General features: G+C 65.0%; 82 protein-coding genes (1 of these 82 running past the window's edge). 56 read left to right on the forward strand and 26 right to left on the reverse strand.

Translation table 11 applies throughout. The features are described from left to right. The 9 genes from hprK to kdsD form a co-directional block, all read right to left on the reverse strand. Positions 1-459 carry the start of an HPr(Ser) kinase/phosphatase gene (hprK, locus tag HV773_RS09455; protein WP_027795920.1) on the reverse strand. It extends 510 nt beyond the left edge of the window, so the window shows 459 of its 969 coding nt (coding positions 1-459); its start codon is at positions 457-459; the stop codon falls past the left edge of the window. 39 nt (positions 460-498) lie between these two features. Continuing rightward, the gene (ptsN, locus tag HV773_RS09460) at positions 499-954 is read right to left on the reverse strand and encodes a PTS IIA-like nitrogen regulatory protein PtsN (RefSeq protein ID WP_174220076.1); all 456 of its coding nucleotides are present in this window, start codon (positions 952-954) and stop codon (positions 499-501) included. A gap of 424 nt (positions 955-1,378) precedes the next feature. Continuing rightward, positions 1,379-1,735 carry a ribosome hibernation-promoting factor, HPF/YfiA family gene (gene hpf / locus HV773_RS09465; protein WP_129561104.1) on the reverse strand — a complete coding sequence of 119 codons (357 nt, stop codon included), beginning with the start codon at positions 1,733-1,735 and terminating at the stop codon, positions 1,379-1,381. A 178-nt stretch (positions 1,736-1,913) separates the two neighbouring features. Next, positions 1,914-3,431 carry an RNA polymerase factor sigma-54 gene (locus HV773_RS09470; protein WP_129561105.1) on the reverse strand — a complete coding sequence of 506 codons (1,518 nt, stop codon included), beginning with the start codon at positions 3,429-3,431 and terminating at the stop codon, positions 1,914-1,916. 348 nt (positions 3,432-3,779) lie between these two features. Further along, a complete protein-coding gene (gene lptB, locus HV773_RS09475; protein WP_129563264.1) occupies positions 3,780-4,547 on the reverse strand; it encodes an LPS export ABC transporter ATP-binding protein in 768 nt (255 codons plus the stop codon). Between the two features lie 20 nt (positions 4,548-4,567). Next, positions 4,568-5,260, reverse strand: a complete 693-nt coding sequence (gene lptA / locus HV773_RS09480) for a lipopolysaccharide transport periplasmic protein LptA (protein ID WP_129561106.1) — start codon at positions 5,258-5,260, stop codon at positions 4,568-4,570. Positions 5,261-5,291: 31 nt separating this feature from the next. Then, complete coding sequence (gene lptC / locus HV773_RS09485) at positions 5,292-5,894, reverse strand: LPS export ABC transporter periplasmic protein LptC (protein ID WP_129561107.1); 603 nt, start codon at positions 5,892-5,894, stop codon at positions 5,292-5,294. Continuing rightward, complete coding sequence (locus tag HV773_RS09490) at positions 5,891-6,463, reverse strand: KdsC family phosphatase (RefSeq protein WP_129561108.1); 573 nt, start codon at positions 6,461-6,463, stop codon at positions 5,891-5,893. Before HV773_RS09490 ends, lptC begins: the two co-directional genes overlap by 4 nt. Continuing rightward, on the reverse strand, positions 6,463-7,449 hold the full coding sequence (gene kdsD, locus HV773_RS09495; protein WP_129561109.1) for an arabinose 5-phosphate isomerase KdsD: 987 nt from the start codon (positions 7,447-7,449) through the stop codon (positions 6,463-6,465). The genes HV773_RS09490 and kdsD overlap by 1 nt, the downstream gene beginning before the upstream one ends. 217 nt (positions 7,450-7,666) lie before the next feature. On the opposite strand from kdsD, the gene HV773_RS09500 reads away from it, so the two are divergent. The 13 genes from HV773_RS09500 to HV773_RS09560 all read left to right on the forward strand — a co-directional run bounded on the left by HV773_RS09500 (position 7,667) and on the right by HV773_RS09560 (position 25,933). After that, positions 7,667-9,679, forward strand: coding sequence for a monovalent cation:proton antiporter family protein (locus HV773_RS09500; RefSeq protein WP_129561110.1), 2,013 nt, complete (start codon positions 7,667-7,669; stop codon positions 9,677-9,679). A gap of 129 nt (positions 9,680-9,808) precedes the next feature. Then, positions 9,809-10,375: an adenine phosphoribosyltransferase gene (locus tag HV773_RS09505; protein WP_129561111.1), complete on the forward strand. Its 567-nt coding sequence runs from the start codon at positions 9,809-9,811 to the stop codon at positions 10,373-10,375. 65 nt (positions 10,376-10,440) lie between these two features. Beyond that, on the forward strand, positions 10,441-11,055 hold the full coding sequence (locus tag HV773_RS09510) for a LysE family translocator (RefSeq protein WP_129561112.1): 615 nt from the start codon (positions 10,441-10,443) through the stop codon (positions 11,053-11,055). Positions 11,056-11,086: 31 nt separating this feature from the next. Then, complete coding sequence (locus HV773_RS09515) at positions 11,087-11,944, forward strand: NUDIX hydrolase (RefSeq protein ID WP_129561113.1); 858 nt, start codon at positions 11,087-11,089, stop codon at positions 11,942-11,944. Between the two features lie 74 nt (positions 11,945-12,018). Continuing rightward, positions 12,019-12,888, forward strand: a complete 870-nt coding sequence (purU, locus tag HV773_RS09520) for a formyltetrahydrofolate deformylase (RefSeq protein ID WP_129561114.1) — start codon at positions 12,019-12,021, stop codon at positions 12,886-12,888. 256 nt (positions 12,889-13,144) lie between these two features. Continuing rightward, a complete protein-coding gene (locus tag HV773_RS09525; RefSeq protein WP_129561115.1) occupies positions 13,145-14,467 on the forward strand; it encodes an MFS transporter in 1,323 nt (440 codons plus the stop codon). 60 nt (positions 14,468-14,527) lie between these two features. Continuing rightward, positions 14,528-15,922 (forward strand): NarK family nitrate/nitrite MFS transporter, encoded by a 1,395-nt coding sequence (locus HV773_RS09530; RefSeq protein WP_129561116.1) that lies wholly within the window; start codon positions 14,528-14,530, stop codon positions 15,920-15,922. 241 nt (positions 15,923-16,163) lie between these two features. Then, on the forward strand, positions 16,164-19,895 hold the full coding sequence (locus HV773_RS09535) for a nitrate reductase subunit alpha (RefSeq protein WP_129561117.1): 3,732 nt from the start codon (positions 16,164-16,166) through the stop codon (positions 19,893-19,895). Next, positions 19,892-21,445, forward strand: a complete 1,554-nt coding sequence (narH, locus tag HV773_RS09540) for a nitrate reductase subunit beta (RefSeq protein ID WP_129561118.1) — start codon at positions 19,892-19,894, stop codon at positions 21,443-21,445. Before HV773_RS09535 ends, narH begins: the two co-directional genes overlap by 4 nt. A gap of 13 nt (positions 21,446-21,458) precedes the next feature. Beyond that, entirely contained in the window at positions 21,459-22,160 is a 702-nt protein-coding gene (gene narJ, locus HV773_RS09545; protein WP_129561119.1) for a nitrate reductase molybdenum cofactor assembly chaperone, read from the forward strand. Further along, a complete protein-coding gene (gene narI, locus HV773_RS09550; RefSeq protein WP_129561120.1) occupies positions 22,157-22,840 on the forward strand; it encodes a respiratory nitrate reductase subunit gamma in 684 nt (227 codons plus the stop codon). Before narJ ends, narI begins: the two co-directional genes overlap by 4 nt. 302 nt (positions 22,841-23,142) lie before the next feature. Further along, positions 23,143-25,173 carry a type IV pili methyl-accepting chemotaxis transducer N-terminal domain-containing protein gene (locus HV773_RS09555; RefSeq protein ID WP_129561121.1) on the forward strand — a complete coding sequence of 677 codons (2,031 nt, stop codon included), beginning with the start codon at positions 23,143-23,145 and terminating at the stop codon, positions 25,171-25,173. Between the two features lie 73 nt (positions 25,174-25,246). Further along, positions 25,247-25,933 carry a response regulator gene (locus HV773_RS09560; protein WP_129561122.1) on the forward strand — a complete coding sequence of 229 codons (687 nt, stop codon included), beginning with the start codon at positions 25,247-25,249 and terminating at the stop codon, positions 25,931-25,933. Between the two features lie 45 nt (positions 25,934-25,978). Here HV773_RS09560 and HV773_RS09565 read toward each other — a convergent pair whose 3' ends face one another. Continuing rightward, positions 25,979-27,064 (reverse strand): AI-2E family transporter, encoded by a 1,086-nt coding sequence (locus HV773_RS09565; RefSeq protein ID WP_129561123.1) that lies wholly within the window; start codon positions 27,062-27,064, stop codon positions 25,979-25,981. A 106-nt stretch (positions 27,065-27,170) separates the two neighbouring features. Next, on the reverse strand, positions 27,171-30,062 hold the full coding sequence (uvrA, locus tag HV773_RS09570) for an excinuclease ABC subunit UvrA (protein WP_129561124.1): 2,892 nt from the start codon (positions 30,060-30,062) through the stop codon (positions 27,171-27,173). A 353-nt stretch (positions 30,063-30,415) separates the two neighbouring features. Here uvrA and HV773_RS09575 point away from each other — a divergent pair, with 353 nt between their 5' ends. The 5 genes from HV773_RS09575 (at position 30,416) to HV773_RS09595 (ending at position 36,465) form a co-directional block, all read left to right on the forward strand. Then, positions 30,416-31,618 carry an MFS transporter gene (locus HV773_RS09575; RefSeq protein WP_343052328.1) on the forward strand — a complete coding sequence of 401 codons (1,203 nt, stop codon included), beginning with the start codon at positions 30,416-30,418 and terminating at the stop codon, positions 31,616-31,618. Positions 31,619-31,782: 164 nt separating this feature from the next. Beyond that, positions 31,783-32,325 (forward strand): single-stranded DNA-binding protein, encoded by a 543-nt coding sequence (locus HV773_RS09580; protein WP_129561125.1) that lies wholly within the window; start codon positions 31,783-31,785, stop codon positions 32,323-32,325. 329 nt (positions 32,326-32,654) lie between these two features. Beyond that, entirely contained in the window at positions 32,655-34,322 is a 1,668-nt protein-coding gene (gene hcp / locus HV773_RS09585; RefSeq protein WP_129561126.1) for a hydroxylamine reductase, read from the forward strand. 24 nt (positions 34,323-34,346) lie between these two features. Next, on the forward strand, positions 34,347-35,369 hold the full coding sequence (locus HV773_RS09590; RefSeq protein ID WP_129561127.1) for a 2Fe-2S iron-sulfur cluster binding domain-containing protein: 1,023 nt from the start codon (positions 34,347-34,349) through the stop codon (positions 35,367-35,369). A 124-nt stretch (positions 35,370-35,493) separates the two neighbouring features. Continuing rightward, positions 35,494-36,465: a threo-3-hydroxy-L-aspartate ammonia-lyase gene (locus tag HV773_RS09595; protein ID WP_129561128.1), complete on the forward strand. Its 972-nt coding sequence runs from the start codon at positions 35,494-35,496 to the stop codon at positions 36,463-36,465. 22 nt (positions 36,466-36,487) lie between these two features. Here HV773_RS09595 and HV773_RS09600 read toward each other — a convergent pair whose 3' ends face one another. Further along, a complete protein-coding gene (locus HV773_RS09600; protein ID WP_129561129.1) occupies positions 36,488-37,384 on the reverse strand; it encodes a LysR family transcriptional regulator in 897 nt (298 codons plus the stop codon). A 128-nt stretch (positions 37,385-37,512) separates the two neighbouring features. On the opposite strand from HV773_RS09600, the gene HV773_RS09605 reads away from it, so the two are divergent. From HV773_RS09605 to HV773_RS09625, 5 genes are all read left to right on the forward strand, one after another. Then, positions 37,513-38,856: an MFS transporter gene (locus tag HV773_RS09605; protein WP_129561130.1), complete on the forward strand. Its 1,344-nt coding sequence runs from the start codon at positions 37,513-37,515 to the stop codon at positions 38,854-38,856. 275 nt (positions 38,857-39,131) lie between these two features. Continuing rightward, positions 39,132-39,779 (forward strand): response regulator, encoded by a 648-nt coding sequence (locus tag HV773_RS09610; RefSeq protein WP_129561131.1) that lies wholly within the window; start codon positions 39,132-39,134, stop codon positions 39,777-39,779. 158 nt (positions 39,780-39,937) lie between these two features. Then, positions 39,938-40,555 carry a response regulator gene (locus HV773_RS09615; RefSeq protein WP_246282255.1) on the forward strand — a complete coding sequence of 206 codons (618 nt, stop codon included), beginning with the start codon at positions 39,938-39,940 and terminating at the stop codon, positions 40,553-40,555. 310 nt (positions 40,556-40,865) lie between these two features. Continuing rightward, positions 40,866-41,606: an aquaporin gene (locus HV773_RS09620; protein WP_129561133.1), complete on the forward strand. Its 741-nt coding sequence runs from the start codon at positions 40,866-40,868 to the stop codon at positions 41,604-41,606. 20 nt (positions 41,607-41,626) lie between these two features. Continuing rightward, positions 41,627-46,300, forward strand: coding sequence for an ATP-binding protein (locus HV773_RS09625; protein ID WP_246282256.1), 4,674 nt, complete (start codon positions 41,627-41,629; stop codon positions 46,298-46,300). Positions 46,301-46,484: 184 nt separating this feature from the next. On the opposite strand, the gene HV773_RS09630 is transcribed toward HV773_RS09625, so the two are convergent. Next, on the reverse strand, positions 46,485-47,426 hold the full coding sequence (locus tag HV773_RS09630; protein ID WP_129561134.1) for a LysR family transcriptional regulator: 942 nt from the start codon (positions 47,424-47,426) through the stop codon (positions 46,485-46,487). Positions 47,427-47,904: 478 nt separating this feature from the next. Here HV773_RS09630 and HV773_RS09635 point away from each other — a divergent pair, with 478 nt between their 5' ends. The 3 genes from HV773_RS09635 (at position 47,905) to HV773_RS09645 (ending at position 50,753) form a co-directional block, all read left to right on the forward strand. Next, on the forward strand, positions 47,905-49,017 hold the full coding sequence (locus tag HV773_RS09635) for a porin (protein ID WP_129561135.1): 1,113 nt from the start codon (positions 47,905-47,907) through the stop codon (positions 49,015-49,017). A gap of 244 nt (positions 49,018-49,261) precedes the next feature. After that, the gene (locus tag HV773_RS09640; protein WP_129561136.1) at positions 49,262-49,696 is read left to right on the forward strand and encodes a CHRD domain-containing protein; all 435 of its coding nucleotides are present in this window, start codon (positions 49,262-49,264) and stop codon (positions 49,694-49,696) included. A 46-nt stretch (positions 49,697-49,742) separates the two neighbouring features. Then, positions 49,743-50,753, forward strand: coding sequence for an alpha/beta hydrolase (locus HV773_RS09645; RefSeq protein ID WP_129561137.1), 1,011 nt, complete (start codon positions 49,743-49,745; stop codon positions 50,751-50,753). Positions 50,754-50,758: 5 nt separating this feature from the next. On the opposite strand, the gene HV773_RS09650 is transcribed toward HV773_RS09645, so the two are convergent. After that, the gene (locus HV773_RS09650) at positions 50,759-51,658 is read right to left on the reverse strand and encodes an EcsC family protein (protein WP_129561138.1); all 900 of its coding nucleotides are present in this window, start codon (positions 51,656-51,658) and stop codon (positions 50,759-50,761) included. 110 nt (positions 51,659-51,768) lie between these two features. On the opposite strand from HV773_RS09650, the gene HV773_RS09655 reads away from it, so the two are divergent. Together HV773_RS09655 and HV773_RS09660 are read left to right on the forward strand one after the other, a co-directional pair. Then, positions 51,769-53,364 (forward strand): MDR family MFS transporter, encoded by a 1,596-nt coding sequence (locus HV773_RS09655; protein WP_129561139.1) that lies wholly within the window; start codon positions 51,769-51,771, stop codon positions 53,362-53,364. Positions 53,365-53,519: 155 nt separating this feature from the next. After that, positions 53,520-53,981, forward strand: a complete 462-nt coding sequence (locus tag HV773_RS09660) for a MarR family winged helix-turn-helix transcriptional regulator (RefSeq protein WP_129561140.1) — start codon at positions 53,520-53,522, stop codon at positions 53,979-53,981. 112 nt (positions 53,982-54,093) lie between these two features. Here the strand turns inward: HV773_RS09660 and HV773_RS09665 are convergent, their stop codons facing one another. Continuing rightward, positions 54,094-55,380 (reverse strand): amino acid deaminase, encoded by a 1,287-nt coding sequence (locus HV773_RS09665; protein WP_129561141.1) that lies wholly within the window; start codon positions 55,378-55,380, stop codon positions 54,094-54,096. Positions 55,381-55,513: 133 nt separating this feature from the next. Between HV773_RS09665 and HV773_RS09670 the strand changes: the two genes are divergently transcribed. From HV773_RS09670 to HV773_RS09680, 3 genes are all read left to right on the forward strand, one after another. Then, entirely contained in the window at positions 55,514-56,479 is a 966-nt protein-coding gene (locus HV773_RS09670) for a MurR/RpiR family transcriptional regulator (protein WP_129561142.1), read from the forward strand. A gap of 66 nt (positions 56,480-56,545) precedes the next feature. Next, the gene (locus tag HV773_RS09675) at positions 56,546-58,015 is read left to right on the forward strand and encodes an N-acyl-D-amino-acid deacylase family protein (protein ID WP_129561143.1); all 1,470 of its coding nucleotides are present in this window, start codon (positions 56,546-56,548) and stop codon (positions 58,013-58,015) included. 53 nt (positions 58,016-58,068) lie between these two features. Further along, positions 58,069-58,458, forward strand: a complete 390-nt coding sequence (locus tag HV773_RS09680) for a RidA family protein (RefSeq protein ID WP_129561144.1) — start codon at positions 58,069-58,071, stop codon at positions 58,456-58,458. A 68-nt stretch (positions 58,459-58,526) separates the two neighbouring features. Here the strand turns inward: HV773_RS09680 and HV773_RS09685 are convergent, their stop codons facing one another. Further along, positions 58,527-58,847 (reverse strand): helix-turn-helix domain-containing protein, encoded by a 321-nt coding sequence (locus HV773_RS09685; protein ID WP_129561145.1) that lies wholly within the window; start codon positions 58,845-58,847, stop codon positions 58,527-58,529. Further along, positions 58,844-59,197 carry a type II toxin-antitoxin system RelE/ParE family toxin gene (locus HV773_RS09690; protein WP_281365261.1) on the reverse strand — a complete coding sequence of 118 codons (354 nt, stop codon included), beginning with the start codon at positions 59,195-59,197 and terminating at the stop codon, positions 58,844-58,846. Before HV773_RS09690 ends, HV773_RS09685 begins: the two co-directional genes overlap by 4 nt. A 482-nt stretch (positions 59,198-59,679) precedes the next feature. Between HV773_RS09690 and HV773_RS09695 the strand changes: the two genes are divergently transcribed. From HV773_RS09695 to pyrF, 11 genes are all read left to right on the forward strand, one after another. Continuing rightward, positions 59,680-60,648, forward strand: a complete 969-nt coding sequence (locus HV773_RS09695; protein WP_129561146.1) for an IclR family transcriptional regulator — start codon at positions 59,680-59,682, stop codon at positions 60,646-60,648. After that, positions 60,645-61,715, forward strand: a complete 1,071-nt coding sequence (locus HV773_RS09700; RefSeq protein WP_175194859.1) for a 2-dehydro-3-deoxygalactonokinase — start codon at positions 60,645-60,647, stop codon at positions 61,713-61,715. Before HV773_RS09695 ends, HV773_RS09700 begins: the two co-directional genes overlap by 4 nt. Before the next feature lie 34 nt (positions 61,716-61,749). Then, positions 61,750-62,472: a 2-dehydro-3-deoxy-6-phosphogalactonate aldolase gene (locus HV773_RS09705; protein ID WP_129561148.1), complete on the forward strand. Its 723-nt coding sequence runs from the start codon at positions 61,750-61,752 to the stop codon at positions 62,470-62,472. Further along, complete coding sequence (locus HV773_RS09710) at positions 62,469-63,248, forward strand: SDR family oxidoreductase (protein ID WP_175194860.1); 780 nt, start codon at positions 62,469-62,471, stop codon at positions 63,246-63,248. Before HV773_RS09705 ends, HV773_RS09710 begins: the two co-directional genes overlap by 4 nt. A 110-nt stretch (positions 63,249-63,358) precedes the next feature. Next, positions 63,359-64,360, forward strand: a complete 1,002-nt coding sequence (locus HV773_RS09715; protein WP_129561150.1) for an arabinose ABC transporter substrate-binding protein — start codon at positions 63,359-63,361, stop codon at positions 64,358-64,360. A 148-nt stretch (positions 64,361-64,508) separates the two neighbouring features. Continuing rightward, positions 64,509-66,020, forward strand: a complete 1,512-nt coding sequence (araG, locus tag HV773_RS09720) for an L-arabinose ABC transporter ATP-binding protein AraG (RefSeq protein WP_129561151.1) — start codon at positions 64,509-64,511, stop codon at positions 66,018-66,020. 23 nt (positions 66,021-66,043) lie between these two features. Then, complete coding sequence (gene araH, locus HV773_RS09725) at positions 66,044-67,081, forward strand: L-arabinose ABC transporter permease AraH (RefSeq protein ID WP_129561152.1); 1,038 nt, start codon at positions 66,044-66,046, stop codon at positions 67,079-67,081. A gap of 34 nt (positions 67,082-67,115) precedes the next feature. Next, the gene (locus HV773_RS09730; protein ID WP_129561153.1) at positions 67,116-67,913 is read left to right on the forward strand and encodes an SDR family NAD(P)-dependent oxidoreductase; all 798 of its coding nucleotides are present in this window, start codon (positions 67,116-67,118) and stop codon (positions 67,911-67,913) included. A 74-nt stretch (positions 67,914-67,987) separates the two neighbouring features. Then, complete coding sequence (locus HV773_RS09735) at positions 67,988-68,869, forward strand: SMP-30/gluconolactonase/LRE family protein (protein ID WP_227875435.1); 882 nt, start codon at positions 67,988-67,990, stop codon at positions 68,867-68,869. A gap of 242 nt (positions 68,870-69,111) precedes the next feature. Continuing rightward, positions 69,112-70,257, forward strand: a complete 1,146-nt coding sequence (locus HV773_RS09740) for an aldose 1-epimerase (protein ID WP_129561155.1) — start codon at positions 69,112-69,114, stop codon at positions 70,255-70,257. Positions 70,258-70,401: 144 nt separating this feature from the next. Next, positions 70,402-71,217 (forward strand): orotidine-5'-phosphate decarboxylase, encoded by an 816-nt coding sequence (gene pyrF / locus HV773_RS09745; RefSeq protein WP_129561156.1) that lies wholly within the window; start codon positions 70,402-70,404, stop codon positions 71,215-71,217. 367 nt (positions 71,218-71,584) lie between these two features. Here pyrF and HV773_RS09750 read toward each other — a convergent pair whose 3' ends face one another. The 4 genes from HV773_RS09750 to thiL all read right to left on the reverse strand — a co-directional run bounded on the left by HV773_RS09750 (position 71,585) and on the right by thiL (position 74,395). Continuing rightward, positions 71,585-72,151: a cupin domain-containing protein gene (locus HV773_RS09750; protein ID WP_129561157.1), complete on the reverse strand. Its 567-nt coding sequence runs from the start codon at positions 72,149-72,151 to the stop codon at positions 71,585-71,587. 93 nt (positions 72,152-72,244) lie between these two features. After that, complete coding sequence (locus tag HV773_RS09755; RefSeq protein WP_129561158.1) at positions 72,245-72,745, reverse strand: CinA family protein; 501 nt, start codon at positions 72,743-72,745, stop codon at positions 72,245-72,247. Positions 72,746-72,822: 77 nt separating this feature from the next. Next, positions 72,823-73,401: a phosphatidylglycerophosphatase A family protein gene (locus HV773_RS09760; protein ID WP_129561159.1), complete on the reverse strand. Its 579-nt coding sequence runs from the start codon at positions 73,399-73,401 to the stop codon at positions 72,823-72,825. Continuing rightward, positions 73,391-74,395, reverse strand: coding sequence for a thiamine-phosphate kinase (thiL, locus tag HV773_RS09765; RefSeq protein WP_129561160.1), 1,005 nt, complete (start codon positions 74,393-74,395; stop codon positions 73,391-73,393). The genes HV773_RS09760 and thiL overlap by 11 nt, the downstream gene beginning before the upstream one ends. 185 nt (positions 74,396-74,580) lie before the next feature. Here thiL and HV773_RS09770 point away from each other — a divergent pair, with 185 nt between their 5' ends. Then, entirely contained in the window at positions 74,581-76,875 is a 2,295-nt protein-coding gene (locus tag HV773_RS09770) for an NADP-dependent malic enzyme (RefSeq protein WP_129561161.1), read from the forward strand. Here the strand turns inward: HV773_RS09770 and HV773_RS09775 are convergent. Then, the gene (locus tag HV773_RS09775; protein ID WP_162497798.1) at positions 76,872-77,300 is read right to left on the reverse strand and encodes a hypothetical protein; all 429 of its coding nucleotides are present in this window, start codon (positions 77,298-77,300) and stop codon (positions 76,872-76,874) included. The two genes, HV773_RS09770 and HV773_RS09775, sit on opposite strands and share 4 nt — an antisense overlap. On the opposite strand from HV773_RS09775, the gene HV773_RS09780 reads away from it, so the two are divergent. Together HV773_RS09780 and HV773_RS09785 are read left to right on the forward strand one after the other, a co-directional pair. Further along, a complete protein-coding gene (locus tag HV773_RS09780) occupies positions 77,276-77,671 on the forward strand; it encodes a ribonuclease (protein ID WP_129563268.1) in 396 nt (131 codons plus the stop codon). The two genes, HV773_RS09775 and HV773_RS09780, sit on opposite strands and share 25 nt — an antisense overlap. Before the next feature lie 16 nt (positions 77,672-77,687). Then, positions 77,688-78,245: a barstar family protein gene (locus HV773_RS09785; RefSeq protein ID WP_129561162.1), complete on the forward strand. Its 558-nt coding sequence runs from the start codon at positions 77,688-77,690 to the stop codon at positions 78,243-78,245. A 124-nt stretch (positions 78,246-78,369) separates the two neighbouring features. Here the strand turns inward: HV773_RS09785 and HV773_RS09790 are convergent, their stop codons facing one another. Continuing rightward, positions 78,370-79,110, reverse strand: a complete 741-nt coding sequence (locus HV773_RS09790) for a 16S rRNA (uracil(1498)-N(3))-methyltransferase (protein WP_129561163.1) — start codon at positions 79,108-79,110, stop codon at positions 78,370-78,372. A 19-nt stretch (positions 79,111-79,129) separates the two neighbouring features. Then, positions 79,130-79,543, reverse strand: a complete 414-nt coding sequence (locus HV773_RS09795; protein ID WP_129561164.1) for a VOC family protein — start codon at positions 79,541-79,543, stop codon at positions 79,130-79,132. 724 nt (positions 79,544-80,267) lie between these two features. On the opposite strand from HV773_RS09795, the gene tkt reads away from it, so the two are divergent. After that, positions 80,268-82,349 carry a transketolase gene (gene tkt, locus HV773_RS09800; RefSeq protein WP_129561165.1) on the forward strand — a complete coding sequence of 694 codons (2,082 nt, stop codon included), beginning with the start codon at positions 80,268-80,270 and terminating at the stop codon, positions 82,347-82,349. Between the two features lie 99 nt (positions 82,350-82,448). After that, complete coding sequence (gene gap / locus HV773_RS09805; RefSeq protein ID WP_129561166.1) at positions 82,449-83,459, forward strand: type I glyceraldehyde-3-phosphate dehydrogenase; 1,011 nt, start codon at positions 82,449-82,451, stop codon at positions 83,457-83,459. A gap of 87 nt (positions 83,460-83,546) precedes the next feature. Here the strand turns inward: gap and HV773_RS09810 are convergent, their stop codons facing one another. After that, positions 83,547-84,296 (reverse strand): FadR/GntR family transcriptional regulator, encoded by a 750-nt coding sequence (locus HV773_RS09810; protein WP_129561167.1) that lies wholly within the window; start codon positions 84,294-84,296, stop codon positions 83,547-83,549. A gap of 194 nt (positions 84,297-84,490) precedes the next feature. Between HV773_RS09810 and HV773_RS09815 the strand changes: the two genes are divergently transcribed. Together HV773_RS09815 and HV773_RS09820 are read left to right on the forward strand one after the other, a co-directional pair. Further along, a complete protein-coding gene (locus tag HV773_RS09815; protein ID WP_129561168.1) occupies positions 84,491-85,828 on the forward strand; it encodes a C4-dicarboxylate transporter DctA in 1,338 nt (445 codons plus the stop codon). A gap of 18 nt (positions 85,829-85,846) precedes the next feature. Further along, the gene (locus tag HV773_RS09820) at positions 85,847-86,359 is read left to right on the forward strand and encodes an ureidoglycolate lyase (protein ID WP_129561169.1); all 513 of its coding nucleotides are present in this window, start codon (positions 85,847-85,849) and stop codon (positions 86,357-86,359) included. Positions 86,360-86,511: 152 nt separating this feature from the next. Here the strand turns inward: HV773_RS09820 and fur are convergent, their stop codons facing one another. Beyond that, positions 86,512-86,940 carry a ferric iron uptake transcriptional regulator gene (gene fur, locus HV773_RS09825; RefSeq protein WP_028216204.1) on the reverse strand — a complete coding sequence of 143 codons (429 nt, stop codon included), beginning with the start codon at positions 86,938-86,940 and terminating at the stop codon, positions 86,512-86,514. A 135-nt stretch (positions 86,941-87,075) separates the two neighbouring features. Between fur and HV773_RS09830 the strand changes: the two genes are divergently transcribed. From HV773_RS09830 to holA, 7 genes are all read left to right on the forward strand, one after another. Continuing rightward, complete coding sequence (locus tag HV773_RS09830; RefSeq protein ID WP_129561170.1) at positions 87,076-88,002, forward strand: outer membrane protein assembly factor BamE; 927 nt, start codon at positions 87,076-87,078, stop codon at positions 88,000-88,002. A 214-nt stretch (positions 88,003-88,216) separates the two neighbouring features. Next, complete coding sequence (gene dapB / locus HV773_RS09835; protein ID WP_129561171.1) at positions 88,217-89,014, forward strand: 4-hydroxy-tetrahydrodipicolinate reductase; 798 nt, start codon at positions 88,217-88,219, stop codon at positions 89,012-89,014. A gap of 84 nt (positions 89,015-89,098) precedes the next feature. Continuing rightward, positions 89,099-89,830 carry a MotA/TolQ/ExbB proton channel family protein gene (locus HV773_RS09840; RefSeq protein WP_129561172.1) on the forward strand — a complete coding sequence of 244 codons (732 nt, stop codon included), beginning with the start codon at positions 89,099-89,101 and terminating at the stop codon, positions 89,828-89,830. A gap of 62 nt (positions 89,831-89,892) precedes the next feature. Further along, a complete protein-coding gene (locus HV773_RS09845; RefSeq protein WP_129561173.1) occupies positions 89,893-90,327 on the forward strand; it encodes an ExbD/TolR family protein in 435 nt (144 codons plus the stop codon). Positions 90,328-90,541: 214 nt separating this feature from the next. Beyond that, entirely contained in the window at positions 90,542-93,136 is a 2,595-nt protein-coding gene (gene leuS / locus HV773_RS09850; protein ID WP_129561174.1) for a leucine--tRNA ligase, read from the forward strand. 85 nt (positions 93,137-93,221) lie between these two features. Further along, positions 93,222-93,773 (forward strand): LPS-assembly lipoprotein LptE, encoded by a 552-nt coding sequence (locus HV773_RS09855; protein WP_129561175.1) that lies wholly within the window; start codon positions 93,222-93,224, stop codon positions 93,771-93,773. Positions 93,774-93,806: 33 nt separating this feature from the next. Beyond that, positions 93,807-94,941: DNA polymerase III subunit delta (gene holA / locus HV773_RS09860; protein ID WP_175194861.1), on the forward strand; the 1,135-nt coding region annotated here is incomplete at its 3' end.

Genomic DNA, 94,941 nt, shown 5'->3' on the forward strand with positions numbered 1-94,941 from the left:
GAGAATGTCGAGGAACACGCCATGCAGTGTTGCGCGCGGCGCGAGAATGCGCGACATGTAGAGGCGCAGGCTGTCGATCACAGTGGCCGCCGACATGGGCGTGGTGAACAGCGGCGTGGAGGAGCGCGTGCAGCGCAGCACCAGCTCGGGCGGAGCGGTCATGCCGTCGGCGACTACGAGGAACGGCGGCTCGAGCGCGATGAGCTCGGCCATATGGCGCGAGCGGTCTTCGTCGGTCTGGCGCTGGTAGTAATGGATTTCGGCGTCGCCGAGCACCTGGATGCGGTTCGGGTGGATCAGGTTCAGGTGGCCGACGAGGTCCGCACTGGCCGTCGCCGTTGCCACCGTCTCGGCCGAAAAGCCGCGTTCCCAGCCTTCGTGCCCCGTCAGCCAGCTGAGCTTCAGCGTGGTGGCGTTGTCGTCGAAGATGCTTTGGGCGTTGATGCTGGAAGTGTCCATGAGTCCTGGCGCCAAGTGCGCAAAAAGCCGCGCGTTACATCAAGGTTGCCACTGGGTGAGCAGACGATGCAACGTTTCGCGATCTTCCTCAGTATGCAGCCGTTCGCGTGTTTCGCGATCCGACAGCAGTTGGGCGATCTCGGACAGAATTTCAAGGTGCTGCTGCGTGGCCTGTTCCGGCACGAGCAGAAAAATGAGGAGCGACACGGGCTGGCCGTCGGGCGCTTCGAAGGGAATCGGCTCGGCAAGCCGCACGAAGGCCGCGAGCGGCTGCTTCAGGCCCTTGATACGTCCGTGCGGAATGGCCACGCCTTCACCAAGGCCAGTGGAGCCGAGGCGCTCGCGTGCGAACAGATTGTCGGTAACCGTGCTGCGGGCAATGCCGTTCTGGTTTTCGAAGATCAGGCCAGCTTGTTCGAAGACGCGCTTCTTGCTGGTAACGGACAGACCGACGACGACGTTCTCGATGGGAAGTATTTTGGCTAAACGATTCATGTTGGCAGGCGAAAACGTGGCCTGAATGCTCCTCACCCCGACAATCGGCGCAACTGATGCGCGAGGCGACACGCCGTTGCGCGCAGGAGAAACCCTGCGCAGCCGGCACCTCGCCTGGCACGACCAGCGCGATGCCGGGACCGTGGGGACGTATTACCCCGAAAGTGACTGGACCATTATAGAACAACCGTACTGGCCGATGGTGCGATGCGCCATGCATCGGCGCAACCATTGTTGCGCGGTTGCACTCTCAAGCACCGTTCGATGCCGGACATACGGATTCTGCTCACAGGAAGATCCACGAAAAAGCCGCCCTGCGAGGGCGGCTTCGTTTGCGGCCTGCTCGAGATCCGGTCGAGACCAGATTTCGCGCATTCGCTCACGCCAGCAATCGGGGGTGAATCAACTCCGGATGTTCACGGTGTTATTGCGGCGGAACTTCGATCGGGGCGGCCGGCTGATACTTGAGCGATTCGTGCTGATGCCCTTGCAGGCGGTCCTTGTGGCGCACGACCTGACGGTCGAGTTTGTCGACCAAGAGATCGATGGCGGCGTACATGTCGCCGTTCGCGCTCTCCACAAAGATATCCTTGCCTTTCAGATGAAGGTTCACTTCAACCTTCTGTCTCTTGTCCTTTTCCTTATAGTTGTCGACCGAGAGGACCACATTGCCATCGATGACCTGATCGAAATGTCTTAGCACCCTGTCCAGTTTGGTGATCACGTATTCTCGCAACGCTGGCGTTACTTCGAGATGGTGTCCACTGATCTTCAGATTCATAGTGCTTCTCCAGGCTATTGGCCGCGTGGCGCGTGAAGCGCGGCTGTGTCGGTCGACTGACTCGCCCAGGTCGTGCGGCTCCCCGAAAGGCCGCCACGAGGGGGCAAGTTCGACCGGCCATCTCCGCCAACTGGCGCCGCGGCCGGAAAATGCCCATTCCGCAAAGACCGGAACAGGCTTAAAGAGACTTGCGCAGATTAACCGCTGGGATCTTCAGCGCCTCGCGGTACTTCGCGACAGTGCGTCGCGCGACCACAAAACCCTGTTCCGCCAACAGTTCGGCTATGCGGCTGTCCGAAAGAGGGGATTTGGTGTTCTCGGCTCCTATGAGTTGCTTGATGAGGGCACGAATGGCGGTAGACGATGCTGCGCCTCCCGTGTCCGTTGAAACATGCGATCCGAAGAAGTACTTAAATTCAAGTGTCCCGAATGGAGTCAGCATGTATTTACCGGTTGTCACACGCGAGACAGTTGATTCGTGTAGGCCCAGCGTATCAGCAATCTCCCTCAAAACCAAGGGGCGCATGGCAATCTCGCCATGCACGAAATAGTTCTTCTGGCGCTCGACGATCGCCTGCGCGACGCGCAGGATTGTCTCGAAGCGCTGCTGGATGTTCTTGATGAGCCAGCGCGCTTCTTGCAACTGCTGGCGCAGCGACCCACTACCCGGGTCCCCCCGGTTGTTGCGCAGGATGTTGGCGTACAGGTGGTTGATGCGCAGTTTAGGCACCACTTCCGGATTGAGTTCGGCGTGCCAGTTCTGGCCAACCTTCTTCACGAAGATGTCCGGCACCACGTAGTCAGCTTCGGCCTTGCCGTACGCCGCGCCCGGAAACGGTTCGAGCGAGCGGATCAGTGTGTGCGCCTCGCGCAATTCGTCGTCGCCGGTCTTCAATTGCTTGCGCAAACGCGTGAAATCGCGCGCAGCGAGCAGTTCCAGGTGGTTCGACACGATCTCGAGCGCGAGCGTACGTGTGGGCGACGAAATGACGCGAAGCAATTGGAGCTTCAGGCACTCCGATGCCGAGCGCGCACCTACGCCCGCCGGGTCGAAGCTGTGCAGCAGCGCGAGCGCCGCGTTCAGCTCGTCGGCGTCGACTTCCAGCTCTTCGGGGATATCGGCAAGAATCTCGTCGCAGGTCGTCGAGAGATAGCCGTCTTCGTCGAGTGATTCGATCAGGAACGTAATGAGTGCGCGGTCGCGCAGACTCGCATTGGTCTCGCGCAACTGCGCCATCAGATGATCGCGCAGCGTGGTGGTCGATTCGTGAATTTGCAGCGGCGGCAGGTCGTCATCGTCGGAGGCGTTGCCGGAGCGGCCATAGTCGTCGAGGTTCCACTGGCTTGCCTCGCCATTCGAATCGCCGCCGAGGCCGTCGTACTCGTCCACGCCCCGGGGCTCGCCTTCGCCGCTATCGTTGCTGCTGGCGGACGAGCTTGCGCCGTTGCCCATGCCCTGCATCGGCTCGGCGCCCGAGGGCGCCGGCGACTGGGCGATGACCGAGCCGTCCGCCGCCACACGCAGCGGGCTGGCGATCCAGTCGTCCTCGTTCTCGAGCAACGGGTTCTGCGCGATCGCCGTGGCGACCTCCTGTTGCAGTTCGAGCGTCGACAGCTGCAGCAGCCGGATCGACTGTTGTAGCTGAGGAGTGAGCGCAAGATGCTGCGAGAGGCGGAGTTGGAGGCTGGCTTTCATGGCAGTGTGCGATTCATTGTAAAGAGTTTGCCACGCTCGCGATACCACGCGACATACGCGAAAACGCGCGTGCTATGGCGGAGTGCGCAGGGCGGCTGCAAGCGCGAATTTGGTGCGCAAACAAGAGCGTGAGATGCTCGCGCGCACGCCTCGCGCGATGCGCGGCGCATGAGCTTCACTGGGCGGACTGGGGCCGGCGCCAGCGGGCAAGCACAACGGAAAACTCGGGGGAATGAGGGGCGCGGCGGGTGGCGCCTGGCCGGCCGCGCCTGGCTGCCTTGCTCGCCTCGGGTGTGGCGAGCGGTGTCCTGGGCGCGCAGGGTGTCTGGCGCGCCCCGGTCCGGCGTGTTACATGCGGAAATGTTCGCCGAGATAGACGCGGCGAACGTTTTCGTTCTCGATGATCTCGCCGGGGGCGCCGGCGGCGAGCACACTGCCGTCGCTGATGATGTACGCGTGGTCGCAGATGCCGAGCGTCTCGCGCACGTTGTGGTCCGTGATCAGCACGCCGATGTTGCGCTGCTTCAGGAACTTCACGATCTTCTGGATTTCCAGCACGGCGATCGGGTCGACGCCCGCAAACGGCTCGTCGAGCAGGATGAAGCTCGGATCGGTTGCTAGCGCGCGTGCGATTTCCACGCGGCGGCGCTCGCCGCCCGAAAGCGAGAGCGCCGGATTGTCGCGCAGGTGCGCGATCTGGAGTTCGTCGAGGAGCGCGTCCGAGCGCGTGGCGATGGTGTCCTTCGAAAGACGCTTGCCGTGCTCGTCGGTCTGCAGTTCCAGCACCGCGCGGATGTTCTCCTCCACGGTGAGCTTGCGGAACACCGACGCTTCCTGCGGCAGATACGAAAGGCCGAGCGCCGCGCGCTTGTGGATCGGCAAAAGGCTGATGGACTCGCCGTCCAGGTCGATCTCGCCCGCGTCGAGCGGCACGAGGCCGACGATCATATAGAACGACGTGGTCTTGCCCGCGCCGTTGGGCCCGAGCAGTCCGACCACTTCGCCGCTTTTCACGTCGAGCGAGACGTCCTTGACGACGGTGCGCGAGCCATAGCGCTTCTTGAGGTTGCGCACGACGAGCGAACTCGTCTTGCCCGCGGCCGTGCGCTGATGGATGGGGGAGACGGTGGCGGTGTTCACTGTTGCGGCGCTCCCTTGAGTGTCGTGGAGGGCGCGAGCGTGGCCGGGCCGCCGGAGAGCGGCTGCGCGCCGCCGTTGCGCGGCGAGAGCATCGCGCGCACGCGGCCCTTCGGATTGCCGGGGCCGGCGACGTCCGAGCCCGCCTTGGCGGTGTAGAAGTCGTTCTGGCCGTCATAGGTGACGACGCTGCCGTGGACTGTGTCCATCACCGTCGAGAGGCCCTGCAGGCGGCGTACCGTCGCGCGCGTGGTGAGCGTGGTGAGATCCTGCTTGCCGTCGTAGTCGATGCGCTCGGCGGTGCCGTCGACGTATTCGTCGATGCCCTCGCGCTTCTGGCGGAAGTAGGCGAGGTTGGCTTCAGGCGTGCCCGGCGCCACCGTGCCGGTGGCGTACTGATAGCCCTGCGGGTCTTGCGTGACGACGAGCTTGTCGGCCTTGATCATGATCGTGCCCTTCGTGGCGACGACGTGGCCGGTAAAGACGGTCTGTTGCTTCAGATCGTCGTACGTCATGTTGTCCGCTTCGATGTTGAGCGGTTTGTCCTTGTCGGCGCGCTCGGCGTGCGCGGCGGGCGCGATGCACGCGAGCGGCAGCGCGGTCGCAAGCGCGGCCAGCGTCGCGAACGCAGCGCGGCGCCAGCCCTGCGCGTGCGGGCGGCCGGACAAAGGTCGTGGAAGCGAATCGTTCATGCAGTCGTGCCTTGGGTGGACGGCCCGGGGATCAGGACGAGCCGCCGGAATCAGCCGGGGCGATCGCGCCGCGGACATTGCCGAAGAGCTGGATGACCCGGGTGACGTTGTTGTAGTTCATGCCGCTGGTGGCCGTCATGACCGACTGGCCGCGACGAAGTTTAACCGGCTTTTCGGTCAGGATCACATCGTCGTTCACGAGCACGCGGAAATGCTCGGAATCAGCCTGCATGTCGGGGTCGCCAGGACCGGCTGCGCGCAGGATGCGTGCGTTGTCGTACAGGTCGACGATCGATGCGTCGCCGTTGACCGTGCCGCGCTTGCCGGTTGCCGTGACCACCGGCTTGCCGGGCTGGAACGCGCGCACCGCCGGCATCGTGAGGTCGCTGTTCGAGTCGTCCTCGTAATGCACCATGTGTTGGGCGGTGAGGCGGTATTGCGTGGAGCCCGACTGGTCGAGTTCGGAGACCGAGAAGTTGTCGGCGAAATAGTCGGGTGTGTGCGTAAGCGGGCGCGGCGCGGCTTCGTTCTCGCGCGGTTTGACGGCCTGGATCAGCCACCACGTGAAGCCGGCGAGCACCGCCACGCAGATCACCGGCACGAGCGAGGTGAGGCGAAACTTCTGCTGGTTCATTGGGACCCCACGCGCGCCTGCGCTGCGAGCGGGGCGCAGGCCGCCGTGAGCATGGCGTCGTAATGGCCCTGGGCGCGCAGGATCAGGTCGGCGACTTCGCGCGCGGCGCCGTGGCCGCCGGTTTTATCCGTGACCCAGTGAGCGCGCGCGAGCACGTCCGGATGCGCGTTCGCGGGCGCCGCGCCAAAGCCGCACTGGAGCATCACGCCCAGGTCGGGCCAGTCGTCGCCCATATAGCCGCACTGCTCGCGCGTGACGCCGGTTTCGGCGAGCAGCGCTTCGAACGCGACGCGCTTGTCCTCGACACCCTGATACAGATGCGTGATGCGCATCTCCTTCGCGCGCACGGCGACGATCTCCGAGCGGCGCCCGGTGATGATGGCGGTGTCGATGCCGGCTTCGCGCAAGAGCTTCACACCGTGGCCGTCGAGCGAGTTGAAGCCTTTCATGGTGTCGCCCGCGCCCGTGAACAGCAGGCCGCCGTCGGTGAGCACGCCATCGACGTCGAAAATCATCAAGCGCACGCGCGCGGCGCGCGCGGTCGCGTCAAGCCCGGGGGCCGCATTCATCAGATCACCTTCTTGGAGAACAGGTCGTGCATGTTGAGCGCGCCGATGAGAGTGCCCTCGGCGTTCACCACCAGCATCTGATTGATGCGATGGCGCTCCATCAGTTCCACGGCTTGCACCGCGAGTTGGTCGGGACCGATTGTGCGCGGGCCCTTCGTCATCACCTGGGCGATCGGCAGGTCGCGGAAATCGCCAGTGCGTTCGAGCACGCGGCGCAGGTCGCCGTCGGTGAAGATGCCGGCCACGCGGTCTTCTTCATCGACGATGGCGGTCATGCCCATGCGCCTGGCGGTGAGTTGAATAAGAGCGTCGCGCACCGTGGCGTCCTCGCGCACCTTTGGGATGGCGTCGCCCGTGCGCATCACGTCGCGCACGTAGGTGAGCAGACGCCGGCCGAGTGCGCCGCCGGGGTGGGAGCGCGCGAAGTCGTCGGCGCCGAAGCCGCGCGCGTCGAGCACCGCGACCGCGAGCGCGTCGGAAAGCGCGAGCGCCGCCGTGGTGCTGGCCGTGGGCGCGAGATTCAGCGGACAGGCTTCTTTCGCGACGCCGGCGTCCAGATGCACATCGCTAAGCCGGCCGAGCGTGGACTGCGGGCGGTTGCCCGTCATGCCGATGAGCTTCGCGCCGATGCGCTTGACGAGCGGCAGGATGGCGACCAGCTCTTCCGATTCGCCGGAGTTGGACAGGCCGATGAAGACGTCGTCGGCGGTCACCATGCCGAGGTCGCCGTGGCTCGCTTCGGCGGGATGCACGAAGAACGCCGGCGTGCCGGTGGAGGCGAGGGTGGCCGCGAGTTTGCGGGCAATGTGGCCCGATTTGCCGATGCCGGAGACAACCACGCGTCCGCGGCAACTGAGGATGAGATCGACCGCGCCGACGAAGTTGTCGTCGAGCCGGTCGCGAAGTCCGCGCACGGCGTCGGCTTCGATGTCAAGCACGTCGCGAGCGAGCGTCAGCGCCCGATCACCATTGATTTTCGCTATCATTCGCGGAGTATAGCAAAGGCGTATGGGCGCCGCGCCGGCGCTCTCAGCGCGAAAGCGCCGGCTTTTTGCCGCCATTGCGCCCCTCTTCCGCAGTACTTCCCATAGATCCCGATTTGCGCCGATCATTGACCCGACCGGCGCAGGCAAAATTTGTATCGCCGGCAACGCACGCCTGTATGACGCGTTGGCAACGTTTTGAACGAGGACGCCTCACACGATGATTTCGCCGCTGGAAATGACGTTGTTTCTGCTGCTCGCCTCGGTGGTTGGCGTCGTGCTGTTCCGTTATCTGAACTTGCCGCCGATGCTCGGCTATCTCACGGTTGGCATCCTGGTCGGCCCGCGCGCGCTCGGCATCGTGCCGGACACAGCGGGGGCGAAGAATCTGGCCGAGTTCGGCGTCGTGTTCCTGATGTTCTCGATCGGCCTCGAATTCTCGCTCTCGAAGTTGCGCACCATGCGGCGGGCCGTGTTCGGCCTCGGGCTCTCGCAGGTGGTGGGCACGATCGTGGTCGCGCTGCTGGTCGGGCTCGTGCTCGCGCCGTGGGTGCACATCACCTGGCAGGCCTGTGTCGCGCTCGGCGGCGCGCTCGCCATGTCGTCTACGGCCATTGTGAGCAAGATGCTGGCGGAGCGTCTGGAGATCGAGTCCGAGCATGGCCGCAACATTCTCGGCGTGCTGCTGTTCCAGGATCTCGCCGTGGTGCCGCTGCTCATCGTGATCGCGGCGTTCGGCGGTTCATCGGCGTCGCTCGTCGAGTCGCTCGGCATGGCCGCCATCAAGATCGTGCTCGCGCTCGGCATTCTGCTCATCGTCGGGCAGAAGTTCATGACGCGCTGGTTCAACGTGGTCGCGCGGCGCCGCTCGCAGGAACTGTTCGTGCTCAACGTGCTGCTCGTCACGCTGGGCGCGGCGTTCATCACCGATAAATTCGGCCTTTCGCTCGCGCTCGGCGCGTTCATCGCGGGCATGCTGATCGCCGAGACGCCGTACAAGCATCAGGTGGAAGAGGACATCAAGCCGTTTCGCGATGTGCTGCTCGGGCTCTTCTTCGTGACCACGGGCATGCTGCTCAATCCGCTCGTGATCTGGCAGCACCCGTTCATGGTGGCCGCGTTCGTGATCGGGCCGGTCGTGCTCAAGGCCGTTACCATCACGGCGCTCACGCGCCTCTTCGGCGCTTCGCCGGGCGTGGCGATGCGCACCGGCCTCGGTCTTGCGCAGGCCGGCGAATTCGGCTTCGTGATGCTGAACCTCATTCTGGACAAGCATCTCGTCGATCCCACGCTGCTTCAGGCGATTCTCGCCGCGATGCTGCTCTCGATGCTCGCCGCGCCGTTCCTGATCCAGAACGCCGACCGCATTGTGTTGCGCCTGTCGTCGACGGAATGGATGCAACAGTCGCTGATGATGACGCGCATCGCCACGCAGAGCATCAAGCAGAGCGGCCACGTGATCGTGTGCGGCTACGGCCGCGCGGGGCAGAACCTTGCGCGCATGCTCGAACACGAAGGGCTTTCGTATGTGGCGCTCGACCTCGATCCCGACCGCGTGTCTGCTGCTGCGGCGGCGGGCGAGTCGGTGGTGTTCGGCGATGCGGCGCGGCGCGAGTCGCTGGCGGCGGCGGGCATTCACCGTGCGGCGGCGGTGGCGATCACCTACGCGAACACGCAGTCCGCGCTGCGCGTGCTGCACCACATTCACGAACTGGAACCCACCTTGCCCGTGATCGTGCGCACCGTGGACGATGCCGATCTCGAGCGCCTGCTCGCGGCCGGCGCGACCGAGGTGATTCCCGAGATCGTGGAGGGCAGCCTGATGCTCGCCTCGCACATGCTGGTGGTGATGGGCGTGCCGATGCGTCGCGTGGTGCGGCGCGTGGAAGAAATGCGCGACGAGCGCTACAGCCTGCTGCGCGGCTACTTCCACGGCACCGACGATGTGGGCGAGGACGGTCACGAGCAGGTGCGGCTACAATCCGTACCGGTCGACGCGCGCGCCGAGGCGGTGGGCCGCACGCTCGCCGATCTGGGGCTGTTCGACCTCGGCGTGGAGGTGACGGCGATCCGCCGGCACGGCATTCGCGGCGTGGAGCCCGACCCGTCGACGAAGCTGCGCGAAGCCGACATCGTCGTGCTGCGCGGCCTGCCCGAGCAACTGGCGCAAGCCGAGGAACTCCTCTCGCGCCACCGCAAGGCGGGCGCCGCCGGCGCGAGCGCGGCGGCCTGAGCGCAGGCCCGCGTCGTCCACCGGCGCAGCGCCTGCACGCAATACCGCGATTGGGGACGCTGTATTTTCAGGGTTCCGTCCCGATTATCCGAACCCGCTTCTCTATTCTTGTCATCACCCGGAGCAATCATGTCCAACGCACCTGCGAACGCGAGCGCCGAAGCCTCACGGTTCGTCAACAGCCTGATCCGCACGGTGCCCGACTGGCCTCAGCCGGGAGTGCAATTCCGCGATATCACGCCACTCATTGGCGACCCGAAGGGCTTGCGCGTGCTGATCGACCTGTTCGTGGAGCGTTACGTCGATGCCAAGCTCGATTACGTGGCGGGGCTCGACGCGCGCGGCTTCATCATCGGGCCGATCGTCGCGTACGAACTGAACGTGGGCTTCATTCCGATCCGCAAGATCGGCAAGCTGCCGTACAAGACCGTCTCGGAAACCTACAAGCTCGAATATGGCGAATCGACCGTCGAGCTTCATGAAGATGCCTGCGCAAAGGGCGATCGCGTGGTGATCGTCGACGACCTGATCGCCACGGGCGGCACTATGCTCGCGGGCAAGCTGCTGCTCGAGCGCCTCGGCGCGACGGTGGTGGAGGGCGCGGCGATCATCGACCTGCCGGACCTGGGCGGCTCGAAGCTGCTCACCGAAGCGGGCTTGCCGCTCTTCACCGTGACCACGTTTGGTGGTCATTAAGTGGCCATTAAGCGCCCATCAGGTTGCCACTGAGCCGACACTGACTCCCCCAATGGACTGAGCCCATGCCCAACTTCGCGCTCTTTCTCGCCACCTCGCTCGCGATCACCTTCGCGCCCGGCCCCGACAACCTGCAAGTGCTCGCGCGCGGCATCTCGCAGGGCCGCGCCGCGGGCCTCGTGGCCGCGCTCGGCTTTGCCGCGGGCGTGACGTTCCACACCACGCTTGCCGCGCTCGGCATTGCCGCGGTGCTGCGCTCGTCGCCGCTCGCGTTCCAGATCCTCAAGCTCGCGGGCGCCGCGTACCTCGTCTGGATCGGCGTGAAGGCGCTCAGGAGCCAGGGGCTCGCCGCCGCGGGCGACCGGCCGCGCCAGCCGCTTTCCACGATTTTTCGCCAGAGCGTGCTCGGCAACGTGATGAATCCTAAGGTGACGCTGTTCTTCGTTGTGTTCCTGCCGCAATTCGTCGATACGCATGGCGCGCAGAGCGTCACGCTGCAGATGCTCGAACTCGGTCTCGTGTTCATGGCGCAGACCGTTGTGGTGTTCTCGCTGTTCGGCCTGTGCGCGGGCACCATAGGCGGCTGGCTCAAGCGCCGGCCGCGCGCGGGTTTGTGGCTCGACCGGCTCGCGGGACTCACCTTCATCGCCATCGGCATTCGCGTCGCGCTGCGCGACTGATGTTCGCGCGCGACGCCCGGAGCTCCACGAGATGACCTTGCCTTGCATCACCGACGCGCGCCGTTTCGACGCGAGCGCGCATCTGCCGTTTTTCTTCGGCGACGAACGCGTGGGCTGGATTCGCCACGGCGACGTTGCGTTGCTCGCGCGCTGGCCCGACATCTTCGAGATCGCCGATGCGCGCGTTACGCTCGCTGCGCAGTTCGATAGCGTGACGGCGCGCAGCGCGGCGCTCGCCGCCGTGATCGGCGCGCTGGCCGCCGAGGGCCGCATCCCCGGTTGGCGCAACGAGACCTACGCGATTCGCAATGCCTTCGACGCAGCGCCGCTCGCGTTCATCGAGCGCGCGGCGTCGCGGTTTTTCGGCACGATGACGTACGCGGTGCACTTGAACGGCGTCGTAGAATACGCGGGCTCCGCGTCGCCCCGCGCGCCGCAGTTGTGGATCGCGCGCCGTAGCGAAACCAAGGCGACCGACCCCGGCATGCTGGACAACGTCGTGGCGGGCGGCATCGGCTGGGGCTTCGGCATCGAGGCCACGCTCGTGAAGGAATGCTGGGAAGAGGCGGGCATTGCCGCCGAGCTTGCCTCGCAGGCGCGGCCGGGCCGCACTGTGCACGTGCTGCAATCGCTGCCCGAGGGTACCCAGGCCGAGCAGATCTTTGTCTACGACCTCCTGCTGCCCGCGGACTTCGCGCCGCACAACCAGGACGGCGAAGTCGGCGAGCACCGCCTCGCGCGCATCGACGAAGCCGCGCGCTGGATCGAGGAAGGCAAGATGACGGTGGACGCGAGCCTCGCGACGCTCGATCTGCTCTTGCGCCGCCAATGGATAGACGAAGACGCGTGCGAGGGCATTGCCGCGATCTTCGAGCCGCCGACGCTGTGAAAGGGCGCCGGTTTTTCTGTAGAAGCCCAAAGCCCTTTTGAATCACCAGGCAATTGACGGGAGTAACCAGGGTCATGTCGACCGATCACAGCTTCATTCTCAAACTGTCGTGCGCCGACCGGCCGGGCATCGTGCATGCCGTGTCGGGCTTTCTGTTCGAGCGCGGCAGCAACATTCTCGATTCGGCCCAGTTCGGCGACAGCCATACGGGCGAGTTCTTCATGCGCGTGCACTTCCAGCAAGTGGGCGGCGACCCCGGCCTCGACGGTCTGCGTGCCGCGTTCGCGCCGCTCGCCGATGAGTTCGGCATGCGCTGGGAGCTGCACGACGCGAACGTGAAGCCGCGCGTGGTCATCATGGTCTCGAAGATCGGTCACTGCCTGAACGATCTGCTGTTCCGCTACCGCACCGGCCAGTTGTCGATCGAGATTCCCGCGATCATCTCGAATCACAAGGAGTTCTATCAACTCGCGGCGAGCTACAACATCCCGTTTCATCACTTCCCGCTGCTCGGCGGCAGCGAGGCGGACAAGGCCGCGCAGGAAGCGCGCGTGCTCGATGTGGTGAACGGCGAGGGCGCCGACCTCGTGGTGCTCGCGCGCTACATGCAGATTCTTTCGCCGCAGTTGTGCAAAGCGCTCGAAGGCCGCGCGATCAATATTCACCATTCGTTCCTGCCGAGCTTCAAGGGTGCGAAGCCTTACTATCAGGCGTTCGACCGCGGCGTGAAGCTGATTGGCGCGACGGCGCACTATGTGACGTCCGATCTCGACGAAGGCCCGATCATCGAGCAGGAAGTCGAGCGCGTGGATCACAACATGACGCCGGACCAGCTCACGGCGATCGGCCGCGACGTGGAGTGCGTGACGCTTGCGCGCGCGGTGAAGTGGCATGTCGAACATCGCATCGTGCTCAACGGGCACAAGACGGTGGTGTTCCGGTAATCCGCTGTCGTCTTGAATATTTGTTGCTGCGACAACCTGCCGTAGCGTGCCATAAGCACGCTACGGATTTTCGAATTACTCTTATTGCTAGACGGTGTAACCGCATCTCGCGGCTCCCTCCTCAACACCGTTCCACTCCCACGGACTACTCCTTAAGGCCTAGCGGCGGATCGTCTCGTCCTACCTGCGGGTAATAGTCGCGAGGTGCGGTGCTTCCTAATCTTGTTACGTCAGTCCGACAAGAAAAGGAAACACCATGAAAGCCGCCCCATCCCCACAGGCGGACGCCGTACCAGACAGCCGCGCCTGGCGCGTGCTTGGCTCGAGCACATTCGCGTTCACGATCTGCTTTGCCGTCTGGATGATGTTCGCGATCCTGGGCATCCCCCTCAAGCAGCAGCTTCATCTCACCGACACCGAATTCGGCCTTGTCGCCGCGATGCCGGTGCTCACCGGATCGCTCGCCCGCGTGCCGCTCGGAATCTGGACGGACCGCTTTGGCGGCCGCATCGTCTTCTTCCTCACCATGATCGCCACGGTCGTGCCGATCTGGCTCGTGACCTACGCGACGCAACTGTGGCAATTCCTAGTGCTCGGTCTTTTCGTGGGTTTCGCGGGGGCTTCGTTCTCTGTCGGCACGCCCTACGTCGCGCGCTGGTTCCCGAAGTCGCGCCAAGGCTTCGCCATGGGCATCTTCGGCGCAGGTAACTCGGGCGCGGCGCTCAACAAGTTCGTCGCGCCGGTGCTGATCATCGCCGCGGGTTCATGGACCATCGTGCCGAAGGTCTACTCGGTTGCGATGCTCGTTACTGCGCTGCTGTTCTGGGTGTTCTCGGCAAGCAATCCCGCGCATCGCGTCACGACTTCGACCAGTGTGGCGAGCCAGATGCGCGTGCTCGCCGACCCGCGCGTGCTGCGTTATTCCCAGTACTACTCGGTGGTGTTCGGCGGCTACGTGGGCCTTTCGCTGTGGATGCCGCAGTACTACGTGAACCAGTACGGCTTCGGCATCGAGCAGGCGGCTTTCCTCGCGGCGTGCTTCTCGCTGCCCGGCGGCGTGCTGCGCGCGATCGGCGGCTGGCTCTCCGACCGCTACGGCGCGTATCGCACCACGTGGGCCGTGATGTGGGTCGCGCTCGGCTGCTTCTTCTTGCTGAGCTATCCGCCGACCGACTTCGTGATTCACAGCGCGCATGGCCCGCTTAGCCTGCATATCAGCACCGGTCCGGTGTTCTACACGGTGCTCATGTTCATCGTGGGTATTGCGATGGCGGTGGGCAAGGCCTCGGTCTTCAAGTTCATCGGCGACGAGTACACCGACAACATCGGCGCGGTTTCCGGTGTCGTAGGCCTTGCCGGCGGTCTCGCGGGCTTCATCCTGCCGATCCTGTTCGGCCTGCTGGTGGACCTCACCGGCGTGCGGACCACCTGCTTCATGCTGATGTTCGGTGCCACCGTGGTCAGCCTGCTCTTCATGCACTTCTCGTTCCGCCCGGAGGCGGTCGCGCATGGCCGCGCGGTGCTGCAGCGCAAGGAGCAAAGCGAGATTGCCACGTTAAAAGAAACTTCGCATCACTAATGGATCAACCCGGCTGAATTCCTGCGCCGCGTGGGCGGCGCCTACTGTAAGAGCACAACCATGTCCAAATATCTTCTGACCAAGTGGGAGCCCGAGAACGCCAAGTTCTGGGAAGCATCCGGCGAGCAGATCGCCACCCGTAACCTCTGGATCTCGATTCCCGCGCTGATGCTGGCGTTCGTCGTGTGGTCGCTGTGGAGCGTTACGGTCGTTAATCTCGACAAGGGCGGTTTCCACTTCACCAAGAACGAGCTGTTCTGGCTCACGGCGCTGCCGGCGCTCTCGGGCGCCACGCTGCGCATCTTTTATTCGTTCCTCGTGCCGATCTTCGGCGGCCGCCGCTTCACCGCGATCTCCACGGCGAGCCTGCTGGTTCCGGCCATCGGCATGGGCTTCGCGCTGCGTGACCCGTCCACGTCGTATAACACGCTGCTCGTGCTCGCACTCCTGTGCGGCTTTGGCGGCGCGAACTTCAGCTCGTCAATGGCGAACATCAGCTTCTTCTTCCCGAAGGCGCGCAAGGGTTTCGCCACGGGCCTGAATGCGGGCATTGGCAACCTTGGGGTCTCGGTCGTGCAGTTCGTCACGCCCATCGTGATCACGACGGCTGTGTTCGCGGGCCTGCTCGGCGACGGCCAGACGTATGTGAAGGACGGCGTCGAACAGAGCATCTGGCTGCAAAACGCGGGCTTCGTCTGGGTGCCGCTCATTATCGTTTCGTCGCTCGCCGCGTGGTTCGGCATGAACGACATCGCCGATGCGAAGGCCTCGTTCAGCGAGCAGGCCGTGATCTTCCGCCGTGCGCACAACTGGATCATGTGCTTCCTCTATGTCGGCACGTTCGGTTCGTTCATCGGCTTCTCGGCGGGTCTCGCGCTCTTGACCAAGGCTGAATTCCCGGCGATCAACCCGACCGCATGGGCGTTCCTCGGGCCGCTCGCCGGTGCGCTCACGCGTCCAGTCGGCGGCTGGATCTCGGACAAGATGGGCGGCGCGCGCGTGACGCTCTGGACCTTCGTGGCGATGATCGCGGCAGTCGTGGGCGTGATCGCCTTCCTGCCGGGCGGCGCGCTGGGAGGCGCAGAGGGCAGCTTCGCTGGCTTCCTCGCGATGTTCGTGGTGCTGTTCGCACTGACCGGAATCGGCAATGGCTCGACCTTCCGCATGATTCCCGTGATCTTCCTCACGCAACATCAGCGTGCGGCCGAGGGCAAGGGTGCCCCGGCGCAGCACAGCGCGCTTGCGGAAGCGAGCAAGGAATCGGCTGCAGTGCTCGGCTTCGCCGGCGCGATGGGCGCATATGGCGGCTTCTTCATCCCGAAGAGCTTCGGCACTTCGCTCGACATAACCGGATCGCCCGTGATGGCGCTGGTGTGCTTCATCGGCTTTTACGTGGTGTGCGCACTCGTGACGTGGTTCTTCTACGCACGCCGCAACGCCTCGATGCCGTGCTGAGGCCACTGGTCGAACTAGTCCTTTAGGAGTAGTTGGGTGCGAGGGGCCTACTCCCGATGCGCCTCGCGCACTCTCCCCCTGATGAATGGGCAGGCAAGCGCCTGCCCGGCATACTCAAAAGTGATTTTCTAAAACCGACGGCCTGCTCGCGGTACGCAAAAACGGCACGCTCAAGAGGTGCAAGCGGCGCGAAACAGCAGGCGCAGTCGATGACAAAACATCAGCAGTCCCGGAGCATCGTATGAGTTACTTTCTGGACCGGTTGAAGTTCATGTCGCGTGTGAAGTCGACCTTTTCCAATGGTCACGGCGCGGTGGTGAACGAAGACCGCAAGTGGGAAGACGGCTATCGCAGCCGCTGGCAGCACGACAAGATTGTGCGCTCGACCCACGGTGTGAACTGCACGGGCTCGTGCTCGTGGAAGGTCTACGTGAAGAATGGCCTGATCACGTGGGAAACGCAGCAGACCGACTACCCGCGCACGCGCGCCGATTTGCCCAATCATGAGCCGCGCGGGTGTCCGCGTGGCGCCTCGTACAGCTGGTACGTCTATTCGGCGCAGCGCGTGAAATATCCGATGATTCGCGGCCGCCTGATGGACATGTGGCGCGATGCGCGCCGCACGCTCGATCCGGTCAAGGCGTGGGCCTCGATTGTCGAAAATCCCGAGAAGGCGGCGCGCTACAAGCGTGCGCGCGGCCAGGGCGGCTTCGTGCGCGCCGACTGGGATACGGCCACCGAGATGATCGCCGCGGCCAACGCCTATACCGTGGGCGAGTACGGCCCTGACCGCGTGGTTGGCTTCTCGCCGATTCCCGCCATGTCGATGGTCTCGTACGCGGCGGGCGCGCGCTACCTGAGCCTGATCGGCGGCGCGTGTCTTTCGTTCTACGATTGGTATTGCGATTTGCCGCCGTCCTCGCCGCAGGTCTGGGGCGAGCAGACCGACGTGCCCGAATCGGCCGACTGGTACAACTCCACGTACTTGATGGTGTGGGGTTCGAACGTGCCGCAAACGCGCACGCCCGACGCCCACTTCTACACCGAGGTCCGCTACAAGGGCACCAAGACGGTAGCGGTTTCGTCGGACTTCGGCGAGATGGTGAAGTTCGGCGACATCTGGCTCGCGCCGAAGCAGGGCACCGATGCGGCGCTTGCGCTCGCGATGGGTCACGTGGTGCTCAAGGAATTCCACGCGAATGGCAAATCTGCGTATTTCCGCGATTACGTGAAGCAGTACACCGACATGCCGTTGCTCGTCACGCTTAGCCGACGCGATGGTGCCGTGGTGCCGGACCAGTTCCTGCGCGCCTCGCAGCTCGCCGGCAATCTCGACGAAGCGAACAATCCGCAATGGAAGACGCTGGCGATCGATGAGGCTACGGGCGACATCGTCGCGCCGAACGGCTCGATCGGCTTCCGTTGGGGCGAAGGCGAGCACGACGACGGCAAGAAGGTGGGCCGCTGGAACCTCGAAATGAAGGATGGCGGCAGCGGCCGCGAGATCGATCCGCGCCTCTCGCTGATCGATCAGCATGACGAAGTGGTCGAAGTGAGCTTCCCGTACTTCGGCGGCGAACATGGTGCGCTGCTCGCGCGCCGCGTGCCCGCGAAGCGTGTGGCGCTCGGGGATGGCACGAGCGCACTGGTTGCGACCGTGTACGACCTGCAGATGGCCAACTATGGCGTCGACCAGGGCCTCGGCGGCCCGAACGTGGCGTCCTCCTACGATGACGACGTGCCCTGCACGCCCGCGTGGCAGGAGAAGCACACCACGGTGCCGCGCAAGCTCGTGATCCAGGTGGCGCGCGAGTTCGCCGATAACGCTGATCGCACGCATGGCAAGAGCATGGTGATCGTGGGTGCCGCCCTCAATCACTGGTACCACAACGACATGATTTACCGCGGCATTATCAATCTGCTGATGATGTGCGGCTGTATTGGCCAAAGCGGCGGCGGCTGGGCGCACTACGTGGGGCAGGAAAAGCTGCGTCCGCAATTCGGCTGGGCGCCGCTCGCGTTCGCGCTCGACTGGCAGCGCCCGCCGCGCCAGATGAACGGCACGTCGTTCTTCTACAACCACACGAGCCAGTGGCGCCACGAAAAAGTCGAGCTCGACGAAATCCTCGGGCCGGGCGCCGATCGCAAGCGCTACAAGAACCTCTCGATGCTCGACCTCAACGCGAAGTCCGAGCGCATGGGCTGGCTGCCTTCCGCGCCGCAGCTTGGCGCAAACCCGCTCGACGTGGTGGACGCCGCCAAGCGCGCGGGCGTGTCGCCGGTGGAGTACACGGTCGAGAAGCTGAAGTCCGGCGAATTGAGCTTCGCCTGCGACGATCCTGACAATCCGGTGAACTTCCCGCGCAACATGTTCGTGTGGCGCTCGAATATTCTCGGTAGCTCGGGCAAGGGTCACGAGTACTTCCTGAAGTACCTGCTCGGCACGCAGAACGCGCTCTTCGGCGACGAAGCCGACGCGATCAAGCCATCCGAAGTGAAGGTGCGCGAGGCGGCCGAGGGCAAGCTCGATCTGCTCACGGTGCTCGACTTCCGCATGAGCACCACGTGCCTGTACGGCGACATCGTGCTGCCGACGGCCACGTTCTACGAGAAGGACGACCTCAACACGTCCGACATGCATCCGTTCATCCACCCGCTTTCCGAGGCTGTGCAGCCGCTGTGGGAAAGCAAGACCGACTGGGAGATCTACAAGGCGATCGCCAAGAAGTTCTCGGAGATCGGCGGTGAGCACCTCGGCACGCGTACCGACCTCGTTTGCACGCCGCTGATGCACGACACACCGGGCGAACTCGGCCAGGCGTTCGAACCGAAGGACTGGCGCCTCGGCGAATGCGATTTGATTCCGGGCAAGACCGCGCCCTCGATGACGGTGGTGGAGCGCGACTACCGTGAGATCTACAACAAGTTCACCTCGGTCGGACCGCTGCTCGACAAGCTCGGCAACGGCGGCAAGGGCATCAACTGGAACACCCAGCATGAAGTGGGCGAGCTCGCTCACCTCACGGGCACCCATGGCGAAGCGAGGTCAGGCGTGTCGGCAGGACGCCCGCGCCTCGAGACCGCCATCGATGCGGCCGAGATGATTCTCACCTTCGCGCCCGAAACCAACGGTCACGTCGCGGTGAAGGCGTGGGACGCGCTCTCGAAGATCACGGGCCGCGACCACACGCACCTGGCCGAAGGCCGCGAGCACGACAAGATCCGCTTCCGCGATGTGCAAGCGCAGCCGCGCAAGATCATCTCCGCACCCACGTGGTCGGGTCTCGAATCGGAAGAGGTGAGCTACAACGCCGGCTACACGAACGTACACGAGCTGATTCCATGGCGCACGCTCACGGGTCGCCAGCAGTTCTATCAGGATCACCGCTGGATGCTCGACTTCGGCGAGGGCTTCTGCAACTACAAGCCCGCCATCGACACCAAGACGATTGCGCCGATGCTGGGCGCAATGCCGAACGGCGAGAGTGAGCTCGTGCTGAACTGGATCACGCCGCACCAGAAGTGGGGCATTCACTCCACCTACACGGACAACCTGCGCATGCTCACGCTCTCGCGCGGCGGTCCGCACGTGTGGGTCTCGGAGGCCGAGGCGAAGGAAGCCGGTCTCGTCGATAACGACTGGGTCGAAGTGTTCAACGTGAACGGCACGCTCACCGCGCGCGTCGTGGTGAGCCAGCGCGTGCCGCGCGGAATGTGCCTCATGTACCACGCCCAGGAAAAGATCATCAACGTGCCAGGCGCGGAAACCAGCGGCAAGCGCGGCGGCATTCACAACTCGGTCACGCGCACAGTGCTCAAGCCCACGCACATGATCGGCGGTTACGCACAGTTGGCATACGGCTTCAACTACTACGGCACGGTCGGCAGCAATCGCGATGAGTACGTGATCGTTCGCAAGATGAAGAAGGTCGAGTGGCTCGAAGGCCCGATGAAGGAAGGAGCAGCATCATGAAAATTCGCGCTCAGGTGGCGATGGTCCTGAATCTGGACAAGTGCATCGGCTGCCATACGTGCTCCGTCACGTGCAAGAACGTGTGGACTTCGCGCGACGGCGTTGAGTACGCGTGGTTCAACAATGTCGAGACGAAGCCTGGCATCGGCTATCCGAAGGAATGGGAAAACCAGGAGAAGTGGAAGGGCGGCTGGATGCGCAACCCCAACGGCAAGCTCGAGCCGCGCCAGGGGCCCAAGCTCAAGGTGCTGGCCAACCTCTTCGCCAACCCGAATCTGCCGGCCATCGACGATTACTACGAGCCGTTCACCTACGACTACGAGCATCTGCAAAAGGCGGGTCTCTCGGAAACGCCGCCCACGGCGCGCCCCGTCTCGGTGATCACCGGCAAGAAGATGGACAAGATCCATTGGGGTCCTAACTGGGAAGACGACCTCGGCGGCGAGTTCGAATCGCGCAGCCGCGACCAGCTCTTCGAGAACGTGCAGAAGGAGATGTACTCGAGCTTCGAGAACACCTTCATGATGTATCTGCCGCGTCTGTGCGAGCACTGCCTGAACCCGGCGTGCGTGGCGTCGTGCCCTTCGGGCTCGGTCTACAAGCGCGAAGACGACGGCATCGTGCTCGTCGACCAGGACAAGTGCCGCGGCTGGCGGATGTGCATCTCGGGCTGCCCGTACAAGAAGATGTATTTCAACTGGAAGAGCGGCAAGGCCGAGAAGTGCATCTTCTGCTATCCGCGCATCGAAGCGGGTCAGCCGACGGTGTGCTCGGAAACCTGCGTGGGCCGCATCCGCTATCTGGGCGTGATGCTCTACGACGCGGATCGTATTAGCGAGGCGGCTTCGGTCGAGTCGACGCAGGACCTGTACCAGTCGCAGTTGGACGTGTTCCTCGATCCGCACGATCCGGCCATCCAGGCCGAGGCGCTGCGCCAGGGCGTGCCGCAAAGCTGGCTCGACGCGGCCGTGAAGTCACCCGTGTACCGCATGGCGGTCGAGTGGAAGATCGCCTTCCCGCTGCACCCCGAGTACCGCACGCTGCCGATGGTCTGGTACGTGCCGCCGCTCTCGCCGATCCAGTCGGCCGCGGACGCGGGCCATATCGGCATGGACGGTGTGATTCCCGATGTGGCGAGCCTGCGCATTCCCATGCGCTATCTCGCGAACCTGCTCACGGCCGGCGACGAGAAGCCCGTGATTTCCGCGCTCAACCGCATGCTGACGATGCGCGCGTACAAGCGCACGCAGTCGGTGGACGGCGTGAACGATAACGCGCTGCTCAAGCGTGCCGGTCTCACTGCCGAACAGGTCGAGGACATGTACCGCACCATGGCGATCGCGAACTACGAGGACCGCTTCGTCGTGCCGTCGTCGCACAAGGAAATGGTCGAGGACTCGTTCAACGAGAAGGGCAGTTGCGGCTTCTCGTTCGGCAACGGGTGCTCGGAAGGCGTCTCGGAAGGCTCGCTCTTCGGGGCGAAGCACGAGGGCAGCGTGGTATTCGCCGACATGCCGAAGTCACGCCGCAAGGCAACGTCGGAAAGCTGAGGAGGGCACCATCATGTCGATCTATTCCGTTCTCTCCGCGCTGCTCGACTATCCCGAGCAGCCCCTCGTCGATGCGCTCGACGAAATCGAGGGCGTGCTCGCCGCGTCGCCGCACGGATCGTTCGCCGTGCGCGAGCTTGCGCCGCTCATCGGGGCGCTGCGCGAGCGTTCGCTCACGGAGTCGCAGGAAATCTATGTGGCGACGTTCGACCGTAATCCGCGCCACTCGCTCCATCTGTTCGAGCACGTGCACGGCGAAAGCCGCGCGCGCGGTCAGGCGATGGTCGATCTGCTCGACGAATATCGCAGCTTCGGCCTCGATGTCACGGCCAGCGAGTTGCCCGATTACGTGCCGCTCTTTCTCGAAGTGCTCGGCCTGATCAGCGACGAAGAGGCCAGCGCGCTGCTCGGCGAGGCGATTCACGTGCTCGCCGCGCTCGGCAACCAGCTCGAACGCGACGAGAGCCCCTATGCCGCCATCTTCACCGTGCTGTGCGAGATGAGCGTGGTCGAGCCGTTGCCGGTCACCGGCGCGCCGATACGCGACATGGACGAGGCGCTCGAGCGCTTCGGGCCGGGCGCCGACGGCGTCGAGCCCCTCCTGCAACCGTTCGGCGCGGGTGCCGCGAATGCGCCGCAGATCGTCCAGTTCCACCCGCGCGCGGCGTATGCAGCTTCGTCCGCCATGCCCGGTCGCACAAAGGAAATGCAATGAACATGTTCAACCAGTTTTTGTTCGGCATCTATCCGTACATCGCCGCATCGATCTTCCTGTTCGGCTCGCTCGCGCGCTTCGAGCGCGAGCAGTACACGTGGAAGGCCGACAGCTCGCAACTGCTCTATCGCGGGCAACTGCGCCTCGGCAATATCCTTTTCCACATTGGCATCCTCGGGCTCTTCGCCGGGCACTTCGTGGGCCTGCTCACGCCTGTCGCGGTCTGGGACTGGCTTGGTGTGCCGCATGAGGCCAAGCAACTGCTGGCGATGGTCGCCGGCGGAGTGATGGGCACCATGTGTCTCGCGGGTCTCGCGATCCTGCTGCACCGCCGCTTCACGAACGCGCGCATCTCGGCGGTCACGCGTTTCGGCGACAAGGTGCTGCTGTTGTGGATCCTCGTCACGCTGCTGCTCGGGCTTACGACTATCGGCGCATCGGCGAGCCATATGGATGGCGCCATGATGGTGCGCCTCATGACCTGGGCACAGCACATCGTGACGTTCCGCGGCGACGCCGCAAGCTACGTGATCGATGCGCCGCTCGTGTTCAAGCTGCATCTGTTCATGGGCATGACGCTGTTCGTGATCTTCCCGTTCACGCGTCTCGTGCACGTGTGGAGCGGGCTGGCTTCGGTCACCTACCTGTCGCGGGCATGGCAGCTCGTGCGCAGCCGCTAGGCATGCGCCTGAGGCGGGCCGCCGGCCCGCCTCCCGTATTCTCATTTTGAAGTTGCAGTAGTTGCCTCTGGGCGGCCGTGGGGATCGGCCGTTCTTTTGCGGGGAGCGAGCGATACGCGAGCTCCCTTTTTTTATAGGCTTCTTCGCCGAACATCCGGCTGGCACGCCTCGGCGAACTGGCGCATAGTGTCGCAGTTCACAGCCAATCCGGCCGCTGGTCGTGCTGTTTGCGATACGTCAACCGATAATGAGGAATACCGGCGCCCGTGCGCCGCACTTCATTCCCCGTGTCCTTTATGGCGATGACCCGTTCTCCCCATTCCGCCACTGGCTCCGGGCCGCACCTGGCGGCTGCCGGGGCCGCTACTTCAGCTGGCTCGCTAGCGCCCTTCCGCAGGCGCCTGTCCACGCGCATCGTCGTGCTCTCCACGGTCGTGCTCGCGATAGTGCTCACGATGATCGGCGGCACGCTCTGGCTCTCGTGGCAGCTCGAAGGCGCGGGCGCCGCGATCAACGATGCGGGCAGCCTGCGCATGCGCGCGAACGCGGTGGCCATCGAACTGTGGGAGAGCCGTCAGGGCCGCCCCTCGCGGCTTGACGCGCAGATCGACCAGCTCAACGAGACCCTGCACCAACTGCACGAAGGCAACGCGGCTCGCCCGCTATTCCTGCCTGACGACGTGCTGATTCGCCGGCAATTCGACCGGGTTGCCACGTCGTGGCACGAACGGCTAGAGCCGGCCGTGCAGCGCGACCGCGTTCTGGGCGTGGGCGCGCCGTCGGCGTATCTCGCGCTGCTGCCCGGTTTCGTCGATGACGCCAATCACCTCGTAGTGCTGATCGAGCGCGAGAACGCGCACAAGACGGCGTGGCTGCGCACTTCGCAGATCGCGCTCGCGGCGCTCTCGTGCGTGGGCACCGTGGCCATCGTCTATCTGCTTTACCTGTGGTTCGTGGTGCCCGTGCAGCGCCTGCAGGACGGGCTTGCGCGCATCGAGGCGCAGGAGTTCGATACGCGTTTGCCCGTCGATACGCGCGATGAATTCGGCCATCTCGCGCAGGGCTTCAACCAGATGGTTGCCGAGCTGCAAGCGCTGTATCAGGACCTTGCCGCGCGCGTGGACGTGAAGACCGCGCAACTGGCGGCGCAGAACCGCGAGCTGCGCATCCTGTACGAAATGGCGGCCTTCCTCAATACGCCGGGGCCAGTAGAGCCGCTGTGCCGCGATTTCCTCATGCGCCTCATGCGCGAGTTCGAGGCCGACGGCGGGACGGTGCGCATCGCCTCCGCCGAGGACGACAATCTGCATCTGCTGGTCGCCGAAGGCCTGCCCGAGGAAATCGTGCGCGCCGAGCAATGCATGCCCGCGCACGACTGCGCATGCGGCGCCGCGTCGGCGGAAGAGCCGGTGGTGGTGGTCGATCTGCGCAACCTGGTCGCGGGCGCGGGCGCCAAGGGACGCATGCCCGCCATGAGCGACGCCGAGCGCGAGCACGCGCAGTATTGCCTGCGCGCGGGTTTCGCGAGCGTTGCGGTGTTTGGCATCGTTTCGCAGAGCGAGCCGCTCGGCACGTTCTCGCTGCACTTCCGGCGCGAGCGCGATATGCCGCCCTCGGAAGTCCAACTGCTGCAAACGCTCGGCCGCCATCTCGGTGTCGCGTTGAAGAACCGGCGCCTCGCGGCGCTCGCGCGCCAGCTCGCGGTCTCGGAGGAGCGCAACCTCGTCGCCCAGGGGCTGCACGACAGCATTGCGCAGGGGCTGAGCTTTCTGAAGATGCAGGTGCATCTGCTCGATGGCGCGGTGGCCGACGGCAATCTCGACGAGGCGCGCGAGATCGTGCCGCTGCTCGCGGGCGGCGTGAAGGAGAGCTATGACGACGTGCGCGAGCTGCTGCTGAACTTCCGCTCGAAGCTCGAGTCGGGCGCGCTGCGGCCTGCGGTGGACGATACGGTGGCACGCTTTCGGCGCCAGTCGGACGCCGAACTCACACTCGATTATCGTGACGAGGGCGGCCCGCCGCTGCCGGCCGATCAGCAGCTCCAGGTCCTGTTCGTGCTGCAGGAGGCGCTTTCGAATATCCGCAAGCATGCCGAGGCGCAGCATGTGCATGTGAGCGTCGTCAACCGGCGCGACTTCCGCCTCACCATCGAGGACGATGGCATCGGCTACGATCCTGCCGAGATTGCCGCGCGCGGCGAGGCCCATGTCGGTTTTCATATCATGCGCGAGCGCGCCAAACGTCTGGCGGGAACGCTCACGCTCGACAGCGAGCCGGGGCGCGGTTCGCGCGTGGAACTCGTGCTGCCGGCCGCGAGCCGCAAGGCGGCTTGATCCGCTCGATCCACCCGATGCGCCAGGCTTCGCGCCACCACAGACAGAATCGCCACCATCCGAACTTCAGGCCATGACCATCCGCATTCTGCTCATCGACGACCACACGCTTTTTCGCTCGGGCGTGAGCGCGCTTTTGCAACGCCAGCCAGACCTCGAAGTGGTGGGGGAAGCCTCGGACGGCGTCGAAGGCATCAAGCGCGCGCAGCAGCACGAGCCCGACGTGATCCTGCTCGATCTGAACATGCCCGGCCTCTCGGGGCTCGAAACGCTGCAATTGCTGGTGCAGGACCTGCCCGATGCCGCCGTTGTCATGCTGACCGTCTCGGAGGAGGCCGACGAGCTTACCGCGGCGATGCGCGCGGGCGCGAGTGGCTTCCTGCTCAAGAGTATCGACGCCGACGCGCTCGTTGCGGCCATCCGCAAGGCGGCCGCCGGCCAGCCGGTGATCACCGAGCACATGACGGCGAAGCTGGTCGAGCAGATGCGCAAGCCGGCGGCGGCGCCGAGCGCACCCAGCGCGCCGCGCACGAGCGGCGAGACGCTCACCGCGCGCGAGCGCGACATCGTGCGCGAACTCGCGCGCGGGGCGAGCAACAAGGAGATCGCGCGCGCGCTCGATCTGGCCGAAAGCACGGTGAAGATTCACGTGCGCAACATCCTGCGCAAGCTGAACCTCACGAGCCGTGTGCAGGTGGCCGTCTACGCGGTCGGACACGAGGGCATGGCGGACGGCATGGGCGAGCCGCGCGAGGGATGAGGCTGCAGAGGCGGCAAATGCGCCGCCTCTGCAGGGCTTGGGCCCTCAGACGAGCCGCAGATAGATCAGTTCGCGCTTGATATAGGCGTAGAAGATGGGCGCGGCAATCACGCCCTGGATGCCGAACGCGGCTTCCATCACGAGCATCGCGACCAGCAATTCCCACGTGCGCGCCTCGATCTGGCCGCCCACGATGCGCGCGTTCAGGAAATACTCGAGCTTGTGAATCACGATCAGGAACGCAAGCGCCGTGACCGCCGCAGGCAGGCTCACGGTGAGCGCGATCGCGACGATCAGCGTGTTCGAGATCAAATTGCCGATCACGGGCAGCAAGCCGACCACGAAAGTCACCACGACAAGCATCTTCGCGAGCGGCAGCGGCGCGTGAAAGAGCGGCAGCACCAGCAGCAGGAAGAGCCCGGTGAACACCGTATTGATGGCCGAGATCTTCACCTGGGCGAACACGATGCGGCGGAACGCATCGGCGAAGCGCGCCACGCGCGTGACGAAGGCGGTCGAGAGCGGTAGCCGCGTGGCGTTCTTCTGCGCGCCGATGGCGACAATCGCGCCGATGATCATGCCGATCACGATATGCCCGAAGATGCGCGCGGCGTTTTTGCCGCCCTGGCCGAGCTGGGTGGCGTGCTCGTGCATGAGCGCGATGGCCTTGAGCTTCATTTGGGCGACGTCCACGGGCAGGTAGGCCGCGATAGCGTCGGGAATCCGCGCGCGCGCCTGGTCCACGAACGTCATCATTTGCGACATTACCTTCTGGACGCTCGGCACGTCGTTTTCGAACTGTTCGATGACGCCCACGGTGATACCCGTGAGCACGCCCACGATCACAATGGAAACCAGCACGACCGAGATCCAGCGCGCGCGCTGGCTCGACATGCGCCGCTCGATCAGCGGCGCGATGGTGTGCACGAGCTGGAAGACGAGCATCCCCGCGAGCAGCGCGCCCAGCAGGTTCAGATGCAGCACCGCCCACAAGCCGGCGAGCGCAGCCACATAGCTGCCAATTTCCACCGCCGAGAGTTTCGGCAGGCTCATGTCGCTCGTGAGCCTGACCGGTCTTGGCCGCAGGTCGCGCACCTGTTTATCGTCGGTCGCTTCGTTGCGCTTGACCATGTTGGGTGTATTCCGCCTTCAGACTGCGGGGACGCAAGCGCCCCCGCTCTGTTGTTGCTACAACCGGGGTTGCGGCGGCCATGGCCGCCGCAACCTTTTCTAGTGCTTATTTCCCCGAAGCCGCGTCGAGCGCGGCCATCTGGCGCTTGAGCAGCGGCGCGAGATAGCGGCCCGTGAAGCTCGCTTTCGCCTTCGCGACCTGCTCGGGCGTGCCTTGGGCCACGATCTGGCCGCCGCCCGCACCGCCTTCGGGGCCCATGTCCACGACCCAGTCGGCGGTTTTGATGACATCGAGATTATGCTCGATGATCACCACCGTATTGCCCTGGTCGCGAAGCCTGTGGATCACCTCCAGCAGCAGCGCGATGTCGTGGAAGTGCAGGCCCGTGGTCGGCTCGTCGAGTATATACAGCGTGCGGCCGGTATCGCGCTTCGAGAGTTCCAGCGACAGCTTCACGCGCTGCGCCTCGCCGCCCGACAGCGTGGTGGCCGATTGGCCGAGACGGATATAGCCCAGGCCCACGTCGAGCAGCGTTTTGAGCTTGCGCGCCACGACCGGCACGGCCTTGAAGAACTCGTAGGCCGCCTCGACCGTCATGTCGAGCACTTCGCTGATGTTCCGTCCCTTGTACTGGATCTCCAGCGTTTCGCGGTTGTAGCGCTTGCCGTGGCAGACGTCGCAAGGCACGTAGACATCGGGCAGGAAGTGCATTTCCACCTTCAGCACGCCGTCGCCCTGGCAGCTTTCGCAGCGGCCGCCCTTCACGTTGAACGAGAAGCGGCCCGATTCGTAGCCGCGCTCCTTGGCCGCCGGCACGCCTGCGAACAGCTCGCGGATGGGCGTGAACAGCCCCGTGTAGGTGGCCGGATTCGAGCGCGGCGTGCGGCCGATCGGCGACTGGTCGACGTTGATGACCTTGTCGAAATGCTCCATCCCTTCAATGGACTCGAACGGCGCGGGCTGCGCCGAAGATCCGTACAGATGCTGCGACACCGCGTGATAGAGCGTGTCGTTGATCAGCGTGGACTTGCCCGAGCCCGACACGCCCGTCACGCAGGTGAGCAGACCCACCGGCAGGTCGAGCGTCACGTGCTTGAGGTTGTTGCCGTAGGCCTCGACGATGCGCAGGTGCCGCTCGCCGGGTTCGATGCGCTCGTCCGGGTAGTCGATGCGGCGCGCACCCGAGAGGTACTGGCCGGTTATCGAGGCCGGGTCGTTCTCTACCTCGGCGGGCGTACCCTCCGCGATCACCATGCCGCCGTGCTCGCCGGCGCCCGGGCCCATGTCGACCACGTAGTCGGCCATGCGGATCATGTCCTCGTCGTGCTCGACGACGATCACCGAATTGCCGAGGTCGCGCAGATGCTTGAGCGTGGAGATGAGGCGGTCGTTGTCGCGCTGATGCAGGCCGATGGACGGCTCGTCGAGCACATACATCACGCCCGTGAGGCCCGAGCCGATCTGCGAGGCGAGGCGAATGCGTTGCGCCTCGCCGCCCGAGAGCGTTTCCGCGCTGCGTTCGAGCGAGAGATAGTCGAGGCCCACGTTATTCAGGAACATCAGGCGCGCGACGATTTCCTTGACGACTTTGTCTGCGATCTCGCGCTTGGCGCCTTCGAGGCGCAGTGTCTGGAAGTAGCCGAGCGTGTCGCGCAGCGGCCAGCCGCTTACCTCGTAGATCGCGCGCGCGTCCTCGTTGGAGCCGATCCGCACGAAGCGCGCCTCGCGGCGCAGGCGCGTGCCTTCGCAGTGCGGGCAGGCCTGGTTGTTCTGGTATTTCGCCAGTTCCTCGCGCACCGCGGACGAATCGGTCTCGCGGTAGCGGCGCTCGAGGTTCGGGATGATCCCTTCGAATACATGCTCGCGCACCGAAGTGCGGCCGCGCTCGTTGATGTACGAGAACGGGATTTCCTGCTTGCCTGAGCCGTAGAGCAGGACCTTGCGTACCTTTTCGGGCAGGTCCTCGAAGGCGGCGTCGATGTCGAAATCGTAGAACACCGCGAGGCTTTGCAGCATCTGGAAGTAGAACTGGTTGCGCCGGTCCCAGCCCTTCACCGCGCCCGCGGCGAGCGAGAGCGATGGATGTGCAACCACGCGCTTCGGATCGAAGAACGTGATCTGGCCGAGGCCGTCGCATTCGGGGCACGCGCCCATCGGGTTATTGAACGAGAAGAGGCGCGGTTCCAGCTCCGACAGCGAATACGAGCAGATCGGGCAGGCGAACTTCGAGCTGAACAGGTGCTCGCGGCTGGTGTCCATTTCGAGCGCGATGGCGCGGCCGTCTGCGAGGCGCAGCGCCGTTTCGAACGACTCCGCGAGACGCTGCTTCATGTCGGGGCGCACTTTCAGGCGGTCGACCACCACGTCGATGGTGTGGCGCTCGCTCTTCTTGAGCTTGGGCAGCGACTCGACTTCGTAGATTTTCGCCTCGCCTTCGTTGGCGGTGCCGCCGCCCGAGCGCACGCGAAAGCGCACGAAGCCCTGCGCCTGCATGTCGTCGAAGAGTTCGGCGTGCTCGCCCTTGCGGTCGACGACCACGGGCGCGAGGATCATCAGCTTGGTTTCTTCGGGCAGCGCGAGCGCGGCGTCCACCATCTGCGAGACGCTTTGCGCCTCGAGAGGAATCTCGTGGTCGGGGCAGTAGGGCGTGCCCACGCGCGCGTAGAGCAGACGCAGGTAGTCGTGAATCTCGGTGACCGTGCCCACGGTGGAGCGCGGGTTGTGCGAGGTGGCCTTCTGCTCGATGGAAATCGCCGGCGACAGACCCTCGATCAGGTCGACGTCGGGCTTTTCCATCAGTTGCAGGAACTGGCGCGCGTAGGCCGAAAGGCTTTCCACATAGCGCCGCTGGCCTTCGGCGTAGAGCGTGTCGAACGCCAGCGACGACTTGCCCGAGCCCGAAAGCCCGGTGATCACCACGAGCTTGTGGCGCGGCAGGTCCAGATTGACGTTCTTCAGGTTGTGGGTTCGGGCCCCACGGATACGGATTTGTTCCATGAACCTGCGGGAGAAAGGGAGGCTAAACCTGCTACTATAACGACTTTTCCAGACCGCCGTTACGGCTTGCTGACGGTCTCTGAAAGGGTCCCGAATGGCCGCCGTGTGGTTGCGGCGAGGGGTGCTGAAAGAGGATCGACAGGAAGCAGCCGGGGATCGTTTCAGGCGTGGGCCCGAGTAACAGGCGCTGAAGCGCCAGCTCTGGCCGACACGGGGCTGCCCGCATCGTTGCCGTCCATGCAAGGCCGCCACGGCCGCAATGAGCACGCCGCGAATTTCGCCCGATGCCTGCTTCGCCCGTCCCAAGGCCCAATCACGCGCGCACAGCGGCGGCCCAATCAAAAAACGCTCCGATGTCCTCCAATTCACCTGCTACTTCTTCACGCATGAGCGCGCCGGAAATGCGCGCGACCGTGTCGCTCGCCGCGATCTTCGCGCTGCGCATGCTCGGCCTCTTCATGATCATGCCGGTGTTTTCGGTCTACGCGAAAACCATCCCCGGCGGCGACAACGTGCTGCTCGTCGGCATCGCGCTCGGGGCCTACGGCGTCACGCAGTCGCTCCTGTACATCTTTTATGGGTGGCTTTCGGACAAGATGGGCCGCAAGCCCGTGATCATCATCGGCCTCTTGATCTTCGCCATTGGCAGTTTCGTGGCGGCTTTCGCGCATGACATCACGTGGATCATCGTCGGCCGGGTGATTCAGGGCATGGGCGCGATTTCATCGGCCGTGCTCGCGTTCATCGCAGACCTTACCGCCGAAGAGCACCGCACCAAGGCCATGGCGATGGTGGGCGGCTCGATCGGCATGTCCTTCGCGGTGGCGATCGTGGGCGCGCCCATCGTGTTCCACTGGGTGGGCATGAGCGGCCTGTTCGCGCTGGTTGGCGTGTTCTCGATCCTCGCCGTGGGCGTCGTGCTGTGGATCGTGCCCGATGCGCCCAGGCCCGTGCACGTGCGAGCGCCGTTCGCCGAAGTCCTGCACAACGTGGAGCTGCTGCGCCTGAACTTTGGCGTGTTCGTGCTGCATGCCACGCAGACCGCGCTCTTTCTTGTCGTGCCGCGTCTGCTCGTGGACGCGGGCCTGCCCGTGGCGTCGCACTGGAAGATTTATTTGCCGGTGATGGGCGTCTCGTTCGTCCTGATGGTGCCTGCCATCATCGCCGCGGAAAAGCGGGGCAAGATGAAGGCCGTGCTGTGCTCGGCCATTGGGCTTATCCTGATCGGCCAGCTTCTGCTCGGCTCGCTTGCGCATACCATAGCAATCGTGGCGACCGTGCTGTTCGTGTACTTTCTCGGGTTCAATATCCTCGAAGCCTCGCAGCCCTCGCTGGTGTCAAAGCTCGCACCGGGCACCCGCAAGGGCGCGGCCACGGGCGTCTACAACACCACCCAGTCGATCGGGCTTGCGCTCGGCGGCGTGGTGGGCGGCTGGCTGCTCAAGCAAGGCAGCGCGAGCGCGGTTTTTTACGCGTGCTCAGGCCTCGTGTTTTGCTGGCTTATAATCGCGGCCTACATGAAGGTGCCGGTCAAGGCGCCGCCCAAGCGCGCTTGACGGGCCAGAACCAGGGGCGTTCCCGCCCTCTGCTTTGAAGCGAACCCGGCGTTCGCAGCAACATTTTTCGCGAGAGGCGGTCCGCGCGCGATGCATCGCTCAATGAAGCCGATGCGCGCGAATCGCGCAGCCGCCAATCGCAACGGAATCAACAGGAGAAACTCATGGCATCCGTGAACAAGGTGATCCTCGTCGGCAACCTCGGCGCCGAACCGGAAGTGCGCTATCTGCCCAGCGGCGACGCTGTGGCGAACATCCGCCTCGCGACCACCGACCGCTACAAGGACAAGGCGTCCGGCGAGTTCAAGGAAATGACCGAATGGCACCGCGTGGCGTTCTTCGGCCGTCTGGCCGAAATCGTTTCCGAATACCTGAAGAAGGGTTCGTCGGTGTATATCGAAGGCCGCATCCGCACGCGCAAGTGGCAAGCGCAGGATGGCACCGACCGCTATTCGACGGAAATCGTTGCCGACCAGATGCAGATGCTGGGCGGCCGTAGCGGCGGCGGCGCCCCGGCGGGCGGCGACATGGGCGATGACGGCGGCTATAGCCGCGAGCAGTCCGCACCGCGCGGCGGCGGCCGTGCTTCGGGTGGTGGCGGCGCGCCGCGCGCGAGCGGCGGCGGTGCTGGCGGTGGCGGTGGCGGCCGTTCGAGCGCGCCGGCTGGCGGCGGCTTCGACGAGATGGACGACGATATTCCGTTCTGATGTCCGATAGTCCGACGCTGTAAAGATCGACCCCCGCCTTCGTGCGGGGGTTTTTGTTTGTGGCGTACCCGCGGCCGGTGTTTTCCATGCCTTCCGGCCCCCCTACAGACGCCGCACTGCGCGCAGCAGTGCGGCGTTTTCGCACATGCAAATGGTGCTACGACAGAACCATTTCCTGATCTACATCACGGCAAAACTTCCTCGCTGGAGTGACCATTTAAAAGATGCTTCAAATTTGCATCTTACAAGGCCCTTCGTCGCGATCTGACAGTCGATACACCCCATCGACATCGCACCAGCGCCGTCACCCACAAGGAAAGGAGAAAGCCGTGTTTTGCTATCAATGTGAACAGACCGACCGCAGCAACGCAACGTCAGGCTGCGCGTCGGCGAAGGGCAACTGCGGCAAGGACGCCACCACGGCGGACCTGCAAGACCTGCTGATCCACGCGGTCAAGGGCATCGCCCAGTACAACGCGCTCGCGCGCGGCGTCGGCAGCGCCGACCGCGAAGCCGATCGCTTCATCCTCTATGCGATGTTCACGACGCTCACCAATGTGAACTTCAACGCCGCTCGCTTCGTGGGGCTGCTGCGCGAAGCCGCACAGCACCGCGATCGCGTGAAGAAGGCCTACGAGACGCAGGCGTTCGCACAGGGCGTCGCGGTGCGGGAACCGGCGGGCCCGGCGCACTGGCAAGCCGGCGCGAACATCGCCGAGCTGCAGGCGCAGGCAAAGCTCGTGGGCGTGAATGCGGGGCTCGACACGCTGGGCGCCGACATCGTCGGCCTGCGCGCGCTGGTGCTCTACGGTTTGAAGGGCGTTTGCGCATACGCCCATCACGCCCGCGTGCTGGGCTATGAAAGCGAAGAGGTGTACGCAGGCGTGGAAGCCGCGCTCGAATTTCTCGCGTGCGAGCCCGAGCAAGCCAACGAGTTGCTCGAGCAATCGCTCGCGCTCGGCAGCTTGAACCTCAAGGTGATGGAGTTGCTCGACGCGGCCAACACGGGTCGCTTCGGCAACCAGCAGCCCACGGTCGTGCGCATGACGCCGGTGGCGGGCAAGGCGATTCTCGTTTCCGGCCACGATCTGGGCGACCTCGAAACCTTGCTCGAAGCCACCAAAGATAGCGGCGTGCAGATCTACACGCACGGCGAGATGCTGCCCGCGCACGCTTATCCGTTGCTCAAGGCTTACTCGCACCTCGCGGGTAATTATGGCGGCGCCTGGCAGGATCAGCAGGCGGATTTCGCGAACTTCCCCGGCCCCGTGCTGATGACCTCGAACTGCCTGATCGAGCCGCTGCCGCAATACCGGCAACGCGTCTTCACAACCGGTCCGGTGGGCTGGCCCGGCGTGCGCCATCTCGAGCATGGCGCGTATGCGCCGCTCGTGCAGGCGGCGCTGGCCTTGCCCGGATTTCTGGAGACGGCGCCCGAAGAAACCGTCACGATCGGCTTTGCGCGCCATACGGTGCTCGGCGTGGCGGACAAGGTGATCGACGCGGTGAAGGCCGGCCAGATCCGCCACTTCTTTTTGATCGGCGGCTGTGACGGCGCGGCGCCGGGCCGTAACTACTACACCGAGTTCGCCGAGGCCGCGCCTGACGACACCGTCGTCATGACGCTTGGCTGCAACAAGTACCGCTTCAATCGGCACGCGTTCGGCGACATCGGCGGCATTCCGCGTCTGCTCGACCTCGGCCAGTGCAACGACAGCTATTCGGCCATCCGCATTGCCGTCGCGCTTGCCGAGGCCTTCGAGTGCGGCGTGAACGACCTGCCGCTCTCGCTCGTGATCTCGTGGTTCGAGCAGAAGGCCGCCGCGGTGCTGTTGACGCTGCTCGCGCTCGGCATTCGCAACATCCGCCTCGGACCGACCTTGCCGGCGTTCCTCACGCCGGGCGTGCTGCAGATCCTTGTCGAGCAGTTCGGGATTCAGCCGATCGGTGACGCGCATGCCGATCTTGCCGCCGCGCTCGAACGCAAGGCTGCGTGAAAACGCACCGGCGCTGAGGGATACATGAGCCATCGAATCGAAATCACCACGCGCGACGGCCAGGCGTTCGCGTTTGCGTGTGAGCCGGAGCAGGACGTGCTGGGGGCGGCCGCGGCGGCGCAGATCACGCTGCCGTCGCAGTGCCGGCGCGGCAGTTGCGGCGCGTGCCACGCGAGCGTGGCCGAAGGCGAGTACACGCTCGGCGCGCACAGTGCCGACGCGTTGCCGTCAGGCGATCCGCACGCGGTCCTGCTGTGCTGCACGACGCCGCGCAGCGACTTGCGCATTGCCGCGCCATACGACGGCACGAAGGTGCTGTTGCAGCCCGTTGCCGTGCGGCGTGCGCGCATCGCCGCCCTGGAGACGCTCGCGGACGACACGCTCCGCCTCGAACTGCGCCTCGAGCCCGACGATGCCCACGGCAGCGCCGCCGAGTTCGAAGCGGGGCAGTTCGTCGAACTGGAGTTGCCTGGAAGCGGCGCGCGCCGACCGTTCTCGCTCGCCAACACGAGCAACTGGGATGGGCGGCTCGAACTGCTGATCCGCTTGCGTCCCGATGGCGTGTTTTCGTCGTACCTGCGCGAGCGTGCGCAGGTGGGCGACGAGCTCAACGTGCACGGCCCGCAGGGCGGCTTCGGTCTATTCGCGGAAAGTCTGCGCCCGCGCTGGTTCGTGGCGGGCGGCACGGGGCTTGCCCCGGTGCTCTCGATGCTGCGCCGCATGGCCGAGTTTCAGGAGATGAACGACGCGCGGCTCTTCTTCGGTGTGAACCACGAGAGCGAGCTTTTCATGGTGCAAGAGCTCGAGCAGCTGCAGGCGGAGCTTGCGCAGTTGTGCGTCGAGCTATGCGTGCGTGAGGGAGACGCGGCGTGGCCAGGCTTTCATGGCACGCCGGTCGAGGCGCTGCAAGCCGCGCTCGAAACGGCTGACGAGCCGCCCGATCTGTATGTCTGCGGTCCGCCCGGCATGGTGAGCGCCGCACAGGCGGTGGCGGCGGCAGCAGGCGTGCCTGCCGCGCAATTCGCCAGCGAACGCTTTACTGTCTGACGCTCGGCCTCGTGCTTTGCCTTGAACCTCGCCCGTGGGCGAGGTTTTTTCTTATCATGGTTGTTTCTCTACCCGGCGAGGCCGACTCCGCCGCTTGCACCCACCTATCCAACGAGCACCGACCATGAGCACACTGCCGATTTCCTTTGAAGATGTGGCTGCCGCGCACGAGCGCATCCGTGGCGTCGCGCACCGCACGCCTGTGCTGACCTCGCGCACGGCGAGCGCGCTCGCGGGTGCGGAGTTGTTCTTCAAGTGCGAGAACCTCCAGCGCATGGGCGCGTTCAAGTTTCGTGGCGCCTATAACGCCATTGCGCAGTTCACGCCGGAGCAGCGGGCGGGCGGCGTGATCACGTTTTCGTCGGGCAATCATGCGCAGGCGATCGCGCTTTCGGCGCAACTGCTGGGTGTGAAGGCCGTGATCGTGATGCCGCAGGACGCGCCCGCAGTGAAGGTGGAGGCGACGCGCGGCTACGGCGGCGAAGTCGTCTTCTACGACCGCTATACCGAGGACCGCGAAGCACTCGGCCAGCGCCTTGCCGCCGAGCGCGGCCTCACGCTGATTCCGCCCTACGACCACCCGCATGTGATGGCAGGGCAGGGCACGGCGGCGAAGGAGCTGTTCGAGGATGCGGGCGAGCTCGACGTGCTGCTCACGCCGCTTGGCGGCGGCGGGCTGCTCTCGGGCTGCGCAACGTCGGCGCATGCACTCGCGCCGCGCTGCACCGTGATCGGCGTCGAGCCCGAGGCGGGCAACGACGGCCAGCGCAGTCTGCAGACGGGCTCGATCGTCCACATCGACACGCCCAAGACCATCGCCGACGGCGCCCAGACACAGCATCTGGGCGGCTATACGTTCGCGGTGATCCGCGAGCGCGTGAGCGAGATCGTGACCGTGAGCGACGCGGAGCTCGTGGAGACGATGAAGTTTTTCGCGAGCCGCATGAAGCTCGTGGTCGAGCCCACGGGTTGCCTGGCGGCCGCTGCGGTCCTGCAGCGCAAGGTGGACGTGCGCGGCAAGCGCGTGGGTATCGTGATCTCGGGCGGCAATGTCGATCTGCTGCGCTTCGCGGCACTGACAGGCGCAGCGTCGTGATCGGGCGTCACGCGGCCGCGCGCTAGCCGAGCAACGCCGCGAGCGCTGCGCGCGCGTTCGTCACGTGCGCGCTTTCGCCGGGGCGCTCCGGCAGCAGATGAAACTCGGCCGCCGGAAGCGCGGGCAGGCCGAACGACGCAGGGCAGGCCACCAGCCCCTCGCCGATCGCCGATTCGTTCAAACACGAAATCCCCAGACCCGCATGCAGCGCGAGCTGCAAGCCGGCGACACCCGACGCCGAATGGGAAATCAGAAACGGGATGCGCGCGCGTTCGAGCAGCTTCAACACAAAGCGCTGCAACTGGCACGTAGACGGCAGCAGCACGAGCGGCCAGGGCGGTGCGAGCGCCGCATGCTCGCGCAGCGTTTCGCGCGCGCCAACCCACAGCAGCTTTTCGCGCCGCAACGCTGAAGGTTTGCGCGCGGTCGCCTTGACCCCGGCGCGCGTGCTGCGCGTGTCCACCATGCGCAGCGAAAGACCGATGTCGAAAACATTGTCATCGGCACTGCTCTCGATCACGGCGCTCGGCAACACCGTCACATGCAGGCGCAGGCGCGGATGCTGGTTCGCGAAGCGGCGGATGATCGCCGCCACGTCGTGTGGCCGGAAGTAGTCGGTGATGGCAATGCGCACCTCGCCGTCGAGCGAGCGCCCCAGCATGTCGTCGAACGCGGCGTCGCACATTGCCACGATGCGGCGTGCGTGATCGACGAGCTTCGCGCCCGCAGGTGTGGGTGCGACCCCCTGCTTGCTGCGCACGAACAGCGGCTGACCGATGCGCTCTTCGAGCTTCTTCAACTGTTCGCTCACCGAAGACTGCGAAAGAAATACGCGCTCTGCCGCGCCCGAGACGCTGCCCGCCTCCGTGACCGCGAGAAAGGTGCGCAATTGCGCGAGGTCGAGTCCGCGTGCATTCATGGGGATGTTCCGTACGATGCCGGCTCGATGGTTCGGATTTTCCGATTACATCGATTGAATATTCCAGCTTTTCCAATAGATGGTGCGCTCGTAGCATGGCTGCGGTCAATCACTTTCTGGAGGCTGTCATGAACGATGCAAAGAGCGGGAGTGCGTCGCATCGCTGGAAGGTGCTGGGTGTCGGCGTGGCGGCGAACGCGAGCTTTGCCGCCGCGTTCTCGGGCATACCGGCTGCGGCGATCTGGATTCGCTCGGACTACCGCATCGATACCGGTGCGCTCGGGCTGCTGCTTGGCATGCTCGGGCTCGGCATCGTCCTGAGCGAATTGCCGTGGGGTGTGCTCACCGACCGCTGGGGCGACCGGCGCGTGCTGCTCACGGGGCTGGGTTCGACTGCGGCGGCGTTGCTCGCCATGACGCTCTGGTGCGTGCCGGCGGCGACTCATGTGCCAGGCGCGCACGCGCTCGAGTTAGGCTTTCTGGCTATTGGATTGCTCGGCGGCAGCGTGAACGGTTCGAGCGGGCGCGCGGTCATGGCGTGGTTCGGGCCCAGCGAGCGCGGCCTGGCGATGAGCATCCGGCAGACGGCCATGCCTGCTGGCGCGGGAATCGGCGCGCTGCTGTTGCCCGCACTGGCCGCGCGCGGGGGCTTCGCATGGGTCTACGGCACGCTCGCGGCGATGTGCATTCTTTCTGCAATCCTTACGATGTGCTGGGTGCGTGATCCGATGGAGCCCGTGCTGGGAGATTCGGCGCACGTAAGGCCGCACGAAGTGCCGCGCGCGCGGACGCCGCTCTCGAGCGCTCAGGTATGGCGCATGGTGGCCGGCATCGCGGCGCTGTGCATGCCGCAGGTCGCGGTGATCTCGTTCGCAAGCGTGTTCCTGCACGACTTTGGCCATGCAGGCAGTGCTGCGATTGGCGCAGCGCTCGTCGCGGTGCAACTCGGCGCGGCATGCATGCGCATCTGGAGCGGACGCTGGACCGACCGGCATGGCAATCGCAATGCGTATCTGCGCGTGTGCGCCTTGCTGAGCGTTGCGCTGTTTGCTTTGCTCGCGGCAATGACGACGCTGTTCGCCCGCGTTGCGCATGCATCCCCGGCGGCGGGCGACGACCATATCGTGCTCGTTGCGTTGTTTGTGCTGCTCGTGTCGGGTGGCATCGCTGCCTCGGCATGGCACGGCGTTGCGTTCACGGAACTCGCTACGCTCGCGGGACACGGGCGCGTGGGGACCGCGCTCGCGATGGGCAACACCGGCGCCTTCATGGCCTTCTGGCTCGCGCCTTCGGCAATTCCGATGCTGCTATCGGCATTCGGTTGGCCTGCTGTCTGGCTTGGGGCGTCCGCATGCGCGGCACTGGCATGGCCCGCATTTGCACGCGCGTCGCGTCCGTCAGATACCGTCAGCACGGCCGTCATGCATTCGCACAAGCCGAAGGGAAAGGCGAAGGTGGAAGCGGCATGTTGACCGTCGCTGCGTGCGGCATAGTCCGACATAACGAAAGACATACGATGCAATCACGAATGAAACTTTAAATTTGATTCGTATAACTGAATCTTTTTTGCGGTTAAAGAAGCTTTGACGTTTCGGAAATCTCTGATTCAGGGAATCTTTAATCGATGTTCAGATGACGGCTCCAGAAAGATTGTGCCTTGCGCAACACAGGCATCGTGAGTCCCGGCTACAAGATCGGGCACGCCTGGGCCGATCCGATACCCCTACTACATCGAGAGAGAGCCACCTTGAAACTACGAGTCGTCCTTGCCGACGATCACCCTTTCGTACTGCTGGGCGTACGCTCGGCACTCGAAGCAGCGGGAGACATACAGGTCGTCGGCGAAGCGTCTGGCCCGGGCGCGCTTTTTCGCACACTCGAACGAGTGCCGTGCGACATCGTGCTGACCGATCTCATCATGCCTGGAGACACCGGCGAGGCAGAAGATGGTTTGCACCTTGTGCGGCGCCTGTGCCGCGACTGGCCGCAGTACCGCATCGTCGTGCTGACCAGCATCACGAACGTCGCCATTCTGCGCGCCGTGATGAACACGGGCGTCACGGCGCTGATCCGCAAGAGCGAGCCCATCGACGAGCTCACCGGCGCGGTGCGCGGCGCGGGCAGCGGCCTGCGCTACGTGAGCCCGCCGATCCTGGAAGCGCTTGCCGCCGCGGGAACGGAGCGCGCGGATAGCACGCGTGCGCCGCGCCTTTCGCCACGCGAGTCGGAGGTGGTCCGGCAGTTCGTCCACGGCCGCACGATCACCGAGATCGCACGCGCGCTCGATCGGGACGTGCGCACCGTGAGCCGTCAGAAGCGCGACGCCATGGCGAAGCTCGGCGTGAACAACGATGCAGGGCTGTTCGCCTTCGTGCGGGCCCACGGACTCCTATGAGTTCGCCGCCAACCACCCACGCCCGTGTCTGGCCTGCACACCTGACGTCGGGATTCGGCCGCGAGGGCGGCGTGCGTAGCTTGCAGGAGCTGGCGCTGCCAGACGTTGGCGACCGGGCGTTGCCCGTGCGCGTCATCGTCGCCGACGATCATCCGCTCGTGTTGTTCGCGCTCGACAACCTGATCGCCACGCTGCCGAACGTGCGGATCGTCGCCCGCGCGCAATCGGTGGCGCAGCTCTTTCAGGAAGCCGCGCGGCATGAGTTCGACCTCGTGCTGATGGATCTCTACATGCCCGGCGAAGGGCGCGAGGAGGGGCACGATGCGATCCGCAGCTTTCAGGGCGAGCATGCGGGCAAGCCTGTCGTCGTGCTCACCATGGAAAACGATGCCACGGCGCTGCGCAGCGCGATCGAGCTCGATGTCGAGGCCGTGCTCAGCAAGCGCGACCGCATCGACCTGATTCCTGTCGCCATTGCCTCGGCCATGGCGCACGAGCAGTACGTCGGTCCTGTGGTGCGCGACCTGCTGGAAAAGGCGTCGCGTGAGCAGCGGCGGGCCCACGTGCATCAGGTGCTATCGCGGCGGGAGTTCGAAGTTTTCACGCACTACGCCGGCGGGCTCGGCGTCACCGAAATTGCCAGCCTGCTTGGGCGTAGCGTCAAAACCATCAGCGCGCAGAAGTGCGCAGCCATGAAAAAACTCGCGCTCAACAGCGACATCGAGCTGTATCGATTCGCGATCGAATGCGGTGTCGTCCAGGATGATGCCTCCTGATGCGGGTGGGGCCGCACTCACGTCACACCTTGGATTCGCAAACGGTTCAGGCGAGCCCGACAGGCGCGCGTGTCGTCGTTTGTCGGAATTTGTCATGCTGAATCCCGTCATGCCATCCGATTTTTAAGAGTTGTCCTATCTGGCAATGAGAGTCGTCTGATCATAATTTCCCACTCAACGCGCGAACTATCGTACAGCGCGACTCTCATTCGATTTCGCCTCTGACATCGCTGGCGAGCCGCTGTGCATGCCTGCAAGAGGGTCGCGCGCCGGCCTGCGGCTGGGAGCGGCGGGGCACGGAGGCACGGCAATGAAGCTCGGTAGGCGTTTGGCAGTGGAAGGCGCAGGCACGGCATGGCTTGTGTTCGTGGGCTGTGCGAGCGCCGCGCTCAATGCCAGCGCGCCTGCACAGGGCTGGAACATCTTCGACATGGCCGCGGCATTTGGTCTTGCGCTTGCCGTCGTGAGCTATGCGTCAGGGCGCGCGTCGAGCGCGCATTTCAATCCCGCCGTCACGATCGGCTATACCATTTCCGGTCGCTTTCCCGCCCGTGACGTCGCACCGTACGTCGCCGCACAAACTGTCGGTGCACTCGTGGGTGCGGCGCTGCTCGCCGCCGTTGCGAGTGGCCGACCTGGCTTTGCCTTCGTGGTTTCGGACTTCGGCAGCAATGGCTACGACGAGCATTCGCCTTCCGAGTACGCATTCGCCGCGGTGTTTGCCGTCGAACTGGTCATGACGTTCGCATTCGTGCTCGTTCATCTCGTCGTGTCGGCTTCGCCGCAACGCCGCAGGTCGGCGCCCGCCGCGCTGGGCGCGTGTTTCGCGGCCATCTACCTGATTGCCATTCCGGTGAGCAACGGCGGCATGAATCCTGCCCGCTCGACGGGGCCGGCGTTATTCGTCGGCGACTGGGCGCTCGACCAACTCTGGCTTTTCTGGGCGGCGCCCATGCTGGGCGGCGTGATTGCGGGTGTTTGTTACCGGTTGCTGATGCAACGTCGGACAAATCCGAATGCAAGCGCGGGCGGGGCGCTCGGCGACGCATGAGCGCCGCTCCGGACGCCTTCATGAAAGCGATGTTGCCTGTTCGAGCGATTGCGCGGCGTGTGTTGCCTGTGCCGCCTGTGTCGCCTGTGCCGCGCGCGCCGATTGCCGCGCTAGCCCAAGCGCTCCGCCTGGCGCTGTTCGCGTGCGTCCTGTTTTGTCTCGCGATAGGCGGCCCCGCGCGCGCAGGGCAACCCGACGCGGCGCAGTCCTCCGGACCATCGTCCCACGCACCGCTCCAATCGGGCCTTGCGGCCGATTTTTCTACGCCGGCGAGCGAGCCGGGTGTTTTTCCAAAGGTACTCACCGTGGGCGTCGTCGCGGGAGGCTGGCCGCCGCTCGAGCTGCACGAAGGCAACACTTTGAGCGGCTTCAGCGCCGACTATCTGCGGCTCGTCGTTGGTTCGCGGGTGAAGCTCGTGCCACGCGTCTACCCCAATATGACCGCGTTGCTCGCTGGCGCGTGCGCCGCTGAATTCGATGTGGTCATGAGCCTTGCGCGCAACGTCCAGCGAGAGCGCTGCCTCGCGTTCACTGTGCCTTATCTGAGCGGCAATGTTGCACTCGTCACGCGTGTGGGCAACGAGGCTATCGCCATCATGCCCAACCGCTTCGCCCGAGCGCGCATCGCCGTCGAGAACGGCTATGCCCTCGAACAGCTGTTGCGCGAGCGCTTTCCGCAAGCGGAAATACTTGCGTTCACCGACACGAGCCTGGCCATGCACGCCGTCGCGCAGGGCAGCGCCGACGTCTACGCGGGTTTCGCGCCCGTCGTGCGCTATCAACTCACCCGCCACAACGACTACCGCGGGTTGCGCGTCGCCTATGAGGAGCGCATCAAGGTGCGCGAGCTGCGCTTCGCCGTGCCGGTTTCGAAGATGGCGTTGCGTGATCGGTTGAATCTGGCCGCAGGCGGTGTGCGGCCAGCCGTGGCGGCTGCGTTGCGGGCGCGCTGGCTCGACAGTGCCGAGGGTGCCGAGGGTGCCGGATTCGGCGCGGAGCGGCGTTCGCCGCCGTTCGTCCTCGACGCCGGCGAGCGCGCATGGCTGCGTTCGCTGCCGCCGTTGAAGGTGGGGGTCGACTTGGACTGGCTGCCGTTTAGCCATGCGAGCCGACGCGGGGAGGTCTCGGGCATGGCGAACGACTACCTCAACTATCTGAGCCGCAAGCTGGGCGTGACGTTCGAGCGCGTGCCGGCAACCAGCTGGCTGGATGCGGATAGCTCGTTCCAGCGTGGCGAATTCGCCTTGCTGGCGACCACAGTGGGTGACGGCGGATTGCCCGCCGACACGCTTTATACCCAGGCCTTCGAACGCTATCCGCTCGTGATCGTTGGCCGCCGCGACGAGCCGATGGCGCGCAGCCTGAACGATTATGCTGGTCGCCGGGTAGTGCTGGCGCCGCACGCACCGGCGGCGCAGGTGCTGTTTGGCGAGAGCCAGCCCATGAGCACGGTGCGCGCCGACACGCTCGCCCAAGGGCTCGCGCTGGTCCAGCGCAATGACGCGGACTTGCTGGTGGGCGATGCAGCGGCACTCGACGGGCCGCTCAGCCGCCAGTACCTCGAATCGCTCAAGGTGGTGGGGGCGATTGGCAAAGATGGAGCGATGGCCTTCGCGGTGCGCACCGATCTCGCGCCGCTCAAGGTCCTCATCGACCGCGCGCTCGACGCGATGTCGCCCGTCGAGCAGCAGGAGATTCGCAACCGCTGGACGGCCGTGGCCGCCGAGCGCAGCGGCGGGTGGAGCGTCAATGCGCTCAGGCTCTTGCCGCTTCTGATCGCGTTCGGCGTGGTGCTGCTCGTCACGCTGCGGGCCTATATGCTCCTGCAGCGCGAAATGCGCCGCCGCCGGCGCGCAGAGCACGTGCTCGCGAAGCAGGTCGAGTTGCAAGACACCATGACGGAGATGATTCCGTACCCGCTGGGTGTGCGCGACCTCGAAAACCGTTACCTGTCGGTGAACCGTGCATACGAAGAGATGACCGGCGTGCGGCGCGGCGAGGTGCTTGGCCGCACGGGAGCCGCGGTGGCGGCGTGGGGCGCGGAAAACAGCCTGCGCGTGGACGATCTCTACAGAAAGACGCTCGAAGAGCGCAAGGGCCAGCGCGTCGAGTTCGTGTTCGATGGCCCCGGCAGCACCAGCGCCCCAGAAGCCGGCAAACGTCACGGCATTTTCTGGACGCGCCTGTGCCGCGACGCGCGCGGCGCGCCGCTGTGCGTGCTCGGCACGATGATCGACATCACCGAGATTCGTCGCGCCGAAATGCGCGCGCGGGCGTCCGAGCGGCTGCTTTCTGACGTCACGCGCTCGCTGCCCGCGATCGTGTTCCAGCTGCGGCGCGGCACCGATGGCCGCTACGCATTCCCCTACCTCGGCGGCGACACGCAGCGCTTGCTCGGCGACGCCGCCGCGCAGTTGATGCGCGCGAGCGCGCTCGATCTTGCGCGGGTGAATCGGCGCGACCGCGCACGGCTTGCCGCGGCGCTCGAGCGCTCGGCGCGTTTGCTGACGCCGGTGAACACCGAGTTCCGCTTCCACGGCGCGGCGGGATTGCTCTGGGCGCGCGCGGAATTCGTGCCGCGGCGCGGCGAAGACGGCACAGTGGTCTGGAGCGGCTACGCGGTGGATGCGAATGTCGAACACGCCCGTGCCGACGAGCTCGCGCGCGCGCGCGACCTTGCCGAGGCCGCGTCGCGCGCCAAGGACGACTTTCTTGCGATGATGAGTCACGAGATCCGCACGCCCATGAACGGCGTGCTCGGCCTCGTTGAGGTGCTCGAACGTACGCCGCTCAATCCCGATCAGACGCAGATGGTCGGCATGGTGCACGAGTCGGCGGGCGCGCTTTTGCAGATTCTCGACGATCTGCTCGACTACTCGAAGATCCAGGCCGGGCGCCTCGCGATTGCTTCGGAACCGTTCGACATGCGCGAGCTCGTCGACAACGCCGTGGGCTTGCTGGCGGGGCGGGCGCACGAGAAGGGACTCAAGATGCGCGTGGATGTCGCGGCCAGCGTAGGGGCGCTGCTGCGCGGCGATAGCGTGCGTTTGCGGCAGATTCTGTTCAACGTGCTCAGCAATGCGATCAAATTCACGCTCCATGGGGAGGTGAGCGTAAGCGTGACGGCGCGCGATGTGGCGAGTGCGCGCGGCAAGCCTCGGCGCCAGCGTGTTTCGATCACGGTGGCTGATACGGGCATCGGCATTGCGCCCGAGGCGCAGGCCCAGCTTTTCGAGCCGTTCGTGCAGGCGGAAACCTCCACTACGCGGCGCTTCGGTGGCACCGGACTCGGCCTCACGATCAGCCGCAAGCTCGCGGCCTTGATGGGCGGCACGCTCGAGTTACGCAGCGAAATCGGCAAGGGCACCAGTCTCAAACTGCATATCGAATTGCCGCTCGAAGCGCAGGCCGGTCACGCGAACGCCCTGCGCGGCAAGCGCGCGCTCGTGGTTTGCGACGATGTCCGCGTGGCCGGCGCGCTCATGCATTTCGGCGTGTCGCTCGGCATGAAGATGACGCGCATCGAGTCGAGTCCGCGTGGCCAGGCTGCCATGCGCAAGCTGGTGGCTCATGGCGGCGTCGATCTCGTGTTCGTCTCGGAGATGCTCGCGGGCGTGCTCGACGGGTTGGGCGTGCCGGTCGTCCGTCTGACCGAGAATCCCAAGCCGAGCGGCTACCGGGTGGTGGAGAGCGGCGTGCGGGTGAGCGTCAATCCGCTTTCGTGGCGTGGCCTGGGCGCAGCTTGTGCGATGGCGCTCACCGGCCTGCCCGCGGTTGCTGTGCGGCCCGCGCAGGTGGCGGAAGCCGCGCTCGCGGCACCCGATCGCGAGAAGGAACGCGCTGCAGGGCGTCTGATTCTCGTCGCCGAGGATCACCCGGTGAATCAGGAGCTGATCCGCCATCAGCTTGCGCTGCTCGGCTTTGCGTGCGACGTGGTCGACGATGGCGCGCAGGCGCTCGAGGCGCTGGAGAAGGAACGCTACGGCTGTTTGATAACCGATTGCCATATGCCGAATGTATCGGGCTATGACCTCGCGCGGCGGGTGCGCGAGATCGAAGCGGCCGAGGCGCGCAAGACGGGCAAGGCTGCGGGCGCGACGCCGCGTCTGCCGATTCTCGCCATCACGGCGAACACCGCACCCGAAAACTTGCGCTTGTGTCGCGAGGCAGGCATGGACGAGTGCCTCATCAAGCCCACGCGCGTCGCGACGCTGCGTGACCAGCTCGCGCGCTGGTTCGGCGTGGAGAACGCGCTGCGTGTTGCGCAGGAGCAAGCCGCGCCGTGTCCACGCCCCGGCGCCGGAACGCGCGACGAGGCGGTGATGTCGGATGATGCCGGCGAAACGGGCGCGGCCGCGCCGCTCGATCTCGCGCATATGATCGAGGTGTGGGGCAGCGAGGCGACGGTGAAGACATTGCTGGGCTCGTTCGTCAGCGCGATGCGCGACGATCTGGATTTGCTGCCGGAGTTGCTGAAGGACATCGACATCGCGCGGCTGCGCGAATGGCATCACCGGCTCGCGGGTGCGGTGGGCGTGCTGCACTATCCGGCGCTGCTCGCCGTGCTCGAAACCTGGCGCGCTCACATGAACACGCATACGCCGGAACAATTGCGCGAGGAAGGGTTCGCGCTCATCCGCACCTGTCACGCGATGCTCGACGGCATCGAGCAGCAGGCCGCGTTGCTCGCCTGAGCGCTCCGCATGCAATCAAGTCGAGCCACGGGCACAAAGCCGGCGAAAAAAACGCGGCTGAAGCCGTGTAAAAAAAACGCGGCCGAAGCCGCGTTCAAGGTTGGAGACCCTTCGATGAAGAGTCACTTCTCGCAGAAGAAATCATAGTTCGCACGCCGGCAGAAATCGAGATAAAAACGATCAATTAATTATTACCGGATATATCGGTAATCGTCTGGCAAGAAGCGTCCCGGCTGCGGAACCACTCGACGGTGAAGTCCACGAACGTTCGCGTTTTCGCAGGGACGTGGCGTCGCCCGGGATAGACGAGCGAGAGTTCTTTATCGGCGTCGCGAATCTCGTAGTCGTCGAGCACGCGCACGAGCGAACCCTGCGCGAGGTCGATGTCCACCTGGTTTGCCGGCAGGATTGTGATGCCCATGCCCGCGAGTGCTGCCTGGCGCAGCATCACCGAATTGTTGACGGCATAGGCCGGCTCGATCCGCACCACCTCGCGCACGCCTTCCGCGTTCGCGAACTGCCATTCGTTGCCGTGAATGTCGGTGGACGGCGCAAGCAGCGTATGGTGCGTGAGTTCTGCCGGGTGACGCGGCGCGCGGCGGCCGTCCAGGTAAGCGGGCGAGGCCACCGCAACCGGCGTGACCGACACAAGCGGACGCCGGATCAGCGTGCCGCCGCTGACCTGGCGCGGCGCGACAATGCCCACGTCGAAGCCTTCTTCGATGAGATCGACGGGGCGGTGCAGCAGCGTGAGCGTGAGCCGGACCTGTGTGAATGCGGCGAGATACTGCTTGAGCAGCGGCGTGAGGTCATGCAGTGAGAACGAGGCGTGCGCGACCACGCGCAGTGTGCCCGAGGGCACCGACACGCCGTGCGCGATCTGCGTTTCGACGCGCTCCAGGTCTTCGAGCATGTGGCGGCACGCCTGGGCGTACGCGTTGCCTGCTTCGGTCAGCGAAATGCTGCGCGTATTGCGGTTGATGAGGCGTGTGTGAAGATGCGCCTCCAGCAGCGCGACATAGCGCGTGACAACGGCGTTCGAAAGATCGAGGCTCGCCGCGGCGCGACCGAACGAGCCGTGTTCGGCGACGCTCACGAATACGCGCATCGCCTGGAGCTGATTCATTGTTTTGGGCCGCATCGACATGGGACGGACGGGATTGGCTGCGTTGGAGCGATATTCGCCTGCGTACAAATGACGCTCGGTGCAGGACTGCGACGCGAGCGTTGCCGGATAGTACCGACAGGGAATGCCCCAAGGAATGAGACTGCTCCTAAACCGTTAATTGTCTTGAATTAATTATGTTGCCAGGCGGCAACGCTATATCGGGATAGTGCGTAATCAACGCTCGCGCGCGTGAATTCAAGATTAAGTGCGGGCGTTGAGGAGCAAGCGATTGCGGCGAGCGTCACGGCAGTATTCGACTTAATCGAAAAAACTTTTGCCATGGAGTGGGATGGCTGGCTTAAAAGTGACGCCAATAAACTTTGGCCTGCGTATCAATGCGGCGCCAACGTTTCTGGTGCTGCGGGATCAAGCGAGCCGGCGTGTTGCCGGCGACGGCGTCTATTTTTGCCGAAAGGCTTTGCATCGAAGGAAGCATATGAAAAAGAGTCTGGCTATCGCGGCCGCAGTTGCCGCGACTTTCGCATCGGCGTCGTACGCGCAAAGCAGCGTGACGCTCTACGGCATCGTCGATGCCGGCTTCACCTACACGACCAACGTTGATGGCAACGCCAAGTACGCTCTGGGCAGCGGCAACCTTCAGCAGAGCCGCTGGGGCCTGCGCGGCGCGGAAGATCTCGGTGGTGGCCTGAAGACGATCTTCACCCTCGAAAGCGGTTTTAACGTCGCCAACGGCCAGCAGAATGGCGGCCTGTTCAACCGTCAGGCTTTCGTTGGCCTCACGCACGACCAGTACGGCACGCTGACGCTCGGCCGCCAGTACGACTCCGTGGTCGACTACCTTGGCCCGCTCATGGCTGTCGGCACGTGGGGCGGTACGTACACGGCGCACGTGGGCGACAACGACAACGGCAATGCCACGTTCTCGCTGAACAACGCGGTCAAGTACACCAGCCCGAATCTCTCGGGTTTCCAGTTCGGTGGCGCGTATGCGTTCTCGAACCAGGCAGGCTTCGCGAACAACCGCGCGTATAGCGCCGGCATGAGCTATGCCAACAGCGGCCTGCGTGTCGCGGCGGCTTACCTGCAGGCCAACAATGCGGGCGTCCTGAACAATCCCAACGGTGCGGTCACCAACGACCAGTTTGGCCTGAGCGCCCAGCGTGCGCGCGTTTGGGGCGGTGGTGTGAGCTATACGTATGGTCCGGCCGTTGGTGGCGTGGTGTTCACGCAATCGCGCCTGAACGGCTTGAACGACAATCTGTCGATCCGCTACAACAACATCGAAGCCAACGTGCACTACAACCTGACACCGGCACTCGGCATCGGCGCGATGTACACGTACACCAACGCCAACGGCTCGCTGCTCTCCAGCGAAGGCGGTGGTCGTACCGCACACTGGAACCAGTTCGGTCTGCAAGCCGACTACGCGCTCTCGAAGCGCACGGACGTGTACCTCGAAGGCGTGGGCGTGTGGGGTGCCGGCCAGGCTGCGGTGGGTACAACGCAAGTCGGTTTCCAGGGCGCGGACAACTACTCGTCGTCGAAGAACCAGGGCATCGTCACGACCGGTATCCGTCACCGCTTCTAATGACGGGGGCGGCCCGGCTTCTGGCTGGGCCGCGGAATCCATTACGAAGTAAAGGTGTAGAAGGTAGTACTTGGGTTAAGAGCGCCGCTCGCGGCGCTCTTTTTTTCGTCCCGCACTTTTCGTTCCGATGTTTTCACGGCTGTCGATCGTGCTGGATCGGACGCCCTTGCCGGATTTGCTCTAGCATGTGATGAGGTGGCTGCCGCCAGATGGTGCAGCGCGCCACAACAAACGGAGAACTCCCATGAAAGCGCTTCGTCCGCTGCAGCTTGCTCTCGCCTTGTGTGTCCTTGCTTCCAGTGCCGCGTTTGCCGACACCGTTGCGCTAAAGGCCGATCTCGAACCCTCCAGCGAAGTACCGCCGCGCGTGAGCCAAGGTCACGGCATGCTCAACGCCACGTTCGACACCTCAACGAAAGCGCTGAACTGGACCGTCACTTACGAAGGCCTGTCGGGGCCGGTGGCTGCTGCGCATTTCCATGGTCCCGCGCCAGTCGGCCAGAACGCGAACGTACAGGTGCCGATTCCGAAGGGTGAACTCGCCAGCCCGATCAAGGGTTCCGCAACGCTCAACGAAAAGCAGGTCACCGATCTGATGGCCGGCCAGTGGTATTTCAACATTCATACGCAACAGAACCCGTCCGGCGAAATTCGCGGGCAGGTGCTGCCGGCGAATTGAACTTCCGTAGGGTCGCGCAGCGAGCGCATTGCGGGGGGCCGTGCCCATGAGTCTGCAAAGCAGATTGATCTGCTGGTTCTTGCGCCGCAGCTTTCTTCCGGCGACGCGCGGCCCGATCGATGTTGCGCGCGTACGCGCGCAAACCGCGAAGCGCGTGTGGCTGCCGCAGGTCCCCAAGGGCTGGCAATTGCGTGAGCAGTATCGAGCCGTCGACGCGCGTGATGCTGCCGATGCCCCGTCGAGTGGCGAATGGCTCGTGCGCGAGGGTGGGGCGCCGCGCACGATCCTCTATTTGCATGGCGGCGGTTATTACTTCTGCTCGCCGAAGACGCACCGTGCCATCACCTTCGGCCTCGCTACTCGCGCCGAAGCGGACCTCTTTTCGCTCGACTATCGCCTTGCGCCCGAGCATCCGTTTCCGGCGGCGCTCGACGACGCGGTGGCCGCTTATCGGCGCTTGCTGGCCGATGGTGCGCGTGCCCAGTCGCTCGTGATCGCGGGCGATTCGGCGGGCGGCGGGCTCGCGCTTGCCACGCTCGTCGCATTGCGCGACGCCGGCGTTCCGCTGCCGGCCGGCGCGGTGCTCTATTCGCCGTGGACCGACCTCGCGGCCACGGGCGCATCAATACGCGAAAATGACGGGCGCGATCCCATGTTTTGCGGCGACGTGTTCGCGCGCGTTGCGCCGCTCTACCTCGGCGAGGCGAGCGCGACCGATCCCTATGCTTCGCCGGTTTACGCCGATCTCCACGGCTTGCCGCCGCTCTTCATGCTGGCGGGCAGCACCGAAACGCTGCTCGACGACACGCGCCGGGTCGCGGAACGTGCCCAGGCCGCTGGCGTGAGTGTCGAGTGCGGGATCGGGCGCGATCTGCCGCATGTCTGGCCAATTTACGCGCCGTTCATGCCCGAGGCGCGACGTGCGCTGGACGACACCGCGCGCTTCGTGAAGCGCGTGACGACGGCGGACGACACCGCCCGCGCGCAGAAGAGCGCGCCCCTGCAAGCGGAGTCTGGGGCGGATGCGCAGTTGAGCACGCCGTCGAGCGCACATTGAGCGGCTCAATCGAGCGTGACGTCGATCTCTTCGTAGGCCGCGCGGACGGCGGCCTCGCCGTAGCGGCGCTCGAGCCTGCGCACGGTGAAATGGCCGTGCGCGACGTTCTGGAAGTGATCGATGAACACGGTGTTCACCATGGCGCCGAGCACCGCGCCGATGGCCGGAATCGACTTCGCGGCCACCTGTTCGCTGACCTGCACGGAAAAGCGCGCGGCCACGGTCTGCATGAGCTTGAGCAGCGCGGTCGAGCCGTGCGCCGCGAAGCCCTTGGTCGCCATCTCCGATGACGCTTTCGATACCGCCTGCGCTAGTGCGCCGCGCACGATGAAATAGCCGAAGTCGGCTTCGTCGTCGGCGGTCGAGCGTCCGCCCATGCCGAACACGGTCAGGCACTGGAGTTGAGTGTCGGCGCTCGCGAGGTCTTCGCCTTCGCTGCGCGCGATGTCGCAAATCGAGCGGAACATCAGCGTCGTCGTGACGGGTAGCTCCACCGGCAACGCGAACAAGCCGAACGCGCCGCCCGCCGCGCCCGTCGTGGCGACCGCGAACTTGTGCAGCAGGTTGCTCGGTTTCGTGCCCGGCTTTTCTCCCTGCTTTGCGATTGATGTTGCGATTTGGGTCGATTCCGTGGCCGCGCCCGCGCCCGCGACAGCGATCTCGGGCGTCCGCTCACCGGGCTTGCCGAGTGTCTTGAGCGCAAGCTGCAGGCATTTGCGCAGCGCCGCCTGGGTGGCGTCGTTGACCTTGTCGTTGGCCATGGCGGGGAGCTTCGCGATCAGTTTCTCGACCGGCGCACCCACGATCGCGGCGAGCTTCATGCCGAGCGGCGGCGTTTCCAGTTCGTGCTTCGCGCGCCTGAGCGCGGCAAGATCGGCTTCGGAAAAATCAGAATATGACCCCATAAATCTCCCTGGAAAACGGTTCGGCAAGCGCCGTTCGACACCCAGTGTAGAGGATCGCATCGTGCTATGATTTGAATTCTTTGACGTATCAATCATTGCAGGATCAAAAAATGGCCGTCCGTACTGCCGCCCATCACTCGAGCGGGCAGGTGCTGCCGTTCCGGGAGTCGCTGCTGGCGATGCTCGGCATTTCCTTCGTTAGCATGCTGGTCGCGCTGGACCAGACCGTGGTTGGCACCGCGCTGCCCACGATCGTCGCCGAGTTGCGCGGCTTCGAGCTTTACGCTTGGGTTGCCACGTCCTATCTGCTCGCCTCGGTCATCACCGTCCCCATTTTCGGTCGACTCGGCGACTATTACGGGCGCAAGCCGTTCGTGATCGCGTCGATCGTCGTCTTCACTGGCGCGTCGGTTCTATGCGGCGCGGCCAACAGCATGATGTTCCTCGTCCTCGCGCGCGGCCTGCAGGGCATCGGTGGAGGCATGCTGGTGGGCACGGCGTTCGCGTGCATCCCCGATCTCTTTCCCGATTCGGTTGTGCGCCTGAAATGGCAGGTGGTGATGAGTTCGGCGTTCGGCATTGCCAACGCGGTGGGGCCTTCGCTCGGCGGCTTTCTCACGCAGTATTACGGCTGGCGTTCGGTGTTCTATGTGAATCTGCCGGTCGGGTTGCTTTCGCTGTTCTTCGTCTGGCGGTATCTGCCGCACCTGCGTCACGTCGCGCACAAGGAGCGCATGCGGCTCGACTGGCCCGGCGCGCTGCTGATTGCGGTGACGCTCGGCAGCCTGCAGCTGTTCGTCGAACGGCTGCCCGCGCATGGGGTGACGTTTTCCGCGCTTGGCCTGCTCGTGCTGGCCGCAGCTTCGGGCTGGGCGCTGTGGCAGTGGGAGCGGCGCTGCCCGCAGGCGATCCTGCCCGTCGATATGTTCCGCAACGCGAGCCTCAATGCGCTCTTCAAGCTGGCGGTGCTGGGCGGCTTCACCATGTTCTCGCTGCTGTTCTACGCGCCGCTGCTGTTCCAGGGCGGCTTCGGCATGACGCCGAACGAGGCGGGCATGGTCATCACGCCGCTCGTGGTGTTCATCACGATCGGCAGCATCGCGAACGGACGCGTCGTCTCGCGCATCCGCAATCCGAACCGGATGCTCTACATCGGCTTTGGGATGCTTGCGTTCGCTTGCTTCGGGGTCGCGCTCGCCACGCACAACGCGCCGCGCTCGTTTCTGATGGCGCTCATGATCGTCGGCGGCATAGGGCTTGGCTTTGTGATGCCGAATCTCACGGTATTCGCGCAGCAGACCGCGGGCCGCGAGCATTTGGGCATTGCCACGGCGCTGCTGCAGTCGCTGCGCATGATTGGCGGGATGTTCGGCACTGCGCTGACCGGCACGATGGTCACGCAGCTTTACACGAGCGGCGTGCACAAGGCGCTGGACGCCGATCACGCGACGCACTGGTTCGCCCAGCTCGCCGATCCGCAGATTCTCATCAACCGCGACGCGCAGCACGTGCTGATTGGCGAACTCACGAAGGCTGGGCACAATGGCGCCCTGCTGCTGGAAGCCGCGCGCGAGGCGCTAGTAGGCGCGATTCATCTGGGGATCGCGCTGGCGGCGGTGATCGCGGTGGTGTCGATCTGGCAGACGCGGCGCGTGCCGCCCATCAGGCTTCAGCGCAAGGTTGAGCCCGTGATCCACGCCGATTAGGCGCGGGCGATGTCCGGGATTCACGCGGACTTTGCGCGGGCGTCGCGCGGGATGCAGAAAGCGGCAGTGATGCTTGGCACGTAAAGCAACGACACCTAGGGCACGGCATGTCAGGCACGCTGCCAGAGACAGGAAGACAGGCAGGAACACACAGCATGGAAACACAGGACCGCGTCGCCATCGTCCAGCAATTCGGACGAACCTATCGCACGTTCATGTCGGCGTTCGAGGCGCAGGTGGGGCATCCGCTGCCGCGCTGGCGCATTTTGATGGCGTTGCATGAGCAGAATGGCGAGTCGTCGCAAAAGCGGCTCGTCGAGCGTTTGCGCGTGGATCCGGGCGCGCTCACGCGGCAATTGAAGCCGCTGGAGGCGCTGGGCTGGATCGAGCGCAGCGCCGATGCGCGCGACAACCGCATTACCAATGTGCAGCTCACGCAGGCGGGGCACGACGCTGTCGAGGCGAGTCTGCCGCGGCGCAACGCATTCCTGAGCCAGACGATGTCGCTGCCCGACGATACGCTAACGGCGCTGTCGGGCGCACTGCGGATGATGGAAGAACGTATTAGCGTGGCGGTGGCGCAAGCCGATGCCGCTGAAGCGAAGGAAGGCGCCTAAAGAAGCCGCCTAAAGAAGCCGCTGAAGCCACCGGCCATCAGCCGGCCAGGCTGCAAGCGCCTGGCCGCTGTGAATCCTCAGTGAATCCGCAGTGAATCGAACCGTAGAACGATCAGAAGAACGTTTCGATCACTTCCGTCACACGATATTGCCCGTCGACCATCAGCACCTGGCGCCACCGGTCGAACGTGAGGCAGGGGTGCGAAATGTCGAAGCCGATCATGTCGCCGACCTTGATGTCCGCGTCGCCCGGAATCTGCAGATAGGCGTGCTGATCCATCATCTGGAAGACTTCCCAGCCCTCGTTCGCGGCGATCTCGCGCGGCATGGCGCCGCCGTCGCGCGACGGACGATAGTGGCGCGTCGGCTCCGGAAAGCCTGCATCGAACGCGGCGTCGCGCTTGCCGAAGCCGATGATCGCGCGGCCCGGTTCTGGAATCGACTGGACATAGGCCCATAGCTGGAGCGCCGGCAGGAGCGCCACGCCCATCTCGCGCGCGACCGGGTTGCGCGTGAGGATTTGCGATTGCGCCTGCTTGTAGACGCCCACGTCGTGCGTGAGATAGCAGCCGGGGCGCAGCACAACGTCGATCGTGCCTGCCTGCGTGCCTTTCGCGAATTCCTCGGCCACCACGTCGTACCATGCCGATCCCGCGCCCGAAAGCAGTGCCGGCGTACGCGAGAAGCGGCCAGCGGCGGCGAGCTCCTCGGTCACGTTGAGTGCGTCGCGCAAGAAGGTGCGCACCTCGCTTTCTTCCTTGAGGACGCCCTCGTAGATCTCCACGCCCGCGAGCTTGAGCGAGTCCGGGTAGCGCGCGATCGCGTCGATCACGGCGTGGCGTGCGTCCGCGTCACGCACGCCGGTGCGTCCGCGCGGCACGCCCAGTTCGAGCAGCACTTGCAGCGTGCGGTGCGAGGCGCGGAAGAATTCGCCCAGTTGCTCGACGCCTTCCACCGTATCCACGAGGCAGAAAAATTCGAAGTCGGGATCGCTCAGCAATTCGGCGATGATCGCCATGTTGTGGCGGCCCACGAGTTGGTTCGCCATCAGCACGCGCGTGATGCCGCCGCGATAAGCGGCGCGCGTCTGGTGCGCCGTGGCGAGCGTGATACCCCACGCGCCCGTTTCCATCTGGCGGCGAAACAGTTGCGGCGCCATCGTGGTCTTGCCGTGCGGCGCGAGCTTCACGCCGTAGCGCGTGACGAAGTCCTGCATCCACTTGAGGTTGTGCTCGACGCGGTCCGCATACAGGACCGCCGCCGGCAAGCTCACGTCTTCGGCGAGCAGATTCCATTCGAGGCGCGCCGCGTCGCCCAGCGGCACGCTTGCGCCCGGCAGGTTGCCAAGGCCCTTGCTGTTCGGGTCGATCGTTGCACTCTGATAGTTTGTAACTTTCATTTCCGTTCGCTCCATCTACTCTCCGTTGCGCCTGCCTGCAAGGGAAACTGCGTGTGCATCGCAGGTTCGGCGTTGACTTGGAGATAGTACACAAAGTACCATCTGTTCGGGAAATGTTATTTATTAACAGAACATGAATTCAGCCGCCGAACCGGGACGTTTCGACATCGTCGCCCGAATTGCGCAATGCGTGCCGGATCTGCGTCCGGCCGAGCGCGATGTCGCGGCCCTGATTCTCGACGACCTCGCCGCCGCCGCGCGGGCGAGCATCGGCGAGCTGGCGCGGCGCGCGGGCGTGAGCGTGGCCTCCGTCACGCGCTTCGCGAAGACGGTGGGCTGTCACGACGTGCGCGAACTCAAGCTGCGGCTCGCCCAGGCCGCGGCCGTGGGCGAGCGCTTCTTGCGCGCGGCTCAGGAAGAGGGCGGCGGCCGGGGCGCGGGCAAGGGCGGTTCCGGCAAACCGCGCCGAGGGTCGCCGGCGGCGCAGCCCGAAGAAGCGCTCGCCACGCGCGTCTACGACGAAATCCACGAGGCGCTCGCGCGCAATCACGAGCTGCTGCGCCAGGCGCCGTTCGCCGAGGCCGCCGCTGCGCTGGCCCAGGCGCGCATGATCTATGTGTTCGGCATGGGCGGCGGCTCCAGCGCGCTCGCCGACGAAATGCGCTTTCGCCTCGTGCGCCTCGGCCGCCCGGTCGCGTCGTATCAGGACAGTTTGCTGCAGCGGATGGTCGCAAGCACGCTATCGTCCGATTGTGTGGTGGTCGCGCTTTCCGTAACAGGGCGCGTGCCCGAGCTGCTCGATGCGTGCCGCATCGCGCGCGGCTATGGCGCGAAGCTGGTCGCGCTCACCGCGCCTGCGTCGCCGCTGGCCGCGCTGGCCGACTGGCTCGTGCCGCTCGTCGCGAGCGAGACCGATTTCATTTACAAGCCCTCGTCGTCGCGATACGCGATGATGATGGCGATCGACGTGCTCGTGACGGAGCTCGCGCTTGCGCAGCCCGAAGCGAGCCGCGAATTGCTGCGCCGCATGAAGCTCACGCTCGACACGCATCGCGGCATTGCCGGACGCGGCGGCGAGCGTCAACCGCTGGGCGATTGATGACCCTACTGCTTGGGGACGCGCGAGGCGCAAACGCCCCACGCACTATCGACAGGAGACTGTGACATGCATTCGCATCCGGAAGCCGCCGACACCCTGATCTTCGGCGCCACGTTGTACGACGGCACGGGCGCGCCGGGCGTCGAGCGCGACGTCGCGCTGCGCGACGGGCGCATCGCCGCCATCGGCAATCTGTCGAACTGGCTCGCAGAGGAAGTGATCGAGGCCAATGGGCGCGCGCTCGCGCCAGGCTTCATCGACGTCCATACGCATGACGACACGCACGTGATTCGCTCGCCGCAGATGCTGCCGAAGATCAGCCAGGGCGTGACCACGGTGGTGGTCGGCAACTGTGGGATCAGCGCTTCGCCGGTGTCGCTCAAGGGCGATCCGCCCGATCCGATGAATCTGCTCGGCGAGCGCGAGGCGTTCCAGTACCCGACCTTCGCGGCGTACGTCGACGCCGTGAACGCCGCGAAGCCCGCGGTGAACGTGGGCGCGCTGATCGGCCATACGGCGCTGCGCAGCAATCACATGGACGATCTCAAGCGCGCCGCCACCGGCGACGAGATCGCGGCGATGCGCGCGCAGCTCGAAGAGGCGCTCACGCATGGTGCGCTCGGACTCTCCACAGGCCTCGCGTATGGCAATGCCTTCGCGGCGTCGACTGAGGAAGTCGCCTCGCTCGCCGAACCGCTCGCCGTCGCTGGCGCGCTCTACACGACGCACATGCGCACCGAGTTCGACGCGATCCTCGAAGCCATGGAGGAGGCGTACCACATCGGCAAGCATGCGCGCGTGCCGGTGATCATTTCGCACCTCAAATGCGCGGGCCCGTCGAACTGGGGGCGCAGCGCGGAAGTGCTCGCGTCGCTCGAAGGCGCGCGCAAGTATCAGCCGGTGGGCTGCGATTGCTATCCGTACAGCCGCAGTTCGTCCACGCTCGACCTCAAGCAGGTGACGGGCGACATCGACATCACGATCACGTGGTCGACACCGCATCCCGAGCAGGCGGGCAAGCTCATCAAGGACATCGCGGCCGAATGGGGCGTCTCGCAACAGGAGGCCGGCAAGCGCCTGCAACCGGCCGGCGCGGTCTATCACAACATGTCCGAGGACGACGTGCGCCGCATCCTCTCGCATCCCGCGACGATGGTGGGCTCGGACGGCCTGCCGAACGACCCGCTGCCGCATCCGCGTTTGTGGGGCGCGTTCCCGCGCGTGCTGGGCCATTACGCGCGCGACGTCGCGCTGCTGCCGCTCGAAGAGGCGGTGCGCAAGATGACGGGTTTGTCGGCGCGGCGCTTCGGTCTCACGCAGCGCGGCGAAGTGCACGTGGGCTGGCATGCCGACCTCGTGCTGTTCGACCCCGCGAAGGTGCGCGATGCCGCGACCTTCGAGAAGCCGCAGCAGGTGGCCGAAGGCATCGACGCGGTGTGGGTGAACGGCGTGCTGTCGTACCGCGACGGCCAGCCCACCGGCGACCGCGCGGGCCATTTCGTTGCGCGGGGTACGCGCGACGCTGAGGTTTTCTAAGTTATTTTTTCGCACACATAGTTGCGACCCAAGCGAACTCAAAGGAGCAAACGATGAAACGAATTGGAGCAGAAGGCGGCAAGGGTCAGGGCGGACAGCATCTGCCGTTCGCGCGCGCGGTGGAAGCCGACGGCTGGCTGTATGTCTCTGGCCAGACGCCAATGGAAGGCGGCGAGGTGATCAACGGCGGCATCGTCGAGCAGTCGCACAAGACCATCCAGAATCTCTTCGCAATCCTGAAGGAAGCGGGCTATGGCGCGGAGCACGTGGTGCGCTGCGGCGTGTGGCTCGACGACGCGCGCGATTTCCAGTCGTTCAACAAGGTGTTCCGCGAGTACTTCGGCGAGCATCCGCCGGCGCGCGCCTGTGTGCAGTCGAGCATGGTGGTGGACTGCAAGGTCGAAGTCGATTGCGTCGCGTATAAGGCGCCGGCAGGGAAGTAATGCGGGCGGGAATGCTGCGCGAAAGCTGCTGATAGCTGCGCAAGAACCACGCAAAAACGGCCACCAGGTTATCTGGCGGCCGTTTTTTTATTCTCGTCGCCGCCGCGCGGCGTGCCTTGCGTGATGCGCAGTTCGATCTTCATGCCGGCGGCAACGGCCATATTGATGAGCGAGTCGAGCGAAAACAGTTCGATCTTGCCGCGCACGAGATCGGACACGCGCGGCTGCGTCACGCCGAAAAGCTCGGCCGCGCGTGCCTGGCTCATCTTGTTGCGCTTGATGTATTCCTCGAGCGCGATCATCAAATCGCATCGCAGCGTCATGTTCTGAGCGACTTCGGGCGTGTCCTCGATGGCGTCCCAAACGCTGTCGAATGTTTGAGTCTTCATAGTTCGGATTCCTCCTGTATCAGCGCTGCACGGTAGCGCTGCCTGGCAAGGGAAAGGTCGGTGAACGCCGTCTTTTCCGTTTTCTTCTTGAAACAGTGCAGCACGTGAATGGCATTGCGAATGCTTGCCGCATAGAGCACGCGAAACGCGCCGTGTTCGTCGCGAATGCGGATCTCGCGCACGCCTGGGCCCACGGGATTCATGGGCTTCCAGTTATGCGGGTCGAGCCCATGCTGGACGCGGCGCAGTTGCCGCCCCGCTTCGTTGCGCGTCTTCTCCGGAAAGCGCTTGAGATCGGTCAGTGCACTACCGCAAAACGCCAACGGCTTTACATTGCTGATTTTATACAAGATTTTATATGCATTCTAGAGGTTCGAACCACCCGACTAACACCGGGATGACATGGCTCAAGTCTCTGAATGGATGGATGTTTTCGCCCCCGATTGCATCAAGCGCGACCGCATTTCGACGCCCCGTTAGCCATCCTGCCAGGGGTGAAATTCCCAATATTTGAGCGACCCAATCACATATTGGAGATCGCGGAAAAACCGACCTACAATCCGATCCATCCGACATGTCGTGCCACACGCTTCGAACCAGGCGGGCGGTGAATGGCAAGTCGGCATAGCCCAGACAAAAACTCGCGGCCGCGCAAATCGCGCGGCTCAGCGGGCAAGAATCGGAGACGTCAGCCATGTTCCAGTCCGCGAAGCGCGCGGCCTTGTGCCGTCCACCGTCGCGCGTGAAAGCGCGTTCCTGCTTTTCGCACCAAGGTCCGCAGGCCGTCGTTTGACGCCGTGCGTTTATCCCCGTCTTTCTGATCGGCCTCGCCATGAACAAAGCGATGTCCCCGAATTTCGCCGAACGCTTCGCGAACGCCGAGGCCGCCCCGGCCGCTGAGTCGGCCGCGGACGCTTCCGTCGCCGCTGGCCGCGCGCAACCACAAGCCAAATCCCGTGCCGGTGCCGACGAAATCGTCGGCCTGCCGGGCGCGCTGCTCGACGGCTCGGCGCAAGCCGGCACACAGACGCTCTTGCGCGGCCTCGCCATTCTCGAAGCCGCCGCCGCCGGTGTGCGCGACTTGCGCTCGTTCGGCGCTGTGCTCGGCACGACGCGCAGCACCACGCACCGGCTTGTCTCGAGCCTCGTGCAGGCGCGTTATCTGCGCCAGGTGCAGGGCGGCTATCTGCTCGGGCCCAAGCTCATCGAACTCGGCACGATCGCGCTCGAGCAGATGCCGCTCACGGCCGTCGCGCGCACGCATCTCGAAGCGCTCGCCGACGCCACGCTCGACACCATCCACCTCGGCGTGCGCGATGGCGACGACGTGCTCTATATCGACAAGATTCCCGGCCAGCGCGGCCTCGAAATGCGCTCGCGGGTGGGGCACCGCATGCCGCTCGCGTCCACGGGCATCGGCAAGGCGATGATGCTCGACCTCTCGCCGCAGTCGTGGCGCGACCTGTTCGAGGCGTCGCGGCGCGCGCTCGCGGGCGTGAGCTTTCGCCCCGATCACAACCTCGATCCCGACACCTTTCTCAAGCGCATGGCCACGTACTCCGCGGGCGGCTACACGTTCGATCTAGAGGAGAACGAAATTTCGATCCGCTGCGTGGCCGCGCCGGTGCGTGACGCGTCGGGGGCGATCGTGGCGGCGCTGTCGGTGGCGAGCACGATTCCCTACATGCCGCTCGAACGCATGGACGAGCTGATCGCGGTCGTGCAGCGCGAGGCGCGCGCGATCTCGCAGGAGCTCGGCTGGCGCGTGCCGCAACCGGCAACGCGCAGGATCCGCCGATGAGCGCACACACGACGGCGGCACGCAAGGCGCAGGGCAAGCCGGCTGCGGCCAAGGCGAAGCAGGCCGCACTCATTGCGCTCGACTGGGGCACGACTTCGCTGCGCGCGTATTTGTTCGATGCGGCGGGCGAGGTGCTCGACACGCGCATCTCGACGGCCGGGATCATGAATTTGCCGGTGCCGGTCGAAGAGGGCGGCTTCGACGCCGCATTCGACGAGGCGTGCGGCGTGTGGCTCGCGCAGTCGAGCGCGCTGCCGGTGCTCGCGGCGGGCATGGTCGGCAGTGCCCAAGGCTGGGTGTCGGCGCCGTATGTGGAAACGCCCGCGGGCGAGGACGCGCTGGTGGCCGGCATCGCCAAGGTGCGCACGGCCAGCGGCGTGGAGATGGCCGTGGTGCCGGGCGTGCTGGAGCCGGGCGCGTTGCCCAATGTCATGCGCGGCGAGGAAACGCAGATCTTCGGCGCGCTGGGTGAGCGCGGTGAGCAGGCCGATGTGGCCAATCAACCGTCGAAGCAGCCCATGCAGCCCGCGCTGATCGGCCTGCCCGGCACGCACGCGAAATGGGTCGTGGTGGAGGGCGCGCGCATTGCGCGCTTCTACACCTTCATGACTGGCGAGGTCTACGCGGCGCTTACGGCGCACACGATTCTCGGCCGCACTATGAAGCGGCCCGCCGCGCCCGATACGGAGGCGTTCCTGCGCGGCGTGACGGTGGCGCGCGAACACGGTTGTGCGGGTGTGCTGGCGACGGCGTTCAGCACGCGCACGCTCGGCCTCACCGATCAGCTTGCCGCCGACGAGCAGCCCGACTATCTCTCGGGCCTCTTGATCGGTCACGAACTGGCGGGGCTCGACGCAGTGCTCGCGCGCCGCGACGTGGAACTCGCGGCATGCGCACCGCGGCTGATCGGCGCCGAAGCGCTGTGCGAGCGCTACCGGCTCGCGCTCGCGCAGTTCGGCTGCGGTGGTGTGGAAATCGTGCATCGGGCGACCGAGCGCGGGCTGTGGCGCATCGCGGTGCGCGCGGGCCTCGTTGCCCCGACGGACCAGACGAACCCAACGGCGTGAACCGCGCAGAACGCAAATCACAGGACTACGCACGATGGAATCCGATTTGAACTTGCCTGCCCCGTACACGCCTCACGCAGGTTTCATGGCCGCGTTTGGCGCGTGCCGGATGGTCGCGATCATGCGCGGCATCCAGCCCGCCGAGGCTGCCGACCATGGCCGTGCGCTCTATGAGGCAGGCTTCCGGCTCATCGAAGTGCCGCTCAATTCGCCGTCGCCGCTCGATAGCATTGCGGCGCTGCGCGCGGCGCTGCCCGCCGACGCCATGATCGGCGCGGGCACGGTGCTCACGACCGAGGCCGTGCACGACGTCAAGGCCGCGGGCGGCACGCTGATCGTGATGCCGCATGCGGACACCGACGTGATTCTCGCGGCGAAGCTGCAAGGACTCGCTTGCGTGCCGGGCGTGGCGACGCCGACCGAAGCGTTCGCGGCGCTCAAATGCGGCGCCGACGCGCTCAAGATGTTCCCCGCCGAGCAACTGGGCCCGGAGGTGACGAAGGCGTGGCGCGCGGTCATTCCCGGCGTCGTGCCGCTTCTGCCCGTGGGCGGCGTGAAGGCGGACAACATGGGGCCGCAGTTGGCGGCGGGCGCGAGCGGCTTCGGCCTGGGCTCCGCGCTCTACAAACCGGGCCAGGACGTGGCGGCAACGCGCGCGAACGCGCTTGCGTTCATCGCGGGCTGGCGCGCGACCCAAAGCTCGCAAACCGGCGTGCAAGCCGATGCGCAATCCGGTGCGCAAGGAGCGAAGGCGTGAACCGCCTGAACGGCAAGGTTGCGATCGTGACCGGCGCGGGGCGCGGCATTGGCGCCGCGATCGCGCGCGCGTTCGCGGCCGAGGGCGCGGCGGTCGTGCTTGCCGAACTCGATGGCGCGAGCGCCGAGGCCACGGCGCGCGCGATCGCGCAGGCGCAACCAGGCGCGCGCACGCTCGCGGTGCCCACCGACGTTACGCAGGCCGCGTCGGTGCGGACGGCAGTGGCCGAGGCCGAGCGCGCGTTCGGCCCCGTCGACGTGCTCGTGAATAACGCGGGCATCAACGTGTTCGCCGACCCGCTCACGATGACCGACGACGACTGGCGCCGCTGCTTCGCCGTCGATCTGGACGGCGTCTGGAACGGCTGCCGCGCCGTGTTGCCGGGCATGGTCGAGCGCCGCGCGGGCAGCATCGTGAACATCGCCTCGACGCATGCGTTCCAGATCATTCCGGGCTGCTTCCCGTACCCGGTTGCCAAGCACGGCGTGATTGGCCTCACGCGCGCGCTCGGCATCGAATACGCGCCGAGGAACGTGCGCGTGAACGCGATCGCGCCGGGCTACATCGAAACGCAGCTCACGCACGACTGGTGGAACGCGCAGCCCGACCCCGAGGCGGCGCGCCGCGTGACGCTCGAACTGCCGCCGATGAAGCGCATCGGCCGGCCGGAAGAGGTCGCGATGACGGCCGTGTTTCTCGCCTCGGACGAAGCGCCGTTCATCAACGCGAGCTGCATCACGATCGATGGCGGGCGCACGGCGCTGCATCACGAGTAGACAAGACAAGAACACGCAGGACTTTCGCCGCAGCGCTGGCCGCGCGCGGGCGGATGAAGAAAAAGCGGCCGCTACCTTCCCGTGACTGAAGAAGACAGGAGACAGACACCATGCAACGCAGGATTTTCCTCACGCTGTTGGCCGCCGCTACGACCGCGATGCTCGCACAGGCCCCTGTTGCGCAGGCCGCCGACCCGGTCAAGATCGGCTTTCTTGTGAAGCAGCCCGAAGAGCCGTGGTTCCAGGACGAGTGGAAGTTCGCCGAGATGGCCGCCAAGAAGGATGGCTTCACGCTCGTGAAGATCGGCGCGCCTTCCGGCGAGAAGGTGATGAGCGCGATCGACAATCTTGCGGCGCAAAAGGCTCAGGGCTTCATCATCTGCACGCCTGACGTGAAGCTCGGGCCGGGCATCGTCGCCAAGGCCCGTGCCGACAAGCTCAAGATGATGACCGTTGACGACCGCCTCGTCGACGGCGCGGGCAAGCCGATCGAAGCCGTGCCGCACATGGGTATCTCCGCCTACAACATCGGCAAGCAGGTGGGCGACGGCATTGCCGCCGAGATCAAGAAGCGCGGCTGGGACATGAAGGACGTGGGCGCCATCGACGTGACCTACGAGCAGTTGCCGACCGCGCACGACCGCACCACGGGCGCGACCGACGCGCTCGTGGCCGCAGGGTTCCCGAAGGCCAACATCATTGCCGCGCCGCAGGCCAAGACCGATACGGAAAACGCCTTCAACGCCGCCAACATTGCGCTCACCAAGAACCCGCAGTTCAAGCACTGGGTGGCCTACGGCCTGAACGACGAAGCCGTGCTGGGCGCCGTGCGCGCCGCGGAAGGCCGCGGCTTCAAGGCCGACAACATGATCGGCATCGGCATCGGCGGTTCGGACTCGGCGCTCAACGAGTTCAAGAAGCCCGAGCCGACCGGCTTCTTCGGCACGGTCATCATCAGCCCGAAGCGCCACGGCGAGGAGACGTCCGAACTGATGTACGCGTGGATCACGCAAGGCAAGGCGCCGCCGATGCTCACGCTCACGACCGGCATGCTGGCGACGCGCGACAACGTGGGCCAGGTGCGCGAGCAGATGGGACTCGCCTCGAAGTAAGGATGCGAAGACCACGCAAGGTCACTGTATGAGGGGCATGAAGGAAGTGGTTCGAAGGGCTTTCCGCTGCAAAGCGGCCGGCGCGCCAGTGAAGTGAGCGAAGCGCGCGCCGGCCATACGCGGCGCATCGAATGGAGAGGAAACCGAAGTGTCAGCGACACTGCGTTTTGACGATATCGGCAAGGTGTTTCCCGGCGTGCGCGCGCTCGACGGCGTGTCGTTCGACGTGCAGGCGGGCGAAGTGCATGGCTTGATGGGCGAGAACGGCGCGGGCAAGTCCACGCTGCTGAAGATACTCGGCGGCGAGTATCAGCCCGATTCGGGCCGCATCCTGATGGACGGCAACGAGGTGCGTTTCGCCGATGCAGCCGCGTCGATCGGCGCGGGCATCGCCGTGATTCATCAGGAGTTGCAATACGTGCCCGATCTCACGGTCGCCGAGAATCTGTTGCTGGGCGCGCTGCCCAACGCGCTCGGCTGGGTGAGGCGCGGCGAGGCGCGCCGCTTCGTGCGCGAGCGCCTGGCCGCGATGGGCGTGGATCTCGATCCCGCCGCGAAGCTGCGCAAGCTTTCCATCGCGCAGCGACAGATGGTGGAAATCTGCAAGGCGCTGTTGCGCAATGCGCGCGTGATCGCGCTCGACGAGCCCACGAGTTCGCTCTCGCACCGCGAAACCGAAGTGCTTTTCAAGCTCGTGCGCGAGCTGCGCGCCGACAACCGCGCGCTCATCTACATCTCGCACCGCATGGACGAGATTTACGAACTCTGCGATGCCTGCACGATTTTCCGCGACGGCCGCAAGATCGCTTCGCACGAGAAGCTCGAAGAGGTCAAGCGCACGACGCTCGTGGCCGAAATGGTGGGCCGCGAGATCAGCGACATCTACAACTACTCGCCGCGCGAGCACGGCAACGTGCGCTTCGCGGTGCGCGGCATCGAGGGGCATCCGCTCAACGCGGCGGCCAGCTTCGAAGTCAAGGCGGGTGAGATCGTCGGCTTTTTCGGGCTCGTGGGCGCGGGCCGCAGCGAACTCATGCAGTTGATCTACGGCACGCATAAACGGCGTGCGGGCGAGATCGAGCTCGACGGCAAGCCGATCCGCGTGAAGTGCGCGAGCGACGCGATTCGCCACGGCATCGTGCTGTGCCCGGAAGACCGCAAGGAGCAGGGCATCGTTGCGATGGCAACGGTCGCGGAGAACATCAACATCAGTTGCCGCCGCCATTTCCTGCGCGCGGGCATGTTTCTCGATCGCAAGAAGGAGGCCGAAACGGCTGACCGCTTCATCAAGCTCTTGAAGATCAAGACGCCGAGCCGCCGCCAGAAGATCCGCTTTCTCTCGGGCGGCAACCAGCAGAAGGCGATTCTTTCGCGCTGGCTCGCCGAGCCCGACCTCAAAGTGGTGATTCTCGACGAACCCACGCGCGGGATCGACGTCGGCGCGAAGCACGAAATCTATAACGTGATCTACCAGCTTGCCGCGCGCGGCTGCGCGATCGTAATGGTGTCATCGGAATTGCCGGAGGTGCTTGGCGTGTCGGACCGCATCGTGGTGATGCGCGAAGGCCGCATTTCCGGTGAATTGCCGCGCAGCGCGGCGAGCGAACACGCGGTTCTGGACCTGGCGCTGCCGCAAGGCGCGCGGGCAAAAGCCGCATGAGTGGACGGGGAGGAGTGACTGAAATGCAAGCGAGAGAAAATCTGGCGGCCGACGCCGCCGATGCCGCGAAGAGCGTCGCGCACAGCGCGGCCGACGCGCTGATGCCGAAGACCAGCGACAAGCAGAAGTGGTGGCAGCAGATCACCGAGTACAGCCTCATCGTGATCTTCGCGATCATGTTCATCACGATGTCGCTGACCGTCGATCACTTCTTCTCGATCGAGAACATGCTCGGCCTTGCACTGTCGATCTCGCAGATCGGCATGGTGGCCTGCACGATGATGTTCTGTCTCGCCTCGCGCGACTTCGATCTTTCGGTGGGCTCGACTGTCGCGTTCGCAGGCGTGATGTGCGCGATGGTGCTCAACGCTACGAACAACACGTTCATTGCGATCATTGCCGCCGTGGCCGCAGGCGCCGCGATCGGCTTCGTGAACGGCGCGGTGATCGCGTACCTGCGCATCAATGCGCTGATCACCACGCTCGCCACCATGGAGATCGTGCGCGGGCTTGGCTTTATCGTCTCGCACGGCCAAGCCGTGGGCGTGTCTTCCGACACCTTCATCGCGATGGGCACGGCGTCGTTCTTTGGCGTGCAACTGCCGATCTGGGTCACGCTCGTGTGCTTCATTGTGTTCGGCGTGATGCTCAACCAGACCGTGTACGGGCGCAACACGCTCGCCATCGGCGGCAATCCGGAAGCGTCGAGGCTCGCGGGCATCAAGGTCGAGCGCACGCGCGTGTGGATCTTCCTGATCCAGGGCGCGGTGACGGCGCTCGCGGGCGTGATTCTCGCGTCGCGCATTACATCGGGCCAGCCGAACGCCGCAGAAGGCTTCGAGCTGAACGTGATTTCCGCATGTGTGCTGGGTGGCGTGTCGCTCCTCGGCGGACGCGCGACGATCTCGGGCGTGGTGATTGGCGTGCTCATCATGGGCACGGTCGAGAACGTAATGAACCTGCTCAACATCGACGCGTTCTATCAGTACCTCGTGCGTGGTGCGATCCTGCTCGCGGCGGTGCTGCTCGACCAGTTGAAGAATCGTGGCGCGCGCGATTGAAGCTAGCGACTGAGAGATTAATCAGGAATCCAACATGACGACGTCTTCCAGTAATTCGCATGAAGGCTACGCGCGCTACCCGAGCCTCGCGGGCCGCGTGGTGTTGATAACGGGCGGCGCGACCGGCATCGGCGCGTCGTTCGTCGAGCACTTCGCCGCGCAGGGCGCGCGCGTGGCGTTCTTCGATATCGATGCGAGCGCGGGCCAGGCGCTGGCCGACACGCTAGGTCAGCGTCACAACCTGCGCCACAAACCGCTCTTTCTCGCCTGCGACCTTACCGATATCGCCGCGCTGCGCGCCGCAATCGGCGACGTGAAGGCCGCGCTCGGGCCTATCGAGGTGCTCGTGAACAATGCCGCGAACGACCGCCGGCACACGCTGGCCGAAGTCACGCCCGAGTCGTTCGACGCCGGGGTCGCCGTGAACTTGCGGCATCAGCTCTTCGCGGTGCAGGCCGTGGCGGAGGACATGAAGGCTGCGCGCGCGGGCTCGATCATCAATCTCGGCTCGATCAGCTGGATGCTCAAGCAAGCCGACCTGCCGGTCTACACGATGAGCAAATCGGCGGTGCAGGGCCTCACGCGTGGGCTCGCGAAAGACCTCGGGCGATACGGCATCCGGGTGAATTCGCTCGTGCCGGGCTGGGTGATGACCGAGAAGCAGCGGCGCCTGTGGCTCACCGACGAAGGGCGCGAAAACATCAAGCGCGGGCAGTGCATCGACGCCGAACTGCTGCCCGAAGACCTCGCGCGCATGGCGCTTTTTCTCGCGGCCGACGACAGCCGCATGATCACCGCGCAGGAGATGGTGGTGGACGGAGGCTGGGCTTGAGCGCGAACCGAAGCGATAACGACAGCGCTAACGCAAACGCTAACGAAAACACATCGGACGCCGCCGCGGCTGCGCTGCTGGTGGATGCGAAATGCGAGCTGGGCGAAGGCGCGACGTGGTGTGCGCGTAGCGGCCGGCTCTATTGGACCGATATCGAAGGCAAGCGTTTGTGGCGCTACGACGCGCGCGAGGGCAAGCACGTGACGTGGGAGATGCCGGAGCGCCTCGGGTGCTTCGCGCTTTGCGAAGACGCGCGCACGCTGCTGCTGGGCCTCGAATCGAGGCTGGCGTTCTTCGACCTGGAAACGGGTGTGGTCGACACCATCGTCGAGGTTGAGCCCGGTGTGCCCACGCGCCTCAATGACGGGCGCTGCGACCGTCAGGGGCGCTTCGTGTTCGGCACGAAGTACGAGGCAACACCGATGCAGGCGATTGGCGGCTTCTACCGTTTGAATCGCGACCTCACGCTCGAACGCCTGCCTTTGCCCGCACCCGCGATTTCGAACAGCATCGCGTTCAGCCCCGACGGATCGACGATGTACTACTGCGATTCGCTCACACGCAAGATCTGTGCGTGCGATTACAACGCGGGCGGTGCGGACGGAACGATTGCAAACCAGCGCGTCTTTGCCACGCTGACCGACGAGACCGGCGTGCCGGACGGTTCGACCGTCGATGCAGAAGGTGGGTTGTGGAACGCGCAATGGGGCGGCGAGCGAGTGGTGCGCTATGGTGTGGATGGTGTGGAAACCGCGCGTGTAAAGATTCCCACAGCGCAGCCAAGCTGCGTTACCTTCGGCGGAGCGTTGCTGGACATGCTTTATGTGACGAGTGCGCGCGCGGAAATGGAGCCCGCGACGCTGGCGCGCGAACCCCATGCGGGCGGTGTATTCGCAGTCCGAATCAGCCGGGCGGGCGTTGTTGAGCCGCTGTTTCAAGGGGCTCGGCGCGCTTGATTCAATGTATCGAGTGTTGCACTGGCGTCGCACTGGAATCGACTTGCAAGGTGGCCAGCGCGCGCAAGGGCGTTGTAGTTCAGCAACAAAAAGCACCAGACGAAGAAAGAGCAGGGCGAACACAAGAAGCGGCCGCAGGGCCCGTGCACGAGCAGGCAGAACGCGCGAGCACGGCGCCCCGGCAGGCCACCGGTGAGCCGCCTGTTGCGGCGGTGTCGATCATGCCTCTCGAGGAGCATCTCATGAGTGTTGCGAATTCCGCTGTGCGTCGGCCTGGCGCCTCGTCCGCTTCAACAGCCTCTGCTGTGTCCCCTGCCGCTGCACGGCGTGCGCGGCTCGAAGCCGCCACCCATCCGGTCCTTGCGGGGCCGAGCACGTCGGCGGTGGCGATTGGTGCGGCAGGCTCGAGCGACGTGGCCTGCGTGACGCTGGCGAACGCGTATCTGAGACTCGACGTCGCGCCGCAACTGGGCGGCGGCATCACGCGCTTCGACTGGCGCAGCGAAGGCACGCTCGAACCGGTATTCCGGCGCTGCGAGCGCGTGAGCGCACGCATGGACCCAAACGAACTCGCGTGCTACCCACTGCTGCCTTATTCGAATCGTATCGGTGCGGGACGCTTTCAGTTTGGCGGGCGGAAGATCGAAGTGCCGCGTAATCGCGCGAGCGAGCCGTTGCCGATCCACGGCGATGGGTGGCTCGCGCACTGGAGCGTCGAGGAGGCTGATCGCGAGCGCGTGCGTCTCGTGCTCGACCGCAGTGGCGGCGAGCCTTACGCCTATCGCGCCGTGCTCACCTATGCGCTTGACGGCGCGACACTCGCGATGACGCTCGAAGTGGAGAACACGGGCCGCGAGGCGCTGCCGTTCGGCTTGGGCGTGCATCCGTTCCTGGCACGCGATGCGAGCACCGAGCTTTCCGCGCCCGCGAGCGGCCTGTGGCTATCGGGCGCCGACTGGCTGCCGGTGCGTCACGTGCCCGCCCCGCCTGCGTGGCAGTTCGGCGTGGCGTATCCGCTGCCTGAGCAGCTCGTGAACCACGCCTTCAGCGGCTGGAGCGGCCGCGCCGCCGTGGTGTGGGAGCGCCGCCGAATGTCGCTCTCGATCTGCGCGAACACCGACTATTACGTGCTCTACACGCCGCCCGGCGAGCGCTTCTTTTGCTTCGAGCCCGTCGATCATCCGATCAACGCGGTTAATCTCGAAGGCGGCGGCGGGGCGCACGGCATGACCGTGCTAGGCCACGGCGAGCGGCTCGTGCGCACGTTCAGCTTCACGGTCGAGCGCATGGATATGCGCGCGGCGGCGAATCCGCATCGCGAGGGCGCGCGCGGGCGGGCCGGGGCGCGGGGCACGAAGGGCTCGCGTGGGCGGCGCGTGGCGGGCTGACGGTTGTTGCGCGTTCCCTGCCCGCTGCAGACCGCCGTCGCCCGGGGCGATTCGGCGGACCTGCCGCGCGTGCGGGGCATCGGCGGCCAAGCCGGGTAAAATACGCGCCGTTTTCCCTACACCGGCTCACCGCGAGTCTTCACCATGACTTCCTTTACTCAGACCCTGGGTGCCGCCTGGCAGCGCACCGGCTCGCTGCTGTGCGTCGGCCTCGACCCCGAGCCCACGAAATTTCCGGCCGCGCTGGCGGGCCGCAGCGACGCGATCTTCGAATTCTGCCGTGACATCGTCGACGCCACGGCGCCCTATGCGTGCTCGTTCAAGCCGCAGATCGCGTACTTCGCCGCGCACCGCGCCGAAGACCAGCTCGAAGCGCTGATCGCGCATATCCACGAAAAGCACCCGGGCCTGCCCGTGATCCTGGACGCCAAGCGCGGTGACATCGGCAGCACCGCCGAGCAGTACGCGCGCGAGGCCTTCGAGCGCTTCAAGGCCGATGCCGTGACAGTCAATCCCTATATGGGGTTCGACTCGATCGAGCCGTGGCTCGCGCATGAGGGCAAGGGCGTGATCGTGCTGTGCCGCACCTCGAACCCCGGCGGCTCCGATCTGCAATTCCTCACCGTCGATGGCAAGCCGCTCTACCAGATCGTGGCCTCGCTCGCGGCGCAAAAGTGGAACGCGAGCGGCGAACTCGGCCTCGTGGTGGGCGCGACGTTCCCGAAGGAAATCGAGACGGTGCGCGAGCTCGTCGGCGACATGCCGCTGCTGATTCCCGGCATCGGCGCGCAAGGCGGCGACGTCGAAGCCACGGTTAAGGCGGGCCGCAGCGCCAACGGCACGGGCATGCTCATCAACTCGTCGCGCGCGATCATCTATGCGAGCAAGGGCGAGGATTACGCGCAGGCGGCTGCAAAGGCCGCGCAAGGCACGCGCGACAAGATCAACGCGTATCGCTGATGCGGGCGCGGACCGGCGCATGGAGCCGGTCCGCCTCGGCGCTGCACTCGGAAGTCTGCATTTGTGCTTCTTAATATTAAGAAATGCCCCCGTTTCTTAGGATTTTTAAGAACATTCTTATTAAAAGCCCGGTGCTCCCTCAGTAATATCTGAATCAACGCGGGGCGAGATGGAGGAGGTGGCAGGATTTCCTCTGTCAGGCAAACATCTCGTTTCCAGTCGACGAACGGCGATCGTCGCCATCAGGCGGCGGTACAACGGAACACGCTGTAGGGAGCGTGTCGCGGATGGTAATAGGTCACCGTCTGCAATTGGCAGGGCTTTTGCGGCGCATCCATGGGAGCGCCGCTTCTTTTTTGTGCGTCGCTCAATCTTTTGAAGCTGCCGCCACCGCCGCCGGCTTTCTGAATAGCTCGATGATCCCTCGGTGCAGAGGATATTTGTCGACGAGCGCATTTACATCCGCAATCTCAAACTCGCTGAACTCGAACCCCGGCGCCACCGTGCAGCCCACGAGCGCATACGTGGACGGGTCGCTGCAACGCGCCGCGAACCAGTGTCCCGCCGGCACCACTGCCTGAAAAACCGTGCCCGGATGGTCGAGCGCGTGGCCGAGCTTGCGGGTGGAGAGCACGCCGCGCTCATCGATCGAGTGAATCTCGATGGGCGAGCCCGCATAGAAATGCCAGAGCTCGTCGGAGCGGATACGGTGCCAGGTCGAGTAAGCGCCGTTTGCGAGGAGGAAGTAGATCGCGGTCGAGGCCGTGCGCGGGCCTTCGCTGGCCGGTGCGCCGTCGCGGCGGATCAGCTTGTCCGAACGGTAGGTTTCGCTGTAGTAGCCGCCTTCAGGATGGGGTTCGAGCCCGAAGCGGCGGATCAGTTCGTCGACGGGGTGAGTGGCGCCGGCTTGTTCGGTTGACTTCGCGGTAGTCATGGGGCTGGGCTCCTTGTCGATTACACGTGGCGGTTGGGTTCCCGTCAGGGCGGTTATCCGCGCGCGTCCGGCGTTCGACCCGGCCAGACGCTTTCAGCGCTCCTTCTCGTCGATCAGCGCAAGCAGCCCGCGCAGTGCATGAGTGGCGGCCTGCACGCGGATCTGCTCGCGGTCGCCCTTGAAAACCAGCGTTTCGACACTGGTGTGCAGCCGGTTGCTCCAGCCGAACGACACCATGCCGACTGGCTTTTCCGGCGTGCCGCCGCCCGGGCCGGCAACGCCCGTGATGGCCAGCGAAACTTGTGCCCGGCTGTTGCGCAACGCGCCTTCGGCCATTGCGCGCGCGACGGGTTCGCTCACGGCGCCGTGTTTTTCGATGAGTTCGGCGGGCACGCCGATCATCTCCGTCTTGGCCTGGTTCGAGTACGTGACGAAGCCGCGCTCGAACCAGCCACTGCTGCCGGAAATATCGGTGATGGCGGTGGCGACCATGCCGCCGGTGCACGACTCGGCCGTGGCGAGCATGAGCCGTGCGTCGCGCAGCTTGTTGCCGGCGCGGATGGCGAGTTGGTGAACGACGGAATCGGTAGGCATGGGGAAATGTCCGTGGCGGTGTGCCGGTTTGTGTTCTTTATCGGGTGTGGCTTCGGCGGCGGCGGCGTGCGCGGCGCTCAGACCGACATGCGCCAGAGCGCGATCACGAGCAGCGTGAAGAACGCGGCAATCAGGTCGTCGAGCATGATGCCGAAGCCGCCCTTGAAGCGCCGCTCGAAATAGCGGATGGGCGGCGGCTTCACCATGTCGAAGAAGCGAAACACGACGAACGCCCAGAGTTTGCCCATGAAGTCGATGGGCGTGATCATCAGCAGCACGAGCCAGAACGCGACGATCTCGCCCCAGACGATGGCGGGCGGATCTTCGCTGCGCAGCATTTTCGCGGTGTAGCCGGTGATGCCGATGCCGCCGAGAAAGCCCCCGATGATCAGGAGACCCCAGTCGAGCACCGTGACGTAGCGGTTGAGCACTTCGTAGGCGGCCCACGCGAAGAGCGTGCCGGCCGCGCCCGGCGCGAGCCGCGAGAGTCCGGCGCCGAAGCCGAGCGAGATCAGATGCAGCGGATGCGTGAGCATGAAGCGCGCGTCGGCGCGACGCGGCCCGGCACTTGCGGCCCCGGCGCTCGCGCCGGCAGGTGCGGGCTGGCCGGCCGTCGCGAGTTTGTCGGCGGGCGAGGGCGTGGGGTCAGTCTGCATGAAAGTGATCGAAGCCTTGCAACGTCAGGTTGAGCGGCGCACCCGAGGCGTCGCGCCACGTGATCGCGGGTGCGACAGGCGATCTGGCGGTATCGGATGAAGTGATTGTACCGATGCGCGTCACGCGTTCGCCGGCCTGTTGCGCCGCTGCCTCAACGGCCCCGCGCTGTGCTTGCGCCGCCGTGAAGCAGAGTTCGTAGTCGTCGCCGCCGGCCAGCGCGCATTGCAGTTGCTGTGCGCGCGGCAGGCGCGCGAGCGCAGCCGAGAGCGGCAGCGCGTCCACGTTGATCTCGGCGTTCACGTGCGAGCGCTCGAGAATGTGCAGCAGATCGCCCGCAAGGCCGTCGGAGACGTCCAGCGCCGCACGCGCAATGCCCGCGAGCGCGAGGCCGAGCGCGACCCGCGGCTCGGGATATTCGAGCGCATGGCGAAAATGCGCTAAGTCCGCGCGATCGATCGGCACCTGCGGCCACTCGCCACGCAGCACGCCCAGGCCCGCGCGCGCATCGCCCGGCGTGCCCGACACCCAGATGTCGTCTCCGGGCTGGGCGGCGTCGCGCCGGAGGGCATCGTTCTGGCGCACCGAGCCGAACACCGTAATGCACAGATTGAGCGGCCCGGCGGTGGTGTCGCCGCCGATCAACTCGCAGCCATGACGGTCGGCCAGCTCGAAAAGTCCATTGCTGAACGCTTCGAGCCAGTCCTCGCGCGGCTTGGGCAGCGCGAACGCGAGCGTGAAGCCGAGCGGCGCGGCGCCCATCGCGGCGAGATCGGAGAGATTCACGGCGAGGGCCTTGTGGCCGAGCGCGCGCGGGTCGACGTCGGGCAGAAAGTGACGGCCTTCCACGAGCATGTCCGTGGAGACGGCCAGCATCTCGCCGGCGGCGGGCGCGATCAGCGCGCAGTCGTCGCCGATGCCGAGCGCGGCGCGGCGCGTGTTCTTGCGTGCGCGTTGCGCGAAATAACGGTCGATCAGGGAAAACTCGGAAAGCATGACGAATGGTCTATGGCGAATGGCTGGGATGGTTCGGCACGAGTCGCGCCGGCGGGGAGTTTCCCTCATTCGGGTCGTGGCAGCTACGCCCGAACTGTAAGGAATGCTGCCGGGGATTGGCGCTACAATGCGTCCGAATCAGCGTTTGAATTGCCATTCTAATCCGCACTTAGGGCCTGCCTCTCATGTCGAATTCCGCCACGAACAAGCTTCGCGAAGCCGCCCTCGACTATCACGAATTTCCTACGCCGGGAAAGATCGCGATTGCGCCGACCAAGCAAATGATCAACCAGCGCGACCTCTCGCTCGCGTACTCGCCGGGCGTTGCGTTCGCGTGCGAGGCGATCGTCGAGAACCCGCTGAACGCCGCGCGCTTCACGGCGCGCAGCAACCTCGTGGGCGTCGTGTCGAACGGCACGGCCGTGCTCGGCCTCGGCAACATCGGGCCGCTCGCCTCGAAGCCGGTCATGGAAGGCAAGGCGGTGCTGTTCAAGAAGTTCGCCGGCATCGACGTGTTCGACATCGAGCTGAACGAGACCGACCCGCACAAGCTCGTGGACGTGATCGCCGCGCTCGAACCCACTTTCGGCGGCATCAATCTGGAAGACATCAAGGCGCCGGAGTGCTTCATCGTCGAACGTGAAGCGCGCAAGCGCATGAAGATTCCGGTCTTCCACGACGACCAGCACGGCACGGCCATCGTGGTGGCGGCTGCGTTCACCAATGGCCTGAAGGTCGTGGGCAAGGACATCAAGCAGGTGAAGCTGGTGGCTTCGGGCGCGGGGGCGGCGGCGCTGGCGTGTCTCGACCTGCTCGTCGACCTCGGCTTGCCGCTCGAGAACATCTACGTGACCGACCTCGCGGGCGTGGTCTACAAGGGCCGCACCGAGCTGATGGATCCGGACAAGGAGCGCTTTGCACGCGAAACCAGCGCGCGCACGCTCGCCGAAGTGATCGAAGGCGCCGACATTTTCCTCGGCCTGTCCGCGGGCGGCGTGCTCAAGCAGGACATGGTCAAGCAGATGGCCGAGAAGCCACTCATTCTCGCGCTTGCCAATCCCACGCCGGAAATCCTGCCGGAGCTCGCGCTCGAAGTGCGCCCGGATGCGGTGCTGGCCACGGGCCGCACGGATTACCCGAATCAGGTGAACAACGTGCTGTGCTTCCCGTTCATCTTCCGCGGCGCGCTCGACGTGGGTGCGACCACCATCACGCGCGAGATGGAAATCGCCGCCGTGAACGCGATCGCGGAACTGGCGCGCCAGGAGCAGAGCGATGTCGTGGCCACGGCTTACGGCATCCAGGATCTGCAATTTGGGCCTGAATACCTGATTCCGAAGCCTTTCGATCCGCGCCTGATCGTGAAGATCGCGCCGGCCGTCGCCAAGGCTGCGATGGACTCGGGCGTGGCGACCCGTCCGATCGAGGACATGGACGCCTACATGCAGCATCTGCAGCAGTTCGTCTATCACAGCGGCACGACCATGAAGCCGATCTTCCAGCTCGCGCGCGCCGCTGAGCCGGAGAAGAAGCGCATCGTGTTCGCCGAAGGCGAAGAGGAGCGCATCCTGCGCGCGGTGCAGATCGTGGTCGACGAAAAACTCGCGAAGCCCATCCTGATCGGCCGCCCGGCGGTGATCGAGGAGCGCATGGCGCGCTATGGCCTGCGTCTGGTCGCCGGCCAGGACTACACGGTCGTCAACACCGACCACGACGAGCGCTATCGCGATTTCTGGCAGAGCTACGCGAAGCTCATGGCGCGCAAGGGCATCACGCAGCAAATGGCGAAGCTCGAAATGCGCCGCCGCACCACGCTGATCGGCTCGATGCTGGTGGAGAAGGGCGAAGCCGACGGCATGATCTGCGGCACTGTCAGCACGACGCACCGCCATCTGCACTTCATCGACCAGGTGATCGGCAAGAAGGAAGGCTGCAACGTCTACGCGGCAATGAATGCGCTGGTGCTGCCGAATCGCCAGATTTTCATCGTCGACACGCACGTGAACGTCGACCCGACGCCCGAGCAGCTCGCCGAAATCACCATCATGGCGGCGGAGGAAGTGCGCCGCTTCGGCATCGAGCCGAAGGTTGCGCTGTGCTCGCATTCGAACTTCGGTTCGAGCCTCGCGCCGTCGGCGCAGAAGATGCGCGATCTGCTGGAGATCCTCAAGGAGCGCGCGCCGGACCTTCAGGTGGACGGCGAGATGCACGGCGACGTCGCGCTCGACGCGAACATGCGCCGCGAGATCCTGCCGGAGTCGACGCTCGAAGGCGACGCGAACCTGCTCGTGATGCCGAATATCGACGCGGCGAACATCTCCTATAACCTGCTGAAGACGGCGGCGGGCAACAACATCGCCATCGGCCCGATGCTGCTCGGCGCGGCCAAGCCGGTGCACGTGCTGACCGCTTCGGCCACCGTGCGCCGGATCGTCAACATGACCGCACTGCTGGTCGCGGATGTGAACGCAACGCGTTAAGTTTTTTCGCGCAGCTTCTTGTCAGGCCGTATCTCTACGGCTTCGTGTTTCACACCGGCGGCGCTGCCCGCCGCCGGTGTTCCGCCGCGCTTCGGATCGATGTCCGGCGGCGTTCCGGCACCATCTCCTCGATTGTAGAATTTACCGGTTTGCCGCTTGTGCGCGGTCAAGCCCTGTTTGTCGTCGCCGGTGTGAGATTGCTTCCAGGGTCCATTAGCGATACCCTTACATCTTTCATGGTCGTCGAACGCGTGATCCGAGAGGCAGGAATCCGAAGATGGTACGTATAGGACTGCCTGCTGTTTCAACGGCGAAAGTCGCTGGCGCATCGGCCGAGTCGACACATGTAAATCATTGTTTTGGCGGGAATTTCGGGCGTCGTTCGAGCGGTGTCCAGCGGTTGGCATCAGTTGCGTCAGCAGCATTTCTGGCGGCGGCGCTGGTGTGCTCGCAAGGCGCTGTGGCGCGCACTCAGGCGCCGGACGATGCCGGAGCATCGGGGGTGTCGTCGGGCACCGTGAGCGTGGGCGAGTTGCCGCGCGAAGCGGTCAACACACTCAGCCTGGTTGCCGAAGGCGGGCCTTATCCGTTTGAGAAAGATGGCATCGTGTTCGGCAACTATGAGCAGCAGTTGCCGAAACATCGGCGCGGTTATTACCACGAATACACTGTTCCGACGCCCCGAGCGCACAACCGCGGCGCGCGGCGCATTGTCTGCGGCGGTCCGCTCAGGCGCACGGACAACTGCTATTACACCGACGACCACTACGCCAGTTTTAAGCGAATTGTTGAATGACACCGGGAAAAGCGGCATGAGCGATAACACTTACGCGCACGACCCGCGGGTCGCGAGCGATCTGTTCGCGTCCGGCGAGGGCAACCTGTTCCAGCGCGTTATGCAGATGCATCACGACGACCAGCAGCGCGAAGCCGCACGCAGGGGCGAGGCGAATTCATCGAACGAGGAGGCCATGGACCTGTTTGCGACCGTCCGGTCGAATATCGTCCAGTCGATCCGTGCGTTCCGCGTGCAGGATCTCGCCGACGAGGCGCAGCGGCTGCAGCAGCATTTCCTCTACGCGTATTGCGCCAGTGCGCAGACCAAGCAGGAAGTGCTCGAAACCATTGCCACATCGTTTCTGTTTCCGAAGCATTTCGGCAAGAACTACGATGGTTTGTACGACTGCCTGACCGATCTGGTGCAAAAAGCCGGTGAGCAACCGGGTTTCGTGATCGTGCTCGATGGCTTGCCGATCGCACAGAAGTTCGACAAGGATGGGCGCGAGACGCTGCTCGACGTGTTCCGCGAAGCTTCGGAGTACTGGGGCGAGCGCAAGGTGCCGTTCCGCGTCTTTTATTCGTTCGCCTGAGCAATGCGTGGCGTCTTGAGGGCGCCGCCGCTGGCCATTTCGCTCGCCATCTGAGTATCGTCGCATTCTCGCGACAAAAATACGCAGGCCCGCGCATGATCACATGCCGCGGGCCTTGTCATTTTTACCAACCGCCCCAGCGCGCGGCCAGCGCCGCGAGCACAGCGATGCCTGCGGTTTCGGTGCGCAGGATACGGGGCCCGAGCCCCACGGCGATAAAGCCGTGATCGAGCACTGCCGCTTCTTCTGGCGATGAAAAGCCGCCTTCGGGGCCGACCAGCACGGTGATCTCACCTTGCGGCGGAGTGTTGGGCAGGGTGGAGAACGAGACGTTCGCGCGCGGCGAAAGCAGCACGCGCAACTCGCCTTCGCCGGGCGTTTTGGGCAGCGAGGCGAGCCAGGTGCCGATTTCGCGGGTGGCGGCGACCTCAGGCATGCGGTTGCGCCCGCATTGCTCGCACGACGCCTGGACGATGCGCTGCCAGTGAACCTGGCGGCGCACGGCGCGCTCACCCACGAGGCGCACGACGCTGCGCGAAGTGGTGAGCGGCACGAAGTTCGTCGCGCCCAGTTCGACAGCCTTTTCGATCAGCCAGTCCATTTTGTCGCTGCCGGCAATACCTTGTGCTAGCGTGAGCCGGTACGGCGGCTCGGTCTCGACGTCGCGGAACGGGCCAACACGCACTTGTGTGTCGCGGCGCTCCATCGAGATGATTTCAGCGCTGTATTCACCCCCCACGCCGTTGAACAGCACGATCGTGTCGCCGGGCTGCAGTCGCAGCACCTGAACGTGTCGCGTCACTTCGTCCGGGAGAGTGAAGACGTCGCCGGACTGCAGGGAGTTTCCGACGAAAAAACGGGGCATAAGACAAGTTCTCATTGCTTCATGACAGATGGCGAGCAAGCGCCCAGCGGTAGCCGTCGAGGTCTTCGACCTGAGCAAAACGGTCACCCCAGAATTGGTCCTGCGGCTCGCTCAACGATTTCGCGCCAGCGTCCAGCGCTCGCGCATACACCGCGTCGACGTCGTCGACGTAAAGGTAAAAGGATTGGGGGGCGATAGCGTTCGCGCTTTTCGGCGTGCGCGCCGTCGAACCGAACGCGCCCTCCGGCGCGAACATCACGATCAGTTGATCGTAATACGTCATTTCCACATGCATGACCGCACCGTCGTCCTCTACGCAATCGCGCACCGCAAAACCGAACGCCGCCCGGAAAAACTCGATTGCGTCGCGCGCGTCGCGCACCGCCAGATACGGTGTCAGCCACGGCACGCCTGCGGGGCGGGGTGGGGTCATCGGATATCTCCAGATTCGGGTTTAGGGACAAGCGGGGTGTTGGAGGCAGTCTGGGTCGGCTGGCACGCAAAAATGTGATGAACGCTGCGATTCTCCAACGTTGCGCATCCTAAATCTGTAGGAATTGGCCTAGTTTGTCGCGGGAGGACGGACGCGCCGTCAGGCGCGCTGCACACGGGCGTGTGTCGTACGACCACGCCCCGGAAGCTGGTGAGCGGGTGCGTACGTGTCGGAAAAACCTTACGGCGTATCGGGGCGGGACGAAGGAGGCGCGGCAAGGTCAAAGTGATATCGAGCGACGGTGGCGCGGGTGAAACGGGCGCTGGCGGTGCATTCGGCCAGCCACATGCAGCCTGCGCGCAAAGCTGGAAAACGGCATGCCGGCGCCAAGGTTTAAATGAATTTTAAATCGGGCCTGATTGAGGTGTAAATCAGGGCAGTAGCCGTATTATACGGGCAGCCGGCCGGGCCGCCGCCGCCTTGCGACGCGCGTTGGGCGAGCCCAAAGGTAGCCGGGGTGGGGCTGCTGCGGATGTCGGTCCAGTGGAGGACATCGCCAGGTCCTGTAGCCAGGGAAAATCCGCACAATCTGTTAGAATATCGCCCTTTGCAGCCCTGTCCGTTTGCTTTGGCCGTTTGCGTCTTCCTGGCGCCGCATCGCGCGCCGCAGCGAACATTTCTGCCGAGCTTCCGGAACCGTGCGCTGCCGCGCGAGCGCTGTTGAATGCAGCCGCCCAAGCCGTTTTTGCCCTCGTTCCCCGGACTCGACATGACGACCTCGTCCTCCCCCGCTACCACCCAATTGATGGCTAACGCGATTCGCGCGTTGTCCATGGACGCCGTTCAGCAAGCGAATTCCGGTCACCCCGGCATGCCCATGGGCATGGCCGAGATCGCTGTCGCGCTGTGGTCGCGCCATCTGCGGCACAACCCGACCAACCCGCACTGGAGCGACCGCGACCGTTTCGTGCTGTCGAACGGTCACGGCTCGATGCTGCTGTACTCGTTGCTGCACCTGACCGGCTACGACCTGCCGATGGCGGAACTGAAGAATTTCCGTCAACTGCACTCGAAGACGCCGGGCCATCCGGAATTCGGCATCACGCCGGGCGTCGAGACCACTACGGGTCCGCTCGGCCAAGGCATTGCGAACGCGGTCGGCATGGCGCTGGCTGAAGCATTGCTCGCGGCCGAGTTCAACAAGGCCGACGCGAAGATCGTCGATCACCACACCTACGTGTTCCTCGGCGACGGCTGCCTGATGGAAGGCATCTCGCACGAAGCCTGCTCGCTCGCCGGCACGCTCAAGCTGAACAAGCTGATCGCGCTCTACGACGACAACGGCATCTCGATCGACGGCGACGTCGTCAACTGGTTCCACGACAACACGCCCGAGCGCTTCGAAGCTTACGGCTGGAACGTGATCCCGCACGTGGACGGCCACGACGTGGACGCTGTCGACGCGGCCATCCAGAAGGCGAAGGCCTCGGACAAGCCCACGCTGATCTGCTGCAAGACCATCATCGGCAAGGGCGCGCCCACCAAGCAGGGCGGTCACGACGTGCACGGCGCGGCGCTCGGCGGGGAAGAAATCGCCAAGTGGCGCGAAGCCGCGGGCTGGAAATGGGAGCCGTTCACGCTGCCGCAGGAAGTTTACGCAGACTGGGACGCCAAGGCCGCTGGCGCGAAGTTCGAAGCCGCATGGAACGAGTCGTTCGCCGCGTACCAGTCGAAGTACCCGGCCGAAGCTGCGGAGTTCGCGCGCCGCATGGCTGGCAAGCTGCCCGCCGACTGGGCGCAGCAGGCGGCCCAGATCATTGCCGGCGCGGATGCGCGCAAGGAAACCGTCGCTACGCGCAAGGCTTCGCAGCAAGCCATCGAAGGGCTCGCCGCGGTGCTGCCGGAGCTGCTCGGCGGCTCGGCCGACCTGACCGGTTCGAACCTCACCAACTGGAAGGCCTCGAAGCCCGTGCGCGCGGCCAAGGAAGGCGAGACCGGCATTCAGTGGGGCAACCACATCAACTACGGCGTGCGCGAGTTTGGCATGAGCGCGGCGCTTAATGGCCTCAACCTGCACGGCGGCTACAAGGCGTTCGGCGGTACCTTCCTGACGTTCTCGGACTACAGCCGCAACGCGCTGCGCGTGGCCGCGCTGATGAAGTGCCCGTCGGTCTTCGTGTTCACGCACGACTCGATCGGCCTTGGCGAAGACGGTCCGACGCACCAGTCTATCGAGCAGGTTGCAAGCCTGCGCCTGATCCCGAACATGACGCTCTGGCGTCCGGCCGACACCGTCGAAACCGCGGTGGCCTGGACCGAGTCGATTGCCCACCATGGCCCGTCGAGCCTCGTGTTCAGCCGCCAGAACCTCGCGTTCAACGACCGCACCGACGCACAGATCGCGAACATCGCGAAGGGCGGCTACGTGCTCAAGGACTGGAACGACGAGATCCCGAGCCGCAAGATCATCCTGATCGCGACGGGTTCGGAGGTCGAACTGGCGATGAAGGCCGTCGAAGCGCTGCAGCGCGAAGGCATTGGCGCCCGCGTGGTGTCCATGCCGTCTACCAACGTGTACGACAAGCAGGATGCCGAGTACAAGGAGCGCGTGCTGCCCAAGGGCGTGCGCCGCGTCGCGATCGAAGCCGGCGTGACCGACTTCTGGCGCAAGTACGTGGGCCTCGAAGGTGGCGTGGTCGGCATCGACACGTTCGGCGAATCGGCTCCGGCAGGCGTGCTGTTCAAGCACTTCGGCTTCACGGTCGATCACGTTGTCGCGACGGCCAAGGCTGCGCTGGACAACTAAGTATTGCTATACAGGCCCGCCTTGCGCGGGCCTTTTGCTGTGTGCGCCACAGCGCAGGCAGCAGCGGCACCCGAATTTTTACTCATCAGGAGATGAACCATGACGATCCGCGTCGCTATCAACGGCTACGGCCGCATTGGCCGTAACACGCTTCGCGCGTTCTACGAGAATGGCAAGAAGCACGACATCCAGATCGTTGCGATCAACGACCTGGGTGACGCGAAGACCAACGCGCATCTGACGCAATACGACACGGCACACGGCAAGTTCCCGGGCGAAGTGAAGGTTGACGGCGACTACCTCGTCGTGAACGGCGACCGTATCCGCGTGCTGGCCAACCGCAATCCGGCCGAGCTGCCGTGGGGCGAGCTGGGCGTCGACATCGTGTTCGAGTGCACGGGCTTCTTCACGACCAAGGAAAAGGCCAGCGCCCACCTGAAGGGCGGCGCGAAGAAGGTGATTATCTCGGCGCCGGGCGGCAAGGACGTCGACGCAACGATCGTCTACGGCGTGAACCACAACGTGCTGAAGGCTTCGGACACGGTCATCTCGAACGCATCGTGCACGACCAACTGCCTGGCACCGCTCGTCAAGCCGCTGAACGACAAGATCGGCCTCGAAACCGGCCTGATGACGACGATTCACGCGTACACGAACGACCAGGTCCTGACCGACGTGTACCACGAAGACCTGCGCCGCGCGCGCTCGGCAACGCAAAGCCAGATCCCGACGAAGACGGGCGCTGCCTCGGCCGTCGGCCTCGTGCTGCCGGAACTGAACGGCAAGCTCGACGGCTACGCGATCCGCGTCCCGACCATCAACGTGTCGATCGTCGACCTGTCGTTCATCGCCAAGCGCGACACGACGGTTGAAGAAGTCAACGCGATCATGAAGGAAGCTTCGGAAGGCGCGCTCAAGGGCATCCTCGGCTACAACGAAGCACCGCTGGTTTCGATCGACTTCAACCACAACCCGGCATCGTCGACGTTCGACGCCACGCTCACGAAGGTCTCGGGCCGTCTCGTGAAGGTGTCGAGCTGGTACGACAACGAGTGGGGCTTCTCGAACCGCATGCTGGACACGGCGGTTGCTTTCGCGAACGCGAAGTAAGTCTGCTTGTATTGCCGTGCCACCGGGCCTCGCGGTCCGGTGCGCGCCACGAAAAACCGCCCATTACTGGGCGGTTTTTTTTCGCCCTTATTTTTCGGCGTCGACGGCAGGCGCCGAAGTGGGAAAAGCGGCGGGCGCGGCGGCGGGCGAGGGCGGCCGCGGGAAATAGACGCCCGCGCGCTGGGCCGCATTGGCGATGTGGGCCTCGATGGCCGCGCCCGCCCCGGCGCTGTCGCGCACCTTGAGGGCTGCCACGATCAGGCTGTGCTCGCGATGCGTGGAGAGCACGAGCTCGCGCCGGTAGAACGGCATGCGCTGGCTCTCTTTCATGATGTCGGCGCTGTTGCGCAGGATCGATTCGATCGCGGCATTGCCCGCGAGACTCACGATGCGCATGTGGAAATCAAAGTCCAGTTGCGCGGCTTCGTCGAGCTCTTCGCAGGCGAGTGCTTCGTGCAGGGTGTCGGTGTTGTGCTCGAGCCAGGCGATATCGACATCGCTGATCGCGAGCGCCGCCATGCGCGCGGCGAAGCCTTCTAACGCATAGCGCATCTGATAGGTGTCGGGCAGCGACGACTGATCGGCAAAGCGCCACGGGTGAGCACTCGTGGCCTGCGCGCTCGTGACGTAGACCCCCTTGCCCGCGCGGATCGACAGCATGCCGAGCGCTTCGAGCGTGGAGAGCGCCTCGCGCAGCGACGCCCGGCTAATCGCCAGTTCCTCGGAGAGCTGCCGCTGCGCGGGCAGCAGGCTGCCGACCGGGTACAGGCCGCCCTCGATCCGCGTGCGGATCGTAGCAATGGCAGCGTCGGTGACGGTGTGCGGAACGTTCTTCATCGGACGGCTCGGAACCCTCGCGTGGTCTGACCGGTATTGTAGTCCGGTGCGGTGGGCCGGGCGGGCTACACAAGGGTAAACACCGCGCAGCGCAATCTTGACTCCAGTATATCGGTTTTCTACTATTCGCCATAACAGTACTGGTCAGACCAGTAAGAACAGTTGCCTGCTGCCCTTGCCCGAAGGAGAAAGTCGTGACGAAGTTCCTCAATTCGCTGTTTGGCCGCGTAGTGATTGCCCTGGTGCTGGGCATCGTAGTCGGTGCGGTATTTCCCCATTTCGCCCAATCCCTGCGGCCGCTCGGCGACGGCTTTCTCAAGCTCATCAAAATGGTGATCGGCCCCATCGTGTTCTGCGTAGTCGTGAGCGGCATGGCGCACGCGGGCGATCTAAAGAAGGTGGGGCGTGTCGGCCTGAAGTCCGTGGTCTACTTTGAGTTCATGACCACCATCGCGCTCGTGATTGGCGCCGTGCTCGCGTATATCACGCGTCCGGGTGCCGGCATGAACGTGAACCTGCATTCGCTCGACGCGGCTTCGCTCGCGACCTACACCGAGCATGCCAAGAGCCTGAAGGACACCGCCGGCTTCCTGCTGAAGATCATTCCCGACACCGCGTTCGATGCCTTCGCGAAGGGTGACATCCTGCAGATCCTCGTGTTTTCGGTGCTGTTCGGCAGTGCGCTCTCGCTGCTCGGCCCGAAGGCCCAGCGCGTGAACGTGCTCATCGACGAGCTTTCGCAGGTGTTCTTCCGCGTGATGGGCTTCATCATCAAGCTCGCGCCGCTTGGCGTGCTCGGCGCGATCGCGTTCACGACCGGCACTTACGGCGTGGCGTCGCTCAAGCAACTCGGTTTTCTGGTGGTCGTGTTCTACGCGAGCTGCATCGTGTTCGTGGCGGTCGTGCTCGGCATCGTGATGCGCCTCGCAGGATTCAACGTCTTCAAGCTGATCCGCTATCTGCGTGAAGAGCTGTCGATCGTGCTCGGCACCGCATCGTCCGACGCCGTGCTGCCGCAGATCATGCGCAAGCTCGAATGGATGGGCGTGAAGGACTCCACCGTCGGCCTCGTGATTCCGACCGGCTATTCGTTCAACCTCGACGGTTTTTCGATCTACCTCACGCTCGCCGTGATCTTCATCGCGCAGGCCACCAATACGCCGCTTTCGCTGCACGACCTGATCGTGGTGGTGCTCGTGTCGCTCATCACTTCCAAGGGCGCGCACGGCATTCCGGGTTCGGCAATCGTGATTCTCGCTGCCACGCTGTCCGCGATTCCCGCGATTCCCGTGCTCGGCCTTGTGCTGATTCTGCCGGTGGACTGGTTCGTCGGCATCGCCCGCGCGCTCACGAACCTGATCGGCAACTGCGTTGCCACGGTGGTGGTCGCGGTGTGGGAGCGTGATATCGACAAGGCGCGTGCGAAGCGCGTGCTCAACCTCGAGCCAGGCTACCTGTACGTGCCGGCCGGCGAGGACGATGCGCAGGCGGACGTTGAGGCGCTCGGCGGCAAGCCTGCCCACGCGCTTTGATTTGAACAAGGAGCACGTATGAAAACCCTGCTGCTGGAACCTTTGACGCGCGAGGCCTTCGCGCCATTCGGCGACGTGATCGCACTCGATGGCGCGCGCCATTTCCCGATCAACGGCGGCACCACCGAGCGCTTTCACGACCTGGCGTCGATCGACACGAGCGAGGCCGGCGGCCGGCCCATCGTCAGCGTATTTCGCGCCCAGCCGCGTGCCTGGCCGGTCGAGATCTCGATGATGGAGCGGCATCCGCTGGGCAGCCAGGCGTTCGTGCCGCTCGGCGAGGTGCGCTACGCCGTGGTTGTCGCGCCAGCGGGCGAACTCGATCCGGCGCAACTGCGCGCGTTCTGGGTCGGGGGCGGGCAGGGCGTCAATTATGCGAAAGGCGTCTGGCACCACCCGCTGCTCGCGTTCGACCGCGTGAGCGACTTTCTCGTGGTCGACCGTGGCGGCCAGCAGCCGAATTGCGACGAGGTTGAGCTGGGTGGCGTGTGGCGGCTCGTGCATGCGAACGAGCCTGTCGAGCTTGCCTGAGGTTCGGCCCGGCGGCGTACGCGCTAGATGGCGCTGGCCGCGACGGATCTCGAAATCATCGCCCTAAATGAAAAAGCCACGGCAGGTTTGCCGTGGCTTTTTATTTTGTGCAAACGGTCCGGGGTTTCCCGCCCCGCGCCCGCGCTGTCCGCTCAGTGCTTGCGGTGCGGGCAATTTTCCTTCGTGCACGCGCCGTAAAGCGCAAGTGCGTGCTCCTGCAGCTTGAAGCCACGTTCGTTAGCAATTGATTGCTGGCGCTTTTCGATTTCGGGGTCGAAGAATTCTTCGACGAGGCCACAATCGAGACAGACAAGATGGTCGTGGTGGCTACCTTCGTTGAGTTCGAAGACGGCCTTGCCCGACTCGAAGTTGCTGCGGGTCAGCAGGCCCGCCTGCTCGAACTGCGTGAGCACCCGGTAAACCGTGGCGAGGCCGATGTCGAGTTCCTCGTTCAGCAGGTTGCGGTACACGTCTTCGGCGGTGAGGTGGCGTACGGGGCTATGCTGAAAAATCTCCAGGATCTTCAGGCGAGGCAGTGTCGCCTTGAGGCCGATGTTCTTGAGATCGGTTGGATTGGTCATGACGATAAGTCCCTGGAGTACAATGCTGGGTTCTAATGTTAATGGGTTTTTGCCGTTCCGGGCATTTTCGGCGGAACTCGAACGAACGTCTACAGGATACGCGCGGCTTCGCGACAAGCCCGCACGGTGAGGGAAATGATTCCAGAATTCACAACGATGGGCCGCCGCCTGAGCGGCCGCCGCGTGGCGTGCACCCTGCTGGCTGCGGCCGCGTTCGCTACGCTCGCCGGTTGCAGCACCTACAACAGCTGGACGCAGCGTTTTGCCCAAAGCATCACGCCGTACCGCATTACCATCGTGCAGGGCAACTTCGTCTCGAAGGAAGCCGCCGGGCAGATGCGCGTGGGCATGTCCCGTGACGAAGTCAAGAAATTGCTCGGCACGCCGCTCCTGACCGACATGTTCCACGCGAACCGCTGGGACTACGTCTTCTACTTCAAGCGCGGCTCGACCGCCATCGTGCAGCAGCGCGACTTCGTCGTGATGTTCGACGGCGACCGCGTGTCGAGCTGGTCGGGCGGCGACGACCTGCCGTCGAATCTCGAATTGCTTGCCGAAATCGACGGCGACAAATCGGGCAAGAAGGCCAAGGCCGTCGCGGCTGCGCCGGCTTCGGGCGCATCGGCGCCTGCCGCCGCGCAGGCTTCGGCCGCGGGCGCCACGGGCCCGACGGTCAGCGACACGGCGCGCACGCCGTCCTCGGAACTGGGTACCGCCACTTCGCAATTGCCGCTCGACGCGAACGCACAGGCCGCCGCGGCCGCGAACCGCGCCACGGATGCGGTGCAGATGCCTTCGAGCCTGACGCCGTCGGTGCGATCGGGCACGCCGACCTCGAGCGCGCTGCCGCAGGGCGTGGGCACGATGCCGTCGCAGATTCAGTTGCAGCGCAAGCCGATGCCGCAGATCCAGGGCGTGCCGCCGGCGAATCCCGTGGGCCCGGCCCCGGGTGCGCAGGGCACCGGCGATACCGAGTCGAATCCGCTGCCGCCGTCGCAGAGCGCTCCGCTCACAGCACCGCCTCAGACGCCCGCGAATTCGACCCCGGGAACGGGCGGCTGATTTCGCTGCGGGCCGGCGCGGGTCGATTCGGGCAGGTTCTGCCCGGGAGGCTCGGGTAATACATATAAGGCTTGGCGCCACGCGCCAGGCATTCCATCGGCGGCTTCGGGCCGCCGTGCTTTTTGGCAATGCCCCCGCCTGGGCGGTGCGTCTGCTTGACAGTCGGCCGGTTCAGGCCGGCCGGGCTGCCGGTTTCACGTTCTCAGGAAGAGCCATGAAAATCGCAATCGCCGGAGCATCGGGCCGCATGGGCCACATGCTCATCGAAACGGTCCTGAATTCCTCCGAAATCACGCTCTCGGGCGCGCTCGAATACAAAGGCTCGGCCGCCATCGGCAAGGACGCGGGCGCGTTCCTCGGCAAGGAAACCGGTGTGCGCATCACCGACGACATCGAGCAGGTCTTTGCGCAAAGCGACTGTCTGATCGACTTCACGCGCCCCGAAGGCACGCTCGTTCATCTGGAGGCCGCGCAGCGCCATGGCGTGAAAATGGTGATCGGCACGACGGGCTTCGACGCCCAGCAAAAGGCGCAGCTCGCCGCCGCCGCGCAGAAGATTGGCATCGTGTTCGCGGCCAACATGAGCGTGGGCGTGAACGTCACGCTCAAGCTGCTCGAATACGCGGCGCGCTTTTTCGAGACCGGTTACGACATCGAGATCATCGAGGCGCACCATCGCCATAAGGTCGATGCCCCGTCGGGCACCGCGCTTGCGATGGGCGAAGCCGTGGCGCATGCGCTCGGACGCAATCTCGACGACTGCGCGGTGTACGGCCGTCATGGCGTGACCGGCGAGCGCGATCCGTCGACGATCGGCTTTTCGGCGATTCGCGGCGGTGACATCGTGGGCGACCATACCGTGCTGTTCGCGGGCGTCGGCGAGCGTATCGAGATCACGCACAAGTCGTCGAACCGCCAGTCTTACGCGCAAGGCAGCTTGCGCGCCGCGCGCTTTCTGCAAGACAAGGCCACGGGCCTGTACGATATGCAGGACGTGCTCGGCTTGCGCTGAGCGTCATTTGCTGGTGCGGCGGCGCGTGCGCGCCGCGCGGAGCCTGCGACAGCAGGCAAGTGACACGGAGGCAGGCGAGATTTAATGGCAGCGAGTACCGGAGTCATCCACTATCTGCAGACGAGCGACGCTGTCACGCACGCGGTGGCGTGGGTGCTGCTGGCCATGTCGATTGCGAGCTGGTGCTTTCTGCTGGTGAAGAGCTGGGTGCTCGTGCGAGCGAAACGCCAGGGGCCCCGCGCGGTCGCGCGGTTCTGGCAGGCGCATTCGCTTGCCGACGGTGTGAGCGCGATGCGCGCACTCGACCGCGAGCGCGTGTTCCTGCCGCTCGCCGAGGCCGCGCTTGCCTGCGCGGAGGCCGACACGACGGGTGCACTGCTCGCGCGCGTGGACCGCGGCGAGCGCGTGTTGCGGGTGCTGCGCGGCGCGCTGCAGGCGTCGCAGCGGCGGCTCGAGTTTGGGCAAGTGCTGCTGGCTTCGGTGGGCAGCACGGCGCCTTTCGTCGGCTTGCTCGGCACGGTCTGGGGCATCTATCACGCGCTAGGCAGCATCGCGACGAGCGGCCAGGCGATGATCGAAAACGTGGCCGGGCCGGTGGGCGAGGCGCTCATCATGACGGCGTTCGGCCTGGTGGTGGCGATTCCCGCCGTGCTCGCCTACAACGTGCTGGGCCGCCTCGCGCGCCAGCTCGGCGACGATCTCGACGGCTTCGCTCACGATCTGCATGCCTGGGCTTGCGCGCCCGAGGGCGCCGCGCCGCGCCGCGAAGGTGCGCAGGGCGCGCCGCGCGAAGACGTGCGCGCCGGATCGTTCTGATCCGCGCTGATCCGCATATCGGGCCGCACCGACTGACCGGCAACTCACGAGGAACGACGCACATGGCATTTGGCGGACTCGAGAAGAAGCGCGATTCGGCGCCGATGGCCGATATCAACATGACGCCGCTCATCGACGTCATGCTCGTGCTGCTCGTCATCTTCATCATTACCGCGCCGCTCTTCACTCACGCCATCCGGCTCGATCTGCCGCAAGTCGCGGCCGCGCCCATGCAGCAGACCCCGCAGACCGTCACGCTCTCCATCGACGCTGCGGGCAAGCTCTACTGGAATGCGCAACTGATCTCGCTCGACGAACTGCGCACGCGCTTCACCGCCGCGGGCAAGGCGCCCGAGGCGCAGCAGCCCGAACTGCAATTGCGCGCCGCGCGCGAAACGCGCTATGAAGTGATCGCCCAGGTCATGGGCGCCGCGCAGCAGGCGGGGCTCGCGCGCATCGGCTTCGTAACCGAGCCGCCTCCGCCCGGCCAGCACTGAGCCCTCGTCATTCGCGCCGGCCGGCTCCAGAATTCCGCCATGCGAAGCGGCAGCGGAAAGCGCGGCCAACTCGACGGTATAATCATCGTTTCCCTGTAAAAAGCGGGGCTGCTGAACCTGCCGCAGCCAGTGAGCGCCGCACCCGGGCTTGTGTCCGGGCCGCGCCTGACCGGCCCGGCTGAATCCGCCCGAATCCGCGTTCCCCATCCACACCATGCTCGAAAAATACGTTCCCTCCGACGTCGAATCCGCTGCGCAAGGCGAATGGCGCGCCAGCGACGCTTACCGGACGGCCGAAAAGACCGACAAGCCCAAGTTCTATTGCGTCTCGATGCTGCCGTATCCGTCGGGCAAGCTGCACATGGGCCACGTGCGGAACTACACGATCAACGACGTGATGTACCGCTATCTGCGCATGAACGGCTACAACACGTTGATGCCGATGGGCTGGGACGCGTTCGGCATGCCCGCCGAAAACGCCGCGATGGCCAACGGCGTGCCGCCGGCGCAGTGGACCTACTCGAACATCGAGTACATGAAGGGCCAGATGCAGTCGATGGGTCTCGCGATCGACTGGTCGCGCGAGATCGCCACCTGCAAGCCCGACTACTACAAGTGGAACCAGTGGTTCTTCCTGAAGATGCTGGAGAAGGGCATCGCCTACAAGAAGACTGGCACGGTGAACTGGGATCCGGTCGATCAGACCGTGCTCGCCAACGAGCAGGTGATCGACGGTCGCGGCTGGCGCTCGGGCGCGCTCGTGGAAAAGCGCGAAATCCCGATGTACTACCTGCGCATCACGCAGTACGCCGATGAGCTGCTGAACGACCTCGACGGCCTTGGCTGGCCCGAGCGCGTCAAGATCATGCAGCAGAACTGGATCGGCAAGAGCTTCGGCGTGAACTTCGGCTTCCCGTACGAGCTCGACGGCGAGAAGAAGCTGCTGCGCGTGTTCACCACGCGCGCCGACACCATCATGGGCGTGACCTTCTGCGCGATCGCGGCCGAGCACCCGCTCGCCACGCGCCTCGCGCAGGACAAGCCGGAGCTGCTGCCGTTCATCGACGAATGCAAGCGCGGCGGCGTGGCCGAAGCGGACATGGCCACGATGGAAAAGAAGGGCATGGCCACGGGCTTCTTCGTCACGCATCCGCTGACGCAAGAGAAGGTCGAGGTGTGGATCGGCAACTACGTGCTGATGAGCTATGGCGAAGGCGCCGTGATGGGCGTGCCTGGCCATGACGAGCGCGATTTCGCGTTCGCGAAAAAATACGACTTGCCGATCAAGCAGGTAATCGCAGCGGAAGGCGAGACGTACTCGCTCGACGGCTGGCAGGAGTGGTACGGCGACAAGGAACGCGCCGTGTGCGTGAACAGCGGCAAGTACGACGGCCTCGCCTACACGGCGGCCGTTGACGCCGTCGCCGCCGACCTCAAGGCGCTCGACCTCGGCGACAAGCAGGTCACGTGGCGTCTGCGCGACTGGGGCATTTCGCGCCAGCGCTACTGGGGCACGCCGATCCCGATCATTCATTGCCCGAGCTGCGGCGACGTGCCGGTGCCGGAAAAGGACCTGCCGGTCGTGTTGCCGGAAGACCTCGTGCCGGACGGCACGGGCAACCCGCTCGCGAAGTCCGAAGCGTTCCTGAATTGCAAGTGCCCGACCTGCGGCGCGGATGCGAAGCGCGAAACCGACACGATGGACACGTTCGTCGACTCGTCGTGGTACTTCTACCGCTACGCCGCGCCGGACGCGGTCAACATGGTCGACGAGCGCACCGACTACTGGATGCCGATGGACCAGTACATCGGCGGTATCGAGCACGCCATTCTTCACCTCTTGTACTCGCGTTTCTGGGCGAAGGTGTCGCGCGACCTCGGCCTCGTGAAGTTCGGCGAGCCCGCGAAGAACCTGCTCACCCAGGGCATGGTGCTCAACGAGACGTTCTACCGCGAAGACTCGGCGGGCAAGAAGACCTGGTACAACCCGGCCGACGTCACCGTCGTGCACGATGAAAAGGGTCGCCCGACTGGCGCCACGCTCAATGCCGATGGCCAGCCTGTGGTGCTGGGCGGCATCGAGAAGATGTCGAAGTCGAAGAACAACGGCGTCGACCCGCAAGTGCTGATCGACCAGTACGGCGCGGATACGGCGCGTCTGTTCACGATGTTCGCCGCTCCCCCCGAGCAGCAGCTCGAATGGTCGGGCGCGGGCGTGGAGGGCGCGAGCCGCTTCCTGCGCCGCGTCTGGACGTTCGGCTATGCGAACGCCGAGGCGATCAAGTCGCGCGCGTCGTTCGACGCAGCCGCGCTCAGCGATGTCGAGAAGACGGTGCGCCGCGAAGTGTATGGCGTGCTCAAGCAGGCCGACTTCGACTATCAGCGTCTGCAGTACAACACCGTCGTTTCAGCGGCGATGAAGATGCTCAACGCGATCGAAAGCGCCAAGGGCGCCGGCGCGGGCGTGCAGCGCGAGACCTTCGGCGTGCTGCTGCGCGTGCTGTATCCGGTCGTGCCGCACCTCACGTTCGAGCTCTGGAAGGCGCTCGGCTATGCCGACGAATACGGCACGCTGCTCGACGCGCCGTGGCCGAAGGTCGACGAAAAGGCGCTCGAGCAGGCCGAGATCGAACTCGTGCTGCAGGTGAACGGCAAGGTGCGCGGCGCTGTCACCGTGGCGAAGGATGCACCGAAGGACGCGATCGAAGCGGCAGCGCTCGCTCACGAGATGTTCGTGAAGTTCGCCGAAGGGCGTGCGCCGAAGAAGATCATCGTCGTGCCGGGCCGTCTCGTGAACGTCGTGGTCTGACATGACGTGCTGGCACATCACGTGCTGGCGGCGGCGCGCGATCGACGTATCGCATGCCGCCGCCGTTCTGAACCAGGGAGTCCAGGTGATTCGCAGATCGTTCCTGTTACTGGCGGGCAGCGCGCTGATGCTTTCGGCGTGCGGGTTCCAGCTGCGTGGCGAGCAGAATTACGCGTTCAAGCGCCTCGCTGTCGTTGGCGCATCGGCGCCCGTGACGGCGCGTCTCACGCGCATGGTCGAAGGCGGCAGCGATTCGGTGGTGGTCGATTCGACGGCCAATGCCGACGCCGTGCTGCGCGTGACCGAGTCGCGCAGTTTCAGCACGCTTACGCTGAATTCGCTCGGCGTGGTCGAGGAATATCAGGTCAACTATTCGCTGAACTACGCGCTCACGGCGCCGGACGGCTCCCCGCTGATCCAGCCGAGCACGATCGCGCTGAATCGCGCGATGACCTATAGCGATCAGTACTCGACCGCGAAGGTCTCCGAATCCGAACTGCTCTACGCCGACATGCAGAATGATGCCGTCGACCAGCTCACGCGCCGTCTCGCGGTTCTGAAGACGCTACATCCCACGCCGGCCCAGGTCGTGCCGGGTGTTGCGCCGCGCGCGCCGCTGCCGCCGCCGCCGCTGTGATGCGCGTCTTGTCCTCCTCCTGAAGCGCACCTCATGCAACTGCGACTGGACGCACTCGAGCCGCACCTCGCCAAAGGGATGGCGGGTCTGTACGTCGTCTTCGGCGACGAGCACCTGCTCGCCCAGGAAGCGTGCGACCGTATTCGCGCGAGCGCGCGCGCCGCGGGCTTTACCGACCGTTCGGTGTTCACGGTCGAGCGCGGATTCGACTGGAGTGCGCTGCTTGGCGCAAGCCAGTCGATGTCGCTCTTCGGCGATCGACAACTGGTGGAGTTGCGCATTCCGTCGGGCAAGCCCGGCAAGGAAGGCGCGGACGCGCTCAAGACGCTAGCTGCATCGGCAAAATCGGCGGCGAACCCCGATGTACTGACGCTCATCACGCTTCCGCGTCTCGACGCCGCCACGCAAAAGTCCGCGTGGTTCACGGCGTTGGTGGACAGCGGTGTGGCGATCAAGATCGATCCGGTCGAGCGCGCGGCGCTGCCGAACTGGATCGGTCAGCGCCTCGCGCTTCAGGGGCAACGTGTTGCCCCCGGCGAAGACGGACGGCGCGCGCTGCAATTCGTTGCGGAGCGCGTGGAAGGCAACTTACTGGCGGCGTACCAGGAAATCCAGAAGCTCGGGCTGCTGTATCCCGAGGGCGTGCTGAGCTTCGAGCAGATTCACGACGCGGTGCTCAACGTCGCGCGCTACGACGTCTTCAAGCTCAACGAAGCGATGCTCACCGGCGACGTCGGGCGTCTCGCGCGCATGCTTGACGGACTGGAGGGCGAGGGTGAGGCTTCGGTGCTGGTGCTGTGGGCCGTCGTCGAGGAAGTCCGCACGCTATTGCGCATCAAGCGCGGCGTGGCGGCGGGCAAGCCGCTCGCGATGCTGTTGCGCGAGAACCGCGTTTGGGGCCCGCGCGAGCGGCTCATCGGACCCGCGCTCTCGCGGCTGACCGAGGCGACGCTCGAGCGCGGTCTCGCGCTCGCGGCGCGGCTCGATCGCCAGGTCAAGGGGCTTTCGGGGCAGTCGCGCGCTGACTGGCGCAACGCGTTGCCGCCCGATGCCTGGGACGGCCTGTTCGAACTCGCGATGACCGTTGCCGCGCCGCGCGACACCGGCGCGCCGGCGCGTTCGGGGCCGCCTGCGCGTGGCGCCGGGGCTTCGGGGCGCGCACAACCGG

Origin of the sequence: Paraburkholderia caffeinitolerans, assembly GCF_902859945.1 — a bacterium.
Lineage (GTDB): Bacteria > Pseudomonadota > Gammaproteobacteria > Burkholderiales > Burkholderiaceae > Paraburkholderia > Paraburkholderia caffeinitolerans.

What these genes read in the sequence shown, in the direction of transcription:
- narJ (WP_129561119.1), top strand. Translation starts at nt 21,459, where the DNA reads ATGTCGATCTATTCCGTTCTCTCCGCGCTGCTCGACTATCCCGAGCAG.
- narH (WP_129561118.1), top strand. Translation starts at nt 19,892, where the DNA reads ATGAAAATTCGCGCTCAGGTGGCGATGGTCCTGAATCTGGACAAGTGC.
- HV773_RS09575 (WP_343052328.1), top strand. Translation starts at nt 30,416, where the DNA reads ATGTCCTCCAATTCACCTGCTACTTCTTCACGCATGAGCGCGCCGGAA.
- HV773_RS09820 (WP_129561169.1), top strand. Translation starts at nt 85,847, where the DNA reads ATGAAAACCCTGCTGCTGGAACCTTTGACGCGCGAGGCCTTCGCGCCA.
- HV773_RS09715 (WP_129561150.1), top strand. Translation starts at nt 63,359, where the DNA reads ATGCAACGCAGGATTTTCCTCACGCTGTTGGCCGCCGCTACGACCGCG.
- HV773_RS09500 (WP_129561110.1), top strand. Translation starts at nt 7,667, where the DNA reads ATGATTTCGCCGCTGGAAATGACGTTGTTTCTGCTGCTCGCCTCGGTG.
- HV773_RS09630 (WP_129561134.1), bottom strand. Translation starts at nt 47,426, where the DNA reads ATGAATCAGCTCCAGGCGATGCGCGTATTCGTGAGCGTCGCCGAACAC.
- HV773_RS09515 (WP_129561113.1), top strand. Translation starts at nt 11,087, where the DNA reads ATGACCTTGCCTTGCATCACCGACGCGCGCCGTTTCGACGCGAGCGCG.
- HV773_RS09685 (WP_129561145.1), bottom strand. Translation starts at nt 58,847, where the DNA reads ATGAAGACTCAAACATTCGACAGCGTTTGGGACGCCATCGAGGACACG.
- HV773_RS09525 (WP_129561115.1), top strand. Translation starts at nt 13,145, where the DNA reads ATGAAAGCCGCCCCATCCCCACAGGCGGACGCCGTACCAGACAGCCGC.
- ptsN (WP_174220076.1), bottom strand. Translation starts at nt 954, where the DNA reads ATGAATCGTTTAGCCAAAATACTTCCCATCGAGAACGTCGTCGTCGGT.
- HV773_RS09705 (WP_129561148.1), top strand. Translation starts at nt 61,750, where the DNA reads ATGGAATCCGATTTGAACTTGCCTGCCCCGTACACGCCTCACGCAGGT.
- HV773_RS09560 (WP_129561122.1), top strand. Translation starts at nt 25,247, where the DNA reads ATGACCATCCGCATTCTGCTCATCGACGACCACACGCTTTTTCGCTCG.
- HV773_RS09755 (WP_129561158.1), bottom strand. Translation starts at nt 72,745, where the DNA reads ATGCCTACCGATTCCGTCGTTCACCAACTCGCCATCCGCGCCGGCAAC.
- HV773_RS09600 (WP_129561129.1), bottom strand. Translation starts at nt 37,384, where the DNA reads ATGAATGCACGCGGACTCGACCTCGCGCAATTGCGCACCTTTCTCGCG.
- HV773_RS09605 (WP_129561130.1), top strand. Translation starts at nt 37,513, where the DNA reads ATGAACGATGCAAAGAGCGGGAGTGCGTCGCATCGCTGGAAGGTGCTG.
- leuS (WP_129561174.1), top strand. Translation starts at nt 90,542, where the DNA reads ATGCTCGAAAAATACGTTCCCTCCGACGTCGAATCCGCTGCGCAAGGC.
- HV773_RS09535 (WP_129561117.1), top strand. Translation starts at nt 16,164, where the DNA reads ATGAGTTACTTTCTGGACCGGTTGAAGTTCATGTCGCGTGTGAAGTCG.
- HV773_RS09790 (WP_129561163.1), bottom strand. Translation starts at nt 79,110, where the DNA reads ATGCCCCGTTTTTTCGTCGGAAACTCCCTGCAGTCCGGCGACGTCTTC.
- pyrF (WP_129561156.1), top strand. Translation starts at nt 70,402, where the DNA reads ATGACTTCCTTTACTCAGACCCTGGGTGCCGCCTGGCAGCGCACCGGC.
- HV773_RS09640 (WP_129561136.1), top strand. Translation starts at nt 49,262, where the DNA reads ATGAAAGCGCTTCGTCCGCTGCAGCTTGCTCTCGCCTTGTGTGTCCTT.
- HV773_RS09750 (WP_129561157.1), bottom strand. Translation starts at nt 72,151, where the DNA reads ATGACTACCGCGAAGTCAACCGAACAAGCCGGCGCCACTCACCCCGTC.
- HV773_RS09680 (WP_129561144.1), top strand. Translation starts at nt 58,069, where the DNA reads ATGAAACGAATTGGAGCAGAAGGCGGCAAGGGTCAGGGCGGACAGCAT.
- HV773_RS09670 (WP_129561142.1), top strand. Translation starts at nt 55,514, where the DNA reads ATGAATTCAGCCGCCGAACCGGGACGTTTCGACATCGTCGCCCGAATT.
- HV773_RS09510 (WP_129561112.1), top strand. Translation starts at nt 10,441, where the DNA reads ATGCCCAACTTCGCGCTCTTTCTCGCCACCTCGCTCGCGATCACCTTC.
- HV773_RS09665 (WP_129561141.1), bottom strand. Translation starts at nt 55,380, where the DNA reads ATGAAAGTTACAAACTATCAGAGTGCAACGATCGACCCGAACAGCAAG.
- HV773_RS09775 (WP_162497798.1), bottom strand. Translation starts at nt 77,300, where the DNA reads ATGCTGCTGACGCAACTGATGCCAACCGCTGGACACCGCTCGAACGAC.
- dapB (WP_129561171.1), top strand. Translation starts at nt 88,217, where the DNA reads ATGAAAATCGCAATCGCCGGAGCATCGGGCCGCATGGGCCACATGCTC.
- narI (WP_129561120.1), top strand. Translation starts at nt 22,157, where the DNA reads ATGAACATGTTCAACCAGTTTTTGTTCGGCATCTATCCGTACATCGCC.
- HV773_RS09760 (WP_129561159.1), bottom strand. Translation starts at nt 73,401, where the DNA reads ATGCAGACTGACCCCACGCCCTCGCCCGCCGACAAACTCGCGACGGCC.
- HV773_RS09695 (WP_129561146.1), top strand. Translation starts at nt 59,680, where the DNA reads ATGAACAAAGCGATGTCCCCGAATTTCGCCGAACGCTTCGCGAACGCC.
- HV773_RS09660 (WP_129561140.1), top strand. Translation starts at nt 53,520, where the DNA reads ATGGAAACACAGGACCGCGTCGCCATCGTCCAGCAATTCGGACGAACC.
- HV773_RS09700 (WP_175194859.1), top strand. Translation starts at nt 60,645, where the DNA reads ATGAGCGCACACACGACGGCGGCACGCAAGGCGCAGGGCAAGCCGGCT.
- HV773_RS09620 (WP_129561133.1), top strand. Translation starts at nt 40,866, where the DNA reads ATGAAGCTCGGTAGGCGTTTGGCAGTGGAAGGCGCAGGCACGGCATGG.
- HV773_RS09845 (WP_129561173.1), top strand. Translation starts at nt 89,893, where the DNA reads ATGGCATTTGGCGGACTCGAGAAGAAGCGCGATTCGGCGCCGATGGCC.
- HV773_RS09595 (WP_129561128.1), top strand. Translation starts at nt 35,494, where the DNA reads ATGAGCACACTGCCGATTTCCTTTGAAGATGTGGCTGCCGCGCACGAG.
- HV773_RS09565 (WP_129561123.1), bottom strand. Translation starts at nt 27,064, where the DNA reads ATGGTCAAGCGCAACGAAGCGACCGACGATAAACAGGTGCGCGACCTG.
- HV773_RS09505 (WP_129561111.1), top strand. Translation starts at nt 9,809, where the DNA reads ATGTCCAACGCACCTGCGAACGCGAGCGCCGAAGCCTCACGGTTCGTC.
- HV773_RS09555 (WP_129561121.1), top strand. Translation starts at nt 23,143, where the DNA reads ATGACCCGTTCTCCCCATTCCGCCACTGGCTCCGGGCCGCACCTGGCG.
- tkt (WP_129561165.1), top strand. Translation starts at nt 80,268, where the DNA reads ATGCAGCCGCCCAAGCCGTTTTTGCCCTCGTTCCCCGGACTCGACATG.
- HV773_RS09650 (WP_129561138.1), bottom strand. Translation starts at nt 51,658, where the DNA reads ATGGGGTCATATTCTGATTTTTCCGAAGCCGATCTTGCCGCGCTCAGG.
- HV773_RS09785 (WP_129561162.1), top strand. Translation starts at nt 77,688, where the DNA reads ATGAGCGATAACACTTACGCGCACGACCCGCGGGTCGCGAGCGATCTG.
- HV773_RS09810 (WP_129561167.1), bottom strand. Translation starts at nt 84,296, where the DNA reads ATGAAGAACGTTCCGCACACCGTCACCGACGCTGCCATTGCTACGATC.
- HV773_RS09580 (WP_129561125.1), top strand. Translation starts at nt 31,783, where the DNA reads ATGGCATCCGTGAACAAGGTGATCCTCGTCGGCAACCTCGGCGCCGAA.
- HV773_RS09740 (WP_129561155.1), top strand. Translation starts at nt 69,112, where the DNA reads ATGAGTGTTGCGAATTCCGCTGTGCGTCGGCCTGGCGCCTCGTCCGCT.
- gap (WP_129561166.1), top strand. Translation starts at nt 82,449, where the DNA reads ATGACGATCCGCGTCGCTATCAACGGCTACGGCCGCATTGGCCGTAAC.
- lptC (WP_129561107.1), bottom strand. Translation starts at nt 5,894, where the DNA reads ATGAACCAGCAGAAGTTTCGCCTCACCTCGCTCGTGCCGGTGATCTGC.
- HV773_RS09625 (WP_246282256.1), top strand. Translation starts at nt 41,627, where the DNA reads ATGAAAGCGATGTTGCCTGTTCGAGCGATTGCGCGGCGTGTGTTGCCT.
- HV773_RS09830 (WP_129561170.1), top strand. Translation starts at nt 87,076, where the DNA reads ATGATTCCAGAATTCACAACGATGGGCCGCCGCCTGAGCGGCCGCCGC.
- hpf (WP_129561104.1), bottom strand. Translation starts at nt 1,735, where the DNA reads ATGAATCTGAAGATCAGTGGACACCATCTCGAAGTAACGCCAGCGTTG.
- HV773_RS09730 (WP_129561153.1), top strand. Translation starts at nt 67,116, where the DNA reads ATGACGACGTCTTCCAGTAATTCGCATGAAGGCTACGCGCGCTACCCG.
- HV773_RS09770 (WP_129561161.1), top strand. Translation starts at nt 74,581, where the DNA reads ATGTCGAATTCCGCCACGAACAAGCTTCGCGAAGCCGCCCTCGACTAT.
- purU (WP_129561114.1), top strand. Translation starts at nt 12,019, where the DNA reads ATGTCGACCGATCACAGCTTCATTCTCAAACTGTCGTGCGCCGACCGG.
- HV773_RS09470 (WP_129561105.1), bottom strand. Translation starts at nt 3,431, where the DNA reads ATGAAAGCCAGCCTCCAACTCCGCCTCTCGCAGCATCTTGCGCTCACT.
- kdsD (WP_129561109.1), bottom strand. Translation starts at nt 7,449, where the DNA reads ATGATAGCGAAAATCAATGGTGATCGGGCGCTGACGCTCGCTCGCGAC.
- fur (WP_028216204.1), bottom strand. Translation starts at nt 86,940, where the DNA reads ATGACCAATCCAACCGATCTCAAGAACATCGGCCTCAAGGCGACACTG.
- HV773_RS09645 (WP_129561137.1), top strand. Translation starts at nt 49,743, where the DNA reads ATGAGTCTGCAAAGCAGATTGATCTGCTGGTTCTTGCGCCGCAGCTTT.
- HV773_RS09795 (WP_129561164.1), bottom strand. Translation starts at nt 79,543, where the DNA reads ATGACCCCACCCCGCCCCGCAGGCGTGCCGTGGCTGACACCGTATCTG.
- thiL (WP_129561160.1), bottom strand. Translation starts at nt 74,395, where the DNA reads ATGCTTTCCGAGTTTTCCCTGATCGACCGTTATTTCGCGCAACGCGCA.
- HV773_RS09635 (WP_129561135.1), top strand. Translation starts at nt 47,905, where the DNA reads ATGAAAAAGAGTCTGGCTATCGCGGCCGCAGTTGCCGCGACTTTCGCA.
- HV773_RS09590 (WP_129561127.1), top strand. Translation starts at nt 34,347, where the DNA reads ATGAGCCATCGAATCGAAATCACCACGCGCGACGGCCAGGCGTTCGCG.
- araH (WP_129561152.1), top strand. Translation starts at nt 66,044, where the DNA reads ATGCAAGCGAGAGAAAATCTGGCGGCCGACGCCGCCGATGCCGCGAAG.
- HV773_RS09840 (WP_129561172.1), top strand. Translation starts at nt 89,099, where the DNA reads ATGGCAGCGAGTACCGGAGTCATCCACTATCTGCAGACGAGCGACGCT.
- lptA (WP_129561106.1), bottom strand. Translation starts at nt 5,260, where the DNA reads ATGAACGATTCGCTTCCACGACCTTTGTCCGGCCGCCCGCACGCGCAG.
- HV773_RS09530 (WP_129561116.1), top strand. Translation starts at nt 14,528, where the DNA reads ATGTCCAAATATCTTCTGACCAAGTGGGAGCCCGAGAACGCCAAGTTC.
- HV773_RS09655 (WP_129561139.1), top strand. Translation starts at nt 51,769, where the DNA reads ATGGCCGTCCGTACTGCCGCCCATCACTCGAGCGGGCAGGTGCTGCCG.
- uvrA (WP_129561124.1), bottom strand. Translation starts at nt 30,062, where the DNA reads ATGGAACAAATCCGTATCCGTGGGGCCCGAACCCACAACCTGAAGAAC.
- HV773_RS09490 (WP_129561108.1), bottom strand. Translation starts at nt 6,463, where the DNA reads ATGAATGCGGCCCCCGGGCTTGACGCGACCGCGCGCGCCGCGCGCGTG.
- HV773_RS09675 (WP_129561143.1), top strand. Translation starts at nt 56,546, where the DNA reads ATGCATTCGCATCCGGAAGCCGCCGACACCCTGATCTTCGGCGCCACG.